This window comes from Pantoea folii (genome assembly GCF_056678875.1).
The window spans coordinates 112,539-226,717 of record NZ_JBWXON010000005.1; the positions used below are offsets into that span (position 1 = coordinate 112,539).

The following is a 114,179-nucleotide window of genomic DNA, read 5'->3' on the forward strand; positions in this document are numbered from 1 at the left end:
TTCTTTCGCTGGAACGTTACGACGATAGCCAGCGCCCCAATTCATAGTTGCCTGTCAAAGGAGAAGACGATGCAATTAAGCGTAACTGACACCGTTACCGCAGAGGATCTGGATGATGTTCGTCTCGGCCTCACCGAATATAACAGACGCTTTATCGATCCCAGTGAGATGCAGGCGATTGGCGTCTTCATTAAGGATGCTTCTGGCCGCAAGCTGGCCGGGTTGACCGGTTCCACCTTTGGTAACTGGCTGCGCATCGACCTGCTATGGGTCGGCGATGCGTTACGTGGGCAGGGCGCTGGTACACAGTTGATTCAGGCCGCCGAAACAGAAGCCCGCGCCCGTGGTTGCCTTTATGCGCAGGTTGATACGGCCAGTTTCCAGGCGCGCCCGTTCTATGAAAAGATGGGCTACACCTTACGCTTTAGCCTCGATAATTATCCGCGTCTGCATCAGCGTCATTACCTCAGTAAATCGCTGTAACTAGATCAGTGGCTGCTGGCGTAAATCCAGCGGCGATTGCTCTGCCTCATCAATCGCCGCCAGCCAACTCTGCAAATCAACTTTGGCCCATGATAAGTGACCACGCGTGGTACTCATCAGCACGACATCGGGGCGCAGCGCGCGGTACAGCTCCAGTGATTGCTGTAACTCCAGCGGATTACTCTCCGGTACCAACACGCTGATCCAGCGGTTGTAGTCACAGGTTAAGGTATCGCCAACAAACAGATAGGTCTGGCCCAGCGGGGAGCGATAAAGGTAACTGCAGCTGCCCGGTGTGTGGCCGGGTGTGGGCAGCAGATGGAAATCACCAAAGTGGCTTTCCTGCTGAATGAAGGTCTCATCAGGTTCGACAATCAGACTGACGGGCCCCAGTGAACGGCTGTGGCAGTAGAGCGCACTGTTAAAACGCTGCTGGATCGCCACGGCGCCGGGCGCGGCTTCATGCCAGTGGGTGAGGTAGTGGCGAATCACCCCGCCCGCATCATTGAGAAACTCATGATCGAGCGGATGTTCGACACGGCCGATGACCAGATTGCCGCGCGGATGGCGCAGCATAAAGCCATGCATCATTAAATCATTCGCCGTTTCTTCGGCGGGAAATTCCGGGGTGGAGATCCACAAATCTTCGTACAGTGGCTTCAATGTCGGTCTCCTGCGGCAAAACGTTAGCGCAATGTCGGGTGGCCGGTGAAGGCAAGCTGTGCTTCGCCCTGCTCAAGTTGTAAGGTCGCACTGGCGCCGAGCGGCAGTGTAACGGTATCGGCATCGTGGCCAAACGCCAGATCGCTGATCACCGGAATCTGGTATTCATCGCGGATGCGTTGCCATACGCTGGCAAAATCGAAACCATTGTCATAAGCCGACAGTGACGTGCTGGTGAAACTGCCGGTGATGATCGCCCGCTGGCGCGCCAGAATGCCGCTCTGTTGCAGTTGAATCAGCATACGCTCTATGCGGAAAGGATGCTCATTCACATCCTCGATCACCAAAATGCCGTTTTCAATTTGTGGCATCCAGGGTGTGCCGATCAGTGAGCAGATCATCGCCAGATTGCCGCCCCACAAGGTCCCTTGCCAGCGTCCCGCATCCGGGCTGTGGGTCGGCCAGCCTATATTGACTGTAGGAGAAGAGAGCGCCTGCCAAAAGTGTGACAGGGTAAATTCGGATAATGCCTCTGCGCCGAAGTTGCCGGCCAGCATCGGGCCGCTGAAGGTCACCAGCCCGGTTTGCGCCAGTAACGCCAGTTGAATCGCGGTAAAATCACTGTGTCCACAAAGCGCGATAGGTTGATTGAGCAGCCGGCGCTGCAGACCGACATAATCAATCTGATCCAGCAAACGCGAGGCACCGTACCCACCGCGCACCGCCAGCACAATATCGGGCAGCGTGCTCAGTGTTGCCAGCTGGTTCACATCATTCAACCGTTCCCCGTCTTCGCCCGCAAAACGCTGGAAGCGGCGTGTAATCGCTGATAAGTTGTCCAACTGATGTCCCTGAGCCTGTAAACGACTCACTGCACGTTGGGCCGCATCCTGATTATGGCAATAGCCGGAGGGGGCGATCAGACGAATAGATCGGGGGGAAAGCATAGCGTTCATCCTGATTTAAAGTGGCCTGCCGATGATGGCGAAATCCGTTACCGATGTCACGGCAGCACAAGGTTTTTTACGTATTTAGGATAAACGGTAATTTTGCATTGCGCTGCGCCAGGTATGATAGCTTGCGCCAACTCTATTGCGGAACCAAAAATCAGTGAAAATTCGACTACTTATGCTATCTGCGCTGTTGCTCGCGGGCTGTGCCAGTGAGCCAGAAAAAACGGTCGTGCCAGAGAAAAATACGCCATTAACCCAGGCACCACCGTCGAAAGTGAATGATGCATGGTCAATGTTTACCGAAGATGCCGCCAGTCATTATGGCGTTGATGAGAAGTTAATCAGCGCCATTATTAGTGTCGAATCCGGGGGCAATCCCACCGTTACCAGCCGTTCAAACGCGGTAGGGTTGATGCAGATTAAAGCCTCAACGGCGGGTCGTGCGGTGTATCGCACCCAGGGACGCCACGGTCAGCCGACGTCATCCGAATTGCGCGATCCGGCGAGAAATATCGATATCGGTGCGGCATATCTCAAGCTGCTGCAGGATTCTGAGTTGGCCGGTATTCGAAATCCACTCACGCTGCGTTATGCCACCATCGTTTCTTACGCCAACGGTGCCGGTGCGTTGCTACGCACCTTCTCACGGAATCGCGATCGGGCGATTGCGATGATCAACTCGATGACGCCGGACGAATTCTATCAGCATGTGCAGGATAAACATCCGGCGGCACAGGCACCACGTTATTTGTGGAAGGTCACAACGGCCTACCGAACCATCGGATAAGTCGTCTTTGCGAAGCGCGGCTCGTCAGGGCCGCGCCTTAAAGTGCCCGGTTAAATCGGTCATTCCATCAGCAATCGTGCGGTGGGATAATCCACAATCAGCACTTTCACATATCCACCGCGCAACGCACCGCGAATCGCCTGGGCTTTCTCTTTGCCGCCCGCCAGTGCCACCACTTGCGCACACTGTTTAACCTGCGCCAGCTCCATGCCAATCACCGGATCTTCCTCGGCGTTCAATACCGGTTTTCCGTCAGCATCAAAATAATGCAAACAGATATCGCCCACCGCACCGCGCTCGGCCAGCGTGCGCAGCATCTCGCCGTCATAGTAGTTGCCGGAATTGCGTAGCAGCGCGGAGGGCTCAAGATCGCCAATGCCGACAATCGCCAGATCCACCTGATCAAACTTTTCCAGCACCACGGCCACGTCTGGGTTTACTGATAAGCGTTGACGATCCTGCACTGAATGCTCAATCGACTGCGACGGCAGCAGCCAGGCCGGACAATCCAGCAGCGCCGCAAGATTCTGCGTCAGGATGGTGGCCTGCACGTTGCCGTTGGCACCCACGCCGCCGAGCAGTTGGATCACGCCTTTGCAGGGCGCAGTGAGCGGATGTAATGCATCCACCATCGCGCGAATGGTGCCACTCCATGATGAAATGCCGATCAGTTCATCGGCGCGCAGGCGGGTTTCCAGATAGTGCGCCGCCGCTGAGCCAATCGCCTGTTTAATTTGCAGCGCGGAAGCCTGATCCGGCACATCGACCACAATCACCTGTGGCAGCTGATACTGCTGCTCAATCGCCTTCTCCAGTTCGGGATAGACATTGGCGGGTGGCACCACGCTGATTTTCACCACGCCTTCTTTCACGCTGCGATTGAGGATGCGTGACACAAAGGATTGCGACAGCTTCAGCAGTTGCGCAATATCGGACTGCTTCATGCCTTCCACATAATAAAGCGTGGCGATTTTTACCATCAGCCGCTGTTCGTCCTGTTTTGCCATGGTTTTTTCTCTCTCTTAACCTGCCTGGTATTGTTAATCAGGCTGTCATAAATAACAACGCAGAACATTTTGTGATCGTTTTCGCTTTTTCAGGATCGCGCGATGGACGAGTTCAGGAAGCCAGCGCATAGTCATTATGCATATAAAATCGCAATTGAATATATATTCAAGCGGAGAAAAATCAATGAAAGCTTCTGTCCTCAAAATGACCCTACTGGCTTCACTGATGTTAGCTTCAGCGGCAACGCTGGCGGCAGAAAAAGGCTTGATTGCTATCATCACACCTTCTCACGATAACCCGTTCTTTAAAGCTGAAGCCGATGGCGCGCAAGAGAAAGCCAAAGCGCTCGGTTACACCACGCTGATGGCCTCGCACGATGATGACGTGAACAAACAGAACCAGCTGATCGAAACCGCCATCGCGCGTAAAGCCAAAGCGATCATTCTGGATAACGCCGGTGCTGACGCCACCGTTGGCCCGGTGCAAAAAGCCAAAGATGCCGGAATCCCCACCTTCCTGATTGACCGCGAGATCAACAAAACCGGCGTCGCCGTGGCGCAGATTGTCTCTAACAACTATCAGGGCGCGCAGTTGGGCGCAGAGAAGTTCGCTAAGTTGCTGAACGGCAAAGGCGACTACGTTGAGCTGTTGGGCAAAGAGTCGGATACCAACGCGGGCGTGCGCTCACAGGGCTATCACGACGTGCTGGATGACTATCCCGATATGAAGATGGTGGCGCAGCAGAGTGCCAACTGGAGCCAGACCGAAGCCTTTAGCCGCATGGAAACCATTCTGCAGAAAAATCCCAACATTGTCGGGGTGATTTCCGGGAATGACACCATGGCGCTGGGGGCAGAAGCCGCGCTGAAAGCCGCCGGTAAAACCAACGTAATTGTGGTGGGCTTTGACGGCAGCGATTACACGCGCGATTCCATCATCAATAAAGGCAACATCAAAGCCACGGTGCTGCAGCCGGGCTGGGATCAGGCACAAATGGCGGTTGAGCAGGTGGATTACTACCTGAAAAACGGCAAAGCGCAAAAAGAAGAGAAGCAGCTGATGGATTGCGTGCTGATCGACGACAGTAACGCCGCGAAGCTGAAAAACTTCAACCTGGCGAAATAAGACGGAGGTCGGCATGAAGGGAAAAGCAGCAACCGGGCTGATGGTTGGGCTCTTATCGCTGATATTGACCGCCTGCACCGTGGTGGATCTCGATGCAAACGGCAATCCCATCATGCCGAAAGATCCGAATGCCAAACCCGGCTACAGCAACCAGACGCCACAGCAGATCGCCGAATCGAGCTGGGCCAGCCGGGTGCAGCAACCGGCTGAGAAGCAGGCGCTGAGCTGGGCGGATATGGAAACCAAAAGTCATACCGTCAAGGCCGGGGGCAGCGAAAGCGTGTTTGTGCGTGCCGGAGGAACCGTCACCGCCTTTGATAACAGCAACGAACGCGAACGCAGCCTGACTGTCACCATCAATGGCAAACCGGTCAAGGTGTTGATTGGGCCGGTACTGCGCAGTAATGCGATTCGTGACGCGGCGGGCTATCGCTTTAAAGAGTTCACCAATCAGGTGCAATACGCACAGCTGACTAAAGCGTTGAATCGTCATGCCGTCCAGCAACTACCGCCGGTGGATGCCAGTTGGGTCGGCAAACCGGTGCAGGCGCTGTTAGCCGTCAGTATGGAGCCGAATCAGGTGAATGACGTGGTGGCGATTCAGTTGCAGCAAGGGAATCCATGATGAGCGATGAAATCATCCTGCAGGCCAAACAGATGTCGATGTTGTTTCCGGGCACCCTGGCGCTGGATCGTGTCGATTATCGCGTGTGGCGCGGCAAAGTGAACGTCATCATCGGTGAAAATGGGGCAGGTAAATCCACGCTGATGAAAATCCTCGCCGGGGTGCAGCAGCCCACTAGCGGCGAAATGTTCCTTAACGGCGAAAAAGTGGTGTTGAGCAGTACGCGAGACGCCGCCCGCCACGGTATCGGCATGGTGCATCAGGAACTCAACCTGTTCGAAAACCTCAGCGTGGCGGAGAACATCTTTCTGGGACGGGAAATCCAGCGCGGCATCAGCCCGATTAACGAAGCAGAACAGAAGCGACGCACGGCTGCGTTATTGCAACGTCTCGACCAGCCAATTTCACCGGACGAGATGGTCGGCAACCTGAAAGTGGGTCAGCAGCAGTTGGTGGAAATTGCCAAAGCGCTGGCAGAAAACGCCGACATCTTAATTCTGGATGAGCCGACCTCGGCGTTGAGCAAAACCGAAGTGGAAATTCTGTTCCGGGTGATCCGCGAACTGACGCGGCAGGGGGTTTCCATCATTTATATCTCACATCGGCTGGAAGAGCTAATGGCGATTGGCGATGTGATCACCATCCTGCGCGACGGTCGCTTTCAGGCGGAAGCGAAGGTCAGCGACATCGATGTGCCGTGGATCGTGCGTGAAATGCTCGGCAGCGAACCGGTGAGTAACTTTCTGCCGCCTAATCGTCAGTTCGGGGCGGCGGTGCTGGAAGCCGAGCACATCACCTGTGTCGGTGCCCATGGCAATACGCTGGTGGACGATGTCAGTTTCAATGTGCGCGCCGGGGAGATCGTCGGCATTTATGGCCTGATGGGCGCGGGGCGCACCGAGTTGTTTGAGTGCCTGCTCGGCAGCCAGCGCAACTATCTCGGCAAACTGTGGCTGGACAGCAAACCGTTACCCACACGCTTGCCAACGGCCGAACGTATTCGTATGGGCATGAGCCTGGTGCCGGAAGATCGCAAACGGGCCGGTATTTTCCCGGTCTCCTCTGTGGCCAGCAATCTCACCATTGCCAGCCTGTGGCGACGTTTATCGCATCGCACCGTGATCGCCGAACAAGCTGAACGCGAAGCGGTAAACAGTACGGTAGGCAATCTGGCGATCAAAATCTCATCACCCGACGTGGCGATCAGTGCGCTGAGTGGCGGCAACCAGCAGAAAGTGGTGATTGGCCGTTCATTGCTCACCAATCCACGTTTACTGCTGCTGGATGAGCCCAGTCGGGGCATTGATGTGGGTGCCAAAGCGGAAGTGTTTCGCATGATGGTGAAACTGTCAGAGCAGGGCATTGCCGTGGTGTTCTCCACCTCCGATTTAAAAGAAATTATGGCCGTCGCCGATCGCATTCTTGTGATGTCTGGCGGCAAGTTGACAGCTGACCTGCCGCGCGCGGAAGCGGAAGAGGCGGCGCTGGTTAAAGCAAGTGCACAGGGGTTCTGAGCATGAAAAACAATGGCGCAATGGCGCTCGCTTCGCCAGGTAAGGTTTTCAACTCGCGTGAAGGCATGATTCTGCTGCTGTTAAAACTGCGCACCTTTATCGCGTTGTTCCTCATCGTCGGCTTCTTTGCTATCACCGTGCCGGATTTCCTCGCCGTGGGCAGCATGGTGATCATGGTCAAACACATCGCCATCAATGCGTTACTGGCGCTCGGCATCACCTTTGTCATTATCACTGCGGGAATTGATCTCTCCATCGGCGCCACGCTGGGCCTGTGCGGCATGATTGCCGGCTGGTTGATTACCAAAGGCATTGTGTTGCCGATGTTTGGCATCGCCATCTTTCCCAGTGTTTGGGTGATTGTGCCCGTGGTGTTAGTGGTAGGTGGACTGATTGGCGCGGTGAATGGCTGGATCATCACCAAATACAACGTGGCCCCGTTTATCTGCACGCTGGGCACCATGTACATCCTGCGCGGGGCGGCGATGCTGACCTCTGGCGGCGAAACCTTCCCCGGCTTGCAGGGCAATCCGCTGCTGGGTAACACCGGTTTCGACAAAATCGGTGCGGGGTATTTTCTCGGCTTACCGTGGGCGATCTGGATGATGGTGGTGCTGGCGCTGGTGATTGCCTATGTAGCACGTCGCCTGCCGTTTGGCCGTCAGGTGTATGCGATTGGTGATAACGAGCGAGCAGCGGAACTCTCGGGCGTCAAAGTGAAGTCGGTGAAAATCTGGGTTTACACCATTTCAGGTTTCTGTGCGGCGATTGCCGGCATTGTGGTCTCCTCGCAACTGGTGGCCAGCCATCCGGCGAACGGCACCTCATTCGAGATGAATGCGATTGCGGCGGTCGTGCTGGGCGGTACTTCACTGGCTGGCGGGCGCGGCACCATTCTCGGCACGCTGGTAGGGGCATTTGTCATCGGTTTCCTCGCGGATGGTTTGATCATGATGGGCGTCAGCGAGTTCTGGCAAATGGTGATCAAAGGCATCGTGATTATCGTGGCGGTGATCATCGATCAGATGCAGAGCCGCATGCAGCAGAAAGCCGCCGTGGTGGCGCAGAAGGCATTGATTGAGGAAAGTGAGGCCAAAGGCTAATTGTTACCCGTCATGAGCCGAGCCGCAGGTGCGTCGGTTGCGCTTGCTCACCCCAGTCACTGACCTGAGTAAGCTCCTGGGGGATTGACGAGCTGGCCGCCTTCCCGCAACTCAGCTTATTCAGGGGAAAAATCCGGGTAAATTTTTTTACCTGCTGTGAATATATATTCAATAACGCTTTAAAATGCAGAGGTGTCTATGAATCCTTTCAAATATTCGGTGGCGGACCTGGCAGCGAAAGCGCGCGCCGTGCGTCGCCGCATCATCCAGCTCAATGCCGGTAGTCCGGCGGGTGGACATACCGGTGCCGATCTCTCTCAGGTCGAAATCCTGACGGCGCTCTATTTCCGCATCCTGAATTGCGCACCGGATCGCACTAACGATCCGCAGCGTGACATTTACATCCAGTCAAAAGGGCATGCGGTCGGCGGCTATTACTGTGTGCTGGCGGAGGCGGGTTACTTCCCAACCGAATGGCTGCCCACTTATCAGCATTCGGATTCACATTTGCCGGGCCATCCGGTGCGGCAGAAAACGCCGGGCGTGGAACTCAACACCGGTGCATTGGGCCACGGCTTACCGGTGGCGGTGGGTATTGCGCTGGCGGCGAAAAAAGACAACAGCGACCGCCGCATCTTTGTGGTCACAGGCGACGGTGAACTGGCCGAGGGCAGTAACTGGGAGGCCGCGCTGGTGGCGGCGCACTACAACCTCGATAACCTGGTGATCATCAACGACAAGAACAAACTGCAGCTGGCAGGGCACACGCGCGACATTATGAACACCGATCCGCTGCCGGATAAATGGCGAGCCTTCGGTCTGGAAGTCACTGAATGCAACGGTAATGACATGGCTTCCGTGGTGGGAACCATTGAAAACCTGCCACGTAATGGCAAACCGCAGGTGATTGTGGCGCATACCGAGAAAGGCTTTGGCATCTCCTTTATTCAGGGCAAACCAGAGTGGCATCACCGTGTGCCGAAAGGGGAAGAGATCGAACTGGCACTGGAGGAATTAAAAGATGAGTAATGCAAAACACCTGGCCACGGTGATGGTGGAAGCCTTTATTGACGCGGTCAATCGCGGTGTGGATCTGGTGCCGGTGGTGGCAGATTCCACCTCAACGGCAAAAATATCGCCTTTCATTAAGGCGTTTCCCGATCGGTTGGTGAACGTTGGCATTGCGGAACAAACGCTGGTGGGCACGGCGGCCGGTCTGGCAATCGGTGGAAAAGTGGCGGTGACCTGTAATGCAGCTCCGTTCCTGATTTCGCGCGCCAACGAGCAGGTAAAAGTGGACGTCTGTTACAACAATACCAACGTCAAACTGTTTGGCCTGAATGCCGGTGCCAGTTACGGCCCGCTGGCCAGCACCCACCACAGCATTGATGATATTGCGGTGATGCGTGGCTTCGGCAATATCGAGATTTACGCGCCATCCTGCCCGCTGGAGTGCCGCCAGATCATCGATTATGCCCTTGCGCATGTGGGGCCGGTTTACATCCGTCTGGATGGCAAGGACCTGCCTCAGCTGCACGATGAAAACTACCAGTTCCGTCCCGGCCAAATCGACGTGTTGCGTGAAGGCAACGACATCGTGCTGGTGGCGATGGGTTCCACCGTGCATGAGGCGGTGAGTGCGGCCGAGCAATTACAGGAACAGGGAATCAGCGCAGGTGTGATCGCCATTCCATCAATTCGTCCCTGCGATACCCAACAGCTGCAAGAGCTGTTAAAGCATTATCCGGCGGTGATCACCGTAGAGGAGCACAATGTTAACGGCGGCGTCGGCAGTCTGGTGGCCGAAGTGCTGGCTGAAGGCGGCTGCGGAATTCCGCTGTTACGTCTGGGCATCCCCGATGGTCAATACGCGATTGCTGGCGATCGTGCCTCCACGCGCGCGCATCATGGTATTGACGCCGCCAGCGTGGTGAAGAGTGCAGTGCGCATGTGTGCAGGAGCGTAAACATGGCGGGTCCATTAATACTGGCAATTGATGAGGGTACCACTAACGCGAAAGCCATAGCGGTGGACCGCGCAGGCAACGTGGTGGCGCGCGGCAGCCAGCCTCTGACGCTAGCCCATCCCCAGCCGGGATTGGCCGAGCAGCATCCGCTGGCGATCTGGCAGGCGGTGAAACAGGCGATTGAAAGCTGTCTGGCGCAGTGCGGCGGGGCAGAGGTGGCCGCCGTCGCGATCAGCAACCAGCGCGAGTCGGTGCTGATCTGGCAGCGCCGCGACGGGCAACCGCTGACGCCGCTGGTGAGCTGGCAGGATCGTCGCTCGGAAGCCTTTTGTCGCGATTTACGCATGGCGGGCAAAGCGCCACGCATCACCGGCTTAACGGGCCTGGCGGTCGATCCCATGTTTCCCGCAGGCAAACTCACCGGGATGCTGGCGACGATTCCAGATGGACTGGCGCGTGCACAAGCCGGTGAACTCTGCATCGGCACAGTGGATTGCTGGCTCAGCTGGCAATTAAGCGGCGGCGAAAGTTTTGTCACCGATCACGCTAATGCGGCCCGCACCCAACTCTACAATTTGCACAGCGGCGACTGGGATGACGAACTGCTGGCGTTATTCCATATCCCGCGTGCGGCACTGCCACATATTGTGCCCTCCGCCAGTGCGCAGGGTGTTGTCACGGTACAGGACATCGCCGGACTGAAAGCGGGTACGCCCATTTTGTCGCGCATTGGCGATTCCCATGCGGCACTGCAGGCGCAACGCAGTGCAGGCGAAGAAGTGGTGAAAGCCACTTACGGCACCGGTTCATCGCTGATGATGTCAATGGCCACCCCTTTGCTGACCGAGAACGGCCTCAGCACCACGGTGGCGTGGCACGATGGGACGCTGCGATTTGCCTTTGAAGGTAACGTCACCCATACCGGTTCGGGCGCGGCCTGGCTGGGACGCATGCTGGGCATCAGCGATCCGCGTGAACTGACGGCGATGGCGCAACGCAGCGAGCATAATCAGGGCATCTATTTCGTGCCTGCATTGTCAGGCCTGGGCGCGCCCTGGTGGGATTTGAAGGCGCGCGGCATGGTATGTGGCCTTACCGATGCCGCCACGCCAGAGGTGCTGGCGCGCGTGGCGCTGGAATCAATCACCTTCCAGATTGCCGATGTGTTCTTCGCTATGGAGCAGGCCAGTGGTGTGCAGTTACCCGCGCTCTGTGTGGATGGCACGGCAACCGAAAACAGTTGGCTGATGCAGTTGCAGGCAGACGTGTTGCAGCGGCCGCTGAAACGTGCCCCTACCGCTGAAGTCTCCGCCCTGGGTGCCGCGCTGCTGGCGGGGCGTTCATTAGGTTGGTGGCAGCAGGGCAGTGATATGCAGGCGTTGCAGGGGGGCAGCGTGATTGAGCCGCGCAGCGATCGCGCGACCATTATGCAAGAGAATTATCGCGGCTGGCTGGAAGCGGTGGCGCGTTGTCGTTATCAACCGCATTAGCGTTCAGGCGGGGTAACCGCCTGACCATCGCTCACTAACGTTGTGCCGTCTGTGGTGAGGATTCATTGGAGGCATCGCTGAGATTAATCCGTGGTAATACACCCCCCGTAAACTCGACGCGACGCATTGGGAAAGCAAAACGAATCTGCTTCTGCTCCAGTTGCGCCATCAGCTGGAGGTTAATTTCCTGCTGGATGTCCATATACTTGTTGTACTCGGCACTGAGCACGAAGTAGACCACTTCAAATGTCAGCTGCGACTCATCAAAAGCGAGGAAATGTGCGCGGTCAAAACGAGTATCCGGCACATCCTGAATGATCTCCTTCACCATGCTACCAATTTGTCGCACTTTCTCAGCAGGCGTACCGTAATTAATGCCGAACTTAAACACGATGCGACGCTGCTGCATCCGTTTGTAATTGTGGATGGTCTGCTGCAGCAAAATGGTGTTCGAGCAAACGATCTGTTCCCCGCTCAGGCTGCGCAGCCGGGTGGTTTTCAGACCAATGTGTTCGATTGATCCCGCCACATCGCCAAACACAATAAAATCGCCATGCTCAAAGGGCTTGTCAAAACCAATGGCCAGCGAGGCAAACACGTCACTCAACACCGTCTGAATCGCCAGGGCGATCGCAATGCCGCCGACGCCGAGGCTGGCAACCAGTGCGGTAATATTGATGCCCATGTTGGACAGGATTGCCAACATCATCATCACCCACACCACCACCCGCAGCAGAATGCCGAGGATCACCGTGGTCACCGGATTGCGCACGTGCAATGGATCACGCAGCAAACTCTGTAGCCAGAGCCGGATGCCACAGTCAATCCACATGGTCATTTGCAGAATAAAGGCCAGGAACCAGCCGTGTGCAATCGTCACGCTCCAGCTGGCGGGTAGGTCGACAAACCTCAGTGCAATCAGTAATGAGAAAATCAGCAGCAAAGGCTGGCTGGTACTGCGCAGAATTTCCACCAACAGTGTGGTGACGCGGTGATTCCGCTGCTCGCTGTAGTGCGCAATACGGTTGGATACAAAGCGGATGAGGGTGCGTAATAGCCAATACATCATCAAGGTACCGAAGACGATGATGGCGCTGTTTATCCAGAAGGTTTGATTGAGAAAAATGAGTTGTAAACGATGGGCAGAAAGCCAGTTTTCCATTGGGGAGATTCTCCTTGCTGGGAGGCGATAAAAAGTGAAAGCAAGGAAAGGATAGCCTGGCGGGCGCCTTTTGTGGCGCCAGCAGGGATTTACTGGAAGCGATTCGCTTTGTCGCGGGCCAGACGTTCCAGCGCAAAGATCACTTGCTGTAGCTGGCGTTCCTGTACGGGCTCAATGGCGGTAAAACGGAAGCTGAGACGAGGAGTTGTGCGAGTTTCATTCTTGCTGGTGACCATGCTGCGCTCGCCAATGTGCAGCAGCTGTGCGGTGACCTCAAAATGACCGTATTCGCCCAATTCCACGCGAAGGTTTTTAAAGGTATCACCGCGGTTCAGACCCTCTGGCAAGCTTTCGTCCAGCAAGACACCTGCGCCACCGAGAGAGAGATCTTGTAAACGGAAGCGCGCTTTACTGCCATCCGGCCACTGCGTATGGCAGTAAAACACCGGTTCCATCGGAGCTGAAACACGGAAAAACTCACGACGCTGAATCTGCCACAGCAGCTCAGGCAGCGGGGCAGTAAACGCCGGTAAGCCCTCAAACTCGGTGCGCTCCAGTTTGATCAAGCCAAACTCCACTTTGGCACCCTGGGTTTCTGCCGCGATATTCACTTCACCGCCCTGCAGCGCTAAATCGTTATCCAGTGCATTACTGCCGAGGTCGAAGATCACGCGATCTTCATCGGCATCCAGCATGCGGCTGATAAATTGACCGCGCGAAAAACTGACCATTAATGGGGTCTGGAAACGCAACAAATCCTTCATTACGTTTAAAACAGCAAGGGTGCCTCGTTTGAGATATTGTTCGTTATCGGCGTCTTTCACATCCTGCTCCACTTATCCGATTGTTATTATCACGGGTGACACGGCTATCGAATTGTTATCGACGTTCTGACAAAAAGCTTTAGCCTGCTAACTATCTATTTACTGTGATGTTCATCAAGCAGATTAAAAATATCCGGCTATACTAATCGCAGTGAACACCTTGATTCATAACGTAAGGAGCAGTAAATGGGTATTCTTTCATGGATTATTTTTGGTTTGATTGCCGGGATCATCGCTAAATGGATCATGCCAGGTAAAGATGGCGGCGGATTCATCATCACTGTGGTTTTAGGGATTGTCGGCGCGGTGGTTGGCGGCTGGATCAGTACCCTGTTTGGCTTCGGCAAGGTTGACGGTTTCAACTTTGGCAGCTTCGTGGTGGCGGTGATTGGTGCCATTGTGGTGCTGTGGATCTACCGTAAAGTGCGTACCTAGCAATACACTCTGATTTAATGAAATCCGCATCCCCAACGGGATGCGGATTTTTTTATGGCGGTTAGAAGTCGTAACCCACGGTGGCGGTAATGGTCCGCTCCGCACCGCGATAGCAATAGCCGGTGCCATAGCAGGCGGCGAGATACTTTTTGTCGGTCAGGTTATTGGCATTGATCTGCAGCCATGCCCCTTTCAATTGTGAATCCCACGCACCGAGATCGGCACGTACGGAAGCATCAAACAACGTTACCGACGGCAAACGTGTGGTGTTTTCGTTATCGGCCCACTGCTTACCGATATAACGCACGCCTGCGCCGGCGCTCAAGCCGTAATCAAACTGATAGTGACCCCAGAATGACGCCATGCTGTTCGGCGTGACGTAAGGCGTATGGCCATCATTCCCGTCAACGGAATCTTTGAAACGCAGATGGTTCAGCGTGTAACCGGCGATGGTGCTGAGTCGCGGCGTCAGCTGGTTGCGGGCTTCCAGCTCAATGCCCTGCGAATGCACTTTGCCGGACGGAGTAAAGGTGCTGTCTACCACGTTGCGGTTCGCCACATCGTTCTGCGTCAAATCGTACAGCGCGATGGAGTACATATCGCGCGTGCCCACCGGCTGGTATTTCACACCGGCTTCATACTGCTCGGAAGTGGTTGGCTTCAGCTGATTGCCGTCTGGGTCGGTCAAAGAAGCCGGGGTAATCGCCTGGCTCCAGCTGACGTAAGGTGAAATACCGCTGTCGAACGCATACAGCAGCGCAGCACGGCCGCTGACGTGGTCATCCTGGCGACGGCTGGTGCCATTATTGGAGACGATGCGATCGTAACGACCAGAGAGATCCAGATGCCAGCGGTCGAGCTGCATTTCATCCTGCAAGTAGAGTCCGGTCTGATAATAGCGACGCGTTTGTTCGGTCCAGCTGTAATCCGGCATGCTGCCGACCGCTTCGCCCGTCCAGGGGTTTAATGAACTCGCATAGCCACTGGCTTTACTCAAATCATTCTTATAACGGTGGTATTCGGCACCGAGGATCACCCGATGCTGCAGCGCGCCGGTGGCAAAATCGGCCTGCAGACGGTTATCGTTGGCCCATGCGCTGAGCGAGGAACGTTCACCGGAGTAGTAGCGGGTCAGCAGGTCCGGGTTAGCGGCATCCCAGCCAATCTGATACACCTGATCGAGATCGACATTGGCGTGGCTATAGCTGGCGGTGGAGTATACAGACCACACTTCATTGAAGCGGTGCGAGAAGTCGTAGCTGTAGATCTGCTCGTGGCGCTTGAACTGATCCAGCGCGCTGTCGCCCTCATAGAATCCATCACTCAGCTTGCGGCCATTATGGCTATAAAGCGTGCCTTCAGCGGGCACGGAACCGTGATAACCGCCGGATGGATCTTTTTGCAGATAGGCACGCAGCATCAGACTGGTGTCTTCGCTGGGTTGCCACAGCAGCTGTGGCGAAATCGCATATTTTTCTTCACGGGTGTGATCGTATTGCGTATCGCTGTTACGCGTGATGCCGGTGAGACGGAAAGCCCACTGATCGTTAATCGCATTGGTGTAGTCAAAGGCGGCGCTGTTGGTGGCGTTGGTGCCGGTCGACAGGCGGAAATGGCCCTCTTCAGCAAACTGCGGCCGCTTGCTCACCTGATTGACTAATCCGCCTGGTACGGTCTGGCCGTAAAGTGCGGAGGAGGGGCCTTTGATCACATCAACGCGATCGAGGAACCAGTTATCTACCTGCAAGATGTTGAAGCTGCCGCCATCACTCATGATGCGCAAGCCATCCAGGAAGGTGTTATCGACATCGCCGCCATGGAAACCACGCAGCGCAATGGTGTCATAGCGAGTGGCGGCCCCGCCGAAGTTGGTGAATACGCCCGGCGTGTAGTTCAGTACCTGATTGAGATCCTGCGCACCCTGATCTTCCATCTGCTGACGTGTCACCACTGAGATGGACTGCGGCGTGGTGATCAGCGGCTGATCGGTTTTACTGCCGCCGCTGCTGCGGGTGGCGAGATAGCCTTGCGTCGGTGAGTTGGCGCTCTCCTGCGGTTGCGCGGTGACCACGATGGACTCTTCTGCGAAGGTTGCAGCAGGGAGGGCCAGAGCCAGTCCACAGAGCACGCGGGTACGATTAAGGGTAAAAAGCGTCATTGGAAATCCTTTAACGGGAAGCAGAACAAAAGCAGCACTCAACCGGCAATGCCGAAAATTGAGAATACGATTAAAATTAAGAGTGAGAATTATTATCTTTTAGTGGGGTGTGTTTCAAGTTGTTAATGTGAGTGAAAGAGATTGTGAGGAAATGAACAGGAGCGGTGGCGTAGCGAGCGCGGCTTTATGTGAGAAAAGGTTTCATGATGCAGTCATACCCTCTGTCGCGGTGCACGATGGTTTGCAGACCTGAGGTGATGACTTCGCTGCGTTAAATGGTGACATCGCCTGCCTGAGATGATGGCATTGAGCACCTTAGCTTTGACAGTGCGAACCGATTGCGCTGCTACCGTTTGACAAACAAAGCAGTAGCAGCGGTTTTAAAGTAGAGGGAGAGGGTTATTTACCCGCACTCAGCGCGGGCATATTCGGGATATCGCTCGCGTTATTACAGGTGTGATCTTTCGGGCAGTATTTATCCAGTAGTTTGAGCGTCACGCCGTTGGTCCAGCCGAAACCGTCCTGCAACGGATATTCACCGCCGCCACCGCCGCCCAGTTGCGCGCCTTCCACCACATACTTTTCAACCAGCTTGTGCTCTTTATCGTAAGTGGCCTGCACGTTCTGCAGGAAGCGCTGACCAATTTCCTGTGCCAGCTTGGGTTGCTTGTAATGTTCCAGACCTTCCACCGCCACCCATTGCAGAGGCGCCCAGCCATTTGGTGCATCCCATTGCTGACCATTGTTCACGGTGGTGGTCACCAAACCGCCAGGTTTCAACAGCTGTTTCTCCACCGCTTTGGCAGTGCGGTCCGCCTGTTTCTCGCTCGCCACCTGCATATAGAGTGGGAACAAGGTAGCGGCGGTCAGCTGCGGATGAATGTGTTTTTTCTGCCAGTCATAGTCGGCATACCAGCCCTGTTTCTCATCCCACAGATAACGATTAATCGCTGCCTGACGTTTCTCAGCATCTGCCGCGAACTGTTTGGCTTTGTCATCCTGATTCGCCAGTTTCGAGGCTTTGGACAATACCTGCTCCAGATGGAACATCAGGCTATTGAGATCGACCGGTGCCAGTTGGGTGGTGCGGATCGAGGCCAGATTGTGGGCATCGGTAAACCAGCGAGAGCTGAAGTCCCAACCAGAAGCCGCACCGGCACGCAGATCGCGATACACCTGCTGTTTATTGCGATCGGGCGCTTTGTTGGCGGTGTTGACATCGTCGAGCCAGGATTCGGTGCGCGGTGCATCACGTTCGTCCCAATAGCGATTGAGTAGGGTACCGTCGCTAAGTTTGATCACGCGCTTGCTGGCCTGACCGGCAGCGACCTTATCGCTGTCCGCCATCCAGTAGTCGTACTCTTTCTGCAACTGCGGCAAATACTGGCGATAGACATCATCACCTTTATGGGTCGCCAGCAGATCTACCATCAGGCTAAAGAACGGTGGCTGCGAACGGCTGAGATAATAACTGCGGTTGCCGTTGGGGATATGGCCGTATTTATCCAGTTCGGTGGCGAAGTTATCCACCATATCCTGCACGCGATCCCAGTGTCCGCTCTCGGCGAGGCCCAGCATGGTGAAGTAGCTGTCCCAGTAATAGACTTCGCGGAAGCGGCCGCCCGGCACCACATAGGGTTTCGGCAGCGGCAGCAGGGAATCATACTGGCTGGCGGTCGGTGTGGATCGCGTCAGCACTGGCCACAAGCCGTTGATGTGTTCTCGTAAGCTTTGCCCCGCAGGCGGAACATATTTGTCCTGCTCTTTGGGCAGGGTGAAGTTGGCGTCAACGAAATGCTTCAGGTCGAAATTGCGCTGGCTCTTTTGCATCTGCCAGTCCGCCAGTATCGAGGAGGGATTGTACTTCGGTACCGCATCGGCAAAGGTTTTCTGATCCGGATAAAATTTTGCCTGCTGCACGGCGTTGAACAGGGGCCCCAACCGAATGTCGGGTGGCTGCGGCTGACTGCTGATCATACGGCTGTTATCTTCAGCCTGGGCCACGCTAGCACTGGCCAGCAGCGCTGCGCTCAGCAAGAAAGTCAGTCGCGCGGGCGTGAATTTGACATTTTTTATCATCGGTTTTTTCTCCTTGTCCGAAAAGGTGGTGCGCTAACACATTGACCACTCGAACAACTTTAGTCGCTAACGCGCCGCTTAGCCGCCTCAGGCCATGGAAATGTGAAGCCGCGGGAATTAATCACGCAAGAAATTGCATTAACCTTAAGGTTTTTGCTTGCCCTGAAGCGCTATTTGCTTGAGGCTGAAGGAAAAAAAGGAGAGCTGTATGGAGATCATCTGGTATCACCCGTCGCAAGCCCCCGATCGCTGGCTAGCGGGACTACGTCAGCGTTTACCGCAAGCCAACGTGCGCTACTGGCAGCCAGGCGACACGGATCCGGCGGATTATGCCATCGTGCGTTCGCCACCCACCGAGATGCTGGCTGGTCGTCCATTGAAAGGTGTGTTTGCCATGGGCGCGGGCGTGGACGAAATTCTTAAGCAACTGCGCGCCCATCCGGAAATGTTAGCCGATGACGTGCCGCTGTTCCGTCTCGAAGATACCGGCATGGCGCGACAGATGCAGGAATACGCCAACTGGTGCGTGCTGGGCTGGTTCCGCCGTTTTGCCGACTATCGTCAGCAGCAGCAACAGGCAAACTGGCAGCCACTCGACACAGCGGAGCGCTCTGACTTTACCATCGGCGTGCTCGGTGCGGGCGTGTTGGGCAGTAGCGTGCTGGAAAGTTTGCGCCAGTGGGGCTTCCCGCTGCGCTGCTGGAGCCGCTCGGCTAAGCAGATTGAGGGCGTGCAAACCTTCCACGGTCGCGATCAGCTGGATGCATTTCTCGATGGCACTCAGGTGCTGATCGATCTGTTGCCCACCACGCCGGAAACCACCAACCTGATCGATGAAAAGTTGCTGCGCGTGTTACCGCAGGGTGCCTTTTTCCTCAATCTGGCGCGTGGCGCGCACGTGGTGGAAGCCGATCTGCTGGCGGCGCTGAACAGCGGGCAACTGGCGGGCGCGGCGCTGGACGTGTTCCAGACCGAGCCACTGCCGGCGGATCACCCGCTCTGGTCTCATCCACATGTCACATTGACGCCACATACTGCGGCTATCACGTTGCCCGGCGAGGCGATGGATTTCATTGCCGGTGCCATACTTGCTCTGGAGCAAGGGGATCAGCCGGGTGGTTTAGTTGATCGCCAGCGCGGTTATTAATTCACATTGAGTCAGGAGAAGAGGATGTATCCCGTCGATTTGCATATGCACACCGTTGCCAGTACCCACGCATACAGCACACTGCATGACTATGTGGTGCAGGCGAAGCAGAATGGCCTGAAGCTGTTTGCTATCACCGATCACGGCCCGGATATGGCGGATGCGCCGCACTACTGGCACTTCGTTAATATGCGTATCTGGCCACGCGTGATTGATGGCGTAGGCGTTTTGCGTGGTATTGAAGCCAACATCAAAAATCAGCAGGGTGAAATTGACTGCAGCGGCCCGATGCTGGATGCGCTGGATCTGATTGTGGCCGGTTTCCATGAGCCGGTGTACGCACCGCGTGATAAAGCGCATCACACGGAAGCGATGATTGCCGCGATGGCGGGCGGGCTGGTGCATATTATTTCGCACCCGGGCAACCCGAAATTCCCGGTGGATATCCGCGCCATTGCCGAAGCGGCCGCGCATTATGATGTGGCGCTGGAGATCAATAACTCCTCCTTTACCCATTCGCGTCCGGGCAGTGAACCCAACTGTCGCGCCATCGCTGAAGCAGTGCGTGATGCCGGCGGGCGTCTGGCGTTCGGTTCAGACTCTCACACCGCCTTTACCCTTGGTCATTTCGAACACTGCATCCGCATCACACGCGAAGTGGATTTTCCCGAGGATCGCGTGTTAAATGTCACGCCGCGCCGCCTGCTCGACTTCCTCGAACAGCGAACCGGTAAGCACATTGCTGAATTTGCGGACTTTTAACTTTTAGCCTCAAGGAATTCTGTTGCATGAATGAGTTTTCCATTCTCTGCCGCGTCATCGGCTCGCTGTTCAACCGCCAGCCACAAGATCCATTGCTGGTGCCGCTCTTCACCATGCTGCGTGAAGGCAAACTGAAGGCTCAGTGGCCGCTGGAGCAGGATGAACTGTTAACACGTCTGCAGCAGAATAGCGATCCGCAGGCCCTGGCGGCGGATTACAACGCACTGTTCGTCGGCAGCGAATGCAGCGTACCGCCTTACGCCTCACAATGGCCAAACGGCCCGCAAGAAGCGGATGTGCGTGCGTTTCTCTCTTCACGTGGCATGCCGTTAAGCGACGCGCCAGCCGACCATTTTGGCGTACTGCTGCTGGCGGCCTCGTGGCTGGAAGATCAGTCCGCGGAGGATGAGTTTGCTGCGCAATTAGCGCTGTTCGACGACTATCTGCTGCCGTGGTGCGGCGCGTTCCTCGGCAAAGTGGAAGCCCACGCGACCAGCGCGTTCTACCGCACGCTGGCCGCGCTGAGCCGTGAAGCTATTCAGGCAATGTACGACGAGCTGAACGAAGGCAACGACGAAGAAGCCTGATTACCAGCTGGCTGCGCTGCTGCCGAGCTTGACGCCCGGCGTGGCGCAGATCATCGGCGTGCCGGGCAGGTATGCAGCGGCACGCAACCTTTCGGCAATCCCCCACGTATTGATCTCAACTGTCGGCAGGGCATCGTCGTGCTGCGCGGTAATGCCATGCTGCGGCTGTTGCGGTGACGCGCCAAACTGTTGCAATAGCCTGGCGGTGCGCGCCAGCGATAGGCGTGCCTGCCAGCCAACGTGATTTTCCCGACGTTGACGCATCCCTTCCAGCACAGCGGCGGCCATCATATAGCCAGTGGCGTGATCGAGCGCCTGCACCGGCAGCGGTGTCGGTTTGATGTTACCACGCCAGACCATGCCCTGTTCGGCAATGCCGCATCCCATCTGCACCAGACTGTCAAAGCCGCGACGATTGCGCCATGGTCCGCCCCAGCCCCACGCATTGAGACTGACATCCACCAATCCGGGCGACAGTTTGCGCCGTGACTCGGCATCCAGCCCCAGCTTTTCCAGCGCATCCGCGCGATAACCATGCACCAGCACATCAGCGTGTTTGATCAGATCGCGCAGCTGCTCAACGCCCGCTCTGGATTTGAGATCGAGCCGTGCGCAGCGTTTGCCGCAGGTGATCTCCTCCTCCAATGTTGGCTCTTCCCAGCCGTAAGGATCGATACGTAAAACCTGCGCGCCAAGGCTGGCGAGAAAACGCGTGGCGACCGGCCCGGCGATAATGCGCGTCAGATCCAGCACACGCACGCCGAGCAGCGGACGAGCAGGCGGCAGTTGCCAGCCGGGCGTGGGGGCATCCCCCGTGGCCTGTTGGGCGATCAGCGCTTCACTGCTGACGGCCAGCCCTTGCGGGTGCTGCAACCACTGTTGCTCACTGCGCATCTGCGCAGCACAGCCGCCAGCCTCAATCACGGCCTGCTCCAGCGCGGCCGCTTGCCACTGAGACACCCGCTGCGCTAATGCGGCGCGGTCGGCGTGTTGGCCCAGCACCTGCTCCATGGCGGCGCGATGATGCGGAGCGTTGGTGTGCAGACGGATCCAGCCATCGGCGGTGGCGTAATCGCCTGCAAAGGGATCCCAGAGCGCGGCGGGTGGACGATTTAACGGCGTGAGGCTGTGCTGAAACCAGCGAGAGGCGAGCCTTACATTGACGCTAACCGGGGCCGATTGCCCGAGTAAATCGCTCACTGCCTGGCTTGCCAACCCGATGCTGGTGGCGGCCAGTTCACTGACGGCAAACGCGGAAGAAAAGGTATCGGGCTGGAGAAAGCTGAGCGCGGGAAGGGGTTCCGCGCCACGCAATCCTTGCCACAGTTGCTGCCATAACGCGGCAGCAGATTGAGTATCCATATTGAGTCTCCGGAAAACGCGCGAGACTCAAGCATAGCAGAGAGAATTTAACGGCGGCGCAGGCGAGGAAAGCGCGCGTGCATGCGCAGATTACGCAGGTTGATCACCGCAATGGCGGTACCGAGCACTACCAGAGACGCCCCGAGAATTTTGAAGCTGTTCATGCTATCGCCCAGCACAAATACGCCCATCAACACGGCCAGCACGGGCGTGAGCAGCGAGTAAGGCATGATTAAGTTGACGTTGTACTTTTTCAGCAACGAATACCACAGGGTATAAGCCACAATCGAGGAAGCCAGCGCGCTGTAAAGAATACCAAACCAGCCGCGCCAGCCCGCATGACTTAAGGCGTGTAACTGGTGCGATTCGGTGAGCCAGGAAGCAGCACCGACAATCGGCACGGCGAGGAAGGAGATCCAACCGGTGAGCGTCAGCGGTTTTATCGGCGGCGATTTCTTCACGATCATATTGCTGATGGCCCAGCCAAAGGCGCTGCACAACAAGATGCATAAGACCCACCACGCCGGAATCGTGGGGCTGCCGGAGAGCACCGCCACGCCACTTAAAGAGATCGCAATACCAAACAGCTGTACCAGCGTCAGCTTCTCTTTTAGCACCAGCATTGCCAGCAACATGGCAATCGGCGTACCAAGCTGCACCACAATCGCACCGGTGCCGGCATCGGTAAAGCGCATGCCGACAAACAGCAGCGAGAAGTGCATAAAGCCAAAGGTGAAGGCAAGGGTGAGCAGCCATGGCAGCTGTTCGCGCGTAATGCGGCAGAACGGCACCAGTACAATCGCCACCACCACAAAGCGCATCCAGGTGAGGAACAGCGGCGGAAGTTCCAGCAATCCCCACTTCACTGCCACGTTATTGAAAGCCCAGATGGAGACCACCATCAGAACCATAAAGAAATGCCGCACTGCCACAATGTCATCCTTCACATGAAAGGGGGTAATCACCGGTTAATCATGGCACGAAGCCGTGCATTTCTGTGACATTGTGCAAAAATATTTTTCGCTATGGCATGAGCTTATGCAGGAAAAAAATAAGACAGGTCACTGATTTCCTGTCAAAGTGGATGTCCGAAAGCTGACTCCGTTAAGGAATGAATTCGGAATGACACACACCCGCGCGTTACCCCTTGCTCTGATTCAACTCGAAGTGCCGCCACCGCAGGTTGTGGCGCAAATTGGTGAACAACCCGTCTGGTTTATTGATGCGCTGCAACTGCAGCCGGAAGACTATGTGATTGTCCGTCCGCATCTTGGCGAAGAGCTGCCGGCGTTTGATCGCGTCAGCGGCGCGATTCTCAGCGGCTCCTGGGCGATGGTCACCGACCACGCCGACTGGAGCGAACGCACGGCGGCATGGATTCGTGGCGCGCTGGAAGCGGAGCTGCCGCTGCTGGGCGTCTGTTACGGTCATCAGCTGATGGCGTATGCGCTGGGCGGCAAAGTGGGTGATAACCCGAACGGCTGGGAGCGCGGCTTGAAAACCCTGACCCACACTGCCAGTGATGATCCCTGGTTAGCGACGTTGCCAGGTGAATTCCAGGCGTGGTTGTCACATCGCCAGTCGGTGATTACGCCGCCGTCGCAGGCTGAAGTATTGGCACGTTCCGAGCTGGATGGCTGCCAGATTTTACGTTATTCCCCGCAGGCGCTGTCGGTGCAGTTCCACCCGGAGTTTACCCGCGAAATCATGACCACCTGCTTACCGGAAGGCGTGAGTGATGATGGCGCGCAGGTCGCCGGTGAGGATTGGTCACGTGAGTTGCTCCAAAGATTCTGGCAGCAAACGCGGCCGCAGCCGCGCGTGCAGGCTCAGGGCGCGTAATGGCGTGTGCAGCGATAAACCCAGGCGGGCGGCATATTTTTCAGCACCCGCTGGCGCTGCCAGGTGAAGTAACGTGACAGAGTAGGTTGGGTCAATGAGGTGTATTGAAACTGGATAAATACACCGCGCGGGCCCAATACATCGTGCACAGCGCTCAGAATCGCTTCGCGCGTTTCCGGCGGCAGCGACAGCAGCGGCAGGCCGGAAAAGATCACATCGTATTCACCCGACAAGTACTCGGCTGAGCACGCACGCACCTGCATGCGCGGATCGCTCCACGCGCGCAAACTCTTCACTAAATCTGGACTGATCTCGAACACATCCAATTGAGCCTGCGGCGACATTCTGTCCAGAATATGACGGGTTAACACGCCGTCACCGGCACCGAGTTCGGCGATACGCAGGCTGTGATCCCAGTTGGCGGCATCGCACATGGTGCGGCACAGCGCAGCAGAGGAGGGCGTGATGCTGCCCATCTTGCGCGGGTTTCGAATAAATTGCTGAACAAAGTTCGCTTTGGCGCGCATTAACGTCAGGGCTGAAGCCAACATCTCTTTCTCCTGATGAGTATCCTGTTTCATATTGACCAAATTCATTGCGTTTGTTTCGCTTTTCGCTGCATATGCGGCAAAACTCGGAATTTTCCGCAACGAAGCGAGGAAGAAATTGGAGAGATGTAAAGCTGATAACCTGGCTGTGAATTGGCGCAATAGACTCCCGCCATCTGCGGCGGGCAAGAGCGTAACGTTTAATCAATGCTGAGACTGACGTGCAGGATCATCACGCCTAAATCTCAAACCCTCATTCCCGGAATTTTCCTTCGGTGCGGTCACAGTTTCCCGCTCTGCGATCTGACAGGCTGACATTGATCGATCAATGTTAATAACAGGTTTCATAGTTGTTATTCGCCACTCTGTCCGCAAGGAGAAACACCATGCGTTACGCTGCTCCGGGAGAACAAGGTTCTCTCATCACTCTGCAATCGCGTTATGGCAACTTTATCAACGGCGAATTCGTTGCGCCGGTGAACGGTAATTACTTCGTCAACACCACCCCGATTAACGGTTCTACCATCGGCGAGTTCCCGCGTTCTGATAAGGCCGATATCGATAATGCGGTGGCGGCAGCACAGGCCGCAGCGGATGCCTGGGGCAAAACCTCCCCGCAGGCACGTTCGCTGGTGCTGCTGAAAATCGCCGATCGACTGGAAGAGAAGCTGGAATACATCGCGGTCAACGAAACCTGGGATAATGGCAAGCCGGTACGTGAAACCCTGGCCGCTGACCTCCCGCTGGCGGTAGACCACTTCCGCTACTTCGCGGGCTGCGTGCGTGCGCAAGAAGGTACCGCAGCAGAAATCGATGAATTCACCGCCGCTTATCACTTCCACGAACCGCTGGGCGTGGTCGGGCAAATCATCCCGTGGAACTTTCCGCTGTTAATGGCGGCGTGGAAGCTGGCTCCGGCGCTCGGAGCGGGTAACTGCGTGGTGTTGAAACCGGCTGAGCAGACGCCCTTGTCGATCACCCTGTTTATGGAAGTGATCAAAGATCTGGTGCCACCGGGTGTCATCAACGTGGTGCACGGTTACGGTAAAGAAGCCGGTGAAGCGCTGGCGTCACATCCAGGCATCGCCAAAATCGCCTTTACCGGTTCCACCGCCACCGGTGGACATATCCTCGAGCTGGCGGCGAAAAGCCTGATCCCGTCCACCGTTGAGCTGGGCGGTAAATCACCGAACATCTTCTTTGAAGACATCATGGATGCGGAAGAGAGCTTTATCGAGAAAGCGGCAGAAGGCGTGGTGCTCGGTTTCCTGAATCAGGGCGAAGTCTGTACCTGTCCGTCACGCGCGCTGGTGCAAGAGTCGATCTTTGAGCCGTTTATGGCGGCCGTCATGAAACGTATTAAAACCATCAAACGCGGCGATCCGCTGGATACCGAAACCATGATTGGCGCGCAGGCGTCGCAACAGCAGTTCGACAAAATCCTCTCTTATCTGGAAATCGCGCAGAAAGAGGGTGCACAGGTGCTGCACGGCGGCGGTGTAGAGAAGATTGGTGAAGCGTTCGATAGCGGCTACTACATTCAGCCAACGCTGCTGAAAGGTGACAACAGCATGCGCGTGTTCCAGGAGGAGATCTTTGGACCGGTAGTCGGTGTGCTAACCTTCAAAGATGAAGCGGAAGCGCTCGCCATCGCCAATGACTCAATCTACGGGCTGGGCGCAGGTGTATGGACCCGCGACATCAACCGCGCCTATCGCATGGGGCGCGCGATTAAAGCGGGTCGTGTCTGGACCAACTGTTATCACCTCTATCCGGCACATGCGGCGTTCGGTGGCTATAAAAAATCCGGGATTGGTCGTGAAACCCATAAAATGATGCTCGATCACTACCAGCAAACCAAAAACCTGCTGGTGAGCTACAGCACGCAACCGCTGGGCTTCTTCTAAGCACTCAGGCAGCGGTTCATGCCGCTGCCTTTTCTCCCACATGCCTCATTCGGACTAATCCTGCCGCCATTCGCATCTACCCTATAAGGGCGTTTTCTTTCTCCCTTAGTCAGGATGGTGAATCATGCGTATCGCGGCAACGTTGTCTGTCTGCCTGTTGTCCCTCTCATTTGGTGCATCGGCCATTCCCAGTGCGTTTCCTACGGGCGTGACGTATTACGATCCCGCGCGTGCCTGGAACGGTTATGTGGTGATCCCCGGCAGCGATAACCAAACCCATTTAATTGATATGACCGGGCAGGAAGTGCATCGCTGGGCCTATGAAGGATTCCCGAGCTGGCCAATTCCCACTGATCGCGTCAACGGCCAGCGGGGGCATCTGCTGGTACAGCTGGAGCGTCAGAAAGATCTCGATAAGGAAGCCAGCCCCGGCAACGGCATGGTGAATGCCAGCGTGGCGGAAGTGGACTGGAACGGTGCGGTGCAGTGGCAATACGGCAGTCAGCAGCAGCCGGTGCACCAACACCATGAAATCCAGCGCCTGGCAGATGGCAACACCCTGGTGCTGGGCGCGGCACTGCGCCAGCTGCCCGGCTACAACTATCGCATCATCGATAATACGCTGGAGGAGGTGTCGCCGCAGGGAGAGAAGCTATGGAGCTGGTCGGTGGCCGATCACCTCATTGAGCTGGGTTTTTCTGACGCGCAACTGGCGATGATCCGTGACAGCCAGGACGCTGACTTTTTGCATATGAACACGGCGGCACCGCTGGGGCCAAATCCGTGGTTTGATAAAGGCGATCAGCGCTTTGCCCCTGACAACATTCTGTTTAACTCGCGCAACGGCAACGTGGCCGTGATTGTCGATCGGCAGACGGGCAAAGTGGTGTGGCGCATCGGGCCTGATTATCCAGCGCTGAAGCTGGATACCCCGCTGCCGCGTCCACTGGATCAACTGATTGGCGAGCACGATGTGCACATGATCGGACCGGGCTTACCGGGGGCTGGCAATATTCTGATTTTTGATAATCAGGGCAACGCCGGATTCCCGCCCACGCGGCAAGGATTCTTCTCCGCTTCACGCGTCATTGAAGTGAACCCGCAGACCAAACAAATCGTCTGGGAGTACACCGGCGAGAAATCAGGACAAGCGATCTCCACCTTCTACAGTGCCTATATCAGCAATGCGCAGCGCCTGCCGAATGGCAATACCTTGATCAACGAAGGGCAGAGCGGCCGCCTGTTCCAGGTGACACCGCAGGGCGCGATTGTCTGGGAGTACGTCAGTCCGTTTTACGGCAAAGCGATGCCGCGCGATCACTACAGTGGCAACACGGTGTATCGCGCCTACATGGTGGATTACCGCTGGGCACCGGATGGGACACCGCACAGTGAGAAGGCGGTGACAGCGGATTGCATCCGTTATTCGGCGCTACCGGGTTGTCCGGCACTGACATCCTCACAGTAAGAAATGTGCGTTACTTCTTTAATCAGACTGTCATTTGGCCGTGACAGAGTGCCTGCATCACGAAAGCAGAATATTCCGCTACATTTGAGCCTGGTCTTGTCGATATAAGAGTGTAGGGAAAGTAAAGTCGCGCACCATTTTAAGGAAAAACATGAACACATTGCATAAGTTTCAGGAACAGCACGATGACGTGCTGGATGCCGATGATCAGCACATCATCACGGTGAATCTGCCGGGACGTCAGGCCATCTACGTGATTGGTCAAAACGATGATGATGCCGATATGCTGTTAGACGTACAACTCGGTGCGATGTAAGCATCGCGCAGTGCTCACCCCATAAAAAAATCCGCAGCCATAAGCCGCGGATTTTTAGTTTTAGCACGGCTTAAAGCCTTACTTCACGCAGGCAGAACACTGATTGTGGATCTGCTGGAAGAAGTCGTTGCCTTTGTCATCCACCAGGATAAACGCCGGGAAGTTCTCCACTTCAATCTTCCAGATGGCTTCCATTCCCAGTTCCGCATATTCCACGCACTCCAGACTCTTAATACTCTGCTGCGCCAGCACCGCTGCCGGGCCGCCGATGCTGCCGAGATAGAAGCCGCCGTGTTTATGGCAGGCATTAGTCACCTGTTTGCTGCGGTTGCCTTTTGCCAGCATCACCATGCTGCCGCCGTGTTCCTGCAGCAGGTCAACGTAGGAGTCCATACGACCCGCGGTGGTTGGGCCAAGTGAACCGGAGGCATAACCTTCCGGGGTTTTCGCCGGGCCTGCGTAATACACCGGATGATCTTTGATGTACTGCGGCAAACCTTCGCCGTTATCAATACGCTCTTTCAGCTTGGCGTGGGCAATATCACGCGCCACGATAATGGTGCCGTTCAGCGACAGGCGGGTTGCCACGGGATAGGATGACAGCTGCGCCAGAATGTCACTCATCGGGCGGTTAAGATCGACATTCACCACTTCGCCTTCGCCCTGCTGACGCAGTTCTTCCGGGATATAGCGGCCTGGGTTATCTTCCAGTTTCTCGATCCAGATGCCTTCGCGGTTGATTTTGGCTTTGATATTACGGTCAGCCGAGCAGGACACACCCATGCCCACCGGGCAAGACGCGCCATGACGTGGCAGACGCACCACGCGAATATCGTGGGCGAAGTATTTACCGCCGAACTGTGCGCCGAGGCCCAGCTCTTGTGAGGCTTTCAGCAGTTCCTGCTCCAATGCCACGTCACGGAATGCCTGACCGTGTTCGTTACCTTCGGTCGGCAGCGAATCGTAGTAGTGGGTTGATGCCAGCTTGACGGTTTTCAGCGTGCTCTCTGCTGAGGTGCCGCCAATCACAAACGCGATATGGTATGGCGGGCAGGCTGCGGTACCGAGCGACATCATTTTATCGACCAGGTAGTTCTTCAGCTTGGCCGGGGTAATCAGTGCTTTGGTTTCCTGATAAAGATAGGTTTTGTTGGCAGAACCGCCGCCTTTGGCGATGCACAGGAATTTGTACTCGTCGCCATCCACGCTGTAGAGATCGATCTGCGCCGGCAGGTTGGTGCCGGTATTGACCTCTTTGTACATATCCAGCGCGGCGTTCTGCGAGTAACGCAGGTTGTCTTCAATAAAGGTGTTATAAACGCCTTGTGACAGCGCGGCTTCATCGCCACCACCGGTCCAGACGCGCTGGCCTTTTTTGCCCATGATGATCGCCGTGCCGGTGTCCTGGCAGGTCGGCAGCACGCCTTTGGCGGCGATTTCCGAGTTACGCAGGAACTGCAGGGCAACGTATTTGTCGTTCTTGCTGGCTTCGTCATCCGCCAGAATCGCAGCAACCTGCGCCTGATGCGAGGCGCGCAGCATGAATGAAGCATCATGGAATGCCTGCTTCGCCAGCAGCGTCAGGGCTTTCGGATCGACTTTCAACACCTCTTCGCCATCGAAGTTGGCTACTGAGACGTAATCGCGGCTCAGCAGATAGTATTCGGTATCATCTTTGGCGAGAGGAAAGGGATTCTGATAATAGAAGGGTTTGTTCGACATGTTGGCTCACTTAGCTTCGTGTCGCCTGTCAGAGTGGCAGGTGACAAATTAGGCGATCTGTTTTTAGATTTTCTCTCGCCAGCCCTCCGCAAGGGCTGACTGGCGAGCATCATAACACTTTCACGGTACTGCGCGGCTCCGATTTTAACATCGGAGCAACATCATCAGAACATCATCACCATCCATGGGTAGGCGATAACCATCAGAGCAATCAGGAAGATGGCACCAAAGATGGTACCGAGACGCCAGTAATCTTTGGTTGGCAGGTAGCCGCTACCGTAATAAATCGGGCTTGGGCCGGTGCCGTACGGGGTGATGATACCCATCACACCTAAGGACACACACATCATCAGACAGAACACTGGCATGTTGATGCCCGGAATCGAGGCGGCGATGGTCAGCATCGCAGGCAACAGCGCAGTGGTGTGCGCAGTGGTACTGGCGAACAGGTAGTGCAGTAAGTAGAAGGCCACCAGCAACACCACCGCCGAGACTTGTGGGTCATAACCGTGCAGCAGCTGCGCACCTTCTTTACCCAGCCAGGCGATAAAGCCCACACGCGCCAGACCATCTGCCAGGGCGACCAGCGTGGCGAACCAGGCAAAGGTATTCCATGCCGCTTTGTTGCTGGTGATATCGTTCCAGTTGAGTACACCGGTCCACAGCATCAGCACGATAACCAGCAGGGCGGCCATTGCTGGCTCAATCCATGCGGCAGCGAAGATCCACATCATCAGTGCTGAGACCACAAACACCAGCAGCAGGATTTCGTTGCGTGACAGCTTGCCGAGCTTCGCCAGTTCAGCGGTCGCCCAACGTGGCACTTCGTCATTAACCTTCACTTCCGGCGGATAGAGCCAGTAGGCCAGCAGCGGCATGGTGAGAATCAACAGCACGCCGAGCGGCAGGAAGGCGAGGAACCACATACCCCAGGAGATTTCGAAGCCCACCACGCTTTTTACCAGCGCCAGCGCCAGCAGGTTCGGTGCCAGTGCAGAGAGGAACATTGAACTGGTGATACAGGCGGCGGTGATAGCCACCCACATCAGGTAAGAACCAATCTTACGTGCGCTCGGGTCATTCGGTTTTGAACCGTACAGCGGCGGCAGGTTGGCGATGATCGGGTAGATGGTACCGCCGCTGCGCGCGGTGTTAGAAGGCGTAAACGGTGCCAGTAACAGGTCAGCGAAGGTGATGGCGTAACCGAGCGTCAGGCTGCGACGGCCGAGATACTTCACCAGAATCAGCGCCAGGCGGCGTCCGAACTGGGTTTTATCGTAGCCGGCGGCAAACATAAAGGCACCGAAGATCAGCCAGACGGTGGAGTTGCCGAAGCCACTCACTGCCCATTTGAACGACTGCGCGGCGGTTTTGAACTTGGGATCCGCCAGCTCGGCCGGGCTGAACAGCACCCACTGGCTGAACAGCGCTATCACCACCACGCCAGTCAGGCCGATAACGGCACCGGGCAGCGGCTCAAAGATCAGCCCGACAATCACGCCAACGAAGATAGCAAAGAAGTGCCATGCGTAAGGTTCCAGCCCGGCAGGGGTCGGGACCAGCAGCAACAGCACCGCCACAATGATCGGCAGGCACAACATAATCAGGCGATTCTTTTTCCCCGGCGCCGCAGGAGGCACTACGGGGGAGGCACTCTGGGTTGTTTGTGTGTTCATAGTTTTGTCTGCAAGTTAGGAAGAATGCGATTGATTGTCACGAACACACTGTTCTTTTGGTTTCAACATGCGTGCAGCAGATGAGTCGTGACAATTTAAATTTTGTTCTTTGATGAAACTTTGCTTTGCAAATTCGATACGCGAATTATCAATTGAATGCAGCTAAGATGCGATTAATTAAAATATCTCCTTTGATCTAGATCAATAAAAAATATGCACTGTTTTTTAATTTTTATCTTTTGCTTTTTATTTAACTTTCTGTCTGCTGTGGATTAAACGCTACAAACTATCGAAACGCGAAAAATCGAGCAAAATGAGGCGGGTTAGAGGCTTTTATCTTTATGATAGTACTACATTTGTTTTAAATGTAAGGAAAAAGTTGATTTTTGTCAAGTCTTGGTTAAAACTTAGCGGAGCGCCTATTCTGGCAATGAGCATCAAATATCATTTCCAAACGTAAAACTTATATAACTAACATTCTGGGTTATGTAACTAAATAAAATGGTATATTTACGCCATGAAATCGGACCACTTAAATAATTATAAAGCCGCGCCGAACCGCCAAAGAATTGAATACACAATTTCTTAATTCTGGAGTTGCTCATTATGAATAAGCTCACCCCAATCCTTAACCCGCTAACGCTGCCAAAAGGTGCGGTGCTGAAAAACCGTCTGGTGATGGCCCCGATGACCACCTGTACCGGCTATTTTGACGGCGGCGTCACCAGCGATTTGGTCGAGTATTACCGCGTACGTGCGGGCAGTATCGGTACGGTGATTGTCGAATGCTGCTTTATTGATAACCGTGGCCCGGCTTTCCCTGGCGCGTTGGGTATCGACAGCGACAACAAAATTGCCGGGCTGGCGAAAATCGCCCATGCGATCAAATCTGAAGGTTCAAAAGCCATTCTGCAGATCTATCACGGCGGCCGCATGGTGGAACCGGCGCTGATTGGCGGTAAAACCCCTGTTGCACCGAGCGCCATTGCCGCACCGCGTGACGGTGCCACCAAACCGCAAGCGCTGACCGCCGAAGAAGTCGATGTGATGATCACCAAGTTTGGTGATGCGGTAAACCGCGCGATCAAAGCCGGTTTTGACGGTGTTGAGATCCACGGCGCGAACACCTATTTGATCCAGCAGTTCTACTCACCTAACTCCAACCAGCGCGACGACAAATGGGGCGGCAGCCGCGATAACCGCGCGCGCTTCCCAATGGAAGTGCTGGAGATCACCCATAAAATGGCCGATCGCTTTGCGGCGGCTGACTTCATCATCGGTTATCGCTTCTCACCGGAAGAGCTGGAAGTTCCCGGTATCCGTTGGGATGACACGATGTATCTGCTGGAAAAACTGGCGGCGCGCGGTCTGGACTACGTGCACTTCTCCGTCGGGCAGCTGCTGCGGCCATCGATTGTCGATACCAAAGATCCCACGCCCCTGATCACCAAATACCTGGCCGAACGCTCTGCCACGCTGGCGAAAGTGCCAGTGATTGGCGTGGGTGGTGTGGTGAATAAAGAAGATGCCGAGAACGCGCTGGAGCACGGCTTTGATTTGGTGGCGGTCGGTAAAGCCTGCATCGCCTATCCGGACTGGGCCGACCGCATCATCAAAAACGAGCACATGGAGCTCTACATCGACAGCACCAAGCGTGAGGCGCTGACGATTCCAGAACCGCTGTGGCGCTTCTCGCTGGTGGATGCGATGATCCGCGACGTTAGCGATGGCCATCGTAAATACAAAGCCGGGGTTTACCAGGCGAAAGTGGAAGCCGAAGCGCTGAAGCTGAAAATCAATGTGACGCTCGACACCGACCGTATCACCGATATCTCACTGGTGCCGGATCCCAGTCTGGATGTCGACTTTACCAGTACCTTCGAAAGCCTGCGTGAACGCATTCTGGTGGCGAACAGCCCACACGTCGATGCCATCACCGGTGCGACCACGCAGAGTGAGGCGCTGAAAAAAGCGGTGTCCCGCGCACTGACCACGTCAAGCAAAGAGTATGTGATTGAAGAGGGCGGTAACCCGAACGCACCGGTCAATTATGACGTGGTGGTGGTGGGGACTGGCGGTGCCGGTCTGGCGGCGGCGATTCAGGCGCACGATGACGGCGCACGCGTGGTGATCATCGAGAAGATGCCGACCATTGGCGGTAACACCATCAAAGCCTCGGTGGGCATGAACGCCGCCGAAACCCGCTATCAGAAACTGAAAGGCATCGAAGACAGCAAAGAGCTGTTCTACGAAGAGACGCTGAAGGGCGGTAAATTCAAAAACAACCCGGTGCTGCTGCGCGAGTTTGTTGAGCAGGCGCCAGAAGCGATTGAGTGGCTGGCGGCGAAAAATATCGAACTGTGCGACATTACCATCACTGGCGGCATGAGCATCGACCGTACGCACCGCCCGGAAGACCGTTCAGCGGTAGGTGGCTTCCTGATCAGCGGCCTGGTGAAAAACGTCAACCAGCGCGAAATCGAAGTGCTGCTGGAGACCTCCGTTTCAGAAATCCTGGTGGAAAACGGTGCCGTTACCGGCGTCAAAGTGGTGGATGAGTACAATGACAGCCGCATTCTTAATGCGAAAAGCGTGATTGTCGCCACCGGCGGTTTCAGTGCTAACCGCGAGATGGTGGTGAAATATCGCCCGGAACTGGATGGCTTCGTTACCACCAACCACAAAGGTGCCACCGGTAGCGGTATCGCCATGCTGCAAAAAATCGGTGCGGATACCGTGGATATGGGCGAGATCCAGATTCACCCAACGGTTGAGCAGACCACCTCTTATCTGATCTCCGAAGCGATGCGTGGCGGTGGGGCGATTCTGGTCAGCCAGGCGGGCCATCGTTTCTACAACGAGATGGAAACCCGTGACAAAGTCTCTGCTGAGATCATCGCACTGCCAGAGAAAAGCGCATGGATCGTGTTTGATGAGCAGGTGCGTGCCAACAACAAAGCGGCCGACGAGTATATTGCCAAAGGCTTTGTGATTAGCGCACCAACCCCGCACGAGCTGGCGGTGAAACTCAACATGGATCAGGAAGCGCTGCAAACCACACTCGGTCGTTACAACGAGTTCGTGGCGAAGCAGGATGATGAAGACTTCGGTCGTAAGACGGCGCTGCGTCACCCGCTGAATAAAGGTCCGTACTTCGCCATCCGTATCGCTCCCGGGGTGCACCACACTATGGGCGGCGTCACCATCAACACCGATACCGCGGTGCTGGATGCGCAGAAACAGGTGATTCCCGGTGCCTGGGCTGCCGGTGAAGTGGTCGGCGGCATCCACGGTGCGAACCGTATCGGTGGCAACGCGGTAGCGGATATCATCATCTTCGGTATCAAGGCCGGTCACAATGCGGCTAAACTGGCGTTAGGAAACTAATTAACGTTAATTACCCAAAATATTGCGTACCAGAGTAAGGCGTTAGAGTGTGGATTCCGGTGACTGACAACCGTCGGTCACCGGGTGACATGCATAAGGCACTGGCGTGCAACATGGCGGGTAAACGAGGCTCTATGACCGAAGGCGTCTACTCTTACTCCGCTGTCCTGATGGGTTCCCCCATTCTGCTCAAACTGTTCGACGATAATCCCACCTTAGCCCGTCAGGTCTTTCAACTTATCAAGCAGCAGGAAAACCTGTTCACCGTCAATCGTGCCGAATCCGAAGTGATGTCGATCAACCAGGCAGCGGGTTGCCATGCGGTGCGCGTCAGTGAGGCGGTGTTCCGGCTGATCAGCGTGGCACACGCCGTCAGTGTGTCACCCGGCAGCGCTTTTAACTTCACTATCGGTCCGGTGGTCAAACGCTGGAAGATTGGTTTTCAGGGGCGTGCCGTGCCTCCCGCCAATGAGATTGCCGCACTGTTGCCGCTCACCGATCCACATCAGGTGATCCTCAACGAAGAAAAGCGCTCGGTGTTCCTGCAACAGCCGGGCATGGAGATCGATCTCGGGGCCATCGCCAAAGGGTATATCGCGGATGTGGTGCAAACGTTTTTACGCCAGCAGGGCGTGCCGCAGGCGCTGATCAATCTCGGGGGCAATGTGCAGACCCTCGGCGCACCGCCGCATGAGCCACAAGGCTGGAGCATCGGCCTGAAAAAGCCGTTTGGACGCGAGGATGAACTGCTGGGTGTGCTGCAGGTGCAGGGTAAATCGGTGGTGACATCGGGGATTTACGAGCGCTATTTCGAACTGGACGGCAAGTGCTGGCACCATATCTTCGATCCCCACACCGGCTATCCGCTGGATAACGAGTTGCTGAGCGTGACGGTAATTTCCGACCGTTCGCTGGATGGCGACATCTACACCACGCTGCTGTACGGCATGGGCGTCGAGCAGGGGCTGGCTTATCTGGCCGACCAGCCCGATCTGGATGCGGTGTTCGTCACCCGCGATCGGCAAATCATCTGCTCTTCACCGCGCCACTTTCAGTTCCAGCAGCGCGATGTCGACTGGCAGCTGCGTTACTGACAGTATTGCTGCAACAGCGAATGGTATTCCGGCTGTAAACGATAGCGATACACCGGACGGCCGGTGGCGCCGTAATGAATGCTGGTGAACAGAATATTAATCTGCGCCAGCCAGATCAGATATTTACGGCACGACACGCGCGAAATATTCACTTCCGCCGCCAGCTCATCGGTGGAGAACTCATGGCCGGGATGGGCATCAATCCACTGACACAAGGTGCGCAGCGTCTGCGGCGTTAAACCCTTCGGCAGGCGCTTGTTGTCATGCTGCGTGGCCGGGTTACCATGGATCAACAGATCGACATCAGACTGCTGATAGTAGTGCTGATTATCCATCAACGACTTCTTCTGCCGCCAGCTGGTGAGCGCTTCTTCAAAACGCGGGAACTGGAACGGCTTGATCAGATAATCCACCACGCCGTAGTGCAGCGAAGTTTTGATGTTTTCGGCATCGGCAGCGGATGAAATGATGATCACCTCTACCGAACTCTGGGCTTTGCGCAGTTCCGGCAACAGGTCGAGGCCATTCTCTTGCTGCATGTAGATATCCAGCAGCACCAAATCAATCGGGGTGTCGCTGTTGAACAAAATCTCTTTGGCCTGCTTCAGGGTCGAAGCGGTCCCGCAGCAGTGAAAGCCCTGAACCTGACCGATAAACGAGCGGTTCAGCTCAGCGACCATGGCGTCATCATCGACCACTAACACATTGATCATGCGGATTGGTTTCCTCCATCCCAGGGAAGTTGTACTAAAAATTGGGTAAATACGCCGGGTTCTGACTCAACGGTCACGCCGCCACCGAGGTTTTCCGTTTGCTGTTTCAGCAGGAACAGGCCCACACCACGGTTCTCTCCTTTGGTGGAGAACCCTTTATCAAAAATTGTCGCCAGATTGGCCGGCTCAATGCCGGGACCATCGTCACTCACTTCGCACGCCAGCCAGCCGTTCTGATAGTGCAGCATCACGTGGATCTCGCCTTCAGTCTGCTCGCTGAGCGCATCGATGGCGTTCTCCACCAGATTACCGACCACGGTGATCAGGGCCGCCATCTGGTCTTCGTTACCGCTGTCGGGCACAAAGCTGGCATCGCTGATGGTCAGGCGATGACCACAATCCGAGGCGCGATTGATCTTGCTCAGCAGGAAACCGGCAATCACCGGTGACTTGATGCGATCGAGCAAATAGCCAATCTCAGTCTGGTAATTATTGGCGGTTTTCAAAATATACGCTTCCACCTGCGCATAGTTTTTCATGTGCAGCAGGCCGAGGATCACGTGCAGCTTGTTCATGAACTCGTGCGAGCGCTCCCGCAACGCATCGACGTAGTTTACCATGCCCGTCAGACGCTGCATCAGTCGGCTGATTTCGGTCTTGTCCCTGAAAGTACAGACCGCGCCAATAATGCGTCCCTGGCTGCGTACCGGCACCGTATTGCACAACAACAAGCGACCATTCACATTCAGCTCTTCATCACGACGCGCACGGCCGCTGTGCAGCACATCTCGCAGGTGTTGGTTGATCACCGAGGCATCATCAATGCCCTCGTTATCAATCATACCGCTGGACGACGGCTCATTAAGCAGGGTGCGCGCGGCCTGATTCACCAGCGTCACCTGCGCCTGATCGTCCATCGCCACCACGCCCTCTTTGACCGAGTTGAGAATTGCCTGACGCTGCTCAAACAGAGTGGAAATCTCGTAGGGTTCGAGGCCGAACAAGATGCGCTTCAGCACGCGCACCAGCACCAGGGTGCCAATCGCCCCCGCCAGCGTACCAATCAGGATGGTCCAGATAATGCTCCAGCGGCTTTCGTTGATCTGATCGGTCACGGCATCAAGGGAAATACCGATCGCCACCACGCCGATCTGCCGATCCTCCGCGTTATACACCGGAGTAAACACGCGCAGCGCTTTTGCCAGCGAACCTTTGTTCACCGAGACGTTTTCATGGCCGCGCAGGGCAGGCCCAATGTCTTCGCCGATAAAGTGCTTACCGACCAGTTCCGGATTGCGATGAGAATAGCGGATACCGTCCATATTGGTGACGGTAATAAACAGCAGATTGTTGCTCTCTTCCACGGCTTTCGCGATGGGCTGAATATTGGCGTTAGCCACCGGTTGCGTCAGCGCCTGCTGAATCTCCGGCGATCTTGCCAGCGTGCGGGCCACCGCCATGGCTTTATCTTCCAGCTGGGCGCGGGTTGAGGCACCAATCTGGAAGAAATAGAACATGTGCACACTCAGCAGCACCAGCACGATCACCGCGCTGAGCATCAGCGTCACCAGCGTGTTGAGTTTCATGGGCCGCTTGCGCGCGGGGATTGCGGGTTGAGGCGTGGTCATCATCGCTCCCTGAAGAGAAGAGGGCGCTATTATGACGCTTTAATGCAAAAAGGTCGTCATAAATGACGACCTTTGATGGTGATAAGCAGACTGGATGCGGCGTGCAGAGGCCGCATCTTAGGGGGCTGGATTAGCCCTGCTTCACGCGGTTGGCAAAGCTCTTACGCAGCTTCTGCAGTTTCGGTGGAATCACCGCCATGCAGTAGCCGTTACGCTGGCCGGCGCCATCCCAGTAATCCTGATGATAATCTTCTGCCGGATACCACTCTTTCAGCGGCTCGATGGTGGTCACCACTGGCACGTTGAGATCGGCTTGCGCACGCGCAATGGCGGCAATCGCTTCGGCTTCCTGCTCTGGATTCGCCGGGAAGATCGCTGAACGATACTGGGTACCGACGTCGTTGCCCTGACGGTTCAGCTGCGTTGGATCGTGCGTCGCAAAGCTGATATCCAGCAGGTCGCCATATTTCACTTGCTCGGGATCGAAACCGACGCGGATCGCTTCGGCGTGGCCGGTGGCACCGCTGCACACCTGCTCATAGGTTGGGTTCGGGCGCTCCCCGCCGGTATACCCACTTTCGACTGACTCCACGCCAATCACATCTTTGAACACTGCTTCGGTACACCAGAAACAGCCACCGGCGATCACCGCATATTCGGTTGCCATTGTTATTACTCCTGTCAGGTTGAAAGCGTTACTGTGAGGGCGCTCGAAGGCGAATTCAAGCCGCTTAAATTAACATTTCTGGCTTAAAATCATGGTGCTTGTCGAGCACGCTATTGCTCATTACGGTAAAACGTCCTTCGCCAGTGTAGTGCAGCGTCGGCGGAAATTCCGGTTTATCGGCGACATGCGCTTTGACGATTTCGAAAATAAAGAAGCCGTAGTTATTCACCATCGAATCGTCATACAGCTGACACTCAAAGCTGGCGAAGCACTCATCGATCAGCGGCGCATTCACCACTTTTGCCGGTTCTGGCGTGAGGTGAAAGGCATCGAACTTATCGAGGTGATCGCCATGGCAGTTACCAATCGCCACCACGCTATCCACCAAATCCACCGAGGGAATGTTCATCACGCACTGTCCGCTTTGCCGAATCAGCTCATGACTGTAGTTGCCGTTGGCGATCATGCAGCCCACCAGTGACGGCGAGAACTCTAGAATGGTGTGCCAGCCGAGCGTCATGATGTCGTGGTGATCTTCAAATTGCGAACTCAGCAACACCACCGGACCGGGTTCCAGATACTTCCGCGCCTTGCTGACCGGAAAGTCGATTTTATACAGGCGTTGACTCATCATGCGTCTCCTTATTTTTGCAGAGATAGCGTAAGTGTAGATGCCAGGCTTTACTGGACCGGCATTTAACGGCATGGTAGAGCGTCATTTTATCTGGAGCTGGCTAATGGAATCTGCGTCTGTGTCCACATCTCGTCCTGTTTTACATCTGCTGTGCGGTAAAATCGCTGCCGGAAAATCCACGCTGGCACATCAACTGGCCCAACAAACTGGCGCGGTGATTATTAGCGAAGACGCCTGGCTGGCACATTTGTTCGCCGAAGAGATGCAGGATGTTGCGGACTACGTGCGTTGTGCGGGCAAGTTACGCAATGCGATGACGCCGCACCTGATATCGCTGCTGCAGTGCGGTGTGTCAGTGGTGCTGGATTTCCCGGCTAACACCGTAGGCCAACGTCAGTGGATGAAGGCGGTGATCCAGAGTGCTCAGGCGGAGCATCAACTGCACTTTATCGATGTGCCGGATGCGGTGTGCAAAACCCGTTTGCATGCGCGCAACGCAGAAGGTGAGCATGACTTCGCGGCCACCGATGCGCAGTTTGATGTGATCAGCAGCTACTTCGTCGCACCGCATGCGGATGAAGGGTTTAATGTGGTGGTGCACGGTTAAGACTGACGATGACTGGCTGGGTATTTGCGCCAGTCATCTAATATTGGCCCCTCAAAGTTTCCGGCTATTTATTGAGATGATTGATGATTCTTTTGAGGGTGTTGTAGGGGCCTTCAAGCGTGACATCATTGCCATCGTTACTTAAATAAATACGCTGAGATTTGAATCTTCTGTATTTCGCTATCTGCAGCTCATAATAACCTTGCTCAGTTTGCTGGTAATGGTATTTCTCCAGAACTGAATCCAGGTCGCTTTGGCGAATGGGGGTCTTAAATGTAAGCCACGCAATATTAGTAAGCCAAAAGCTTGCTGCAAGCCCGCATAGCATACCGGTAAAGCCGCCGGTGATATTGCCATGAGTTAATTGGGGTAATAGCCATTTGATGACGGCTGAAAAGAATAGGCCGGTGAGAATAAAAAATGTAATTCTGAATCGGTCCTTTTGCCATTGTTTTGCCAAGCTAAGGCGATAAAGCGAATAGTGAAATTTCAATTTTTGACTCCGTTCAAAATGTTAATCCGTTTCTGATTGTAGCGTTATCCGTTGCTGGTTGGCGAATCGCTATACCGCATTTTCCAATATCTGTTTTGCCTGCGTATATTCCCAGGACGTAATTTCAATCTTGTTGCCACTGAGATCGCTGAAGTAAAGCGACATAGAGACATCGTGATCACTGACGGTATAGGCGATTTTTTTGCACTTGAGGATAGATATCAGTTCGAGAAATGCTGATGCCTGCACGGCAAAAGCCATGGTATGGCCTGGGTGCTGGGATTTTCTCAGGAAGAGGGAAAGTGAGGCGCCATTATTCCTGATGACCAGCGGCCCTCCTTGTTCAAACCAGAAGTACAGCGAGCTATCGCGGGTGAAGCCAAGGATTTCCTGATACCAGCGTTCTGCTTTTTCGATATCGTCAACGTAGACGTGAATATGGTCGATTTTGGTTATGTTCATGGTAGGTGCTCCTTAATTGTGCTTTGGAGATGTTTGCTGAAGAATTTGCGAGATACAACTGTTTGAGCACAGCACAACACGGGATTTACCATAATGCTTGGAAGTATTTGTGATAACTATGCCAGCCATCAGCATGAGGCGGATTGGAGAGGGGGGACCGTTATGAGCGTGAAGCAGACAGCCACACTAAGTGTTTAAATAAGCTCCTGGACTATGGTTAACCCATCAGTTAAGTTTGTTTCCGACCTGTCGATCTCTCCCTAACAGGGGCGTTTATTTCTAAAATATGTTAAGGATAATTCATGAGTAATGGAGCACAATCATTTTCTAGTCAATTGCTAATTGCCATAATTTCTATATCTTTAGGATCATTTCTTTTTGCTGGAATTTTAGAAAACTACAAAAAAGACCAAGGTCTTCAAGAGGAACTTATAAAGGATTACTTCAGGCCAATGAGGGAATTACAAAGTTCTTGTTCATCTTCACACAATGAACTTTTTCTAAAGTATGGGGAGTTATCTGGATCTTATCAGCTTATGTCTAATGAGATAGTACATATGACTGTGACCCCTGATTCGAAATTAGGCCAATATTATGAAGCTCTTCCGATGTCTATTATTAAAGCAAACGTGGAGTTAAAAAAGGGAGTTGAAGACCTTGAAATAACGGTAAAGAAATGCAAGACCGATTTATTTCTCAAGTATGAAGAGCTTTCATTAGTTACTGGGTCATATCCTGAATTCATGGAGCTGTCCAAAAAATATACAGATGCGATTAATTCCATCTATTCAGAAAGACAAAAAAAAGCCAAGGAGAATACAAAAAACTTAGACCCTAATCAGTTAATTCCCTTAATGCGGAAGTTTATTGCTATGGACGAATCTATCGACGCAAATAAATCCATGCTTGTCAGTGAAATGGAGAGGATGTCCAAACTAACATCTCAGCATAATTTAATAATGGCAGAGTATGAGGAGTTAATATTCAAAAAAGATTATGATTTATTTCTAAGTCTTCATGATTTGTATGCAATAAAAATCAGTAAAAAGTATTCAGATGGATTTATCAGTTGGGTGTTTTAAAATATGATAACTCATCAACCACCACTCTTACTGTGAAGAAAGCGTAAACCTGTGACGGTCATTAATGTGTTAGGTAATGTCTGCTCCTGGCACGGAGCAGACCTGTAGCTGGGTGAGATCCACTGTGAGCGAACAGCAGACTTTATTGAATCTACTCGATAGATTTCATAACTCCTTTTAGAAACATCAGTAATGTACCAGCCCACCGTCTACAGCATACTGACTGCCAGTAACATAGGATGCGTCATCGGACAGGAGGAAGAGTGCAACCGCAGCGGCTTCTTCTGCTGTGCCTGCGCGACCTAAAGGAACCTGGCTTACCACGAAATCTTCAAACTGCTGACGCGACTCCTCTGGCATAAAGTGCCTGAAATTAGTTTCAATTGGGCCTGGCACTAAAGTGTTGGCGCGAATGCCACGTTCCGCCAGCGCAGATGCCCAGCTTTTGACCATTGCGATAACGGCACCTTTCGTCGCTGCATACAGGCTTGTCATAGCCGCACCTTCGTAAGTTGAAGAGGACGAAGTAACCAGAACGGATGCACCTGAATTAAGTGATTTTGATAGGGCGGCAAGCTGTAGCATCGGGCCGCGCACATTTGCGTTCATCATACGATTAAAAGAATCCGCCGTTACAGATTCCGGAGAACTGACCTCCGCGAAGCCAGCATTGAGCCATAATCCATCAAGTGAACCCCAATCGCTAATAGCTTCCTTTAGCGTATTGATGTCAACTTCGCTTGCAGAGTCACTTTTCAAAATAAGCGATGTTTTAGGCAGCAGAGTACGGGCGCGTTCCAGTCTTTCTTCACCGAGCCCTGTAATAGCTACATCACCACCCTCAGCGATCATGCGCAGCGCGCCTGCCAGTCCCATGCCACTTGTACCACCAGTGATCAGTATACGTTTACCTTGAAACCTGCCCATGCTTAGTCCTTTTTTTGGCGGAGGAATGAGCATTTACCTTACGTAAACAAAACACTGTTCGTCATCCATTTCATTACGCAACTAAGGCATTGCTGATTGAACTACAGCTTCTGGTACGGAATGGACCCACTGGCGAGATGTCAGGTCGGCTTTCAGCGTGAAGCAGATCTTGCCTTTCCGGCGCGAACAGCGTCGAAATTTGCAGGCGCCTAATATGACCTCACTAAATAAGGTGACAGAAAATCCTCCACTTCGTGTTTGTCGATACCTGGCGTATAGCTGATACCTGCATTCTTTAAAATATTGAGTGCTTCCCGTCTGTTTCCTTGATGTGGGGCTTCTGTCGCAACAATATCAATGGCCGAGGATGTGCTTAGCCTTCATAAACACTGTTACCAGTTGAAGTATGCCCAGCGTTCCGCTTCACCCGGTGTCATCCCGACCACGATTTTGAGGGCGTTGAGTAACAGATCGATTTGCACGGGATCAGAGGCCTTCTGCACTTCAGTGATCAATTGCAAAATCACGGCGCCGTTGGTGACTCTCACGCCACGTTGGGTGATTTCACCTGCGGCTGCTTCAATCACAACGGTTTCAGCAGTGGCTTTGTCGCGAAGCGCATCTAAGTGAAGGAAAGACTTCGCGCTATTGGTTGACTGTTGTGCGCTCTGATACATGATTTTATCCCTTATGTCCGCTACTCAAACGTCATTATGGTCAGGCTGTAACGTATAAAAATCGCAATCTATTAGTAGAGTGCGGATTTTGTACATGGTGGAATTTCGACTGATATCGAAACCGCATATGAAATAAATTTAGCGCATTTTGTCAAAATTGGGAGGGCGGTGATCACCAAAAACCGTTCTGGCATCGTCCATAAATCTTATTAGACCAATTTATGCTCAAAGGCATCTTCGATGTTTGCGGTTTTATGCGGGGATGGTTTACGTGGAGTGTGTTATCAGCTTGTGCCTGATAACTCAGTTGCTTCGCCAGTGGTGTAGCGAAAGACTGATTCTGGCAAATCATTTTGAGAGTGTCGTCCCTGACAGTGTCTCCGGCCGGTATACACTCACGTGTAACCGATGAGGTTATCCGCTTCGTCGTCTTCCGGCCGGAACCGGATTACGTCCTTTGGCTTCAGTTCATCTATCGTTAATTCAATTCATTATTCAGGCTAACTAAGGTTTGCAAATAAGGTGTTTGCTCCTCGGCGACTGAAGATGACTCAAAGCTCATTAACCAGTTTCTGGCTTTAGCGATTTGAGTCAAGCGGTCAATATTATTCTCTGATTTAGACATCAAACCAAGCTGTGAAAAAAGGTTCGCAACACTGATTTCCTTTCGACATAAAGCAAGGCTTAATGCGGCTTCACCAATGATAATATGGCTTTTTTCATGATCTTGAAATAACACTGAAAATCCTCCATCAGATCGAATTAATGACAACCTCAATTTAAATTTAGAAGCTATTTTCAATATTGCATTACGACTCGTCTTAATAATGTCATGGTGTGGATTCTCATGATCAATAAAAGCGAAGCCTTTAAATATTCAATCTTGCGTATCTATCATGCGGAACGGGGGTTGTTCATTTTTAATACAGCGTGAGGCACGGGCTTTAATGATTTTATAAAAAATGGATTATTTATGTGGGAAAAGTGCCTGTTCATCAAAAGGTTAACACACCCTTTCACAGGCTATTCGAATAATTTTTGTTCGCTTCCGGTTGAGAATCATTTAGCTATCCAATGACATCGGCTTTTCTCCGCCCGGCGGCAAACCAAACACTCCTCGCACCCAATTAAGAAACGCGCCATAAGGCCTGCCCAAACACAGCATCATCAACGCAGCACCGAGCGTCCCACGCACCAGTCCACTGCCTGATGCACCGCTAAAAGCAATGATTGCTGCATAGATCGGCACCTGAAAACTCACCAGCGCGATACTGTCCCACAGCAGTTTCGAAATCCGGCCCGATCCCGCACGCTGCATCACCCAATCGCGCCACAAGCCGTAAGGACGGGCAACCGGCACCATCAAAACAGCACCAATCAAACGGGCATGCAGAACTTGATCCCACGCCATGCCGGCGATCCATCGTTCATTAATGATGCCCGTCGTGGTGAAAAATAAAATCAGTGCAGTGGTATCCGCCATAAAGGCCGTTCGGCGCATGCTCTGGTCTTGAGGTTGAGGCAAAGTGCATTTCCTATATGAAGTCGTGAGAAAAACAGTCGTTCAACTTTGTAGCGAACCCTCATTTCACCCTAGCCCAAAACCACCGCAGCACATCCATCTCACCGTTAAAACCCGCCAAAACTAAATCTCCTTTCCTGCCAACTGCTTTGCACCATCCCGAAGGATCCCGCTTGATCAAACAACCCGATCAGTAATACTGTATTTATATACAGTATATTTTCGAAGGCCATCATTATGGTGTTTTATCAACCGGCGGAACTCCGCGCCATCCTCAGTTTGCCCTTGTTTATCAGTCGTGTGCCGTGCGGTTTTCCGTCACCGGCGCAGGATTACGTTGAGCAGCGTATTGACCTCAATGATCTCTGCGTCACGCATCCCAGCGCCACTTACTTCATCAAAGTCAGCGGTGACTCGATGATTGAGGGCGGAATCAGTGATGGCGATATGCTGATCGTCGATAGTGCTGTAGAACCCGAGCAGGGTGATGTGGTGGTGGCTGCTATCGCGGGGGAATTCACGGTGAAGCAGCTGATGCTGAAGCCTTGCTTGCATCTCAAACCGATGAATGCGGCGCACGCCATCATTCCCATTCCCGACCCGGATCAGTTTGAGATTTTCGGTGTCGTTAAACATGTCATCAAAACGCTGAGACGGTAATGTTTGCGCTGGTGGATGTGAATTCATTCTATGCCTCGTGTGAGACGGTGTTCAGGCCGGACCTCAAAGGCAAGCCGGTGATTGTGTTAAGCAACAACGATGGCTGCGTCATCGCGCGTTCGGCCGAGGCAAAGAAGCTGGATATCGGCATGGGCGGCCCCTATTTCAAAATCAAAGATGTGTTGCGTCGCCATAACGTGCATGTGTTCAGCTCTAACTATGCGCTTTACGCCGACATGAGTCTGCGCGTGATGACAATACTGGAAGAGATGGCGCCCGCCGTTGAGATCTACTCCATCGATGAGGCGTTTATGAATCTGACGGGCGTGCGGAATTGCCGCGTGCTGGAAGAGTTCGGACGGGAAATCCAGCAGCGGGTGAAACGCGAAACGCATCTGGCGGTAGGGGTGGGGATTGCGCCCACCAAAACCCTCGCCAAGCTGGCTAACCATGCCGCTAAGAAATGGAGCAAAACCGGCGGCGTGCTGGATCTCTCCAACCTTGAGCGGCAAAAGAAGTTAATGGCGTTAGTCGATGTGGCGGATGTGTGGGGCGTAGGGCGTCGTATCAGTAAGAAGCTGAATGCCATGGGCATCAATACCGCGCTGGATTTGTCGGAGCAGAGCACCTGGGTGATCCGCAAGCATTTCAATGTGGTGCTGGAGCGCACCGTGCGCGAGTTGCGCGGTGAGCCCTGTCTCGAACTGGAAGAGTTTGCGCCCGTGAAGCAGCAGATTGTCTGCTCACGCTCGTTTGCGGGACGTATCACGGAGTACGCCGATATGCGTGAAGCGGTGTGCAACTATGCCGTGCGCGCCGCCGAAAAGTTGCGTGGCGAACGGCAGTATTGTCGACAGATCGGCGTGTTTATTCGCACCAGCCCGCATGCGGAGGGTGAAATCTTTTACGGTAATCAGGCGATCATTAAAGTACTAACGCCCACCAATGACAGCCGCGATATTATCCGCGTGGCCACCGAGGCGCTGGATCGCATCTGGCGGGAAGGGTGCCGCTATATGAAAGCGGGGGTAATGTTAGGTGACTTCTTCAGTCAGGGTGTGGCGCAGCTCAATTTGTTTGATGACATCCAGCCGCAGGCGAATAGCGAAACGCTGATGCGGGTGATCGATGGCATTAATCAAAGCGGGAAAGGGAAGCTATGGTTCGCCGGACAAGGAATCCAGAAATCCTGGGCGATGAAGCGTGAGATGTTATCACCGGCGTATACCACCCGATACGCAGATCTCCCGGTGGCGAAGTAAATAGCGGATTAGCGCATAACATGAGCCGCCACTTTTTACCGGGCGTTAGGAAATGGCTGAATATTCCCGTAAACCGTCACGATAAGCCGACAAAATGCCAATCCATGCCATACTTGGCAAGGCCGATTTTTCACGATGTCGTGGGGGAAAAGAGATGCGTTCAGTGGTGATTAGCGCAGTTGTCGCAATAGCGGGTGGGGTGTGTGGTGCCTTACTCAGCCAAAATGAAACCCTCTTTGCCCCGAAAGTGAGTGCCCCAGCTTCCGATCCCGCCATCAACTGGACCACGCCCGCTATTGCCGGTTACGGCAAAGTGCACTATGACGCCAGCAGCGCATTTCAGCCCAGCAGTGCGTTGAGTAACAAAGTGGTCTTCAAAGTCAGTCGTGGCGCGGAAGAGCGCAGTCAGGTTAATCCGGCGCTGGAGCATGTGGCACAAGTGGTGAATACCTATGTGGCGGCCGGTGTGCCGGTACAGCAGCTAAAATTTGTGGTGGCGGTGAATGGCGAAGCGACGCCCGCGATGCTGGAAAACACCCGCTTTCGACAGCTGTTTGGTGTGGATAATCCTAACCTTGCGCTGATATCGGCGCTGGAGCAGCAGGGCGTTAAAGTCACGGTGTGCGATCAGGCGCTTGCATGGCATCACTACGAACCTCAATGGATTGCAGATTCAGTGATCCATACACCTTCCGCACTCACCACGATGACCACGCTGCAAAATCGGGGGTACGCTTTACTGAGTATGTGAGTTTGTGGCTTTGCTGGCCCCTGCAAGAACCTCAACGCCATGATTGCTGCTTCTGCTAAATGACTCTTCGATCAAAAACAACTCGAAACCGTGCTGGAAGTCTGCCAACACACCACAACATTATCTGAAGCGGGCCGACATTTATTTGCGGTCTCGCGGCAGCATAAAAAACAGCCAAATGATGCCGATCGCTTACGTAAATACCTTATGCGCTTTGGGTTGAGTTGGGAAAATATCCAGAAAAAATGAAAGCTATCATTTGAGGCGCTGAGCGGGAAATTCATATGGGATGGCTTTGCATTACTGGAATCTTAAAAGCACGCTGCGCTTTTAATTGCCACCATACCAGATGAATGTCTTCGCTTGGCCTTTGCGTTCGGTTTAATTAAAACATTAATTAAATCAATGGCAATACAATCCAGGAATAGACTGTTTTTTCTTCAAGGCGCTGTAAATTACGCGGCGATTTTGCTTTAATTAACTGACGAAGCAAGATGAGAGGACAGCATGACAAAAGCCTATATAACAAAATATGCATTAACCCGGGGCATTTACATCGCAGAAGGCGAACTCAAAAACGATGGCGAGGTATTTGTACAGCGTCGCGATCGTGAGTACAACTTTGAGCAGTTCTTTAAGAAAAAAGAGTTTCAGTTAACCGAAGAAGAAGCCCTGGCGCGTGCGGATAAAATGCGTGCGGCGCAACTTAAAAAGCTGGCGAAGGAATATCAAAAACTGAGTGAGCTGGAATTCACGATTAAAGAGTGAACGTAAGTCAGTGGATGTTCGTCAATTGACTGATAACTCGTGGGTCTGTTTGTTTGATGGGTAACTGAAAGAAATGCGTTAAGATTTCGAAAAAATAATGAAACCCCATTTTATATTACGACCCAAGCCCTGGAAACGCCGCCTTCAGGCGGCGTTTTTAATTGTCCGATCGCACGAATATTGCGCGCTATTGCTGAAAAATAGTATGGGTGTGTAAGAATAGCGAAGCGGCGAGAGGTATTGCCGATTATGTTAATTCGCAGACTTAGGTTACTGTAATATTACGGACCAATAATAAGCAGAGGTTCGCGTGCGCGAAAACGAGATCGATATCAATTATTACGCCACCGAAATCCGGAAATTAGCAGCAGCACATCAGGCCGGAGAAACGCTGAGTGATGTAAAGGCCAGGGTGGATAGCCTTATTCAGCGAATGAAGGAGAGTCTTGGTAGTGATAAAGCCTGGCAGGCGAAGAATTGGGAGGCACTGTTGGATCAGTTGAATATCTATTTGACCAACAAGGTCGATCCAAAGTGGATGACCGTGATCTCCCATGCGAAATTTCGTATTAAAAGCCGCAGACAGACAGCCATCTATTCACGAAAACACTTCAAACAATAAGGCATTTGCCGCCCGGTCGGGCGGCAAATAAGTTATCCAAGCCAATGATGGATGGTGAGGTTAATCGCGCCGCCGCCGACAATCAGCCAGATAAATAACATCAACCCTAACAGCAGCGGACGAAGACCGGCTCGTTTCAGCTGACTGATATGGGTGGTAAGACCCAGTGCGGCCATCGCCATGGCGAGCAGCACGTTATCCAGCTGATTAATGACCGCAATCGCCGAGGCGGGAATCAGATGCGCTGAGTTAAACAGCGCCACCAGAATGAACGCCAGTGCAAACCATGGGAAAGTAATACGCTGTTTTTCCCCGCTGGTGGCCGGTGCGCTGCGGCGTACCATCACCCCGATCACCACCAGGAACGGTGCCAGCATCATTACGCGCAGCATTTTGGCGATCACCGCCGCATTTTCTGTTTCCGGGCTGATAGCATGTCCGGCCGCCACGACCTGCGCCACTTCATGCATGGTCGAACCGGTGTAAATACCAAATTCACTCAGGCTCAGGCCCGGCAGTAATGGCGAAACGCTATGCCAAATCAGCGGGTAAAGGAAAATCGCCAGTGTACCGAAGATCACCACAGTCGCGACCGCCACCGCCACTTTGGACGATTCGGCTTTAATCACCGGTTCAGTCGCCAATACGGCGGCGGCACCGCAAATACTGCTACCTGCACCAATCAACCACGCGGTTTCACGATCCAGTTTCAGGATTTTACGTCCCAGCCAGCAGGCGAGGGTAAAGGTGCTGGTCAGCATCAGTACATCAATCACCACACCGCTGACGCCGACATCCAGCACCTGCTGGAAGGTGAGACGGAAGCCATAAAGGATAATGCCGAGACGCAGCAGTTTCTGTTTGGCAAACTGTACGCCCGCGTCGCAGTGACCGTGCACCGTCGGGTAGAGCGTGTTGCCGAGAATGATCCCGCCGATGATGGCCAGCGTCAGGGCGCCTAACCCCAGCTGCGCGACCGACGGCAGATTACCGAGCCATGCCGTTGCCAGCGCAATGACCGCCGTAAGCAGCAAACCGGGCGCGAAATGCGCCATGCCCTGTGAGTGTTTGTGTAGAGAGATATCAGCCATAACGCCTCCTGTGTTGCCGTTATGATGCGGAGAGATGGCTTGAAAGAAAAACTGATTATATCGTTAGAACAAATCTGAATAAGTGGTAAAGACGGGGATGAACGCAGATAAAGGCGGAGAGGGCGCGGCGAAATCGATGTTCGCGGCGCCTTATCGGGTTAGATCACCATACCCAAAATTTGCAGCGTGCTGCGCTGCGAGGCGGTGACGAACGGGATGTCTTTGATGTGCTGCATGCCAAAGGCTTCCCAAAACTTACGTGCACGCACGTTTTCAGCCATCACTTCCAGCCACATGTAACCTTCCTGCTTCTCACGGGCTTCATTGATGATGCTTTGGAACATGATTTTGCCGAAGTTCTTACCGGTCTGATCGGGATTCAGGTAGAGCTTATTCAACATGGCGCCCGTCATGCCGGAATCAGGAACCGGTGTATTCCAGGTGACCTTGGCAAAACCTACCGGGTGATCGGTCTCGGCGATCAGCCAGCTCTCGTTTTCTGCCGCGAGGCTGCTCTGCAGCACCGTCAGGCCATATTCTTTATCGATAAACGCATCCATTTCGTCGGTTGAAACCCACATATGTTTGAAATGCGCGCTGTAGGTCATGCGTCCCAGCTGATGAAGCAGTTCCGCGTCCTCGGCCTGAGCCTTGCGTATGGTGAAATTCATGTAAGATGTCCTGTTATCCGTCCCTATTGATGGTCGTGCAGCCAAACGTTCCATCGCTGACTTTTCAGCAGGGTACTTTAACAGGGAGAGACGGTTCCGACACATGCTAAGTGTGGAATCAGAATAGTGATGCGCCCTCCGACTGGAGAGCGCAGGGATGCGTAAGGCATCAGAACAAATAACGGGCTCCCAGAACAAACTGGTTTTCCACCAGATGTGCTTTCATTTGCTCATCTTTAAGGCCACGAGCGTTCCCGAACGTATTGTATCCGCTCTCTATTTTGCCCATATCCACATAACGGTAGCCAAGGTCCAGGCTCACCTGCTCAATCGGCGTGTAGCTAATACCGGCGCCGACACTGTAGGTCAGGTTGTTTTGCGTGGTTGAAGCATACTGACGAGAGGAGTTACCTTGCCAACCGCCTGCTTTGATTTTACTGACGCCGACGCCTGCGGTGCCGTACAACGCAACGTTATAGCCGATTTGATAGTCACGATACACGTTCAGCATCAAGCGCTGGACATCGGTTTGCAGATGGTTATAGCTGGAAGTGAAAGCCGATGAACCACTGGTGAATTCGGATTTCTGACCAAAGGTATATTCGCCTTCCGTGCGCCAGCCATTGCCCCATTGATAACCGGCTGCAAGCGCTGCCGCGCCGTTATGTGCCTTTTCATTGCCTGCAACAAATTGCCCCACGCCAGGACGTGCGCTGGTATCCATCTCTTTGGCACGTTGTTCACTTTGCAGATATTTTGCAGAGGTGTAATAGCCCTCACTGGTTTCGGCTGCAACAGCGCTGCCAGCAGCAAACAGCATTGGCATAGCAAAGATTAACGCATTAAGTTTCATATGATTCCGTTCTCATTCTTTATCAGGTAGAGAACGCATCATAAGAAAGGCCAATCACGAGAAAAATTCGGTTGAATACTTAGGCAACCTGGTAGAGTTACGTAAGGGAGCTAAGAGCCTAAACGCAAGGTTTCAGCGCGCCTGGCGGTCTCATAAACGTATTGCAGCATCGGCTCTAAATCGGCATCCGGCCCGGAGCTGATAATTTTGCCACGCAGCCACTCAATTTCGCTGGTGATGTCGGGATGGAAAATGGTGTTGTTCTGCGCGTTACGCAGCCATTTCAGCAGAAAGTTATTCTTGCCACGCACGCCGGCGGGTTTGCGCGTTTTTGCATTGATCTTCAGCGCCACCAGGATGCAGTAATAGAAATGCACGCGCTGACTGTAGCTCTGGGGGATCATAGGCTGTTACCCGCCATGACATCGCAAAAGTGTGAACCTGATCGGATTTTCATCGTCCTGAATGCCTGCCTGAAAGCGCCATTTGGCGCAGATATGGGCCTTTATCGGCCTTTTTTCCGCCTTGAATCGCGCGGTAACCGCACCATAAGCCAATCGGCGGCGCGGATGCAAGTAAGGAAAATCTGGTAAATGAGGCGTCACCAGGTAAAGAGGGCGGGCAAAATTTAAGGTCTTAAAAAAGCGAAGCGTTATAAAAGGAAAGGGGGCGATTTTTTGCCGTTGCAAAGACCTGAAACAGACACTTTTCTCATGCATTAACCCACTGTGCCTGGCAAAACTGTGATCTCCGTCTAGACTTAATGCTGATGATGTTCGCAGTCAGGTTGCTGTGTTGGCTATAAAGTTGTGCGTTTGTGGAGAGTTACCTATCGCAGTCCCCCGTTTTTGGCTCAATCTCCTCGCCTCAGTCCAGACATCCGACTGAAAACACTCAGCCTGACTTCGAACATCCTGTTAAAGCCTAATGAACAGGAGGAGACGTGACCCCTGCGGTTAATCAGAACAGCACCTTGCCGTCATTAAGTGGCGGTCTTTATGCCTTCTTTTTTGATGTCGACGGCACGCTAGCGACCATTCAGTCGCAACCCGAGTCGGTTTCCATCCCCGCATCGGTGCGCCAGCATCTGCAACAAATCTCCAATCTGAGTCATGGCGCCCTGGCGCTGGTATCGGGCCGTCCGATTGCGCAACTGGATGCACTGGTTGCGCCACTGGAAGCGCCCGCTGCGGGCGTGCATGGTGCGGAACGCCGTGACGCCAGTGGGCACGTGCACCGGCATTCGCTGCCTGGCGACATTGCGCAAACGCTGCAAACCGAACTGCAGCAAACACTCGACCAATGGCCAGGCACCCTGCTGGAAGTGAAAGGCATGGCGTTTGCGCTGCACTATCGCAACGCGCCCGAGTACGAAAAATCCATCATGCAACTGGCGGAAGACGCCGTGACGCGCTTTCCTGCGCTGGCACTACAGCCGGGCAAGTGTGTGGTGGAGCTAAAACCGCAGGGCATCGATAAAGGTGCTGCGGTACGTGAATTTATGCAAGAAGCCCCCTTTATTGGCCGCATTCCGGTCTTCGTGGGTGACGATCTGACCGATGAAAAAGGATTTCTCGCCGTTAACGCCATGCAGGGCATTTCAGTCAAGGTCGGAGAAGGCGCCAGCCATGCGCGCTACCGTCTCGACAGCGTTGATGCGGTATGGCACTGGCTGGCGCAACTATTATTACAACTAGAACATGACATCGTCGGTAAGGAGTCAAGGTTATGAGTCGTTTAGTCGTGGTATCTAACCGTATCGCCATTCCGGATGGAGGCAAAGCCAGCGCGGGGGGTCTTGCGGTGGGCATTTTGGACGCGTTACGCACCACCGGAGGCTTGTGGTTTGGCTGGAACGGAGAAATCAGTGAATTCTCTGGCGAGGAAGAGGATGAGCCACTTTCGCAGATTGAACAGGATGGCATTACTTATGCCTCACTGCCGCTCAATCAGAACGATTATGATCAGTACTACTGCCAGTTCTCTAATACCGTTATCTGGCCGGCTTTCCACTATCGTCTGGATTTAGTGCAGTATCAGCGCGAAGCATGGGATGGCTATTGCCGTGTGAACACCTTGCTGGCCCAGCGCCTGAAGCCGCTGCTGCAACCTGACGATGTGTTGTGGATCCATGATTACCATCTGCTGCCGTTTGCGGCCGAGTTGCGCAAACTGGGCGTCAACAATCGTATCGGCTTCTTCCTGCACATTCCGTTCCCGACGCCGGAGATCTTCAATGCTCTGCCACCGCATCAGACACTGCTGGAGATGCTGTGCGATTACGACCTGCTGGGATTCCAGACCGAGTCCGATCGCGTAGCCTTCCTCGATAGCCTCAGCCAGTTGACGCAGTTGCAGAATAAAGGCGAGAAGAAACACCGTGCCTTTGGCAATACCTTTATGACGGAGGTGTATCCGATTGGTATTGAGCCGGATAGCATCAAAGAGATGGCCGAAGGACATCTGCCACCGAAAATGGCGGCGATGAAACGTGAGCTGGGCGATGTACAAAATATTATTGCCAGCGAGCGGCTCGATTATTCAAAAGGATTGCCGGAACGCTTTCTGGCTTATGAGGCACTGCTGGAGAATTTCCCGCAGCATCGCGGCAATATCCGTTATTCACAAATCGCGCCGACGTCCCGTGGCGATGTGCAGGCTTATCAGGATATTCGCCATCAATTAGAGACGGAAGCGGGGCGTATTAATGGCAAGTACGGCACGCTCGGCTGGACACCGCTCTATTATCTGAACCAGCACTTTGATCGCCGCCTATTGATGAAAATCTTCCGCTTAACCGATGTGGGTCTGGTCACGCCACTGCGTGACGGCATGAACCTGGTGGCGAAAGAGTATGTTGCCGCGCAGGACCCGGACGATCCGGGCGTGCTGGTGTTGTCACGCTTTGCTGGGGCAGCGAACGAACTGACATCGGCATTGATCGTGAATCCTTACGATCGTGATGAAGTGGCTGCCGCACTCGACAGGGCACTCACCATGCCGCGCACCGAGCGCATCTCGCGCTACAACGACATGATGGCGGTGTTGCGCAAGCAGGATATTACGCAATGGCGTGAGAGCTTCCTGCGTGATTTAAATGCATTACCTGCGCGCAGCGCCGATCATGGTATCGCCAATAAAGTCGCGACCTTCCCGAAACTCGCCTAAATCTGCTTTCCGGTGCGCAATGCTGCGCACCGTTTTCACTGCCCATCTTAAACCTGCGAAATCGTTTTCATTTCCTTAAGAAGTAACTGCCTGACACGGCAGCTAAAATCGCACGTTTTGGTTAAAAAGAGTGCAATCGAACGTGAAAAAAGCTTTTTTTTCATGTCGGCTCTAAAGGTTTGGTTGGTCAGGCCGATAGTTATCTCAAATCAATGCGTCAAATCCCCAATTCATTCATATAACTAATGTAACGCACTGTTACATCCACTGCCGTTCGCTAAACACTCCCTACAAAGCCCTAACAGTTCCCAGGCGCGCTGCGTCCAGTCTTCACGCTTATCTATCATCATGGTGGTAGTGCATTTCAGCAATATTCCCTGTAAGTGATTAATTTAGAAGCAAATAGTTTTTACCAAAATCAGCATATTATGCTGCCTTTATGATTTTAAGTGGCTGCATATCGCCATTTAAAACCAACTAAACAGATAAAAGATCGCGTTGTCATGACAATCGACCACACAGGCTAAAAAGGGGCTTTTTAGAGTGAAATATTAGCGAAATAATTCAAATTCGCTCAAAAAACGTACAACAGAAAAGCAATTCTGAAGCTTCCAGGAAAAAATTTGCCTTAAAAGTGTGACGTAGATCACACTTTATCTAAAATTTCGCACCACTCACGTTGTATGTAGAAATCAGACGATATAGATTTGCGTTGTTTTCGGATTAGTCTTAAAAAACTGTAAGCAGACGTCACGGAAGATGGTTACAACTCAAGAAAAGATTGGCCTGGAGTTTTGACTACTACTGATCAGTGTCCCGGCGGGAAGTGAAACAGTTCAGTACACGTTGGCTTTGCCTGATTATTTTTTGCCATCTTTAGATTTACCAACCAGCAACCCGAACCATAGAACTTTTAATTCTGTGGCCGTATATGTGTCGCGTCTATCAGGATGGAAAAAAATGGGTACATCAGAATTACTAAAACATATATATGACATCAATCTGTCATATTTGCTTCTTGCTCAGCGTTTAATTAACCAGGAAAAAGCTTCAGCAATGTTTCGTTTAGGCATCGATGAATCGATGGCAGATGCATTGTCGCAATTAACCTTGCCTGAGATGGTAAAATTAGCGGAAACCAATCAACTGGTTTGCCAGTTCCGTTTTACCGATCACAACCATATTAATCGTTTGACTCAAGAATCACGCGTGGATGACCTGCAGCAAATCCACACCGGCATTTTATTATCCAGCCGTTTACTGCGGAACGCGTCAAAAGATGATGCTTCTGCGAAGAAGAGGGCGGTTTAATGACCGAGAAAAGTATTGTTCAGGAAGCGCGCGATATTCAGCTGGCCATGGAGCTGATTACGTTGGGCGCACGACTGCAAATGCTGGAAAGCGAAACCCAGCTGAGCCGTGGTCGCCTGATTAAACTGTATAAAGAGCTGCGTGGTGCACCACCACCGAAAGGCATGCTGCCATTCTCAACCGATTGGTTCATGACCTGGGAACAAAATATTCACTCATCGATGTTCTGTAATGCCTGGCAGTTCCTGTTGAAAACCGGGCTGAGCAATGGTGTTGAAGCGGTCATCAAAGCGTATCGCTTGTATCTTGAGCAGTGTCCGCAATCGGACGAGGGCCCGCTGTTGGCGCTGACGCGTGCATGGACCCTGGTGCGATTCGTTGAAAGCGGCATGCTGGAATTGTCTGACTGTAAATGCTGTGGCGGGAGCTTTATTAATCACGCTCATCAGCCCGTTGGCAGCTTTGTTTGCAGCCTGTGCCAGCCGCCATCACGTGCCGTAAAAAGACGTAAACTTTCTGCAGATTCTGCCGATACCTTTCCACAACTGCTGGATGAACAGGTTAAACGCGCCGTTTAAGTTTGTTCGCATCGTGGAAAACATCCAGCAGCGGCTTAGTCCGCTGCTTTTTTTTGCCCACGATTTACGAATAACACCTGCGGCTCTCTGGCTTAACTTCTACCAACACGTTACGGACGTAAGGATTTTTTGTGCTGATTATTCTGGGTTATATCGTGGTCGTCGGCTCCGTGTTGGGCGGCTATATGATGGTCGGTGGCCATCTGGGGGCGCTTTATCAACCTGCCGAGCTGATTATTATCGGCGGTGCCGGTATTGGTGCCTTTTTAGTGGGCAACAATGGCAAGTCGATCAAGAAAACATTAAAAGCCTTGCCAATGTTAATGCGCGGCTCGAAATATAACAAAGCTGTATACATGGATTTAATGGCACTGCTGTATCGCCTGATGGCGAAATCACGTCAGCAAGGCATGCTTTCATTAGAACGTGACATTGAAGATCCCAGCCAGAGCGAAATTTTTGCTAACTATCCGCGTATTTTGTCCGATAAACAGTTGGTGGATTTTATTACCGACTATTTGCGATTGATGGTGAGCGGAAATATGAATGCGTTTGAAATTGAAGCGCTGATGGACGAAGAGATCGAGACCTACGAGCACGAGTGTGAAGTGCCGGCGCAAAGTATATCGGCCATGGGCGATGGCTTACCTGCCTTCGGTATCGTAGCGGCGGTGATGGGCGTGGTACATGCACTGGCCTCAGCCGATCGCCCGGCAGCAGAGTTGGGCGCGCTGGTCGCACACGCCATGGTGGGAACCTTCCTTGGTATCTTGCTGGCTTATGGCTTTATCTCGCCGCTGGCGTCAGTGCTGCGTCAGAAGTGTGCTGAAACTACCAAAATGATGCAGTGCGTCAAGGTGACCTTGCTCTCCAGTCTGAATGGTTACGCACCGCAGATCGCCGTGGAGTTTGGGCGTAAAACCCTGTATTCCGCTGAGCGTCCGTCGTTCTCCGAGCTGGAAGAACATGTGCGTAACGCGAAAAATCCTGCGAAACAAACCTCGGATCAGAACTCATGAAGGCAGGCAATCGCCCCATTGTGCTGGTTAAAAAGCGCAAACATAAAGGTCATCATGGCAGTCACGGCTCGTGGAAGATTGCCTATGCCGACTTTATGACGGCGATGATGGCGTTCTTTATGGTGATGTGGCTGCTCTCAATTTCCAGCCCGAAAGAGTTGATTCAGATTGCAGAATACTTTCGTACACCGCTGAAAGTCGCGCTGACCGGTGGCCAGCGCAGCAGCGACAGCGAAAGCCCGATTCCCGGTGGCGGTGATGATCCAACACGTAAAGACGGCGAAGTGAAGAAAGTGGTCGATATGGATGCGCAGAAGAAAAAGCTGGAGGAGATTCGTCTGAATCGTCTGCGCGAAAAGCTGGACCAGTTGATTGAAGCCGATCCGCGTCTGAAAGCACTGCGTCCGCATCTAATCATCAACATGGTGGAAGAGGGGCTGCGCATTCAGATTATTGATAGCCAGAACCGCCCAATGTTCAAAACCGGTAGCGCAGAAGTGGAGCCGTACATGCGTGACATCCTGCGCGCCATTGCGCCGGTTCTGAATGATATTCCGAACAAAATCAGCCTGGCTGGCCATACGGATGACTTCCAGTATGCGACGGGCGATCGCGGCTACAGTAACTGGGAACTCTCAGCCGACCGTGCCAATGCCTCACGCCGTGAACTGGTGATTGGCGGGCTGGATGGGGGCAAAATGCTGCGCGTGGTGGGCATGGCTGACACCATGAAGTTAAAGAATCGTGGTTCGAACGATGCTGTAAACCGTCGTATCAGTCTGCTGGTGTTGAACCATGACACCCAGGCTGCGATAGAGAAAGAGAACTCTGAGAGCGATGCCGCGCAGATAACTGACCCGGCACAAATTATTCCCGACATTACCGCACCGACCGGTCCCGCTGCATCTGCTGCACCCGCAAGTTCTACCGCTACTCCGGCTTCGCCGGCCAGTGCGGTGGCGCCTGCACCAGCAGCGCAGCCAGCGGCAGGCGCGGTGACACCAGACCAACCCTCACAGCCGAGGTGATCCCGTGAGCATGGACATCAGCGATTTTTACCAGACGTTTTTCGATGAAGCCGATGAGCTGTTAGCGGATATGGAGCAACACCTGTTGGGATTGGATCCCCAGGAGCCCGATTCCGAGCAGTTGAATGCCATCTTCCGCGCCGCCCACTCCATTAAGGGCGGAGCCGGTACGTTTGGCTTTACGGTTTTACAGGAAACCACCCACATCCTGGAAAACATTCTGGATGGTGCGCGCCGCGGCGAAATGCAGCTTAGCACCGACATCATCAACCTGTTTTTGGAAACCAAAGATATTATGCAAGAACAGCTCGATGCCTATAAAACGGCGCAGGAACCCAACGCAGAAAACTTCAAATATATCTGCGAAGCACTGCGTCAGCTGGCGCTGGAAGCCAAAGGAATCGCACCCGAGCCGGCGAAAGTGGCTGACGTGGTAGAGATCGCCGCCGCCCCAGCATCAGCAGCGGGTTTACGCCTGCAACTAATCGATTTGAAAGAGAAAGAGCCGGAACTGATGCTGGAGGAGCTGGGTAATCTCGGCACTGTTTCCAACGTGGTGAAAGGCACCAATTCGCTGGAAGTGACCATTGATGGCGTTGGTAAAGACGACATCGTTGCGGTGCTCTGTTTTGTGATTGATGAAGCGCAGATTCACTTCCCGGAAGGCGCGGCCGCCGTCGCAGCAGCACCTGCCGAAGCCGTTACAGTGGAAGCCCCTGCACCGGTGCAAACTGCCACCGTAACCGACATCACCCCACCAGCCAAACGTGAAGCGAAACGTGCGGCAGCGCCGACCAAAACCAGCGAATCCAGCAGTATTCGTGTTGCGGTTGAGAAGGTGGATCAGCTGATCAACCTGGTCGGCGAATTGGTGATTACCCAGTCGATGCTGGCACAACGTTCTGGCGAACTGGATCCTGTGGCTCACGGCGACCTGCTGAACAGCATGGGCCAGCTGGAGCGTAACGCGCGTGACCTGCAAGAGTCGGTGATGTCGATTCGTATGATGCCGATGGAGTATGTGTTTAGCCGCTTCCCACGTCTGGTGCGCGATTTGGCCAGCAAGCTGGGCAAAGAAGTGGAGCTGACGCTGCTGGGTAGCTCTACTGAACTGGATAAGAGCCTGATCGAGCGCATTATCGATCCGTTAACGCACCTGGTGCGTAACAGCCTTGACCACGGTATCGAAACGCCAGAGAAGCGTCTGGCATCGAGCAAAACAGCGGTGGGCAATCTGACGCTGTCAGCGGAACATCAGGGCGGCAATATCTGCATCGAAGTGATCGATGACGGTGCCGGTCTGAATCGTGAACGTATTCTGGCGAAAGCCCTGTCCTCTGGCCTGCCGGTCAGCGACAGCATGAGCGATGAAGAAGTCGGCATGCTGATCTTCGCACCGGGCTTCTCAACGGCGGAGCAGGTCACTGACGTGTCCGGCCGTGGTGTGGGCATGGACGTGGTAAAACGAAACATTCAGGAGATGGGCGGTCACGTCGAAATCTCCTCGAAGCAGGGCAAAGGCACCACTATTCGCATCCTGCTGCCACTGACGCTGGCCATTCTTGATGGCATGTCAGTGCGCGTGGCGGATGAAGTGTTCATTCTGCCGCTGAACGCGGTGATGGAATCCCTGCAGCCGACCGCTGAAGAGCTGAAACCGCTGGCCGGTGGCGAGCGCGTGCTGGAAGTGCGTGGTGAATACCTGCCGCTGGTGGAACTGTGGAATGTGTTTGATGTGCAGAATGCCAAAACCGATGCGACCCAGGGCATCGTGGTGATTCTGCAGAGCGCAGGCCGTCGTTATGCACTGCTGGTGGATCAGCTGATTGGCCAGCATCAGGTGGTGGTGAAGAACCTGGAAAGCAACTACCGCAAAGTGCCGGGCATTTCTGCCGCCACCATCCTCGGCGATGGTAGTGTGGCGCTGATTGTGGATGTCTCTGCACTGCAATCGTTGAACCGTGAAAAGCGTGTGGCCGGTGCCGCAGCGTAATAGATAAATAAAGGGCAAAAAAATGACTGACATGGCAACCGTGACCAAAATCGCTGGCGAAACCGTGGGCCAGGAATTCTTAGTTTTCACCCTGGGTGACGAAGAGTACGGCATCGACATTCTTAAAGTGCAGGAGATTCGGGGTTACGATCAGGTAACGCGTATCGCCAACACCCCAGAATTCATCAAGGGTGTGACGAACCTGCGTGGCGTGATTGTGCCGATCATCGACCTGCGCGTGAAGTTCGCGCAGCAGGATGTGGAGTACAACGAAAACACCGTGGTGATCGTGCTGAATCTTGAGCACCGCGTCGTGGGTATCGTGGTGGATGGCGTGTCTGACGTGCTGTCTCTGATGCAGGAACAGATTCGTCCGGCACCAGAATTTGCGGTCACCATGTCCACCGAGTACCTGACCGGCCTCGGCGCACTGGGCGAACGTATGCTGATTCTGGTCGACATCGAGAAGCTGCTGAGCAGCGAAGAGATGGCGCTGGTGGATACGCTGCGTAGCGCGTAATCATCGACAATCACGGGCTGGCAGCATCGGCCCGTGATAATTCCGCTCTGAAATAATTCCTATAAAAATCAGATAATAACAATATTTATTCACACAACTTTCATTAAACTCCCTGCCTCGCCCGCCGATAAATATTGCGTTCCATTTACTTACTTTTCCCAGGGCTATCTATGTTAAAAAAAATTCGCGTCGTCACCAGTCTGCTGGTGGTGCTACTGATGTTCGGCCTGCTGCAGGTCATATCCGGATCCATATTCCTCAAAGCCTTAAACGACGACAAATCCAGCTTCAATGTGTCGCAGTTAGCGAGCCAAAACCTTTCGGCGCTGAATGATGCTTACATGAGCCTCAACCAGAGCCGTGTAGTACTGACGCGCATCCAGTTGCGTATCGCCACCAGTAAACTGGCCAACAAAGAGCCGGATATTGAGGGGCTGTTCAACGACAGCAAACAGTTCCAGCAAAAAGCAGCGGATAATTTCAAACTCTATATAGCGATTCCGGATACACCGGGACAAAATAAGGAACTCACAGGTCAACTGGATGAGGGCTATACCGCTTACGCCACGGCATTAAGCCAGATGCAGGATGCGCTTCTCGCCAACGATTTATCGAAAGCGGGCAGCGTGCCAGTAGCACCGAGCCAAAGTAACTTCCTGAAAACTTACACCGACTGGCGTGCGGATGTGGCGAAACTGGCAGCACAAGGCCAGGAAAAAAATGCCGATGCCTTCAGCCGCATGAGCTGGATTCTGGGCGCTATCATGGTGATGGTATTAGTGGTGATTGGACTGTGCTGGGTGAACCTGCGTCGCATCCTGATTAATCCATTGAACACTAACATTGCCCACATTCAGTCGATCGCGCAGGGTGACCTGACCCAGAGTATTAGCGTTGAAGGCCGCAATGAGATGAGCCAACTGGCGAACAGCCTGCATGACATGCAGCAGTCGCTGGTGCGTACTGTCAGTCACGTGCGTGACGGATCTGATGCCATCTTCACCGGCGCGAGTGAAATCTCGGCAGGTAACAACGATCTCTCCGCTCGTACGGAAGAGCAGGCTGCCTCGCTGGAACAGACCGCAGCCAGCATGGAACAGCTGACCGCCACAGTGAAACAGAACGCCGAAAACGCCCGCCAGGCGTCACAGCTGGCGTTGAGTGCCTCTGAAACCGCACAGAAGGGCGGCAACGTGGTGGAAGGCGTCGTACGCACCATGAGCGATATCGCCGGGAGTTCAAAGAAGATCGCTGATATCACTAGCGTGATTGACGGTATCGCCTTCCAGACCAACATCCTTGCGCTGAATGCAGCGGTGGAAGCGGCGCGTGCTGGCGAGCAGGGGCGTGGCTTTGCGGTGGTGGCAGGTGAAGTTCGCAACCTGGCACAGCGCAGCGCCCAGGCGGCGAAAGAGATTAAGGGTCTGATTGAAGATTCTGTCAATCGCGTCAACAGCGGTTCGCAGCTGGTGGGCACCGCCGGTGAAACCATGAGTGAGATCGTCAATGCGGTCACCCGTGTGACCGATATTATGGGCGAAATCGCCTCAGCGTCTGATGAACAGAGTCGCGGTATCGACCAGGTCGGTCAGGCAGTGACGGAAATGGACCGCGTGACCCAGCAGAACGCCTCGCTGGTGGAAGAGTCTGCTGCGGCAGCGGCTTCGCTGGAAGAGCAGGCCAGCCGCCTGAGCCAGTCGGTGGCGGTATTTCGGGTGCCACGCGCAGTACAGCCTGGCATGGCCAGTGCCGAAGTGCGCCATCCGCAGATCGCGCCGCCGGTGTTGAGTGCACCACGTAAAGCTGTGACTTCACCAGTCAGCGACAGTAACTGGGAAACGTTTTAATCGCTTGCAGTGGTGTGCGCTGGCGCACCCACTGCCGCAATATCCTTTTATTCCAATAGTATCAATGCGCTTTTATCGTTTACCCGATAAAGGCGCATTTTTTTTAATGACAATTTCTTTAGTTATAAAACACTGTAAAGAAAGTTATTGGCAGAATTATATTTCGTAAAATCCGTTAAAGCCCCTCAAAATTTAACAACTGCGGTCGATAACAGCGGGAGCCGAAATGCCTCACTCTTTGGAGAACCCATGTTAAAACGAATCAATGTTGTCACCAGCCTGATCGCAGTCTTGCTGGTCTTTGGTGCTTTGCAGTTACTGTCGGGCGGATTGTTCTGGTCTGCCTTACAAAAAGATAAAGAAGCTTTTGCCGTGGCACAGACGTCGACCAACAACGTCGGCGCGATGTCCGATGCCTGGATCGAACTCAACCAGACCCGTACCGTATTGAACCGCGCGATGCTGCGCATGCAGGGTAGTGCAGCCGCACAAGCGAATGGCGGCCAGCTTCAGGCGCTGATTGCGCAGACTGAAAAGCAGCTGGATGTTGCGGCTGGCCATTACCAGCGTTACTACGATTTGCCGGGCACGCCAGGCTTACCGGATGCGTTGCGCGATCGCCTGGAAACGGACTACGCCGCCTTCAACGATGGTTTGAAAGCGATGCTGGAACGTTTGAAAGCTAACGATCTGCAAGGCATGTTTGCGCAGAACATTGAAGCCAAACAGGTGAAGATGAAGGCCACCTATGCAGAGTGGCGCACGGCGCAGAGTGCGCTGGCGGCGGAAGGCGTGGCGCAGAACCAGCAAGCGTTCCACACCATGATGTGGCTGCTGGCGGTGGTGGCATTGGTGGTGGTGTTTGTGATTGTCGGCTGCTGGTTCGGTCTCAGTGCGGTGCTGATCCAGCCATTGCATCAGCTGCTGGGCCATATCCGCCATATCGCTTCTGGCGATCTGACGCAGCATATTGCCGTGGAAGGGCGTAACGAGATGACCCAACTGGCGGCCAGCCTGCATGAGATGCAGCAGTCGCTGGTGCGTACCGTCAGCAACGTGCGTGACGGTTCTGATGCTATCTTCACCGGCGCGAGCGAAATCTCGGCGGGCAACAACGATCTCTCCGCCCGCACTGAAGAACAAGCGGCTTCACTGGAACAGACGGCGGCCAGTATGGAGCAGCTGACAGCGACAGTGAAGCAGAACGCCGAGAACGCGCGTCAGGCTTCTCAGCTGGCACTCAGCGCTTCCGATACCGCGCGTAAAGGTGGCGAAGTTGTGGATGGTGTGGTGCGCACCATGCATGACATTGCTGGCAGTTCGAAGAAAATCGCCGATATCATAAGCGTGATCGATGGCATTGCTTTCCAGACCAATATTCTGGCACTGAACGCTGCGGTAGAAGCGGCGCGTGCCGGTGAGCAAGGGCGTGGCTTTGCAGTGGTGGCCGGTGAAGTGCGTAATCTGGCACAGCGCAGTGCGCAGGCGGCGAAAGAGATTAAAGGTTTAATTGAGGATTCGGTGAATCGTGTTAATAGCGGTTCGCAGCTGGTCGGCACCGCCGGTGAAACCATGAATGATATCGTCGGCGCGGTCACGCGTGTCACGGATATCATGGGCGAGATCGCCTCAGCGTCGGATGAGCAGAGCCGCGGTATTGATCAGGTCGGCCAGGCGGTCACTGAGATGGATCGCGTGACGCAGCAGAATGCGTCGCTGGTGGAAGAATCCGCCGCTGCTGCGGCATCGCTGGAAGAGCAGGCCAGTCGTTTGAGCCAGTCAGTGGCGGTATTCCGTGTGCCGCGTGCCTCGCAGGCCACTGCGGCGGTGCGCTTGTCACCGAGCGTGCAGCCGGTGCTGAGTACACCGCGCAAAACTGTCACCGCGCCAGTGAGTGACAGCAACTGGGAGACATTTTAAACGTTTTTAACCGGGCGCACGCAGGTGCGCCCGTTTACCTGTCGGCACACTTTAATTTATCCCTGATCCTCCTTAATTCCCGCTGGTCCAACCCGTTGCAGACAACATAAAGATCCCTCTGTGAACGCCGATAACAGGAGCGATCCGCCAACCAATGAGGTGTTTATGTTTAGTCGTATTCGTGTCGTTTCCGGGCTGTTATGTGTGCTGGCACTGTTTGCCTTGCTGCAGCTGTTTTCCGGAGGGATGTTTTTTACCACGGTGAAAGCCGATAAAGAGAATTTTGCCTATAACCAGCGTCTCAGTACGCTGCAACGGGCGATGGGCACCTCTTGGGTATCGCTGGTTCAGGCGCGTAACACGCTGAACCGTGCAGGGATCCGCTATTTGCTGGACAGCCAGCAAGCTGGCTCAGGCGCAACCGTGAAAGATTTGGTCGCGCTGGCAAGTGAGGAGTTGAAAACCGCTGACCAGGCTTTTGCCGAGTTCAACGCGAATTTGTCTGAGAAGGGCAAAAGTGCGGAGAACGTCAAGACGCTGCAGGCCAACTACAACGCCTTCCGTGGTGGACTGGCCGAGCTGATTGATTTCCTGGGTAACGGGAACTTCAAAGGCTTTGTCGATCAACCAACGCAGGGTATGCAGGATAAATTCGAGAAGGATTACACCGCATGGCTGAACTACAACATCGTGCTGGCAAAGCAGGGTATTGATGCCAACGAAAGCGCCTATCAGCACTCCATCATGCTGGTGATCGGTACTTTGCTGGTGACCCTGCTGGTGATTGCACTGGTGTGGAGCGGCATGCGCAACGTGCTGATTCGTCCGTTGAAACAGAGCATCGACCATATCCGTCACATCGCGCGTGGCGATTTGACGCAGCAGATTGATGTCAGTATGCGCAACGAGATGGGTGAATTACTCAGCTCACTGCAGCACATGCAGCAGGAGCTGGCGAATACCGTGCGTACCGTGCGTGATGGTTCAGACGCTATCTACACCGGTGCCAGTGAAATCGCCATGGGTAACAACGATCTCTCTTCACGTACTGAACAGCAGGCCGCTTCTCTGGAAGAGACGGCTGCCAGCATGGAGCAGTTGACCGCCACCGTGAAGCAGAACGCCGAAAACGCCCGTCAGGCTTCACAACTGGCGCTGACTGCCTCTGAAACCGCGCAGCACGGCGGCAAAGTGGTGGATGGCGTGGTCACCACCATGAAAGAGATCACCGGCAGCTCGAAGAAAATCGCGGACATCATCAGTGTGATCGATGGCATCGCGTTCCAGACCAACATTCTGGCACTCAACGCGGCGGTTGAAGCGGCACGTGCGGGTGAACAGGGCCGTGGCTTTGCGGTGGTGGCGGGTGAGGTGCGCAGTCTGGCACAGCGCAGCGCCCAGGCAGCGAAAGAGATCAAAGGTCTGATCGAAGACTCGGTGAGTCGCGTCAACACCGGTTCGGTGCTGGTGGAGAGCGCGGGCGAAACCATGACCAACATCGTCAACGCCGTCACTCGCGTCACCGACATCATGGGCGAAATCGCCTCGGCGTCGGATGAGCAGAGTCGCGGAATCGACCAGGTGGGTCTGGCCGTGAACGAGATGGACCGCGTGACACAGCAGAACGCCGCGCTGGTAGAAGAGTCAGCCACGGCGGCTGCCGCACTGGAAGATCAGGCCAGTCGACTGAAACAGTCGGTTGCGGTGTTCAATATTGGTAAAGAATTTGTCGCTCAGGCCGTTAACGTATCTACAGCGCCAAAAATGTTGCGTCCAGCCGCAGTCAAAGCGCTGGCTCAACCCGCAGGTGCACGTAGCGCGGACGATAACTGGGAAACCTTTTAATCCGTGTGGCCGCCGCAAGGCGGCCCAACTGGCAGCACAGCAGTAATCGCAGTATCACAATTTAATCAGTTTGTTGCCGGGTGACCTGACATGAAGAAATCGACGTTATTGGATCAAAGTGAAGCGACAACGCTGCTCTCGCAAATGGTGCAGCGACTGCCGCTCTCAGATACGCATTTTCGTCGTATCAGCCAGCTGATCTATCAACGCGCAGGCATCGTGCTGGCCGATCACAAGCGGGAGATGGTTTACAACCGCTTAGTGCGCCGTTTGCGCACGCTGAATATTGATGACTTTGGTCGTTATCTGGCGTTGCTGGAGCAAGACCAGAACAGTGCAGAGTGGCAGGCGTTTATTAACGCGTTGACCACCAACCTGACCTCATTCTTCCGCGAGGCGCACCATTTCCCGATCCTCGCGGATCATGCGCGTAAGCGCAGTGGCAGTTACAGCGTGTGGAGTACCGCCGCCTCAACCGGCGAAGAGCCGTACTCCATCGCCATGACGCTGGCGGAAACGCTGGGTACCGGACCGGGTAAGTTCCAGGTGCACGCCAGCGACATTGATACACAGGTACTGGAAAAAGCCGTGGCGGGGGTCTATCGCCAGGAAGAGCTGCGCACCTTATCGCAATCGCAGCTGCAACGCTTTTTCCTGCGTGGCACCGGGCCGCATGAAGGCATGGTGCGCGTCCGCTCCGATCTCGCCAGCATGGTGAACTATTCGCAGCTGAATTTACTGGCCAACGACTGGGCGTTGCCGGGTCCGTTCGACGCAATATTCTGTCGTAACGTGATGATCTATTTCGATAAAGAGACGCAGGAAAAAATCCTGCGCCGTTTCGTTCCCCTGCTGAAGCCCGGCGGTGTGCTGTTCGCTGGACACTCAGAGAACTTCAGCCAGATCAGTAAAGAGTTCTGGCTGCGTGGACAGACAGTCTATGGATTGACCAAGGAAAGACGATGAGCAAAATCACCGTGATGTGCGTAGATGACTCTGCGCTAATGCGACAGTTGATGACGGAGATCATCAACAGCCACGCCGATATGGAGATGGTCGCAACCGCGCCCGATCCGTTGGTGGCGCGGGATTTAATCAAGCAATACAACCCACAGGTGCTGACGCTGGACGTCGAGATGCCGCGTATGGATGGCCTCGACTTCCTGGAGAAGTTAATGCGCCTGCGGCCGATGCCAGTCGTGATGGTGTCATCGCTGACCGGTAAAGGATCGGAAGTGACATTACGCGCGCTGGAATTGGGCGCAGTGGATTTCGTCACTAAGCCGCAGTTGGGTATTCGCGAAGGCATGCTGGCGTACAGTCAAATGATCGCCGACAAAATTCGCGCAGCGGCGCGAGCTAAACTGCATGCGCGCCCGGCCACACCTGGCCCGGTGATGCTAAAAGCCGGCCCGCTGCTGAGTAGTGAGAAGCTGATTGCAATTGGCTCTTCCACCGGCGGCACCGAGGCGATTCGCCATGTATTGCAGCCGCTGCCCGCGACCAGCCCGGCGCTGCTGATCACGCAACATATGCCACCAGGCTTTACCCGCTCGTTTGCCGAGCGCCTGAACAAGCTGTGCCAGATCACCGTGAAAGAAGCGGAAGATGGCGAACGTATTTTACCCGGTCATGCCTATATCGCACCGGGCGCCATGCACATGGAGTTGGGCCGCAGCGGCGCCAACTACGTGGTGAAACTGAATGATGGCCCGCCGGTAAACCGTCACAAGCCGTCTGTTGACGTGCTGTTCCGGTCCGTGGCGGTGCACGCAGGACGAAATGCCGTGGGTGTCATCCTCACCGGGATGGGTAACGACGGTGCCGCCGGGATGCTGGAAATGCATCGCGCCGGTGCCTGGACCATCGCGCAGGATGAAGCCAGTTGCGTCGTCTTTGGTATGCCGCGCGAAGCGATTGCGATGGGCGGCACCAGTGAAGTAGTCGATTTAGGACACATCAGTCAGCACATGCTGGCAAAAATTAGCGCCGGACAGGCATTGCGAATTTAACGAGCCCGTCCTGCCGGACGAGACAACACAGGAGTAGATATGGCTGATAAAAACATGCGCTTTTTGGTGGTGGATGACTTCAATACGATGCGTCGTATCGTCCGCAACCTGCTGAAAGAGCTGGGATTCAACAACGTTGAAGAAGCAGAGGATGGTGTTGATGCACTGACCAAACTGCGTGCGGGTGGATTCGATTTCGTGGTATCCGACTGGAACATGCCCAACATGGACGGTCTGGAACTGCTGAAAACCATTCGTTCTGATGCAGCGTTGAGCAAGCTGCCCGTGCTAATGGTCACGGCAGAAGCGAAAAAAGAGAACATCATTGCAGCCGCCCAGGCCGGTGCCAGCGGTTATGTCGTGAAGCCGTTCACCGCAGCCACGCTGGAAGAAAAGCTGGGTAAAATTTTCGAAAAACTGGGTATGTAAGGAGATGTGATGAGCGACCTTCCGAAACCAACCGAAGAAGCCTCGGCACACGACATTATTACCCGTATCGGCTCGCTGACGCGTATGTTGCGCGACAGCCTGCGCGAATTGGGGTTAGACCAGGCGATTGCCGAAGCGGCGGAAGCCATTCCGGACGCGCGCGACCGTCTGGATTACGTGGTGCAGATGACGGCGCAAGCGGCAGAACGCGCACTCAACTGCGTTGAAGCCGCGCAGCCACACCAGGACCAAATGGAAGCCAACGCCAATAAGCTGAAAGGCCGTTGGGATGCGTGGTTTGAAAACCCGATTGAGCTGGCGGATGCACGCGAGTTGGTTTCGGATACGCGCGAATTTCTCAGTGATGTGCCGGCGCATACCTCGTACACCAACAAGCAGCTGCTCGAGATCATGATGGCGCAGGATTTCCAGGACCTTACCGGCCAGGTGATCAAGCGCATGATGGATGTGATCCAGGAGATCGAGCGTCAGTTGCTGATGGTGCTGCTGGAGAATATGCCTGAAGCCAACGCTGCCGCGCGTAAAGACGCCAGCAGCCTGTTGAATGGTCCGCAGATCCATGCCAATGCACCTGGCGTGGTGGCGAACCAGGATCAGGTGGATGACTTGCTGGATAGCTTAGGTTTCTAATCAGCATTGAAGGGGCGGCTGCGAGTGGGCCGCCCCTGAATTGATGCTCAAAACACCGCGCGTTTTTTTGCCTCTTCAATACCTGCCACCAACACCTGCACACCCAACGCTTCAAACGCCGCAATCTGCGCCGGGGTGATCCCGCGATCGGTAATCAAATAGTGGATTTTGCTCCAGTCACACGGCAGGGCAAACATCGACACCTTATCGATTTTGCTGGAGTCCGCCACCACAAATACCGTACTGGCGGAGTTGATCATCGCCATCTTCACTTTGATGTCGGTTTCGCTGGGGAAGCTTAAACCGAGGCGCGGCGAGATGCAGGCGGTGGCGAGAAACAGCTTTTCCGCCAGCACGTTTTCAAAGAATGAAGCCGCTTTCTCCCCGGAGGTCGATAGCGTCGGAAACTTAAAGGTGCCGCCTGTCAGCAGGATATTAATCCCCGGTTCGCCCCCCAGCTTCAGCGCAATATTCACTGCCGTGGTGATCACCGATAAACGGCGGATGTGGCTGATCGCCTCCGCAATGGCGGTGGTGGTGGTGCCAGAATCGAAAATCACCGTATCGCCGTTTTCGACATACTGCGCGGCCAGACGGCCAATCGCTTCTTTCTCATCAAGATGGGTTTGACGCTCAAGCAGCAGGGCGCCGGTATTCTGCTTGCCGGTCATCAGGGTGGCGCCGCCATGATAACGCTGCACATGCCCGGCTTTTTGCAGCATACGCAAATCGGTGCGGATGGTGGCTTCGGTCAGGCCAAAGGTATCGGTAAGCGCTTTAACCGTGACTGTGCCGTCTTCGCGGATCATCTCCAGGATCTTCTCACGACGCTGCTGCATATCAGCCAGCTGCTCAGTTTTGCTTTTCAATCGAAATGCTCCCTCTTTCCAATCACGGTCTGGTTTTAACCATAAGAAAACCCGTGATGATTTTACTCTGCGTGTTGGGGATTTGCGAGGCGGCTCGCACAAAGATGCATTTTCGAATGAAAATAAGATAAAGCCATGCATTTGATTTCACATACACCCGCCAGCTGTTATTTCTATATCAAAAAACCTGATTTTTTATTATTTGCTTTAAAAACAGCTGGATAAAAATAGTTTTCATCATTTGTATGAAATTTGATCTCACCCACAAACCATTGCGAAACGATAGCTTATATTTTTGTTCGAAAATCAATATTACAGCAAACCTATCCGGCCAGAGATAACCAGAGCCGCTGAACAGGCACACAGGAGAGAAGGGATGAGTGGGGAATACGATGTCAACCTGCGCTACGGCGTGAATACCGATCTGGATCTTACCGGCAAAGTGGCAGTGGTGACCGGTGGCCTGGGTGGGATTGCCATGGCCAGTAACGCCATGCTGTTAGAGAAAGGTGCACGGCTGGCCCTGCTTTACCCTCCATTCGAAAGCGATCGCGTGGCGGCTGTGCAGGAACAATTCTCTGCCGATCGTGTACTGCTGGTGTGCTGTGACGTGACCGATGCTGGCTCAGTCGAGACGGCGTTCGACCAGGTGGAACAGCACTACGGCCACATCGATATCCTGGTGAACTGTGCAGGTTATGTGATGTTACAGCCGGTACTGGAAACCGACTTTGCCGAGTGGCAGAAGCAGATCGCCGTCAATCTCACCGGTCCTTTTCTCTGCTCGCAAGCCGCGGGCAAACGCATGGTGCGCGCCGGGAATGGCGGCAAGATCATCAATATCGCCTCGCAAGCCGCTTCCATCGCCATTGATAACCACGTGGCTTATACCTCTGCCAAAGCTGGCCTGCTTGGAATGACTAAGGTGATGGCCAAAGAGTTCGCGCCACACCGTATCAACGTTAATACCTTGTCACCCACCGTGGTGCTGACGCCGATGGGCGAAAAAGCCTGGCGTGGTGAGAAGGGTGAACAGATGAAGAAACTGATCCCGTTAGGGCGTTTTGCTTACACCGATGAGATTGCCGCCGCCGTGCTGTTTTTCGCCAGCAACGGCAGCGACATGATCACCGGCGCAGATTTAATGATCGATGGCGGCTTCACCATCTGGTAATGCCGCGCCAGCACCAGTAAGGCCTCAACCCTGCAATAACAACAAAACAATGAGAGAGCACGAACATGAAAAAACGTACCCTGTTATTCACTGCCATTGCCAGTTGCCTGATCGCCCAATCCAGCTTCGCTGCCGACAAAGGCACCATCATGATTCTGGTGAACTCACTGGATAACCCCTATTACGCTTCCGAAGCCAAAGGCGCCAACCTGAAAGCGCAAGAGCTGGGCTATAAAACCAGCGTGCTGTCGCACGGTGAAGACGTTAAGAAGCAGAGCGAACTGATTGATGCCGCCATCGGTAAAAAAGTGCAGGGCATTGTGCTGGATAACGCCGACTCCACCGCCAGCGTCGCAGCAATCAAAAAAGCCAAAGATGCGGGGATCCCCGTGGTGCTGATCAACCGTGAGATTCCGGTCGACGATGTGGCGCTGGCGCAGATCACCCACAACAACTTCCAGGCGGGTTCTGATGTGGCCAACGTGTTTGTGGAGAAGATGGGTGAAAAGGGCAGCTATGCCGAATTGACCTGTAACCTCGCTGACAATAACTGCGTCACCCGCTCGAAATCCTTCCACCAGGTGCTGGATCAGTATCCGGATATGAAATCTGTCGCGCGTCAGGATGCGAAAGGCACCCTGATCGATGGCAAACGCATTATGGACAGCATTCTGCAGGCCCATCCCGATGTCAAAGGCGTGATCTGTGGTAACGGTCCGGTGGCGCTGGGCGCGATTGCGGCACTCAAAGCCGCAGGTCGCAACGATGTCACAGTGGTGGGCATCGATGGCAGCAATGACGAGCGTGATGCGGTAGAAAAAGGCGATCTGAAAGCTACGGTGATGTTGCAGGCGCAGGCTATTGCCGCGCAGGGTGTGACCGATCTCGACAACTTCATCCAGAAAGGGGTGAAGCCGGAGAAGCAGCGCGTGATGTTCCGCGGCATTTTAATCACCCCGGACAATGCTAAAGGTGTGCAGGACTTTAACTACAAGTCGTAATCAATAATCGGTGCGCCTGCTCAGCAGGCGCCCAGGAGAATGTGATGCACAAACGACTCTGGTTACTGCTTCCTATCGTGATCCTTAGCGGTTGCCGCATTGTGTCGCAGCAGGAGCTGGCCGACCTGAAAAATCCCCCCAATCCGAAAATGGCCAATATCGCTCAGACCTGGCAGCAGAAACTGGTACCGCAGATTCAGCACGATGCGAAGCCGGTGGCGGAACTGCTGAATGCGCTGAAGTCCGCCAAAGATTTTGACAGCGCCTGTCAAACCTATGGCTACCGCGCACAGGAAGAGAACCCCTGTGTCTTCAGCGTCAACGTCAGTGGTGAAGTTACGGCGGTCAATACCACTTCGCGCAATGGCCGTATGACGGTGAAAGATGTTTCCGGCGATAACGTGACGGTGCAGGTCGGTCCGATTTTCCCTGGCACGGTGCTGCGTGATGCCTATAAAGGAGCCAGCTATCAGGACTTCAACGATCAGGTGCTGTTTGGCGACTACAGCCGCGCCATTAATCAGCACGCAGCCAACATGATGAGCGCCTTCAAGCCCAAAGTCGGCGATAAGGTGCAAATTTCCGGCGTGTTTAGCAGCTTCGATACGCCTGAGCAGGTGCCGAATGTCACACCTGCTGCCATCGTGCGGCAGTAAGGAGCGGGCATGCAAAATCCTCAAAGTGACGTGATCATCGAAACCCGTAACGTGTCGCGTATTTATCCCGGCGTGACCGCACTCGATCAGGTGAACTACCGCGTCTATCGCAACAAAGTGAACGTGCTGATTGGCGAAAACGGTGCCGGTAAATCCACCATGATGAAGATGCTGGCGGGCGTGGAAACGCCTTCATCCGGTGAAATTCTGCTGGACGGCAAAGTCGTGTCGCTCAGCTCCACCCACCAGGCGGAAAAGCACGGTATCAGCATCATTTTTCAGGAACTTAACCTGTTCCCCAACATGAACGTGATGGACAACATCTTTATCGCCAATGAATTTTTCCAACGCGGCGTGATCAACGAAAAGTATCAGTACGCGTTGGCGAAATCGTTACTGGAGCGTCTTGAGCTGGATGTTGACCCTTATGCGGCGCTGGGCGAACTGGGGATTGGCCATCAACAGCTGGTCGAAATTGCCCGGGCGCTATCGAAAGATACGCGCGTGCTGATCATGGATGAACCCACCAGTGCGCTGAGCCAGTCTGAAGTGAAGGTGCTGTTCAACGTGATTGACCAGCTGAAACGGCGTGGCGTCACCATCATCTATATCTCGCATCGGCTGGAAGAGCTGATGGAGATTGGCGATCACATCACCATTTTCCGTGACGGTCGCTTTATCAGCGAGCGGGAAGTGCGTGACGCTTCGGTTCCCTGGATCATCGAACAGATGGTCGGCGACAAGAAAAAACACTTTGACTATCAGCCCGCCACTCAGGGCGAAACGATTTTGAACGTCAACGGGCTGACGGCACTGCATCAGAATGGCGGCTACAAGCTCAATGATGTGTCGTTTTCGCTGCGTAAAGGCGAAGTGATCGGCATTTACGGTTTGCTGGGCGCGGGACGCACGGAATTGTTTAAAGGGCTGATTGGCATGATGCACTGCCAATCCGGCAGCGTCAGTCTGAATGGCGAAATGCTGGATAAACGCAACTTCCAGCAGCGCTTAAAGAAAGGCATTGCGCTGGTGCCGGAAGACCGACAAACCGAAGGCGTGGTGCAGTTGATGTCGATCACCGCCAACATGACGCTCAGCGATCTCAGCCTGCGTGGTTTTCGCCGTGCGCTGCGCTTACTCAATCCCCGTAGAGAGCAAAGCCGCGTCGATGAAATGATTGGTCATCTCGCCATCAAAGTCAGCGACCCGGAACTGCCGATCACCTCACTCAGCGGCGGTAACCAGCAGAAAGTGGTGCTGGGAAAAGCGCTGATGACCGGCCCACAGGTGGTGCTGCTGGATGAGCCTACGCGTGGAATCGATGTGGGGGCAAAAACAGACGTGTACCACCTGATTGGCAATCTCGCACAGCAAGGTCTGGCGGTGATGTTCTCCTCTTCTGAACTGGACGAGGTGATGGCACTGGCCGATCGCATTCTGGTGATGGCCGATGGCCGTATTACCGCTGATTTACCGCGCAGCGCGGCAACGCGAGAAGCGCTGATTAGCGCCTCAACACCGCATGACTGAGCCCGCAGGAGAGCAATAAATGAACCAGAAATACCTGCTTTATATGTACTTGCTGAAAGCGCGAACCTTTATCGCGTTACTGATCGTGGTCGGCTTTTTTAGCTTTATGGTGCCTAATTTCCTGACCACTTCAAACTTACTGATCATGACGCAGCATGTTGCCATCACCGGGCTGCTGGCCATTGGTATGACGCTGGTGATCCTGACGGGTGGCATCGATCTGTCGGTCGGTGCGGTGGCGGGCATTTGCGGCATGGTGGCGGGGGCGTTGCTCACTAATGGTGTGCCGCTGTGGGGCGGCAACACGCTGTTCTTTAACGTGCCGGAAGTGATTCTGGTGGTGGCGCTGTTCGGCATCGTGCTGGGGTTGATCAACGGCACCGTGGTGACGCGTCTGGGCGTGGCACCCTTTATCTGCACCCTCGGCATGATGTATGTGGCTCGTGGGGCCGCGCTGCTGTTCAACGATGGCAGTACCTACGCCAATCTGGTGGGGATGCCAGCATTGGGTAATACCGGTTTCGCGTTGCTGGGGTCGGGCAGTGTGCTTGGCGTCTACATCCCAATCTGGTTAATGATCGGCTTCCTGCTGCTCGGCCTTTATCTGACACGTAAAACCCCGCTGGGCCGCTATATCTATGCCACCGGCGGCAATGAATCTGCGGCACGCCTGGCCGGTGTGCCGATCATTAAGGTCAAAGTGTTTGTCTATGCCTTCTCCGGTTTATGTGCTGCGCTGGTGGGATTGATCGTCGCATCCCAGCTGCAAACCGCGCACCCGATGACCGGCAACATGTTCGAGATGGACGCCATCGGTGCAACCGTTTTGGGCGGAACCGCGCTGGCAGGTGGTCGCGGACGTGTTTCAGGTTCGATCATCGGTGCCTTTGTCATCGTGTTCCTCGCCGATGGCATGGTGATGATGGGCGTCAGCGATTTCTGGCAAATGGTGATTAAAGGACTGGTGATCGTCACCGCCGTGGTCATCGACCAGTTCCAGCAAAAATTACAAAGTAAGGTGGTGCTGCTGCGCAGACATGAAAAAAAGCAGCAATCGGCCGCCCTGCCTGAAGCAACGCACGGATAACAGGAGGCAATATGACACGCGATTTTAGTGGGAAAACGGTGGTGATTACCGGCGCATGCCGCGGCATTGGCGCGGGCATCGCCGCACGATTTGCGCGCGATGGCGCTCGGCTGGTAATGGTGTCCAACTCGGACCGGGTATTCACCACAGCGCGGGCGCTGGAAGAACAGTATGGCAGCGAGATTCTGGCGCTGCAGGTGGATGTGACCAATGAGGCCGAAGTGCAGCAGCTTTATCAGCAGGCGGCGGAGCGCTTTGGCACCATTGATGTCTCGATTCAGAATGCCGGAGTGATCACTATTGATCGCTTTGACGCGATGCCAAAGAGCGATTTCGAAAAAATTCTGGCTGTGAACACCACCGGCGTCTGGCTGTGTTGCCGTGAGGCGGCAAAGTACATGGTGAAGCAGGGCAGCGGCAGCCTGATCAACACCTCATCCGGGCAGGGGCGACAGGGCTTTATTTACACGCCACACTATGCGGCCAGTAAAATGGGTGTTATCGGCATTACTCAGAGCCTGGCACTGGAACTGGCGCCGTCGCACATCACCGTGAATGCTTTCTGTCCGGGTATCATCGAAAGTGAGATGTGGGATTACAACGATCGCGTGTGGGGAGAAATCCTTAGCAGCGATAAAAAGCAGTATGGCAAAGGCGAGTTGATGGCGGAGTGGGTGGAAAATATTCCGCTGAAACGCGCCGGACAGCCGCAAGATGTCGCCGGGTTGGTGGCGTTTCTCGCGTCGGATGATGCGCGCTACATCACCGGCCAAACCATCAATGTGGATGGCGGGTTGATCTTCTCCTAATCGCAGCAGCCGTGAGCGTCTTGCGGGGCTTTACGCAGGGCGCTCTGTGGAGCGATGTGGCTATCAAGATAAGATGATGCCTTTTGCGAATCAGGCAATGTCCTAATTCAGCCCGGCTTTTTCTGCAATATCGGCAGAATGTGTTAGGGTATTCCAGTACAGTTTTGTGAGCCACTTCAAATTCTAAACTGGATAAAAGCCTGTTTTTGCTATGACATCTGTTTTCTCTGCTTTTAAATCACTGCGTATGTTGCCCGCTGCAACGGGGCTGCTTTTCACCGCGCCTGCTCTGGCGCTCGTCACTGACACGCATGTCGCTGATGCGCCTTTTAGCGATCCCGAACGCTTCCAGAAAATGGCCAGCGATCTGCCTGCACTCGGCTATGAAGATGAAAATGCGGCTTTCAGCAAAAATCTGGCGACCATCGCTAAGAGCATTGGTGAAGCCAGTCAGGACAGCACCAGTGACAACACTTTTGGTCATCAGGCGGGTATCTGGGCGTTTAACCATTTCCGCGATGAGGTGGCAAACCGCGTGGTGGATGAGGGCCAATCTCTGCTATCGCCTTATGGTAAAGCGCAGATCGATTTTAACGTTGATATGGATGGTAACTTCACCGGCAGTGGCGCTTCTCTGCTTACGCCGTGGGCCGATCGCTATCAGTATCTGACGTTTAGTGAGGTGGGCTTCCACCAAACGGATGATGGGCTGGTGGGCAATATCGGCTTAGGACAACGTTGGACGGCGGGCAAATGGCTGCTTGGTTACAACGGTTTTGTCGATCGCATGTTCAACAGCGGATTGCAGCGCGCTTCAGTAGGCACAGAAGCCTGGGGTGATTACCTGCGCTTCTCGGCTAACTACTACACACCGCTATCGGGCTGGCAAAACCGCGATCCCTTTCAGCAGCAGCGTTTAGCACGCGGCTACGATTTCACCACTCAGGGCTACCTGCCGTTTTATCGCCAGCTTGGTATGTCAGTGAGTTGGGAGCAGTACCTGGGCAATGATGTGGATCTGTTTAGCAGCGGCAATACCTATCACAATCCTTCGGCGCTAACTTTTGGCGTCTCCTACACCCCAGTACCGCTGGTGACATTTTCTGCCAGCCACAAAACCAGTAATGAAGGTGAAAGTCAGGATCAGCTGGGTTTGCATCTCAACTATCGTTTTGGTGTGCCGCTCAGCCAGCAGTTGAGTGCCGATAACGTGGCCGAAGCGCGTTCGCTGCGCGGCAGCCGTTACGACATGGTGACGCGCAACAACACGCCGGTGGTGGAGTATCGTCAGCGCAAAACCTTATCGGTATTCCTCGCCACACCGCCATGGCAATTAAACGGCGGCGAAAGCCTGCCGCTGAAATTGCAAATCCGTAATGCGAATCCGATAACCAGGGTGACGTGGCAGGGCGATACCCAGGCGTTAAGCCTCACGCCGGGCGCTAATCCGAATGATCCGCAAGGCTGGAGCATCATCATGCCCGCATGGAATAGCGCATCGGACGCCACCAACAGCTATCGTCTGTCTGTGACACTGGAAGACAGCAAGGGCAGTCGGGTGACCTCCAACTGGATTACGCTGCAAATTCAGGAACCGTTTAGCATCGATTCCGGTGAGGATAATCGTTTCGATCTGATGACGCCTTAGTAACGGCCATCGAAGAAACTCCCGCCACTTCAGTGCATGAACCTGGTAATATAGCGGCTTATTGTCAAGAATGGATTCTTACTACATGCCTTCAATTCCGGTTCCGCTGGTTACGCTACTGGTGCTGCTAATTTTAATCGTGACCTTAGCGGCGAACGATAAGCAACGCCACCAAACCACGCTGCTATTTCTGGTCGTCTGCTCACTGTTACTGGCGGTGGGAGCATTACGTTGGATCTGGCCGTCAACACCACTCATGGCTTTGCGCGTGTTATTAGCAACGCTAATCCCGGCGCTGGCCTGGCACTGTTTCAGCCCGCATACGACTCATCAATATTCACGCTGGAAAATCGTCCCGCCCGCGCTGGCCATCATCATTATGCAGTGCTGGCCAGAAGCCATTGATAGCGCGCTATTTGTGCTTTATATCGGATACGGGGCGACATTGATTCTTATGGGCTTAGGCGGTGGGGATCGATTTAGCGATGCGCGCATTGGTGAAGTCGGGCTGGCGGCAAGAATGGCTCTTACCGCCGGTGTTTTTCTTTGCTTCTCTGGTATGACAGATTTGCTGGTGGCGCTCGAATTCACTTTGCATCAGGGCAAGCTTGTGCCGCAAATCATCGCGATACTGCAAAGTTTAATGCTGCCTTTGCTTAGTCTGGCGATTGTACTTGCAGCACGGACCCGCCCCCGGGAAGTGAGTATTGAGACAGTACTGCCCGATTCTTCTCCGTTGCAGACGCCTGAGCAGGCAGCCTTGTGCCTGCAACTGGAAAATCGACTGCGGCAGGATGACCTGTTCCTTAATACACAACTCACGTTGAATCTGTTAGCACGCAAATCCGGTATTCCCTCGCGTCATATCTCACGTGCGATCAATGCGACTTACCACTGCAATGTTTCTCAGTGGATAAATGGTTTTCGCATCGCTCATGCGCAGCAGTTGCTTCGAAGCAGTTCACTGCCGGTTACGGAGGTGATGCTGGCGTCAGGATTCACCACTAAATCAAATTTCAATCGCGAGTTTTTACGCATTAGCGGACAGACGCCGAGTGCATTTCGTCAGCAGGCGAGTTCAATGCCGCTGTCAGAAAGCGAGTGATACGGGCGATTAACTCCTGATGAATATCGGCGCGGGTGAGGCTGCCTTGATCCCGGCAAACGAAGCCCTCACCAGGGGAAGATTGTTCGATTAACTCAGCACCATGGGGTTTACAGCGCTGCATAAAACTAAAGTGGGTTGCGCCTCTTATACGTGAAAACGATGTCTGTTGCGGCGGAAGATACTGCGCCAGATAGCCGGATACCAGTGAGGCGGGAAGTTCAACACTGTCTTGTTCTGCGGATAACACCAGCACTGGCACAGAAACCCTTGCCAGGCTCTCAGGTGTGAATCCGCGCGCCAGACCAAGATCAAGCGATACGGCCGCTTTAATACGTGGATTACGTAATTGAGCATCTAATAAAGAAGCGGTATTTTTATTGCTGATACCCAAAGTCTCGATTAATTGACAGTCTGCTAGTTGCGCGTGGTTCTGACAATCCTGAACAAATCTGTTCGACGAAAACCGGGCACCGATTAACTCCATTACTGTCCACCCTCCGAGTGAGTGGCCGATGGCGGCGATGCGCAACGAATCGACCTTTCCTGCCAGGTGTTCGTCTGCCAATAACCGATCCAGTACCCGGCTGATATCATCTGGACGCAGCCAAAGTTTCCGGGCAGTAGCAGGATCGTGATTCTCAGTTGTTGTACCGGGATGATTGGGGGCAGCGACGATATATCCCTGCACAGTGAGTGCATGCGCCAACCAGTTGAGGTTACGCCAGCTACCGCCATAGCCGTGAGACAGAAGGACTAAAGGATGCTGTCCTGGACGAGGCGTTGCATTGCGTAACATCGGCTCACCATAGAACACGGGGTTCTCACCCACATCTTCAAAGACGCCCGTGGCGGCAGTGGGATACCAAAACGCAACATTGAGCGGACGATTGCCCTGACTATCAAGTGTTATCTGACGAAAACCCGTTGCGGCCTGTGCAAGCGACGCACACATCATCAGCATAAGTGCACAAATACAAAATCGATTCATTAGCGTTGTCTCCATGAGTGTAAAATCATGAAGAGTAATAACGGAAACAGTCAGTTATCGCGTCCTCAATCACGATTGAGTACCTGTATAACGACAATAAAAAAGGGCAGCTTACGCTGCCCCTGGCTCATACCCAGCCGACACTAGCCGGTATGCAATGAGGGATACTCTCTTAGAACTGATATACCAGACCAACAGCAGTTACGTCGTCAGTGTTGATGTTCAACGCGTTATTATCTTTCAACAGGTTGATTTTATATTCTGCATAAGCAGACATGCTCTTGTTGAAGTAGTAAGTCACGCCAACGGCAACGTATTTGAACAGATCGGTATCGCCCACGTTGTTCTCAACATCTTTCGCGCGAGAAGACACATAGCCCAGTGAAGGACGCAGGCCGTTCAGGAACTGATACTGTGCAACGGCTTCAAAGTTAACCGCTTTGTTAGCGAAACCGTTGTTACCGATCGGCGTTGCATTCTGCGTTTCGCCATAGATGGTCGCCAGGTAAATCTGGTTAGCATCATATTTCAGACCGGCTGCCCAGCTCTGCGCTTTATCGCCACGGCCGTAGGTCGCGGTGTTCTGTGCAGTGACACGATCCAGATTAGCGTAAGCACCGACAAGGCTCAGGCCGAAATCGAAGTCATAAGAGGTTGACAGCGCAAAGCCATCACCATTCGAACGACGTACCGCCAGGTTGCTGGCAGTCGCGCTATCAGAGCGCTCGTTTTTGCCTTCGTACTGCGCGGCAAAGTTCCAGCCTTTCACCAGACCGAAGAAATCTTTGTTACGCCAGGTCAGCACACCGGTAGAACGGCCTGACAGGAAGGCATCGGTGTAACCGGAATCACCACCAAAGTACGGCAGCATATCGGTGTAACCCAGTACGTCATACACCAGACCGTAGTTACGGCCGTAGTCGATTGAACCAAACTGAGCTACTTTCAGGCCTGCAAAGCCCAGACGGGTTTTGTTGCCTGAGTTGGCATCGCTGCCTTCAGAGTTGCTCAGACTGTACTGGTATTGCCACTGACCATAGCCGGTCAGTTGGTCATTAATTTTGGTTTCGCCTTTAAAGCCCAGACGGGTATAAGAAGAAACTTCACCGTTTGCGCTGTCGTTATCCGAGAACAGATGCGAAACGTTGATTTTGCCGGTCAGGTCCAGCTTGTTGCCATCTTTGTTATAGATTTCGGCGGCCTGAGCCGAAGAAAGTCCCAGCAGTAAAGGCATCACTGCTGCCAGTAAGGAGCGCTTCATCATTTATAATTTACCCTGTGATATTTTTTAATTGTGTCCCCGTCATCGGGGTGAAAAGAAAATGACACAAAAGGTTCAAGATCAACAGTGCAATATATGTAACTAAATATTTCCGATTGGCTTTTTGTGTGATTTTTAATCTTAACTTCCATTATTCGGAATTTTACATTGGATAAACTTATCTCAATTCTGTCATGCATTTGTCCAATATAAATACATATATCATTGTTTTTAATGTTTTTTAGTAAAATTAAAGAAAAGTAAATCACCGCGTTTCTTTGAGGGTTAAATAGCACAAGCCTATGCATTATTGTTCAATAACAAATATAGAAAACCACCTAATCATTAGCATGGTAATTATCTGGTTAATCTCTTTGTATCCTTTTATTTCTGTTCTGATAATAACCTTAGTCACTAAATATCGTTTAACTCACGTTTAATTAAATGGCTGTTCAAAATACAGCCAAATATGCAACGAGATTGTTAATTAGCGGCGAATCGGCCCTGCCTTTACTTGCCCATTTGGCTGCACACTTCCTGCACACTTGCGCACCATAAATGCACAAGTTGCCCTAAAACAGGGCGACAGCCGCGACATTTTGGCGAAATATTCCCTGTGCGATCACAAAAGCGCTATTTCATTTTGTGAATGCATAAATCTGCTAAATAAATTGCTGCTCTCCCATCTCCATCAGACTGATATTCACTTTTTATGCATTTTATGTGAATAGTGGCATGGTGTAACTCATTGATATTGCGTTACTCAAACCCGTTTATGCATTTTTTCCTCTAGCTGGCACGCTTACTGCACTCTACAGTAGTGCTGCGACACAACAGATTTTAACAATTTTAAAACAATAGCTTCACTCAGGTGGAGCAGGAGAAATGGCTATGTCACTGCAGGTTTCACGTCACGATTTTGATCAATGGATGATGCCGGTATACGCCCCTGCGGCTTTCGTACCGGTGCGTGCTGAAGGCTCAACCCTTTGGGATCAGCAAGGTAAGGATTACATCGACTTTGCAGGCGGCATCGCGGTGAATGCATTGGGACATGCGCATCCGGCTTTGCAACAGGCACTGACCGAGCAGGCGGGTAAGCTGTGGCACACCGGCAATGGCTATACTAACGAACCTATTTTGCGTCTGGCTAAACAACTGATTGACGCCACCTTCGCCGATCGCGTGTTCTTCTGTAACTCCGGGGCAGAAGCCAACGAGGCGGCATTGAAGCTGGCCCGTAAAGTGGCGCACGATCGTTTTGGCGCAGAGAAAAATGGCATTGTAGCCTTCAATAATGCTTTCCATGGACGCACGCTGTTTACCGTTTCAGCGGGTGGACAACCGGCTTACTCACGTGATTTTGCACCGCTGCCTCCGGCGATTCAGCACGCCAACTTCAACGACCTCGCCTCTGCGGCAGCACTGATCAATGACCAGACCTGTGCCGTGATTGTTGAACCGATTCAGGGTGAAGGCGGTGTCTTGCCTGCCGATCCTGCTTTCCTGCGCGGCCTGCGTGAACTGTGCGACAAACATCAGGCGACCCTGATATTCGATGAAGTACAGAGCGGCGTGGGTCGTACCGGCTCGCTGTATGCCTACATGCACTATGGCGTGACGCCGGACGTCCTGACCACCGCCAAAGCGCTGGGTGGCGGCTTCCCGATTGGCGCGATGCTGACACGCGAAGATTTGGCGCTGGTGATGGGCGTGGGTACCCATGGCACTACCTACGGCGGTAACCCGCTGGCGGGTGCCGTCGCCGGTAAAGTGATGGAACTTATTAACCAACCCGATTTTATGACGGGCGTGGGGCAGCGCCACCAGTGGTTTGTCGATGCACTGCAGGAGATGAATCAGCGCCTGCCGATCTTTAAAGAAGTTCGCGGTCTTGGGCTGTTAATTGGTGCCGTGCTGAATGAAGATTTTGCCGGGAAAGCGAAGCAGTTCAACCTGGCGGCGGCTGAAGAAGGTGTCATGGTGCTGATTGCCGGTGCCAACGTGGTGCGTTTCGCGCCAGCGCTGAATATCAGCGAAGCGGAAGTGAAAGAGGGACTGGCGCGCTTTGAACGTGCCTGCGCTCGTGTACTCACAGGAGCTGCATCATGATGGTGATTCGCCCCGTCGAACGTGACGACCTTGCGCAGTTGCTGTCGCTGGCGGGCAAAACCGGGGGCGGCTTAACTTCGCTGCCCGCCGATAGCGATACACTGAAAGCGCGAATCGAGCGTTCTCTGCAGACCTGGCAGGGCGCGTTATCGCGTGCTGAACAAGGCTATGTATTTGTGCTGGCCGACAGCGAAGACAACCGTGCTGTCGGCATCTGTGCCATTGAGGTGGCCGTAGGCCTGCAAGACCCGTGGTACAACTTCCGTGTGGGCACCCAGGTGCACGCGTCGAAAGAGTTAAACGTTTATGCCAGCTTGCCAACGCTGTCTTTAAGTAACGATCACACCGGCAGCAGCGAGCTGTGCACCCTGTTCCTCGATCCCGATTATCGTGATGGCAAAAATGGCCATCTGCTGTCGAAATCCCGTTTCCTGTTTATGGCAAATTTCCGCGACCGATTTATGAAGCATGTGGTGGCAGAGATGCGCGGTGTCAGTGATGACACCGGTCATTCCCCGTTCTGGGACAGCGTCGGTAGCCGTTTCTTCTCCATGGAGTTTCGTGAGGCCGATTTCCTCAGCGGCACCGGGCAGAAAGCCTTTATTGCCGAACTGATGCCAAAGCATCCGCTGTATATCCACTATCTCAGCGAAGCGGCGCAGAAGGTGATTGGTGAAGTGCATCCTAAAACGGCCCCCGCGCGCGCCGTGCTGGAAGCCGAAGGGTTTCGTTATCTCAATTACGTCGACATCTTTGACGGCGGCCCAACGCTGGAGTGCGAGATTGATCGCATTCGCGCCATTCGTAAAAGCCATCTGCTTCAGGCCGAAGCCGGGGAAGCGGATGAAAGCTGGCCGCTGTGTCTGGTCGCCAACGGTGATTACCAGCATTTCCGCGTGGTGCTGCTGCCTGTCGATATGGCAAGCGGGAAAGTCCGCATCAATGAACATCAGCGCACGGCGTTGCGCTGCGATTATGGCGATGCATTGCGTGTGGTCACGCTGTGCCGCGAGGAGAAAAAAGCATGACGCACTTCATTAATGGTCAATGGCTGACAGGCGGCGCGGAAGCGTTAACCAAACAAAACCCGGTGAACGGTGAAACATTGTGGCAGGGTCGGGCAGCGACCGGTGCGCAGGTGGCGGCGGCTTGTGAAGCGGCGCGCGCGGCCTTTCCCGCGTGGGCACGCAAGCCGTTTGCGGAACGTCAGGCGGTAGTGGAAGCCTTCGCCACACTACTCGGGAGCCACAAAACCGCGCTGGCAGAAACCATCGCCAAAGAAACCGGCAAGCCGCGCTGGGAAACCCTGACCGAAGTGCAGGCGATGATCAACAAAATCGCCATCTCGGTGAAAGCTTACCACACGCGTACCGGAGAGCAGGCCGACGGCGAAAGTTCGCTGCGCCATCGTCCGCATGGTGTGCTCGCGGTGTTTGGTCCTTACAATTTCCCCGGCCATCTGCCGAACGGTCATATCGTTCCTGCACTGCTGGCGGGCAACTGCGTGGTGTTTAAGCCAAGTGAACTCACGCCGATGACCGCGGAAAAAACCGTTGAACTGTGGGAGCAGGTGGGCCTGCCAGCGGGCGTGGTAGCGCTGTTGCAGGGCGCGCGCGAAACCGGGCAGGCACTGGCGCATGAGCCACAAATCGATGGCCTGCTGTTTACCGGCAGCGCCGCAACCGGCTATCACCTGCATCGTCAGTTTGCCGGGCAACCTGAGAAAATGCTGGCGCTGGAGATGGGGGGTAATAATGCGCTGATTGTTGAAGATCCTTCAGACCTTGATGGTGCAGTACACATTGCGATTCAGTCTGCCTTTATTACCGCTGGACAGCGCTGCACCTGTGCACGTCGTCTACTGGTGAAGCGTGGAGCGGCAGGCGATGCTTTCCTGCAGCGTTTGGTGGAAGTGGCCGGACGTCTGCAACCTGGCGCATGGAATGCTGAGCCGCAACCCTTTATGGGCAGCGTAATTTCACCTGCCGCCGCCGGACATATTTACGCAGCCTGGCAGCAGCGCATCGATCTGGGCGGTAAGGTGTTGCTAGCGATGCACTGGCCCGACCGCGACAGCGCCATTATCACTCCAGGCATCATTGAGATGACCGACGTGGCGAAACTGCCTGACGAAGAGGTGTTTGGTCCGCTGCTGCAAGTGATCCGTTACGATGAGTACGATCAGGCAATTCGTATCGCTAACCAGACGCGTTATGGCTTGTCCTGCGGCTTGATCTCTCCACAACGTGCGCAGTTTGACCAGCTGCTGCTGGAAGCGCGAGCCGGCATTGTTAACTGGAACAAACCATTAACCGGTGCCGCCAGTTCAGCGCCGTTTGGCGGTGTGGGTGCTTCCGGTAACCATCGCGCCAGTGCCTGGTATGCTGCGGATTACTGCGCGTGGCCGATGGCATCTTTAGAGAGCCCAAGCCTGGCCTTGCCGGGCAGCTTATCGCCGGGACTCGATTTCTCCGCGGAAGGAACTGAATAATGAAAGCGTTTGAAGCCAATTTTGATGGTCTGGTCGGCCTGACGCACCATTACGCCGGGCTCTCCTTTGGTAATGAAGCGTCGACGCGCAATCAGCTGCAGCCTTCAAACCCGCGCCTGGCCGCAAAGCAGGGCCTGTTGAAAATGAAAGCTCTGGCGGACATGGGCTACGTGCAAGGGGTGATCCCGCCGCATGAGCGGCCGAATATCCCGCTACTGCGCCAGCTCGGTTTTGCTGGCTCGGACGAACAGGTACTGGCGAAAGCGGCTCAGCAGGCGCCGCAGCTGTTGTCTGCTGCCAGTTCTGCCTCGGCAATGTGGGTGGCCAATGCCGCCACTGTATCGCCTTCGGCTGATAGCGCCGATGGCCGCGTGCACTTCACCGTGGCTAACCTTAACAATAAATTCCACCGTGCCATCGAAGCGCCGGAAACCGCCGACTTACTGCGCGCCATTTTCCGCGATCCGCAACATTTCAGCGTGCATGATGCTTTGCCGCAGGTGTCGCTGTTTGGCGATGAAGGTGCCGCTAACCACAACCGCTTTGGCACCGAGTATGGCGATGCGGGCGTGCAGCTGTTTATTTATGGCCGAGATGGGCAACAGCAGGGCGCTGCACCGGCACGTTATCCGGCACGTCAAACACGGGAAGCCAGTACTGCGGTGGCGCGTTTGCATCAGCTCGACGATGAACGCACGCTGTTTGCTCAGCAAAACCCGCTGGTGATCGATCAGGGCGTGTTCCACAACGATGTTATCGCCGTCAGCAACCAGCAGGTGCTGTTCTGCCATGAAGAGGCGTTTGTCGATCAGCCGGCGTTATTGCAACAGCTGGCGGCGCGCGTGCCCGGTTTCCAGCCGATTGTGGTGCCGCGCGATAAAGTGTCAGTAGCCGACGCGGTGAATACCTATCTGTTTAACAGCCAACTGTTGCAGCATCCTGAAGGTGGCATGCGACTGGTGCTGCCAGAAGAGTCACGCCAGCACGCCGGCGTATGGCGCTATTTGACCGGGCTGGTGGAGAGCGGCGGGCCGATTCGCGAACTCACGGTGTTCGATCTGCGTGAGAGCATGTGCAACGGCGGTGGGCCAGCTTGTTTGCGTTTGCGCGTGGTGCTCAATGAAGCAGAGCGTCAGGCCCTGAATCCAGCGGTATTGATGAATGATCGCCTGTTCAACACCCTGAACAGCTGGGTGGATCGCCACTATCGTGATCGCCTCACCCAAGCCGATTTGGCCGATCCGCAATTACTGCGTGAAGGACGCACCGCGCTGGATGAGCTGACACAGCTGCTAGACTTAGGCAGTGTCTACGCATTTCAGCGTTAACCTCAGAGGGTAAGTGAAGCTTCTGAGTTGAAAAGGAGTGTACATGCAGGATTTTCTACAACATACCCTGTCAGGTAAGCCGCCGCAGCAGCGGCAGGGCAGCAATGCCCATTTACAGTGGCAGTGGCACGATGAGGGCATTCTATCCCTGACCCCCCATGCACCGACGCATCAGGCGCTGGTGCTGTCAGCGGGCGTACACGGCAACGAAACGGCCCCGGTTGAGATTCTTAACCTGCTGCTGGCGCCACTGCTGCGGGGAGATCATCCGTTGGCAGTGCGCTTGTTGGTGATATTGGGCAATCCCGATGCGCTACGTAGCGGCAAGCGCTATCAGCAATATGATATCAACCGTTTGTTCGGAGGGCGCTGGCAGAAGGTCTCCGATTTGCCTGAAGCTCAACGCACGCTGCGGCTGGAGCAGGCGCTGGAACAGTTCTGGCGCGAGTGTCGCGATCATGAAGTGCGCTGGCATCTCGATCTGCATACCGCAATTCGCGGCTCATACCATGCGCGTTTCGGCGTGATGCCGCTGAATCCTCAGCCGTGGCCGCAGGATTTCCTGCACTGGCTGGCGGCGGCTGAGCTGGAGGCGCTGGTGTTTCATCGTTCCCCAGGCGGCACCTTTACCCATTACAGCTGTGAACATCACGATGCGGCCAGCTGCACGCTGGAGCTGGGTAAAGCGCTGCCATTTGGTGAAAATGATCTCAGCCAGTTTGCAGCGGTGCAGCTGGCGCTGGCGGCATTGTTGCACGGTGAGTCACTGCCAGAAGTGCGGGAACAGCCGCGCCACTATCGTGTGGCGCAGCAGATTACCCGCCACGGTGACGCGTTTGTGCTGCACATGGGGCCAGAGACCCTGAATTTCACTGCCTTCCCGCAAGGCACGTTGCTGGCAGAAGAGGGGGAGACGCGCTACTACGTGCAGCAGGCGCGCGAATATGTGCTGTTTCCCAACCCAAATGTTGCCGCAGGACTGCGTGCTGGCTTGATGCTGGTGGAAGAAAACGAGCAAACGCAGGCACTGACGTTATAAATAAGGTGGGTGAAGAAAATTCACCCATTTTTCCCTTCCGCAAATCCGACAATACCGTTACACTCCTCCTTAATTCCTGCGCATTTCCCTTTGATTGTCATACTCTTTTGCAATTCCTCACGCATTTCTTCTCTTTCTCTCCATGATTGCCTGATTACTGTCTTTTATGCTTTCAGGGCTTTACTCAGACTCTGAGTAGTTGACGTTTGGCGTCGTATGCTTGTTTCCGAAGACGCGACACACCTTGTCGTCATGAAACTGAATAGTAAGGACAAATATTATGCGTAAACTCACTTCCCTGTTCCTGGCTACTGCAATGGCTCTTGGTGCTGCCAACATCGTCCACGCTGCAGCGGACAATCTGACACCACCGCCAGCAGGTAGCGAAAAACCGATGCACAAGCCGCCAATGCATCATCACGGTATGGAGATGATGTTCAAAGGCCTGAATTTAACGGATGCGCAGAAAGCGCAGATCAAGACCATCATGCGTGACAGCCATAAAGAGATGAAACGTCCATCTCTGGAAGAGCGTCGTGCCAACCACAGCATCATCGCTTCAGATACTTTCGATAAAGCGAAAGCCGAAGCGCAGGCTGAGAAAATGACCGCCAACGCGAAAGATCGTGCGGTGAGCATGATGGAAACACAGAACAAGATTTACAACGTGCTGACGCCTGAGCAGAAAAAACAGTACAACGCCAACTTTGAGAAACGTCTGACAGAGAAAGGCCCGCATGACGGTAAAATGCCGCCACCGCCGGCTGATGGTGAATAAGCCGTTTAGCTAATCGGTTTGAGACCGCCGACGTTGTCCACTGCATCTGATGCTTTGGGCAGCGTCGGCGGTTTTGTTTTAGAGTTCAATCAGCGGGAAAACCCCGGACAGTAGCGGGCGGCACAAAATTTTATAGCCGTCATGATCAAAACCCTGGCGTGCGCGCTGCAATTGGCGGGCCTCTGCTTCGGTAGCGACCGAACCGAGCCAGAACCAGTGATCGATGACGTGAATCTGCGTCATCTCCGTGCCCACTTCCACCATGCCAACCGGGCCTTGCCACGGCCAGCACACCACGCGCATCTGTTCCAATGCCTCATGCAACCGTTGCTGATGGGCTTCAATGGATTCGTTGCCGCAACACGCCCCAGCGCAGCGTTTTAGTGCGGCGCGAAAACAGCCGCGTCCCGGCGTTAAACGCTCCAACCCCAACAATCCATGGCACAGGCGCTGTTCATCGGCGATCGTTTTGAGTTTTTCCATGGCCGCAAAGCGACTGCGAAATAAGCCGTAGAGATTCGGTGAGCACGAGAAGTCGAGATCTTTGGCGTACACCACCTGCGGAGGGCCATCGCCAAGCTGCAATGAACACAGCTGACGATTTTTGCGCAGGCGCTTATTAAACAGCGGCTGTTGGGTTTTGATCATCTGCGCTTCCAGCAGTTGCGCGCCAAGATCGCCCGCGGTAGGGATCCAGGTGACGCGTCGCGCCTGGCGCAACATGTTGGCTTCGTCCGGGGTGCGAAAATGCGACATCACCCGACTGCGCAGGTTGACGCTTTTGCCGATATATAACGGCAGGTTAGCGCTGTCACCGTGAAAGGTGTAAACGCCAGGCTGATTGGGCAAACCTTCCAGCCATTGGCGTAAATGTTCGGGATATTGATAAATCGCGGCCGCATCAAATTCGAGGCGGTGGCTGGCTGCACGTCTGACCAAAACACACTCCGATTACTGGTTGTCTGTCCAGTATATCAGCGTGATGCTTTTCTCGCCAGTCAGCGGCAGGAGGAGGGCGTTTCCCGCGACAGCGGCGGGAAACGTAGATCGGTTACTTTTTCCAGAAGTCGTCGAACACGGTGATCGGCGGACGACGTTTGTGTTCGGTTTTCAGATACCAGCCTTCAATGATCTTCGCGGCGGCGGCATCGATGGTTTTGCCTTCCAGATAAGCGTCAATCTGTTGATAGGTGACGCCGAGTGCCACTTCGTCCTGCAAGCCAGGACGATCGTCTTCCAGATCGGCAGTAGGATGCTTCAGATACAAGTGTTCCGGGCAGCCGAGGGTTTTTAACAGCTGTTTTCCCTGACCTTTGTGCAGGCGGAAAATCGGGTTGATATCGCTGCCGCCGTCACCGTATTTGGTGAAGAAACCGGTCACGGCTTCGGCCGCATGGTCGGTACCCACCACCACGCCTTTGGTCATGCCGGCGATGCTGTATTGTGCCTTCATACGCTCACGCGCTTTTTCGTTGCCGCGCACGAAATCGGAAACCACGATGCCCGCCTCTTTCAACGCGCGCTCGCTGGCGAGAATCGCTTCCTTGATATTCACGACCAAGGTGCGATCCGGCTGGATAAACGCCAGCGCATCCTGACAATCCTGCTCATCGGCCTGCACGCCATACGGCAGACGTACCGCAATAAAGGTGTAATCTTTGTCGCCGGTCTCTTCACGCAACTCGCGAATGGCGGTTTGTGACAGAATGCCGGTTAGCGTGGAGTCCTGTCCGCCGCTGATGCCGAGCACCAGGGTTTTCAGGAATGGATTGGCTTTCAGGTAGGATTTCAGAAAATCGACGCTGACGCGGACTTCCTGTTGCGGATCGATAACGGGTTTAACACCCAACGCTTCAATGATTTCCTGCTGCAGTGACATGAACCTCTCCTCAAGTCAGTAGCCTGACGGCACAATACGAATCATCTGCTAAAGCTAACGCCTCCGCTGGCAAACAACAAGCCGCATGGCTTGTTGTCGCACTTATTTGCAGGCTTTTCAGGCGCTTTTCGGTTTTTGCGCCAACAGGATGAACATCAAAATTGCCAGCATAAAGCAGCCAAAGATAGTGCCCGTCATGCTCAATACTGAGGTGCCGCCCAAACCGGTGACGGGCACGCTAATGGCACCTAAGGTGAACATGGTGACGCCAATCACCGCCGAGGCGCTGCCTGCACGGTGTCCCTGACTTTGCATCGCCAATGACGAAGCCGTGGTGGCAATCACACCGTTACTGGCGATGGTGAAGAACAGTGCCAGCAGAATGATTGGCAATGGTGCACCGGTCAGGCCGGCTAATAGCAGGCAACCTGACGCCACGAACGCCAGCGTCAGTCCGCCTTTCAGCACACGATATTCACCCCACAGCGGGCACAAGCGTGCACTGGTTTGTGATGCAATAATCAGGCCGAAGCCATTGGCGGCGAAGCAGAAGCTAAACGCCTGCGGCGACAGGCCGTAGATTTGCTGTAATACGAACGGGGAAGCGCCAATGTAGGCAAACATGCCGGACATCATAAAGCCCTGCGTCAGGCAGAAGCCCATAAAGGGACGATGAGTGACCACCTGGCCGAGTGCAGCCCAGGCTGAAAAAATCGAGCCCTGACTGCGACGTTCGGCGGGCAGCGTTTCGTGCAGTTTCCAGCGCGCAAGGAAGACCAGCAGTACGGCGATACAACCGAGCACCACAAAAATGCCGCGCCAGTTCAGCACCGTCATTAACACGCCGCCGAGTACCGGCGCACCAATCGGCGCCAGACCATTCACCAGCATCAGTAGGGCAAAGAAACGCGTCAGTTCATGGCCGCTGTACATATCGCGTGCGATGGCGCGTGACAATACCGCACCGCCCGCGCCCGCCAGGCCTTCAAACAAGCGAGCCACCAGCAGCGAGTGAATGTCTTTTGCCAGCGCGCAGCCAATTGAAGCGATAAATAACAACACCAGTGACAGCATCAGGGGGCGAATACGGCCAAATTTGTCGCTCATCGGCCCAAACAGCAATTGTCCTGCGCCGAGGCCCAGTAAACCAGCGGTTAAACTTAACTGCGCGGTGGCGGTTTCGGTGTGCAGATCGCGCGCCAGTTCAGGTAAGGCGGGCAGATACAGGTCGATGCAGAGCGGCCCGAGTGCCGCCAGCAGGCCCAGCGTAATGGCGTAAACCAGCCGATTAGAGTGTGCAGGTGTCATTGATCCTCTGTTTTCTTGATGTCTTGAGATTTTTTTTCCGGGGGATTATACGAAGCGCGAAGCGGCAACACAGCAACTTTACGAAAAACTAACGCTTCAGAATGGGCTTAAAGCGAAGCCATTGAGTTGATAAATCTGGATTTATGTTCCAGGCTTAGTGTGACATGGACAAAGGATGAGGAATATAAAGATGAATAAAGTGCTGGGATGTATCGCTGCTGCTGTGACGCTGGTAGCTCTGTCTGGTTGTACGACTTATGACAAAGCGGAAAGCTATGTGACTAAGCCGGTGGTTAAGGATGTGAAAAAAGGAATGACGCGCGATCAGGTTCGCCAGATTGCGGGTGCTCCATCAACTGAAATCACCATGGTACACGCCCGTGGTACTTGCCAGACTTACGTGATTGGCGAGCGTGATGGTAAAGCACAGACCTACTTTGTCAGTTATAACGATGTGGGCCGCGTAATGAACTACGGTTTCCAGAGCTGTAAAGACTACGATACCGATCCGCAAGCTGCTCAGTAATTCTTGCCGAATGCAAAAAGGCCCGTCAATGACGGGCCTTTTTTCGTTTAACGCTTACAGTCCGTAAGGGCGCGGCACTTCAACATAATTGCCGCCCATCTCACGCTGATAGTAGTGGCCTTCCTGCACGTAATAGCGTTTCCCGTTGAAATCCAGTACGCGCATCCCGCCTTCTGGCGGCGCTTCAGGCGCCTGAACCACCACGTAGGTATCGCCCTGACGCTGGTAGTAGTTGCCATTCAGCATGTAATAAGTGAGACCGCCTATCAGCACCGCTGTCGCCGCCTCAGGTAAGAAGCGCAGCGGACCAGGACCGCCCCAACGTGGGCCACCACCCCAATGTGGACCTGGGCCGGGGCCCCAGCCGTAAGGGTGGGCAAAACTAATGGCGGGCGTTAATAAGGTTAACGCCAGCACCGAGGCGATAACGTTTTTCATCGGTGATTCTCCTGCTATGACTAATAGCAGAATTAGCCTTCTGACGACAAAACTCAAGTGAAAAGTGGCTGATTTTTCGTCTGTTTACCATGCTTAACGCTTTCCTGACGCTAGCGCCACGATCGGGGGGAATTGCGGAGTTTCAGCCATAAAAAAACGGCAGGCGATGAGGCCTGCCGTTGTTCTGCTGCGTCGGAATTAGCGATGCGCCAGTTCAGGGTGCTCGTCGCTTTCCAGCACTCTTTTATCGGTCAAACCGAGCCAGCGGCTGGTGAGTGAACCGGCCGTCATCGAACCATTGACGTTCAATGCGGTACGGCCCATGTCGATCAGCGGCTCAATGGAAATCAGCAGCGCAACCAGGGTCACCGGTAAGCCCATCGCAGGCAGCACAATCAGCGCGGCGAAGGTGGCACCGCCGCCTACACCGGCAACACCGGCTGAGCTCAGCGTAACGATACCGACCAGCGTCGCAATCCACATCGGATCAAACGGGTTGATGCCGACCGTTGGCGCAACCATCACCGCCAGCATGGTCGGGTACAAACCGGCGCAACCGTTCTGACCAATGGTGGCACCGAAGGAAGCCGAGAAGCTGGCAATCGATTCCGGCACACCAAGACGGCGCGTCTGCGTTTCGACGTTCAGCGGAATACTGGCTGCACTGGAACGGCTGGTGAAAGCAAAGGTAATCACCGGCCACACTTTGCGGAAGAAGCGCATCGGGTTGATGCCGTTCACCGACAGCAGCAGGGCGTGCACGCCAAACATGATCGCCAGACCCAGATAAGAGGCCACCACAAAACCACCCAGCTTGATGATGTCCTGCAGGTTAGAACCCGCCACCACTTTGGTCATCAGCGCCAGCACACCGTACGGCGTCAGCTTCATGATCAAACGCACCAGTTTCATCACCCAGGACTGCAGCGTATCAATTGCCACCAGTACGCGCTCGCCTTTGACTTTGTCATCCTTCAGCAACTGCAATGCAGCCACGCCGAGGAAGGCAGCGAAGATCACTACGCTGATGATCGAGGTGGGGTTAGCACCCGCCATATCGGCAAACGGATTTTTCGGGATAAAGGAGAGCAGCAGCTGCGGCGTGCTGAGATCGGCAACCTTGCCTACATAGTTGCTCTGGATCGCGCTCAGACGTGCGGTTTCCTGCGCACCCTGCACCAGACCTTCTGCGCTCAGGTCAAACAGCCCGGTGACCATCACACCCACCAGCGCGGAGATCGCGGTGGTGAACAGCAATACGCCAATGGTCAGTACACTGATTTTGCCGAGTGAAGAGGCGTTATGCAGACGCGCTACCGCGCTCAGGATCGAGGCAAAGACCAGCGGCATCACAATCATCTGCAGCAACTGGACATAACCGTTGCCGACAATGTTGAACCAGCTAATTGAATCTTTCACCACCGGGCTGTTTTCGCCATAAATGGTTTGCAGCGCCAGACCGAACAGCACGCCAATCACTAAGCCAGTCAGCACGCGTTTCGACAGGCTCCAGCTTTGGTTGCCAATACGATTCAACAGAATCAGCAACGCAACGAAGGCGATGATATTAATAATGAGGGGAAAATCCATACTCGACTCCAGAGATGTGCCGCGCAGCACGTGTGGCTGGCACGGAAAACAGTAATTTCCCGTCAGGGAATGTCAGGAATGTTACCAGTTCAGGAAAGTGCAGGCTTATACTCAAAAGGAATGGTTTATAACTTTATTGATTGATTTGCCTGGTTATTGACCGCTTTGGCCATTAACTAGCCGACCGACACCATTTTGCAGCGTATTAAACAGTTGCTCGGGCCAACCGTTGGCACCAAAAGAGGGCATACCTGCGGGAAACCACAATGCATATCCGACCAATGCGAGGCAAAGTGCGCGCTCCAGTTGATTGCCTTTCTGGCTATTGAGCAGCGGCAAACGGAAACGCCAGCGGCACGGCCACAGCAAGGGGACGCCTGCGGGGGTCAACATGTCGGCGACGATGTGACTGAGATAACCCAGCGTCATCCCCTGTAAGACATCAGCAGGCAGGAACCAGTCCGCCGGAACGTTAATCTGGAATAGCCACAGGCTGATCGCTACCGCCAGCAAACTGTGGGTAAATCCACGATGACCAAAGGCGCGCGCAATGGGTTGTGAGATCCATTTCAGGCGCTGGCCTAACACAGATTTAGGATGGTCAATATCAGGCAGCAGACAGGTCAGCAGTGCAGCAGGCACGAGATGCCACCAGTCGGCGCTGGCCATGACTGGCGTCAGCTCCGCACGCTTAGCAAAAATCGCGCTGGCAATGGCAAAAATGATATGGCCTTCGGCCGTCATGATGAAACCTGGCTGCAAAAACTGTCGATGCATCCAGTATAGGGATTTATCCAGTGAAATAGAACGGTGACGCTGTAACGAAGCGTTAATATTTTTCGCTTTCCCGCGTCATAATGACGCGGGAAAAGAACAGGTTAGCGTGCTAACCATCCACCATCGACGGCCAGTGTGTAGCCGTGCACATAATCTGCAGCGTCAGAAGCCAGAAACACGATCGGACCCATCATGTCTTCCGGAACACCCCAGCGTCCGGCAGGGATGCGTCCAAGGATCTCTTCGTTGCGTGATTCGTCATTGCGCAGTTGTTCGGTATTGTTAGTTGCCATATAGCCGGGGGCGATGGCATTAACGTTAATGCCGTGTTTCGCCCACTCATTGGCCATCAGACGCGTTAAGCCCATCACCGCACTTTTCGACGCAGTGTAAGAGGGCACGCGAATGCCGCCCTGAAAGGAGAGCATTGAGGCGATATTAATAATTTTGCCGCCGTTGCCCTGAGCGATAAACTGACGCGCCACCTGCTGAGACAGGAAGAACAGGCTTTTGCTGTTGATGTTCATGACATCGTCCCAGTCCTGCTCGCTGAAGTTAAGTGCATCCTCACGGCGGATGATGCCCGCGTTATTCACCAGAATATCGATACGTCCTGCCTGAGCCACGGCTTGCTCAACAATCTGCGGCACCCCTTTCGGCTGAGTCAAATCGGCCTGAATCGACCAAAAGCGGCGCCCCATGGCTTCAACTTTAGACTGTGTATCGGCAGGACCGGCACGATTAACGCCAATGATGTCACAGCCGGCTTGCGCCAACCCTAAGGCCATCCCCTGACCTAAACCGGTATTACAGCCGGTGACCAGCGCAATTTTGCCTTCAAGATTAAATGCGTTAAGGATCATCTTTCGCTCCTGTTAGCGCAGCGCGCTGATGCTGACGTGGTCCATGTCATCGAATACCTGGTTGTCTCCCACCATGCCCCAGATAAAGGTATAGCGCTGTGTGCCGACTCCGGCATGGATTGACCAGCTTGGTGAGATCACCGCCTGCTCGTTGTGCACCAGCAAATGGCGCGTTTCCTGCGGCTGGCCCATCATGTGGAAAACGGCGCTGTCATCTGCCATATCAAAGTAAAAGTACACTTCCATACGACGTTCATGGGTGTGACACGGCATGGTGTTCCACAGATTGCCGTCATCAAGACGCGTGAGTCCCATGGTGAGCTGGCAGGTGGGTAACACATCCGGCACGATAAATTTATTAATAGTGCGACGGTTTGAGGTCGCGGCATCCCCTAACGTGGCTTTGACTGCATCCTGCAGGGTGATCTTTTTATCCGGATAACGGGTATGTGCGGGTGCGCTGTTGTAGTAAAACTTCGCTGGAAGGTTGGCGTTGCTGCTGCGGAAAACCACGCTTTTGGCACCCTGGCCAACATACAGCGCCTCCTGATGGCCCACCTCCCAGGTTTTGCCATCGACGTCAATCAAGCCCGGTCCGCCAATGTTGATCACGCCCAGTTCGCGGCGTTCGAGAAAATAGCTCACGCCCAGTTGTTTGCCGACTTCTTCACCGATCGTCACCGACTGCTGGATTGGCATGACACCACCAATGATGATGCGATCAATGTGGCTGTAAGTGAGGGTGTAATGGTCTGCCTCAAAAATTTTCTCGATCAAAAATTCGCGACGTAATCCGGCGGTGTCCAGATTTTTTGCATGCTCAGAATGAATGCTTTGACGAACGTCCATCTCAGACCTCTCAAAGTTAAAGGAAGTGTCCCGAAGTGGGTCTTTGGGCATCTTAGGCAGGATGGGATGTGAATTCAATAAAAATGAAACGTTGTTTTATTTAATTGTGTGGGTGATCAAATACGCGCAGTTATTGCCGTAGTGGGTGTCAGGAACAATGGAAAGCGTTGCCCACAGATGGGCAACGAGAAGGGAGGGGCTGAGTCCTGGCCCGGCACAGGTGTATCAGAATTAATTGAACAGATGCTCAGCTTTCAACTCGGCCAAACTCGCCAGCTTCACATTGGCCAGCGCCCAACGCGCATCATCCGCGTACTCGGCTGCTGGCACCACAATCGAACGCATGCGCGCGGCTTTGGTGGCGATCATGCCATTGAACGAATCTTCCAGCGTCACACAGTTGAGCGGATCCACCGCCAACTTCGCCGCCGCATCCAGATAGACCTGTGGATGAGGTTTGCTGTACGGCAGGCTTTCGGCTGAAGCAATGGCGTCGAAGTATTTGCGCAGGCCGAACATCTCCAGCACGCGCTCCAGCATAAACAGCGGTGACGCAGAAGCGAGAGCGATTTTTAATCCCTGCTGCTGGCAAAGTTGCAATGCCTGTTCAACGCCGGGCAGTAATGGACGCGTCTCCTCAACCAATGCCAGCGCGCGGGCAATGATACGTTGCGTCACTTCCGCCTGATCCGGGCCGTTCCACGGCAAAGCTTCAAACCACATACGGACGGTTTGATCGATGCGCAAACCCAGCGTATCGGGCAGTTCATGGCGGCGGGTAATATCCACTCCCAAACTGGCAAACACGTCCAGTTCCGCCTGATCCCACAGGGGTTCAGAATCGATCAGCAATCCGTCCATATCAAAAACAGCGGCCAACACCGGGCGACGATAAGACATACAACAGCTCCGTTTGAAATTTGCCCTACCTTACCATGTGCAGCCGGTAAATCCGACTCACGGCAGGTTACGCATTTTTCAGGAAAAAAAGCCGCAGTGCAGGTAGACTTAGGGCAAAACTACTGTATGTGAAGGGAGACACCATGACTTACCAACAGGCTGGCCGCATCGCCATCCTTAAGCGAGTGGCTGGCTGGGTAATTTTTATTCCGGCGTTGCTATCCACCATCATTTCCATTCTTGGCTTCATGTTTAAACACAGTGAAAAGCAGCCGGGAATTGATGCGGTGATGCTCGATTTCGTCCATGTTATGGTCGACATGATCAAGTTCAATACGCCGTTTTTGAACCTGTTTTGGCAAAATTCACCCGTGCCCGAGTTTCATGGCGGTGCCAATATTGGCTTCTGGATTATCTACATCCTGATTTTCGTCGGCATTGCTTTACAGGCGTCAGGCGCACGCATGTGGCGTCAGTCACGTCACATTAAGGAAGGCATTGAGGATCAATTGATTCTTGAACAAGCCAAAGGTGCAGAAGGGCGCACGCGTGCGCAACTGGAAGAGAAAATCCATATCCCGCGTCATACCATTTTGTTGCAAGTTTTCCCGCTCTATATCCTGCCGATTATCATCGCCATCGCCGGTTATTTTGTCCTGAAATTGCTGGGCATGCTGTAAGGCGTCAGGCCGGTCTGGCCTGACGTTGTCCTAACGTATCTTCATTCAAAAGCTGGTCAATCGCGAATTGTGCGGCGCTTGTCCAGTTACCTGCAAACACGTTGGCGCGATTAAGCAAATAATAGAGCTGGTACACCGGCTGTCGTTGCGAGAACCCTTCTGCCAGCGGCCATACTGAGTGATATCCCTCGTAAATCTGGCGCGGTAATTCGACGTAATAATTCAACATCGCGAGATCGCACTCCCGATCGCCCCAATAGCAAGCGGGATCAAACAACCAAGGTCCACTGCTGCTGTCCGCACAGTTGGCAGGCCATAAATCGCCGTGTAGTAAAGAAGGCTGAGGATGATGATTGGCCAGCGCGCGTTGCACGCAATCGACGATCAATTCGGTATTGCCATATTGCACCCCTTTCTCAGCGGCCAGTTGCAGCTGCCAGCCAATACGCTGCTCAGCGAAGAATACCGACCAGCGGCGTAACCAACTGTTGGGCTGAGGGGAGGTGGTGATGTTGTTATCGTAATCGAGGCCAAACTGCGGTTGCTCACTCCATTGATGGAGGTGAGCCAACTGCTGGCCAAGCTGGAAGGCGCTCTGTTCGTTCAGCGCCTCTGGCTGAATATACTCCAACAGTAAGAAGCTGCTGTCGCGGTCATTCCCGACGCCATACACTTTCGGCACGCGAACTGTCTGCGTACGCGCCAGCAAGCCCAGTTGGTCAGCTTCCCAACTGAACAAGGTCAGCATATCGCGCGTATTACATTTGACGAAGACGTCGAGATCGCCATAACGGAGGCGCCAGGCGGGATGCACATCGCCACCGGGAAGTTCATAACGTTCAGTGATTTCAGCTTCACCGGCGTGTTCGCTTAACAGACGACTAATGGCTGACCACATGGGGTAATCCTCTTTATTCGCTGCGTAGGTTTGATTGTAGCGCTCAAAACTTCAGCAAAACCAGTGGTGCGGCGATTATTTGTGGCGCGTCAGGGTTTTGCCTTTAGTAATTCGGACAGCGTGGTGATCTTCACCTCCGCTTTACGATGCAGGGCAACATCCGCCAGCCCGGCGGCGTGTTCTGCGATCTCATGTTGTTCCAATGCACTGATGATGCCAAAACTGTTGGTTCCCAACTCATGCGAATGACCTTCATCATCATGCAAGGTCGTGGTGTAACCGCCGCTGACCATTACGCTATTAAGGGATTGCAGATCGCCCAGGCTCTCATCAGGGTAGCTTAGCGTGACAATGTAACGTTTTAGATCGTGATCACTCATCATTCACCTCATTGTAATGGAACAGATTTCAGCGTAGACCAGCGCTGCGGATAGAGCGAATTCTGCGCAATTCAGGTGGGAAAAGGGAGCGTAAATCTGCGTCAACAGGCTTCAGAAAATTCTTGTATCAATTGGGCTGCTATTTCGCTAAATGCCTCTTATAATGCGCAGCGGTAATGGGAAAACTCCTATTAACCATGCGGTTCCAGCGCGGAACCTGGCATTTCTGGCACCTTCATACTTTTTTACAAAACTTACCGTAAATTGCATTGATTGGCCGGGAAAACTCTTCAGACTCACTCTTTTTTAAACTGCCGTACGGGTCACATTTAATGAAAGCCTTTAATAAGCTGTCCGCTGTTTTATTGCTCTCTGCTGGAGCATTTTGTCACCAGGCATTTGCAGATAACACCGTTTTTACCTCTATGGATGACCCTTCAACGGCAAAAAAACCGTTTGAAGGCAGCGCGTCAGCCGGTTATTTGGCACAGACAGGGAATACCACCAGTTCATCATTGAGCGCCTCAACCAATATGACGTGGTATCAGACCAACACCGCTTACAGCTTGTGGGGCAACGCCGCGAACAACTCATCCAACGATGAGCGTTCCTCAGAGACTTACAACATCGGTGGTCGTACCCGTTACAATATGAACAGCGCGGACTATCTGTTCGGTCAGGCAAGCTGGTTGAGCGACCGTTTCAACGGTTATGATTCGCGCGATGTACTGACTGCCGGTTATGGTCGCCAGTTGCTGAACGGTCCTGTGCACTCGCTGCGAGCTGAATTCGGTCCCGGTGTCCGTTACGATGATTTCCATGAAGGTGGCCACGAAACCAAGGCGCTGGGATACGGTGCTGTGAGCTACCAGTGGCAACTGACTGACACGACCAAATTCATCCAGGGTGTTTCCGTGTTGAGCAGCTTCGGTGAAGATACAACGCTGAACTCCGAAACCGGCTTGCAGGTGGCCATCAACGAACACTTCGCGTTGAAGCTGGCTTACAACGTGACCTGGAATAATAATCCGCCAGAGTCTGCGCCGGATCGTACCGACACCAAAACCACCATCCAGCTTTCTTACGCGATGTAAGCGAGCCGTGATGAAAAACCGTTGCCGGTCAGCGCCGCGCAGCGGTTTTTTTTTATCTGTCGATGGCTTAGCGCATTTTTCGCGGGTTTAGATCGCGGCAGAAAGCTGCTATTATCTCCGGCGCTTTACATTCCTGGCGTCATTCCGACAACGTGGGTCTGACATTACGCCGGGTTACTCAAACAGAACTCAATGTTGCATGTAGGCTTTCGTGTGGCTTACCACTGCAATTAAGGATATGAAATGCCAGTAATTACTCTTCCTGATGGCAGCCAGCGCGTATTTGACCGTCCGGTCAGCGTGATGGACATCGCTCTGGATATTGGACCGGGTCTGGCGAAAGCCTGTATTGCCGGTCGTGTTAATGGCGAGCTGGTGGACGCGGTTGATCCGATCACCGAAGATGCTCAGGTGGCAATTATCACCGCCAAAGATGAAGCTGGTCTGGAAATTATTCGTCACTCTTGTGCGCACCTGTTAGGGCATGCGATTAAACAACTGTGGCCGAATACCAAAATGGCGATTGGTCCGGTGATCGATAACGGCTTCTATTATGACGTCGATTTGGATCATACCCTGACGCAGGAAGATCTTGAGCTGCTGGAAAAGCGTATGCACCAGCTGGCTGAGACTAATTACGATGTGGTGAAGAAGAAGGTGAGCTGGCAGGAAGCACGTGATGTGTTTGCTGAGCGTGGCGAAAGCTACAAAACCACCATTCTTGACGAAAACATCAGCCACGATGATCAACCTGGTTTGTATCATCATGAAGAATACATCGACATGTGCCGCGGTCCGCACGTGCCGAACATGCGTTTCTGCCATCACTTCAAACTGCAGAAAATCTCCGGTGCTTACTGGCGCGGCAACAGCGACAACAAAATGCTGCAGCGTATTTACGGTACAGCGTGGGGCGACAAGAAGCAGCTGGCTGCCTATCTGCAGCGTTTGGAAGAAGCGGCGAAGCGCGATCACCGTAAAATCGGTAAGCAGCTCGACCTGTACCATATGCAGGAAGAAGCGCCAGGTATGGTTTTCTGGCACAACGACGGCTGGACCATCTTCCGTGAACTGGAAGTGTTCGTCCGTACCAAGCTGAAAGAGTACGATTACCAGGAAGTGAAAGGTCCGTTTATGATGGACCGTGTGCTGTGGGAAAAAACCGGCCACTGGGAAAACTACAAAGAAGCGATGTTCACCACCTCTTCAGAGAACCGTGAATATTGCATCAAGCCAATGAACTGCCCTGGTCACGTTCAGATCTTTAATCAGGGTCTGAAATCCTACCGTGACCTGCCGCTGCGAATGGCGGAATTTGGTAGCTGCCACCGTAATGAGCCATCAGGCGCATTGCACGGCCTGATGCGCGTCCGTGGTTTTACCCAGGATGATGCGCACGTCTTCTGTACCGAAGATCAGGTGCGTGATGAAGTGAACAGCTGTATTCGTATGGTGTACGACATGTACAGCACCTTCGGTTTTGAAAAAATCGTGGTGAAACTGTCGACCCGTCCGGAGAAACGTATCGGTACCGATGAAATGTGGGACCGTGCGGAAGTGGATTTAGCAGAAGCGTTGAAGGAGAACGAAATTCCGTTCGAATATCAGCCAGGAGAGGGTGCCTTCTACGGCCCGAAAATTGAGTTTACCCTGTACGATTGCCTCGACCGCGCATGGCAGTGCGGCACCGTTCAGCTAGACTTCTCCCTGCCAAAACGTTTGGACGCCACTTATGTGGGCGAAAACAACGATCGTCAGACGCCGGTAATGATTCACCGTGCGATTCTCGGTTCAATGGAGCGCTTTATCGGCATCCTGACCGAAGAGTTCGCGGGCTTCTTCCCGAGCTGGCTGGCCCCCGTGCAGGCTGTGGTGATGAATATTACCGACAGTCAGGCAGAATATGTCAGTGAATTGACAAAGAAATTGCAGAAAGCTGGCATTCGTGTCAAAGCAGACTTGAGAAACGAGAAGATAGGCTTTAAAATCCGCGAGCACACATTACGTCGCGTTCCTTATATGCTGGTTTGCGGTGAGAAAGAGGTGGAAGCAGGCAAAGTTGCCGTGCGCACCCGCCGTGGTAAAGACCTCGGGAGCATGGACGTAGATGTGTTTGTTGAGAAGCTGCAACAAGAGATTCGCAGCCGACATCTTCACCAATTAGAGGAATAAGGTTATTAAAGGCGGAAAACGAGTACAACCGACGCGTCCGAACCGTATCAACGGCGAAATCCGTGCTACCGAAGTGCGCTTAACTGGCGTAGACGGCGAGCAACTTGGCATTGTGACATTGCGCGAAGCAATTGAGAAAGCCGAAGAAGCTGGCGTAGATTTAGTTGAAATCAGCCCGAACGCCGAACCGCCGGTTTGCCGTATTATGGATTACGGCAAGTTCCTTTATGAAAAGAGTAAATCTTCTAAGGAACAGAAGAAGAAGCAGAAAGTTATCCAGGTCAAGGAAATTAAATTCCGTCCTGGTACCGATGATGGCGACTATCAGGTCAAACTACGCAACCTGATTCGCTTTCTGGAAGAGGGCGATAAAGCCAAAATCACGCTGCGTTTCCGTGGTCGTGAAATGGCGCACCAGCAGATCGGTATGGAAGTGCTTAACCGCGTCCGTAAAGACCTGTGTGAAGATCTGGATCTGGCCATTGTCGAGTCCTTCCCGACTAAGATCGAAGGCCGCCAGATGATCATGGTGCTCGCACCGAAGAAGAAACAGTAGGCCTTCAAGTAATAATTCCGCGCAGCGTTCGCGCTGTGCGGAATCTTATTCGCCTGTCTGATTCATTTTATTAACAATGCGAAGTGGATATTTGTAAAAATGCCAAAGATTAAAACTGTCCGTGGCGCGGCTAAGCGCTTCAAGAAGACCGCTTCTGGCGGCTTCAAGCGTAAGCACGCGAACCTGCGTCATATTCTGACTAAGAAGTCTACCAAGCGTAAACGTCACCTGCGTCCGAAAGGCATGGTGTCTAAAGGCGATCTGGGTCTGGTTGTTGCCTGCCTGCCGTACGCATAAGTAAACTTTTTATAAATCTGCCTGAACACTTTGCGTACTGCAGGGGATAGGGCATCACAGAATATGATATAGGAGAGCTCACATGGCTCGCGTAAAACGTGGTGTAATTGCTCGCGCACGTCACAAGAAAATCTTAAAACAAGCTAAAGGCTACTACGGTGCACGTTCACGTGTTTACCGCGTTGCTTTCCAGGCTGTTATCAAAGCTGGTCAGTATGCTTACCGTGACCGTCGTCAACGTAAGCGTCAGTTCCGTCAGCTGTGGATCGCGCGTATCAACGCTGCGGCCCGTCAGAACGGTATCTCTTACAGCCGTTTCATCAATGGCCTGAAAAAAGCCTCTATTGAAATCGACCGTAAGATTCTGGCTGACATCGCTGTATTCGACAAAGTGACCTTCACGGCACTGGTCGAAAAAGCAAAATCAGCTCTGGCGTAAGTCAGATGAAAAAGGGAGCTTGCTCCCTTTTTTATTGCCTGCAACTCACGCAAAAGATTGACATTTTAACCGCTGGGCTTTTCAATAGTGCGGTTTCTATCAAGACAAGGTAACGCAAGCATGCACGCTGCTATTTTCCGTTTCTTTTTTTACTTTAGCGCCTGACAATCGGGGGCTTTTGCGCATAAGAAAAGAAACGAAAAATCGCGCTGAAAGCCTCCCTCGTGGAGGCTTTTTTGTTTCTGGCGACACTTAATCGGATCTCACGGTCCTTACAAGAACTGACCAGCCCGGCTGGAAGAAGAGGAAATCATGTCCCAACTCGCAGACCTGGTGGCCCGTGCCACGGCCGCTATCGACGAGGCGTCGGATATCGCCGCCCTGGACGCCGTGCGCGTCGAATTCCTGGGTAAGAAAGGGCATCTGACGCTGCAAATGACCACCCTGCGTGAACTGCCAGCGGAAGACCGTCCGGCAGCAGGCGCGGTGATTAACGAAGCGAAGCAGCAGGTGCAGGATCGTCTTAACGCACGTAAAGACACCCTGGAAAGCGCTGAGCTGAATGCGCGCCTCGCCGCAGAGACCATTGATGTCTCGCTGCCTGGTCGTCGCGTTGAGAACGGTGGTTTGCACCCGGTGACTCGTACCATCGACCGCATCGAAAACTTCTTCGGCGAGTTGGGCTTTGCGGTGGTCACTGGTCCGGAAATCGAAGATGACTATCATAACTTCGACGCACTCAACATTCCTGGCCACCATCCGGCACGTGCTGACCACGACACTTTCTGGTTTGATGCGACTCGTCTGCTGCGTACCCAGACGTCTGGCGTGCAGATCCGCACCATGAAAAATCAGCAGCCGCCGATCCGCATCATCGCACCAGGTCGTGTGTATCGTAACGACTACGATCAAACCCACACCCCAATGTTCCATCAGATGGAAGGTCTGATTGTCGATAAAGACATCAGCTTCACCAACCTGAAAGGCACGCTGCATGATTTCCTGAACAACTTCTTTGAAGAAGACCTGCAGATTCGTTTCCGTCCTTCTTACTTCCCGTTCACCGAACCCTCCGCGGAAGTGGATGTGATGGGTAAAAACGGCAAGTGGCTGGAAGTGCTGGGCTGCGGCATGGTGCATCCAAATGTGTTGCGCAATGTGGGCATCGACCCGGAAGTCTACTCTGGCTTCGCTTTCGGCATGGGAATGGAGCGTCTGACCATGCTGCGTTACGGCGTGAACGATCTGCGCGCCTTCTTCGAAAATGATTTACGTTTCCTCAAACAATTTAAATAAGGGCAGGTTATCCAATGAAATTCAGTGAACTCTGGTTACGCGAATGGGTAAATCCAGCCCTGGACAGCGCTGCGCTGTCTGAGCAAATCACCATGGCCGGCCTGGAAGTGGACGGCGTGGATCCGGTCGCCGGTGCGTTCCATGGCGTGGTCGTGGGTGAAGTGGTGGAGTGCGGCCAGCATCCGAACGCAGACAAACTGCGCGTGACCAAAATCAACGTGGGCGGCGAGCGCCTGCTGGATATCGTCTGTGGCGCGCCAAACTGCCGCCAGGGCCTGAAAGTCGCCGTGGCGACCGTCGGCGCTGTACTGCCAGGCGACTTCAAAATCAAAGCCGCGAAACTGCGCGGTGAGCCTTCAGAAGGCATGCTGTGCTCGTTCTCTGAGCTGGGTATTTCCGACGATCACAGCGGCATTATTGAACTGCCTGCTGATGCGCCTATCGGCACTGACATCCGCAGCTACCTGCAGCTGGATGACAACACCATCGAAATCAGCGTAACGCCAAACCGTGCCGATTGCCTCGGTATTATCGGTATTGCGCGCGATGTGGCGGTAGTCAACGGTTTGCCGCTCACCGAGCCAACGATTGAGCCGGTTAAAGCGACCATTACCGATACCTTCCCGATTCGCGTAGATGCCACCGACGCTTGCCCACGTTATCTGGGCCGCGTAGTAAAAGGCATCAATGTGAAAGCGGCAACGCCACTGTGGATGCGTGAAAAACTGCGTCGCTGCGGCATCCGTTCTATCGACCCGGTGGTGGACATCACCAACTACGTTCTGCTGGAACTCGGTCAGCCGATGCACGCCTTTGACCTCGACCGCATTGACGGCGGCATTGTGGTACGCATGGCGGAAGAGGGTGAAGTCCTGACCTTACTGGATGGCACCGAAGCGAAACTCAGCAGCGACACGCTGGTGATTGCTGACCATCAGAAAGCGCTGGCGATGGGCGGCATTTTTGGTGGTGAGCACTCTGGTGTGAACGAAGAAACCCAAAATGTGCTGTTCGAGTGTGCTTTCTTTGAACCGCTGGCGATCACTGGCCGTGCTCGTCGTCAGGGTCTGCATACCGACGCGTCGCATCGTTACGAGCGTGGTGTTGATCCGGCCCTGCAATTTAAAGCCATTGAACGCGCCACCCAGCTGCTGCTGGACATTTGTGGCGGCGAAGCGGGTCCGGTTATCGATCAAACTGACGCCAGCAAGCTGCCTGAGCGCGCCACCATTACTCTGCGTCGCGAAAAGCTGGACCGCCTGATTGGCCACGTGATCGGCGATGAGCAGGTCACCGATATCCTGACGCGTCTCGGTTGCGAAGTGACCGTGGGCAATGGCGAGTGGACAGCCGTTGCACCAAGCTGGCGTTTCGATATGGCGATTGAAGAAGATCTGGTTGAAGAAGTGGCCCGCGTATACGGCTACAACAACATTCCAGACGTGCCGGTGAAAGCCAGCCTGATTATGACGAAGCATCGCGAAGCGGATCTGTCGCTGAAGCGTGCGCGTAACCTGCTCGTCGATAAAGGCTATCAGGAAGCGATTACCTACAGCTTCGTTGATCCGAAAGTGCAGCAGCTGCTGCATCCGGGTGAAGAAGCGCTGATCCTGCCAAGCCCGATTTCCAGCGATATGTCGGCAATGCGCTTGTCACTGTGGACCGGTCTGCTTGGTGCGGTGGTGTATAACCAGAACCGTCAGCAAGGCCGTGTGCGCCTGTTTGAGAGCGGTTTGCGCTTTGTTCCTGATACGCAGGCCGATCTCGGTATCCGCCAGGATCTTATGCTGGCGGGCGTTCTGAGCGGTAATCGCTATGAAGAGCATTGGGATCTGGCGCGTCAGACAGTTGACTTCTATGATTTAAAAGGCGATTTAGAATCGTTACTGGATTTGACCGCTAAACTTGATGAGATTTCTTTCCGTGCAGAAGCCAATCCGGCGCTGCATCCGGGACAGAGCGCGGCAATTTATTTACGCGGCGAACGAATCGGATTTATCGGAGTGGTTCATCCGGAGTTGGAACGTAAGCTGGATCTCAACGGCCGCACCTTAGTGTTTGAACTGCTTTGGAATAAGGTCGCAGACCGCGTCCTGCCTGACGCGCGCGAGATTTCACGCTTCCCGGCGAACCGTCGTGATATCGCTGTGGTAGTGGCTGAAAACGTGCCCGCAGCAGATATCATCGCGGAGTGTAAGAAAGTTGGCGTAAATCAGGTAGTTGGCGTAAACTTGTTTGACGTGTACCGTGGTAAGGGCGTGAACGAGGGCGAAAAGAGCCTCGCGATTAGCCTGATTTTGCAGGATACCAGCCGGACACTCGAAGAAGAGGAGATTGCCGCGACCGTTGCCAAATGCGTTGCGGCATTAAAAGAGCGATTCCAGGCAACCTTGAGGGATTGAACCTATGGCGCTTACAAAAGCTGAAATGTCAGAGTACCTGTTTGAAAAACTCGGGTTGAGCAAACGCGATGCCAAAGAGTTGGTTGAGCTCTTCTTTGAAGAAGTTCGCCGCGCGTTGGAAAACGGAGAACAGGTTAAACTGTCCGGATTTGGTAATTTTGATCTGCGTGACAAAAACCAACGTCCGGGCCGTAACCCGAAGACGGGGGAAGATATTCCTATCACTGCCCGCCGAGTGGTGACCTTCCGTCCGGGACAGAAGTTGAAAAGTCGCGTTGAGAACGCGACACCGAAGGACGCTGACTAATTTCAGTATGACAAAAAGGCCGCTTAGCGGCCTTTTTTATTGGCTGTAAAATGGCCGTTCTGCGCAATCTTTCCATAATGTCAGGATTTCGTAAGTATCCGGAAAATAGGATGAAAATCGGCACTGGCTGATAGTGACTGCGGCAATCCATTTGTTATAACAGCGCCATCACATAACAAGGGGTATTGCTGATGAAAAAGACAGCACTTTTACTGGGCATCCTGTTAGGCATGCCGCTGCTGGCTAGCGCCAATGTTTCCGTTAACATCAACACACCGGGTGTTTCTATTCATATCGGTGATCAAGATAAACGTGGCTACTACTGGGATGGCTACGACTGGCGTGCGCCAACCTGGTGGAAACAGCACCACAATCAACGCATCGGCACCAAAGGCCCGCACGGTTACTGGAACGGTAACGGCTGGCAGCCACAGCACCCGGGCAATGCGCCGCACCATGATAACAAACCGCAGCCGCGCGACCAGCATCATGACTCGCGTGATAGCCACGACAAGCGTGATAATCACGGTCAACCGATCCCGCCTCATCAGTAAGCGTTGCTCAGCGGCACCCACTCGGTGCCGCTTTCTTTTTGCCACAATCCCACTACAATCAAATCTCTGTTTTCTCTGCCAATCTTATCTATGACTCTGTTGGACCAGCTTGCCCGTCAGGCCGACCGTCGTAGCCAGCGCTGGCTGATGCTGCTCGGTGCCATTCTGCTGCTGCTGTTTATTCTCAGCCTGTGCGCCGGAGACATCTGGATATCGCCAACCCAATGGTTTTCCTCTAACGGTGAACTCTTCGTCTGGCAGTTGCGCTTACCGCGGACGCTGGCGGTGCTGCTGGTGGGCGCTGCGCTGGCGGTGTGTGGTGTGGTGATGCAGGCGCTGTTCAACAATCCGCTGGCAGAACCCGGCCTGCTTGGCGTATCCAATGGCGCGGGCATTGGGTTAGTGTTGGGTGTCATGCTGGGCAATGGCTCATTATGGAGCCTGACGCTGGCGGCGATGGCGGGCGCATTATTGATCACGCTGATCCTGCTGCACTTTGCCCATCGTCAGCTTTCAGCCAGCCGCTTATTGCTCACGGGGGTCGCGCTCGGCATTATCTGTAGCGCAGTGATGACATGGGCCGTGTACTTTAGCACCAGCCTCGATCTACGGCAGTTAATGTACTGGATGATGGGCGGCTTTGGCGGTATTGACTGGCGCTATGGCTGGATGATGCTAGCGCTGTTGCCGGTCACTCTGCTGCTGACAGCCACCGCTCGGACGCTGAATTTACTTTCACTGGGGGAAACCTCGGCGCGTCAGCTAGGCCTGCCGTTATTGTTATGGCGTAACCTGTTAGTGTTGGCGATGGGCTGGCTGGTTGGCGCCAGCGTGGCGATGGCCGGTGCCATCGGGTTTGTCGGATTGGTCATCCCTCATCTGTTACGCTTAAGCGGTTTTAGCGATCACCGATACCTGCTGCCCGCCTCGGCGCTGGCAGGGGCTGCGGTGCTCCTCGGGGCAGATATTATCGCCCGACTGGTGCTGACGTCGGCAGAGTTGCCGATTGGCGTGGTCACCGCCACCCTCGGCGCACCGCTGTTTATCGTGCTATTAGTGAAATCTTCGCGCTAGCAATGGCTGGCATCTTGGTCTCAACAACAGGAATCGACAATGAGCATTTATCAGACAGAACTGGTTACCCTGGACGGCGAAAAAACGACGCTGGAACAGTATCAGGACAACGTACTGCTGGTGGTCAACGTGGCGTCAAAATGTGGGCTGACGGCGCAGTATGAGCAGCTTGAGTCACTGCAGAAAGCCTGGCAGGACAAAAACTTTAGCGTGCTGGGTTTCCCCTGCAACCAGTTTCTGGAGCAGGAGCCGGGCAGCAACGAAGAGATCAAAACCTTCTGCAGCACCACTTATGGTGTGACTTTCCCGATGTTCGATAAAACCGATGTGAACGGTGCAGATCGTCATCCGCTGTATGCGCAGTTAACGGCGGCACAGCCAGAAGCCGAACGTCCTGAAGGCAGCGGTTTCCTCGAGCGTATGGTGAGTAAAGGACGTGCACCAAAAGCCGAGGGCGACATTTTGTGGAACTTCGAAAAATTCCTCATCAACAAACAGGGTAAGGTGATTGCGCGTTTCTCTCCGGATATGACGCCTGATGATCCGATCATCCTGAAACGCGTTGAGCAGGCGCTGGCAGAGTAAATGCTGTTGCAGTGTCAGGGAGTCAGCGTCGCGGGACGTCTGGCTCCGGTTGATCTCAGCGTCAATGCAGGTGAATGGATACATTTGGTGGGCCCGAATGGCGCGGGAAAAAGTACTTTACTCTGTGCGCTGTCGGGATTATTGCCGGCTCAAGGCGTGATTCAGCTAGCAGGAACGTCGTTGAGCCGCTTAAGCGGGGCTGCACTGGCTCAATGGCGTGCCTGGTTACCGCAACAACAGGCCGCGTTAGGGACCATGCCCGTCTGGCACTATCTGCGTCTGCATTTCTCTTCGGCGTCGCCGCAGGTAGATGTCACACTCAATGATGTGCTGACGCAACTCAGCATACACGACAAATTAACCCGTCAACTGACGCAGCTCTCTGGTGGCGAATGGCAGCGTGTGCGGCTGGCGGCAGTAGTGATGCAAATCCATCCGGCGATCAATCCTCACGGCAAGCTTTTAATTCTGGATGAGCCGATGACGGCATTGGATGTCGCGCAGCAGCGAGCCGTGGATAAATTGCTGCTCCAGCTGTGCCACGCCGGTATTGCGGTGATTGCCAGCGGCCATGATCTTAACCACAGTCTGCGCCATGCCGACCGCGTAGGATTGATGCATCAGGGGGAAGTGGTGATGCAGGGGAGTGCGCGGGACGTCTTAACCGCCGCCAATCTCTCTCCGTTGTACCAAACCGAGTTTCAACAATTAGATACACCGCAAGGCCCTCTGCTGTTTATTCCCTGAATAACATTGCCTGTTAAGCAGATTTGCCGCTAAAGTGTCATCCGGGCGACGGATTTAGGGACATTCTGATGCGAATAACGGTATTTCTTCTGATGCTGCTGCTGGTTGGGTGTAGTAGCCATCACGCGCCGCCGCCGAATGGCCGCCTTTCTGATTCCATCACCGTGATTGCTCAACTCAACGATCAGTTAGGTCGCTGGCGTGGCACGCCTTATCGCTACGGCGGGTTAAGTCGAGGCGGTGTGGATTGCTCTGGTTTTGTTTATCTGACCTTCCGCGATAAATTCGATATGCAACTGCCGCGTTCTACCGTTGACCAGACGGATATTGGCACTCGCATTGATAAACGCGATTTGCTGCCCGGTGATCTGGTCTTCTTTAAAACGGGCAGCGGAGAGAATGGCCTGCATGTGGGTATTTATGATACCGATAACACCTTCATCCACGCTTCTACCAGCCAGGGCGTGATTCGCTCTTCACTGGATAATGTCTATTGGCGCAAGGTATTTTGGCAGGCACGTCGTATCTGAATGATTACCATACCAGTGCTGAATGACCTATTCTCTTCATGGTTTTTCAGCCGGTTTATTATTGAATTCCCCTCAAATTTAACTCTCATTTAAAATGGCACTTTACCTGTGCTCGCATAAATACTAAAAATAAGACTGAATTTATTTAATGAGTATGGACAACCCCCTCGGCTATTTGGCTTAAGTTTTATTTATGGCTTAAAACGGTTTAATCAGGCACAAAATTGCGTCTCTTCTAACGTTTGGTCCTATTGCCTGACCGTTTTCATTGATATACGATGCGCCAATTGCCACTGCTTCTGGCTGCTAAAATGAAAGTCCATTTATCTGCCGACTATCAGTCGGAAACCTGGTTCTATCCAGTTTACACACTGGCGGGCCAGCTGACTGCGGTCGAGCTGGTGACGCAATTCGTCCACGACAGCGCACCTATTACGCTGCCGCAGGATTTGCTGTTGCCGCAATTAGACGATGCGCAGCAATTACGGTTAATGCAGAGCCAGCTTTCTTTACTGGAAAAGTACCGTGACTTTTTTGAGCTACATCAAATTACCG

The 114,179-nt window shown here is 53.9% G+C and carries 114 protein-coding genes, 1 pseudogene and 1 other annotated feature (2 of these 116 cut by a window edge); of the genes and pseudogenes, 74 read left to right on the plus strand and 41 right to left on the minus strand.

Going from position 1 to position 114,179, the window contains the following annotated elements; translation table 11 throughout:
* Both AC1MDE_RS08345 and AC1MDE_RS08350 read left to right on the plus strand, forming a co-directional pair.
* Window positions 1-47, plus strand: the 3' portion of a protein-coding gene (locus AC1MDE_RS08345; protein ID WP_034821987.1) for a hypothetical protein. Its footprint begins 337 nt before the window's first position; the window shows 47 of its 384 coding nt (coding positions 338-384); the start codon falls outside the window, past its left edge; the stop codon is at window positions 45-47.
* A gap of 22 nt (window positions 48-69) precedes the next feature.
* On the plus strand, window positions 70-483 hold the full coding sequence (locus AC1MDE_RS08350; RefSeq protein WP_058962297.1) for a GNAT family N-acetyltransferase: 414 nt from the start codon (window positions 70-72) through the stop codon (window positions 481-483).
* Here the strand turns inward: AC1MDE_RS08350 and AC1MDE_RS08355 are convergent, their stop codons facing one another.
* Together AC1MDE_RS08355 and ldcA are read right to left on the minus strand one after the other, a co-directional pair.
* Window positions 484-1,146 (minus strand): MBL fold metallo-hydrolase, encoded by a 663-nt coding sequence (locus tag AC1MDE_RS08355; RefSeq protein WP_479398315.1) that lies wholly within the window; start codon window positions 1,144-1,146, stop codon window positions 484-486.
* Between the two features lie 23 nt (window positions 1,147-1,169).
* Window positions 1,170-2,093, minus strand: a complete 924-nt coding sequence (ldcA, locus tag AC1MDE_RS08360; protein WP_058962295.1) for a muramoyltetrapeptide carboxypeptidase — start codon at window positions 2,091-2,093, stop codon at window positions 1,170-1,172.
* Window positions 2,094-2,256: 163 nt separating this feature from the next.
* Between ldcA and emtA the strand changes: the two genes are divergently transcribed.
* A complete protein-coding gene (emtA, locus tag AC1MDE_RS08365) occupies window positions 2,257-2,886 on the plus strand; it encodes a membrane-bound lytic murein transglycosylase EmtA (protein ID WP_075564066.1) in 630 nt (209 codons plus the stop codon).
* Between the two features lie 59 nt (window positions 2,887-2,945).
* On the opposite strand, the gene AC1MDE_RS08370 is transcribed toward emtA, so the two are convergent.
* The gene (locus AC1MDE_RS08370) at window positions 2,946-3,893 is read right to left on the minus strand and encodes a sugar-binding transcriptional regulator (RefSeq protein ID WP_479398317.1); all 948 of its coding nucleotides are present in this window, start codon (window positions 3,891-3,893) and stop codon (window positions 2,946-2,948) included.
* A gap of 184 nt (window positions 3,894-4,077) precedes the next feature.
* On the opposite strand from AC1MDE_RS08370, the gene AC1MDE_RS08375 reads away from it, so the two are divergent.
* From AC1MDE_RS08375 to AC1MDE_RS08405, 7 genes are all read left to right on the plus strand, one after another.
* Window positions 4,078-5,019, plus strand: a complete 942-nt coding sequence (locus AC1MDE_RS08375) for a substrate-binding domain-containing protein (RefSeq protein WP_480344467.1) — start codon at window positions 4,078-4,080, stop codon at window positions 5,017-5,019.
* A 13-nt stretch (window positions 5,020-5,032) separates the two neighbouring features.
* Window positions 5,033-5,644, plus strand: coding sequence for a DUF2291 family protein (locus AC1MDE_RS08380; protein ID WP_058962294.1), 612 nt, complete (start codon window positions 5,033-5,035; stop codon window positions 5,642-5,644).
* Window positions 5,644-7,158: a sugar ABC transporter ATP-binding protein gene (locus tag AC1MDE_RS08385; RefSeq protein ID WP_058962293.1), complete on the plus strand. Its 1,515-nt coding sequence runs from the start codon at window positions 5,644-5,646 to the stop codon at window positions 7,156-7,158. The genes AC1MDE_RS08380 and AC1MDE_RS08385 overlap by 1 nt, the downstream gene beginning before the upstream one ends.
* A 2-nt stretch (window positions 7,159-7,160) precedes the next feature.
* Window positions 7,161-8,261 carry an ABC transporter permease gene (locus AC1MDE_RS08390; RefSeq protein ID WP_479400988.1) on the plus strand — a complete coding sequence of 367 codons (1,101 nt, stop codon included), beginning with the start codon at window positions 7,161-7,163 and terminating at the stop codon, window positions 8,259-8,261.
* 198 nt (window positions 8,262-8,459) lie between these two features.
* Entirely contained in the window at window positions 8,460-9,290 is an 831-nt protein-coding gene (locus AC1MDE_RS08395) for a transketolase (RefSeq protein WP_479414600.1), read from the plus strand.
* Window positions 9,283-10,227, plus strand: a complete 945-nt coding sequence (locus AC1MDE_RS08400; RefSeq protein WP_480344468.1) for a transketolase family protein — start codon at window positions 9,283-9,285, stop codon at window positions 10,225-10,227. Before AC1MDE_RS08395 ends, AC1MDE_RS08400 begins: the two co-directional genes overlap by 8 nt.
* Window positions 10,228-10,229: 2 nt before the next feature.
* The gene (locus AC1MDE_RS08405) at window positions 10,230-11,717 is read left to right on the plus strand and encodes an FGGY family carbohydrate kinase (RefSeq protein WP_479414599.1); all 1,488 of its coding nucleotides are present in this window, start codon (window positions 10,230-10,232) and stop codon (window positions 11,715-11,717) included.
* A gap of 34 nt (window positions 11,718-11,751) precedes the next feature.
* Here AC1MDE_RS08405 and AC1MDE_RS08410 read toward each other — a convergent pair whose 3' ends face one another.
* Together AC1MDE_RS08410 and AC1MDE_RS08415 are read right to left on the minus strand one after the other, a co-directional pair.
* On the minus strand, window positions 11,752-12,879 hold the full coding sequence (locus AC1MDE_RS08410) for a mechanosensitive ion channel family protein (RefSeq protein WP_058959679.1): 1,128 nt from the start codon (window positions 12,877-12,879) through the stop codon (window positions 11,752-11,754).
* An 89-nt stretch (window positions 12,880-12,968) separates the two neighbouring features.
* A complete protein-coding gene (locus AC1MDE_RS08415) occupies window positions 12,969-13,703 on the minus strand; it encodes a flagellar brake protein (RefSeq protein ID WP_160832514.1) in 735 nt (244 codons plus the stop codon).
* A 186-nt stretch (window positions 13,704-13,889) separates the two neighbouring features.
* Between AC1MDE_RS08415 and AC1MDE_RS08420 the strand changes: the two genes are divergently transcribed.
* On the plus strand, window positions 13,890-14,138 hold the full coding sequence (locus tag AC1MDE_RS08420) for a GlsB/YeaQ/YmgE family stress response membrane protein (protein WP_038647498.1): 249 nt from the start codon (window positions 13,890-13,892) through the stop codon (window positions 14,136-14,138).
* Between the two features lie 61 nt (window positions 14,139-14,199).
* On the opposite strand, the gene AC1MDE_RS08425 is transcribed toward AC1MDE_RS08420, so the two are convergent.
* Both AC1MDE_RS08425 and treA read right to left on the minus strand, forming a co-directional pair.
* Window positions 14,200-16,296, minus strand: coding sequence for a TonB-dependent siderophore receptor (locus AC1MDE_RS08425; RefSeq protein ID WP_480344469.1), 2,097 nt, complete (start codon window positions 16,294-16,296; stop codon window positions 14,200-14,202).
* A gap of 399 nt (window positions 16,297-16,695) precedes the next feature.
* The gene (gene treA, locus AC1MDE_RS08430) at window positions 16,696-18,375 is read right to left on the minus strand and encodes an alpha,alpha-trehalase TreA (RefSeq protein WP_058959683.1); all 1,680 of its coding nucleotides are present in this window, start codon (window positions 18,373-18,375) and stop codon (window positions 16,696-16,698) included.
* A 208-nt stretch (window positions 18,376-18,583) separates the two neighbouring features.
* Here treA and ghrA point away from each other — a divergent pair, with 208 nt between their 5' ends.
* Genes ghrA through AC1MDE_RS08445 form a run of 3 tightly spaced genes read left to right on the plus strand, consistent with a single transcriptional unit; the run spans window position 18,584 to window position 20,871 of the window.
* On the plus strand, window positions 18,584-19,522 hold the full coding sequence (gene ghrA / locus AC1MDE_RS08435; RefSeq protein WP_479398330.1) for a glyoxylate/hydroxypyruvate reductase GhrA: 939 nt from the start codon (window positions 18,584-18,586) through the stop codon (window positions 19,520-19,522).
* Window positions 19,523-19,546: 24 nt separating this feature from the next.
* Window positions 19,547-20,284 carry a phosphatase gene (locus tag AC1MDE_RS08440; RefSeq protein ID WP_034821944.1) on the plus strand — a complete coding sequence of 246 codons (738 nt, stop codon included), beginning with the start codon at window positions 19,547-19,549 and terminating at the stop codon, window positions 20,282-20,284.
* A 26-nt stretch (window positions 20,285-20,310) separates the two neighbouring features.
* Window positions 20,311-20,871 (plus strand): TorD/DmsD family molecular chaperone, encoded by a 561-nt coding sequence (locus AC1MDE_RS08445; protein WP_058959684.1) that lies wholly within the window; start codon window positions 20,311-20,313, stop codon window positions 20,869-20,871.
* Here AC1MDE_RS08445 and AC1MDE_RS08450 read toward each other — a convergent pair whose 3' ends face one another.
* Both AC1MDE_RS08450 and AC1MDE_RS08455 read right to left on the minus strand, forming a co-directional pair.
* Window positions 20,872-22,233: a CoA transferase gene (locus AC1MDE_RS08450; protein ID WP_058959685.1), complete on the minus strand. Its 1,362-nt coding sequence runs from the start codon at window positions 22,231-22,233 to the stop codon at window positions 20,872-20,874. It abuts the gene before it with no gap.
* Between the two features lie 47 nt (window positions 22,234-22,280).
* Window positions 22,281-23,165, minus strand: a complete 885-nt coding sequence (locus AC1MDE_RS08455; protein ID WP_058959768.1) for a DMT family transporter — start codon at window positions 23,163-23,165, stop codon at window positions 22,281-22,283.
* Window positions 23,166-23,355: 190 nt separating this feature from the next.
* On the opposite strand from AC1MDE_RS08455, the gene AC1MDE_RS08460 reads away from it, so the two are divergent.
* Complete coding sequence (locus tag AC1MDE_RS08460; RefSeq protein WP_058959686.1) at window positions 23,356-24,075, plus strand: glutamine amidotransferase; 720 nt, start codon at window positions 23,356-23,358, stop codon at window positions 24,073-24,075.
* Here the strand turns inward: AC1MDE_RS08460 and AC1MDE_RS08465 are convergent.
* Window positions 24,063-24,626, minus strand: coding sequence for a class I SAM-dependent methyltransferase (locus AC1MDE_RS08465; protein ID WP_097119214.1), 564 nt, complete (start codon window positions 24,624-24,626; stop codon window positions 24,063-24,065). The two genes, AC1MDE_RS08460 and AC1MDE_RS08465, sit on opposite strands and share 13 nt — an antisense overlap.
* A 383-nt stretch (window positions 24,627-25,009) precedes the next feature.
* On the opposite strand from AC1MDE_RS08465, the gene exaC reads away from it, so the two are divergent.
* The 3 genes from exaC (at window position 25,010) to AC1MDE_RS08480 (ending at window position 28,314) form a co-directional block, all read left to right on the plus strand.
* Complete coding sequence (gene exaC / locus AC1MDE_RS08470) at window positions 25,010-26,530, plus strand: acetaldehyde dehydrogenase ExaC (protein ID WP_160832521.1); 1,521 nt, start codon at window positions 25,010-25,012, stop codon at window positions 26,528-26,530.
* Window positions 26,531-26,654: 124 nt separating this feature from the next.
* On the plus strand, window positions 26,655-27,998 hold the full coding sequence (locus AC1MDE_RS08475; RefSeq protein WP_479414597.1) for an aryl-sulfate sulfotransferase: 1,344 nt from the start codon (window positions 26,655-26,657) through the stop codon (window positions 27,996-27,998).
* A 151-nt stretch (window positions 27,999-28,149) separates the two neighbouring features.
* The gene (locus tag AC1MDE_RS08480; protein WP_166931753.1) at window positions 28,150-28,314 is read left to right on the plus strand and encodes a hypothetical protein; all 165 of its coding nucleotides are present in this window, start codon (window positions 28,150-28,152) and stop codon (window positions 28,312-28,314) included.
* 78 nt (window positions 28,315-28,392) lie between these two features.
* Here AC1MDE_RS08480 and fumA read toward each other — a convergent pair whose 3' ends face one another.
* Window positions 28,393-30,036: a class I fumarate hydratase FumA gene (gene fumA / locus AC1MDE_RS08485; RefSeq protein WP_058959690.1), complete on the minus strand. Its 1,644-nt coding sequence runs from the start codon at window positions 30,034-30,036 to the stop codon at window positions 28,393-28,395.
* A gap of 164 nt (window positions 30,037-30,200) precedes the next feature.
* Complete coding sequence (locus tag AC1MDE_RS08490) at window positions 30,201-31,712, minus strand: anion permease (RefSeq protein ID WP_034821926.1); 1,512 nt, start codon at window positions 31,710-31,712, stop codon at window positions 30,201-30,203.
* Between the two features lie 606 nt (window positions 31,713-32,318).
* On the opposite strand from AC1MDE_RS08490, the gene AC1MDE_RS08495 reads away from it, so the two are divergent.
* Window positions 32,319-35,099 (plus strand): flavocytochrome c, encoded by a 2,781-nt coding sequence (locus AC1MDE_RS08495; protein WP_034821924.1) that lies wholly within the window; start codon window positions 32,319-32,321, stop codon window positions 35,097-35,099.
* A 134-nt stretch (window positions 35,100-35,233) separates the two neighbouring features.
* Complete coding sequence (locus AC1MDE_RS08500; RefSeq protein ID WP_058959769.1) at window positions 35,234-36,193, plus strand: FAD:protein FMN transferase; 960 nt, start codon at window positions 35,234-35,236, stop codon at window positions 36,191-36,193.
* Here AC1MDE_RS08500 and dcuR read toward each other — a convergent pair.
* From dcuR to AC1MDE_RS08520, 4 genes are all read right to left on the minus strand, one after another.
* Complete coding sequence (gene dcuR / locus AC1MDE_RS08505) at window positions 36,187-36,906, minus strand: two-component system response regulator DcuR (RefSeq protein WP_034821922.1); 720 nt, start codon at window positions 36,904-36,906, stop codon at window positions 36,187-36,189. The genes AC1MDE_RS08500 and dcuR overlap by 7 nt on opposite strands.
* Window positions 36,903-38,534: a sensor histidine kinase gene (locus AC1MDE_RS08510; protein ID WP_160868201.1), complete on the minus strand. Its 1,632-nt coding sequence runs from the start codon at window positions 38,532-38,534 to the stop codon at window positions 36,903-36,905. Before AC1MDE_RS08510 ends, dcuR begins: the two co-directional genes overlap by 4 nt.
* Window positions 38,535-38,664: 130 nt before the next feature.
* Window positions 38,665-39,201 (minus strand): peptide-methionine (S)-S-oxide reductase MsrA, encoded by a 537-nt coding sequence (msrA, locus tag AC1MDE_RS08515; protein ID WP_039334791.1) that lies wholly within the window; start codon window positions 39,199-39,201, stop codon window positions 38,665-38,667.
* 64 nt (window positions 39,202-39,265) lie between these two features.
* On the minus strand, window positions 39,266-39,832 hold the full coding sequence (locus AC1MDE_RS08520; protein WP_479414933.1) for a flavin reductase family protein: 567 nt from the start codon (window positions 39,830-39,832) through the stop codon (window positions 39,266-39,268).
* 106 nt (window positions 39,833-39,938) lie between these two features.
* Here AC1MDE_RS08520 and AC1MDE_RS08525 point away from each other — a divergent pair, with 106 nt between their 5' ends.
* A complete protein-coding gene (locus AC1MDE_RS08525) occupies window positions 39,939-40,442 on the plus strand; it encodes a P-loop nucleotide/nucleoside kinase family protein (RefSeq protein WP_479414595.1) in 504 nt (167 codons plus the stop codon).
* Between the two features lie 64 nt (window positions 40,443-40,506).
* Here the strand turns inward: AC1MDE_RS08525 and AC1MDE_RS08530 are convergent, their stop codons facing one another.
* Entirely contained in the window at window positions 40,507-40,935 is a 429-nt protein-coding gene (locus AC1MDE_RS08530) for a hypothetical protein (protein WP_479414594.1), read from the minus strand.
* A 69-nt stretch (window positions 40,936-41,004) separates the two neighbouring features.
* The gene (locus tag AC1MDE_RS08535; RefSeq protein ID WP_160868198.1) at window positions 41,005-41,397 is read right to left on the minus strand and encodes a VOC family protein; all 393 of its coding nucleotides are present in this window, start codon (window positions 41,395-41,397) and stop codon (window positions 41,005-41,007) included.
* A 302-nt stretch (window positions 41,398-41,699) separates the two neighbouring features.
* Between AC1MDE_RS08535 and AC1MDE_RS08540 the strand changes: the two genes are divergently transcribed.
* Window positions 41,700-42,479 carry a hypothetical protein gene (locus AC1MDE_RS08540; RefSeq protein WP_058959697.1) on the plus strand — a complete coding sequence of 260 codons (780 nt, stop codon included), beginning with the start codon at window positions 41,700-41,702 and terminating at the stop codon, window positions 42,477-42,479.
* Between the two features lie 186 nt (window positions 42,480-42,665).
* Here AC1MDE_RS08540 and AC1MDE_RS08545 read toward each other — a convergent pair whose 3' ends face one another.
* From AC1MDE_RS08545 to alaE, 4 genes are all read right to left on the minus strand, one after another.
* A complete protein-coding gene (locus AC1MDE_RS08545; protein ID WP_480344470.1) occupies window positions 42,666-43,406 on the minus strand; it encodes an SDR family oxidoreductase in 741 nt (246 codons plus the stop codon).
* 392 nt (window positions 43,407-43,798) lie between these two features.
* Complete coding sequence (locus AC1MDE_RS08550; protein WP_058959699.1) at window positions 43,799-44,083, minus strand: biofilm development regulator YmgB/AriR family protein; 285 nt, start codon at window positions 44,081-44,083, stop codon at window positions 43,799-43,801.
* Window positions 44,084-44,561: 478 nt separating this feature from the next.
* Complete coding sequence (locus tag AC1MDE_RS08555; protein ID WP_480344471.1) at window positions 44,562-44,822, minus strand: hypothetical protein; 261 nt, start codon at window positions 44,820-44,822, stop codon at window positions 44,562-44,564.
* Window positions 44,823-45,146: 324 nt separating this feature from the next.
* Window positions 45,147-45,584, minus strand: a complete 438-nt coding sequence (gene alaE, locus AC1MDE_RS08560) for an L-alanine exporter AlaE (protein WP_480344472.1) — start codon at window positions 45,582-45,584, stop codon at window positions 45,147-45,149.
* A gap of 258 nt (window positions 45,585-45,842) precedes the next feature.
* On the opposite strand from alaE, the gene umuD reads away from it, so the two are divergent.
* The 6 genes and pseudogenes from umuD to AC1MDE_RS08590 all read left to right on the plus strand — a co-directional run bounded on the left by umuD (window position 45,843) and on the right by AC1MDE_RS08590 (window position 49,668).
* On the plus strand, window positions 45,843-46,265 hold the full coding sequence (umuD, locus tag AC1MDE_RS08565; RefSeq protein ID WP_034821888.1) for a translesion error-prone DNA polymerase V autoproteolytic subunit: 423 nt from the start codon (window positions 45,843-45,845) through the stop codon (window positions 46,263-46,265).
* Window positions 46,265-47,527, plus strand: a complete 1,263-nt coding sequence (gene umuC, locus AC1MDE_RS08570) for a translesion error-prone DNA polymerase V subunit UmuC (protein WP_034821883.1) — start codon at window positions 46,265-46,267, stop codon at window positions 47,525-47,527. The genes umuD and umuC overlap by 1 nt, the downstream gene beginning before the upstream one ends.
* 154 nt (window positions 47,528-47,681) lie before the next feature.
* On the plus strand, window positions 47,682-48,278 hold the full coding sequence (locus tag AC1MDE_RS08575) for a DsrE family protein (protein ID WP_480344473.1): 597 nt from the start codon (window positions 47,682-47,684) through the stop codon (window positions 48,276-48,278).
* Between the two features lie 63 nt (window positions 48,279-48,341).
* Window positions 48,342-48,527 (plus strand): annotated as a pseudogene (locus AC1MDE_RS08580) (sigma 54-dependent transcriptional regulator); the annotation flags it as partial.
* A 258-nt stretch (window positions 48,528-48,785) separates the two neighbouring features.
* Window positions 48,786-49,046, plus strand: a complete 261-nt coding sequence (locus AC1MDE_RS08585; RefSeq protein WP_058959703.1) for a hypothetical protein — start codon at window positions 48,786-48,788, stop codon at window positions 49,044-49,046.
* A gap of 310 nt (window positions 49,047-49,356) precedes the next feature.
* Window positions 49,357-49,668 carry a hypothetical protein gene (locus AC1MDE_RS08590; protein ID WP_058959704.1) on the plus strand — a complete coding sequence of 104 codons (312 nt, stop codon included), beginning with the start codon at window positions 49,357-49,359 and terminating at the stop codon, window positions 49,666-49,668.
* Window positions 49,669-49,700: 32 nt separating this feature from the next.
* On the opposite strand, the gene AC1MDE_RS08595 is transcribed toward AC1MDE_RS08590, so the two are convergent.
* From AC1MDE_RS08595 to AC1MDE_RS08615, 5 genes are all read right to left on the minus strand, one after another.
* Complete coding sequence (locus AC1MDE_RS08595) at window positions 49,701-50,759, minus strand: YeiH family putative sulfate export transporter (protein ID WP_479398351.1); 1,059 nt, start codon at window positions 50,757-50,759, stop codon at window positions 49,701-49,703.
* A 158-nt stretch (window positions 50,760-50,917) separates the two neighbouring features.
* Window positions 50,918-51,430, minus strand: a complete 513-nt coding sequence (locus AC1MDE_RS08600) for a GNAT family N-acetyltransferase (RefSeq protein WP_034821865.1) — start codon at window positions 51,428-51,430, stop codon at window positions 50,918-50,920.
* Window positions 51,431-51,599: 169 nt separating this feature from the next.
* A complete protein-coding gene (locus AC1MDE_RS08605) occupies window positions 51,600-52,283 on the minus strand; it encodes an outer membrane protein (RefSeq protein WP_480344474.1) in 684 nt (227 codons plus the stop codon).
* Between the two features lie 110 nt (window positions 52,284-52,393).
* Window positions 52,394-52,687 (minus strand): hypothetical protein, encoded by a 294-nt coding sequence (locus AC1MDE_RS08610; RefSeq protein ID WP_202403471.1) that lies wholly within the window; start codon window positions 52,685-52,687, stop codon window positions 52,394-52,396.
* Between the two features lie 6 nt (window positions 52,688-52,693).
* Window positions 52,694-53,002: a hypothetical protein gene (locus AC1MDE_RS08615; RefSeq protein WP_480344475.1), complete on the minus strand. Its 309-nt coding sequence runs from the start codon at window positions 53,000-53,002 to the stop codon at window positions 52,694-52,696.
* A gap of 224 nt (window positions 53,003-53,226) precedes the next feature.
* Between AC1MDE_RS08615 and otsB the strand changes: the two genes are divergently transcribed.
* The 15 genes from otsB (at window position 53,227) to cheZ (ending at window position 70,604) form a co-directional block, all read left to right on the plus strand.
* A complete protein-coding gene (otsB, locus tag AC1MDE_RS08620; protein WP_034821859.1) occupies window positions 53,227-54,015 on the plus strand; it encodes a trehalose-phosphatase in 789 nt (262 codons plus the stop codon).
* Window positions 54,012-55,451 carry an alpha,alpha-trehalose-phosphate synthase gene (gene otsA / locus AC1MDE_RS08625; protein WP_160868190.1) on the plus strand — a complete coding sequence of 480 codons (1,440 nt, stop codon included), beginning with the start codon at window positions 54,012-54,014 and terminating at the stop codon, window positions 55,449-55,451. The genes otsB and otsA overlap by 4 nt, the downstream gene beginning before the upstream one ends.
* 960 nt (window positions 55,452-56,411) lie before the next feature.
* Window positions 56,412-56,762 (plus strand): flagellar transcriptional regulator FlhD, encoded by a 351-nt coding sequence (flhD, locus tag AC1MDE_RS08630; protein WP_034821852.1) that lies wholly within the window; start codon window positions 56,412-56,414, stop codon window positions 56,760-56,762.
* Window positions 56,762-57,340, plus strand: a complete 579-nt coding sequence (gene flhC, locus AC1MDE_RS08635; RefSeq protein ID WP_034821849.1) for a flagellar transcriptional regulator FlhC — start codon at window positions 56,762-56,764, stop codon at window positions 57,338-57,340. The genes flhD and flhC overlap by 1 nt, the downstream gene beginning before the upstream one ends.
* Before the next feature lie 131 nt (window positions 57,341-57,471).
* The gene (gene motA, locus AC1MDE_RS08640; RefSeq protein ID WP_034821846.1) at window positions 57,472-58,359 is read left to right on the plus strand and encodes a flagellar motor stator protein MotA; all 888 of its coding nucleotides are present in this window, start codon (window positions 57,472-57,474) and stop codon (window positions 58,357-58,359) included.
* On the plus strand, window positions 58,356-59,387 hold the full coding sequence (motB, locus tag AC1MDE_RS08645) for a flagellar motor protein MotB (protein WP_034821843.1): 1,032 nt from the start codon (window positions 58,356-58,358) through the stop codon (window positions 59,385-59,387). The genes motA and motB overlap by 4 nt, the downstream gene beginning before the upstream one ends.
* Window positions 59,388-59,397: 10 nt before the next feature.
* On the plus strand, window positions 59,398-61,380 hold the full coding sequence (cheA, locus tag AC1MDE_RS08650; RefSeq protein ID WP_201785664.1) for a chemotaxis protein CheA: 1,983 nt from the start codon (window positions 59,398-59,400) through the stop codon (window positions 61,378-61,380).
* Between the two features lie 22 nt (window positions 61,381-61,402).
* On the plus strand, window positions 61,403-61,900 hold the full coding sequence (gene cheW / locus AC1MDE_RS08655; RefSeq protein WP_034821837.1) for a chemotaxis protein CheW: 498 nt from the start codon (window positions 61,403-61,405) through the stop codon (window positions 61,898-61,900).
* A gap of 170 nt (window positions 61,901-62,070) precedes the next feature.
* Window positions 62,071-63,747, plus strand: coding sequence for a methyl-accepting chemotaxis protein (locus AC1MDE_RS08660; protein ID WP_480344476.1), 1,677 nt, complete (start codon window positions 62,071-62,073; stop codon window positions 63,745-63,747).
* 249 nt (window positions 63,748-63,996) lie between these two features.
* Entirely contained in the window at window positions 63,997-65,667 is a 1,671-nt protein-coding gene (locus tag AC1MDE_RS08665; protein WP_480344477.1) for a methyl-accepting chemotaxis protein, read from the plus strand.
* A 165-nt stretch (window positions 65,668-65,832) separates the two neighbouring features.
* On the plus strand, window positions 65,833-67,512 hold the full coding sequence (locus tag AC1MDE_RS08670; RefSeq protein ID WP_058959711.1) for a methyl-accepting chemotaxis protein: 1,680 nt from the start codon (window positions 65,833-65,835) through the stop codon (window positions 67,510-67,512).
* Window positions 67,513-67,602: 90 nt separating this feature from the next.
* A complete protein-coding gene (cheR, locus tag AC1MDE_RS08675) occupies window positions 67,603-68,478 on the plus strand; it encodes a protein-glutamate O-methyltransferase CheR (RefSeq protein ID WP_034821825.1) in 876 nt (291 codons plus the stop codon).
* On the plus strand, window positions 68,475-69,524 hold the full coding sequence (locus AC1MDE_RS08680) for a protein-glutamate methylesterase/protein-glutamine glutaminase (protein WP_058959712.1): 1,050 nt from the start codon (window positions 68,475-68,477) through the stop codon (window positions 69,522-69,524). Before cheR ends, AC1MDE_RS08680 begins: the two co-directional genes overlap by 4 nt.
* A 39-nt stretch (window positions 69,525-69,563) precedes the next feature.
* Window positions 69,564-69,953 carry a chemotaxis response regulator CheY gene (gene cheY, locus AC1MDE_RS08685; protein WP_058959713.1) on the plus strand — a complete coding sequence of 130 codons (390 nt, stop codon included), beginning with the start codon at window positions 69,564-69,566 and terminating at the stop codon, window positions 69,951-69,953.
* A 9-nt stretch (window positions 69,954-69,962) separates the two neighbouring features.
* Window positions 69,963-70,604 (plus strand): protein phosphatase CheZ, encoded by a 642-nt coding sequence (gene cheZ / locus AC1MDE_RS08690; protein WP_058959714.1) that lies wholly within the window; start codon window positions 69,963-69,965, stop codon window positions 70,602-70,604.
* A 47-nt stretch (window positions 70,605-70,651) separates the two neighbouring features.
* On the opposite strand, the gene AC1MDE_RS08695 is transcribed toward cheZ, so the two are convergent.
* Window positions 70,652-71,473 carry a DeoR/GlpR family DNA-binding transcription regulator gene (locus AC1MDE_RS08695; protein ID WP_058959715.1) on the minus strand — a complete coding sequence of 274 codons (822 nt, stop codon included), beginning with the start codon at window positions 71,471-71,473 and terminating at the stop codon, window positions 70,652-70,654.
* 376 nt (window positions 71,474-71,849) lie between these two features.
* Here AC1MDE_RS08695 and AC1MDE_RS08700 point away from each other — a divergent pair, with 376 nt between their 5' ends.
* The 8 genes from AC1MDE_RS08700 to AC1MDE_RS08735 all read left to right on the plus strand — a co-directional run bounded on the left by AC1MDE_RS08700 (window position 71,850) and on the right by AC1MDE_RS08735 (window position 80,483).
* Entirely contained in the window at window positions 71,850-72,647 is a 798-nt protein-coding gene (locus AC1MDE_RS08700) for a GolD/DthD family dehydrogenase (protein ID WP_058959716.1), read from the plus strand.
* A 65-nt stretch (window positions 72,648-72,712) separates the two neighbouring features.
* A complete protein-coding gene (locus tag AC1MDE_RS08705; protein ID WP_058959717.1) occupies window positions 72,713-73,648 on the plus strand; it encodes a D-ribose ABC transporter substrate-binding protein in 936 nt (311 codons plus the stop codon).
* Window positions 73,649-73,692: 44 nt separating this feature from the next.
* Window positions 73,693-74,304: a DUF2291 family protein gene (locus AC1MDE_RS08710; RefSeq protein ID WP_479402711.1), complete on the plus strand. Its 612-nt coding sequence runs from the start codon at window positions 73,693-73,695 to the stop codon at window positions 74,302-74,304.
* A 9-nt stretch (window positions 74,305-74,313) separates the two neighbouring features.
* Window positions 74,314-75,834, plus strand: a complete 1,521-nt coding sequence (locus AC1MDE_RS08715) for a sugar ABC transporter ATP-binding protein (protein ID WP_480344478.1) — start codon at window positions 74,314-74,316, stop codon at window positions 75,832-75,834.
* A 19-nt stretch (window positions 75,835-75,853) separates the two neighbouring features.
* On the plus strand, window positions 75,854-76,921 hold the full coding sequence (locus tag AC1MDE_RS08720) for an ABC transporter permease (protein WP_034821800.1): 1,068 nt from the start codon (window positions 75,854-75,856) through the stop codon (window positions 76,919-76,921).
* 11 nt (window positions 76,922-76,932) lie between these two features.
* A complete protein-coding gene (locus AC1MDE_RS08725; protein ID WP_058959720.1) occupies window positions 76,933-77,730 on the plus strand; it encodes an SDR family oxidoreductase in 798 nt (265 codons plus the stop codon).
* A gap of 211 nt (window positions 77,731-77,941) precedes the next feature.
* The gene (locus tag AC1MDE_RS08730) at window positions 77,942-79,378 is read left to right on the plus strand and encodes a YchO/YchP family invasin (protein WP_097119244.1); all 1,437 of its coding nucleotides are present in this window, start codon (window positions 77,942-77,944) and stop codon (window positions 79,376-79,378) included.
* Window positions 79,379-79,463: 85 nt separating this feature from the next.
* A complete protein-coding gene (locus AC1MDE_RS08735) occupies window positions 79,464-80,483 on the plus strand; it encodes a helix-turn-helix domain-containing protein (protein ID WP_479398368.1) in 1,020 nt (339 codons plus the stop codon).
* On the opposite strand, the gene AC1MDE_RS08740 is transcribed toward AC1MDE_RS08735, so the two are convergent.
* Together AC1MDE_RS08740 and AC1MDE_RS08745 are read right to left on the minus strand one after the other, a co-directional pair.
* On the minus strand, window positions 80,416-81,474 hold the full coding sequence (locus AC1MDE_RS08740; RefSeq protein ID WP_479400967.1) for an alpha/beta hydrolase family protein: 1,059 nt from the start codon (window positions 81,472-81,474) through the stop codon (window positions 80,416-80,418). The genes AC1MDE_RS08735 and AC1MDE_RS08740 overlap by 68 nt on opposite strands.
* A 172-nt stretch (window positions 81,475-81,646) precedes the next feature.
* Window positions 81,647-82,738 (minus strand): porin, encoded by a 1,092-nt coding sequence (locus AC1MDE_RS08745; RefSeq protein ID WP_480344479.1) that lies wholly within the window; start codon window positions 82,736-82,738, stop codon window positions 81,647-81,649.
* 888 nt (window positions 82,739-83,626) lie between these two features.
* Here AC1MDE_RS08745 and AC1MDE_RS08750 point away from each other — a divergent pair.
* The 6 genes from AC1MDE_RS08750 to spy all read left to right on the plus strand — a co-directional run bounded on the left by AC1MDE_RS08750 (window position 83,627) and on the right by spy (window position 90,483).
* On the plus strand, window positions 83,627-84,847 hold the full coding sequence (locus AC1MDE_RS08750; RefSeq protein ID WP_058959723.1) for an aspartate aminotransferase family protein: 1,221 nt from the start codon (window positions 83,627-83,629) through the stop codon (window positions 84,845-84,847).
* Window positions 84,844-85,875, plus strand: coding sequence for an arginine N-succinyltransferase (astA, locus tag AC1MDE_RS08755; RefSeq protein WP_058959724.1), 1,032 nt, complete (start codon window positions 84,844-84,846; stop codon window positions 85,873-85,875). The genes AC1MDE_RS08750 and astA overlap by 4 nt, the downstream gene beginning before the upstream one ends.
* Entirely contained in the window at window positions 85,872-87,338 is a 1,467-nt protein-coding gene (gene astD, locus AC1MDE_RS08760; protein ID WP_480344480.1) for a succinylglutamate-semialdehyde dehydrogenase, read from the plus strand. Before astA ends, astD begins: the two co-directional genes overlap by 4 nt.
* Window positions 87,338-88,666, plus strand: coding sequence for an N-succinylarginine dihydrolase (gene astB / locus AC1MDE_RS08765; RefSeq protein ID WP_480344481.1), 1,329 nt, complete (start codon window positions 87,338-87,340; stop codon window positions 88,664-88,666). Before astD ends, astB begins: the two co-directional genes overlap by 1 nt.
* A 43-nt stretch (window positions 88,667-88,709) precedes the next feature.
* Window positions 88,710-89,705, plus strand: coding sequence for a succinylglutamate desuccinylase (gene astE, locus AC1MDE_RS08770; RefSeq protein ID WP_480344482.1), 996 nt, complete (start codon window positions 88,710-88,712; stop codon window positions 89,703-89,705).
* A 280-nt stretch (window positions 89,706-89,985) separates the two neighbouring features.
* On the plus strand, window positions 89,986-90,483 hold the full coding sequence (gene spy / locus AC1MDE_RS08775) for an ATP-independent periplasmic protein-refolding chaperone Spy (RefSeq protein WP_034821771.1): 498 nt from the start codon (window positions 89,986-89,988) through the stop codon (window positions 90,481-90,483).
* A gap of 78 nt (window positions 90,484-90,561) precedes the next feature.
* On the opposite strand, the gene cho is transcribed toward spy, so the two are convergent.
* From cho to AC1MDE_RS08790, 3 genes are all read right to left on the minus strand, one after another.
* A complete protein-coding gene (gene cho / locus AC1MDE_RS08780; protein WP_480344483.1) occupies window positions 90,562-91,422 on the minus strand; it encodes an excinuclease Cho in 861 nt (286 codons plus the stop codon).
* 112 nt (window positions 91,423-91,534) lie between these two features.
* A complete protein-coding gene (nadE, locus tag AC1MDE_RS08785; RefSeq protein ID WP_058959728.1) occupies window positions 91,535-92,362 on the minus strand; it encodes an ammonia-dependent NAD(+) synthetase in 828 nt (275 codons plus the stop codon).
* A 117-nt stretch (window positions 92,363-92,479) separates the two neighbouring features.
* Entirely contained in the window at window positions 92,480-93,670 is a 1,191-nt protein-coding gene (locus AC1MDE_RS08790) for a multidrug effflux MFS transporter (protein ID WP_058959729.1), read from the minus strand.
* A 190-nt stretch (window positions 93,671-93,860) separates the two neighbouring features.
* Here AC1MDE_RS08790 and osmE point away from each other — a divergent pair, with 190 nt between their 5' ends.
* A complete protein-coding gene (gene osmE / locus AC1MDE_RS08795) occupies window positions 93,861-94,196 on the plus strand; it encodes an osmotically-inducible lipoprotein OsmE (protein ID WP_034821760.1) in 336 nt (111 codons plus the stop codon).
* A gap of 54 nt (window positions 94,197-94,250) precedes the next feature.
* Here the strand turns inward: osmE and AC1MDE_RS08800 are convergent, their stop codons facing one another.
* From AC1MDE_RS08800 to hxpB, 6 genes are all read right to left on the minus strand, one after another.
* Entirely contained in the window at window positions 94,251-94,634 is a 384-nt protein-coding gene (locus tag AC1MDE_RS08800) for a DUF6515 family protein (RefSeq protein ID WP_034821757.1), read from the minus strand.
* A 198-nt stretch (window positions 94,635-94,832) separates the two neighbouring features.
* Window positions 94,833-96,224, minus strand: coding sequence for an L-cystine transporter (locus tag AC1MDE_RS08805; protein WP_058959730.1), 1,392 nt, complete (start codon window positions 96,222-96,224; stop codon window positions 94,833-94,835).
* 153 nt (window positions 96,225-96,377) lie between these two features.
* Window positions 96,378-96,968, minus strand: a complete 591-nt coding sequence (locus AC1MDE_RS08810) for a metal-dependent hydrolase (protein WP_058959772.1) — start codon at window positions 96,966-96,968, stop codon at window positions 96,378-96,380.
* 134 nt (window positions 96,969-97,102) lie between these two features.
* Window positions 97,103-97,864, minus strand: coding sequence for a 2-dehydro-3-deoxy-D-gluconate 5-dehydrogenase KduD (gene kduD / locus AC1MDE_RS08815; protein ID WP_480344484.1), 762 nt, complete (start codon window positions 97,862-97,864; stop codon window positions 97,103-97,105).
* A gap of 12 nt (window positions 97,865-97,876) precedes the next feature.
* Window positions 97,877-98,713, minus strand: a complete 837-nt coding sequence (gene kduI, locus AC1MDE_RS08820) for a 5-dehydro-4-deoxy-D-glucuronate isomerase (RefSeq protein WP_480344485.1) — start codon at window positions 98,711-98,713, stop codon at window positions 97,877-97,879.
* A gap of 231 nt (window positions 98,714-98,944) precedes the next feature.
* Entirely contained in the window at window positions 98,945-99,613 is a 669-nt protein-coding gene (gene hxpB, locus AC1MDE_RS08825) for a hexitol phosphatase HxpB (protein ID WP_480344486.1), read from the minus strand.
* Window positions 99,614-99,756: 143 nt separating this feature from the next.
* Between hxpB and AC1MDE_RS08830 the strand changes: the two genes are divergently transcribed.
* Entirely contained in the window at window positions 99,757-100,293 is a 537-nt protein-coding gene (locus AC1MDE_RS08830) for a YniB family protein (RefSeq protein ID WP_058959734.1), read from the plus strand.
* 4 nt (window positions 100,294-100,297) lie between these two features.
* Here AC1MDE_RS08830 and AC1MDE_RS08835 read toward each other — a convergent pair whose 3' ends face one another.
* On the minus strand, window positions 100,298-101,191 hold the full coding sequence (locus tag AC1MDE_RS08835) for a fructosamine kinase family protein (protein ID WP_058959735.1): 894 nt from the start codon (window positions 101,189-101,191) through the stop codon (window positions 100,298-100,300).
* Window positions 101,192-101,280: 89 nt separating this feature from the next.
* On the minus strand, window positions 101,281-101,574 hold the full coding sequence (gene ghoS / locus AC1MDE_RS08840) for a type V toxin-antitoxin system endoribonuclease antitoxin GhoS (protein WP_479402698.1): 294 nt from the start codon (window positions 101,572-101,574) through the stop codon (window positions 101,281-101,283).
* A gap of 329 nt (window positions 101,575-101,903) precedes the next feature.
* Here ghoS and AC1MDE_RS08845 point away from each other — a divergent pair, with 329 nt between their 5' ends.
* The 15 genes from AC1MDE_RS08845 to AC1MDE_RS08915 form a co-directional block, all read left to right on the plus strand.
* Complete coding sequence (locus AC1MDE_RS08845) at window positions 101,904-102,665, plus strand: DUF481 domain-containing protein (protein ID WP_034821732.1); 762 nt, start codon at window positions 101,904-101,906, stop codon at window positions 102,663-102,665.
* 243 nt (window positions 102,666-102,908) lie between these two features.
* Window positions 102,909-104,837 (plus strand): threonine--tRNA ligase, encoded by a 1,929-nt coding sequence (gene thrS / locus AC1MDE_RS08850; RefSeq protein WP_038647340.1) that lies wholly within the window; start codon window positions 102,909-102,911, stop codon window positions 104,835-104,837.
* A gap of 4 nt (window positions 104,838-104,841) precedes the next feature.
* Window positions 104,842-105,393 carry a translation initiation factor IF-3 gene (gene infC, locus AC1MDE_RS08855; protein WP_034821726.1) on the plus strand — a complete coding sequence of 184 codons (552 nt, stop codon included), beginning with the start codon at window positions 104,842-104,844 and terminating at the stop codon, window positions 105,391-105,393.
* 99 nt (window positions 105,394-105,492) lie between these two features.
* Entirely contained in the window at window positions 105,493-105,690 is a 198-nt protein-coding gene (gene rpmI / locus AC1MDE_RS08860) for a 50S ribosomal protein L35 (RefSeq protein ID WP_006118955.1), read from the plus strand.
* A gap of 82 nt (window positions 105,691-105,772) precedes the next feature.
* Window positions 105,773-106,129, plus strand: coding sequence for a 50S ribosomal protein L20 (gene rplT / locus AC1MDE_RS08865; RefSeq protein WP_007892678.1), 357 nt, complete (start codon window positions 105,773-105,775; stop codon window positions 106,127-106,129).
* A gap of 115 nt (window positions 106,130-106,244) precedes the next feature.
* Window positions 106,245-106,370, plus strand: a sequence feature (Phe leader region).
* Window positions 106,250-106,294 (plus strand): pheST operon leader peptide PheM, encoded by a 45-nt coding sequence (gene pheM, locus AC1MDE_RS08870; RefSeq protein WP_121626058.1) that lies wholly within the window; start codon window positions 106,250-106,252, stop codon window positions 106,292-106,294. It overlaps the preceding feature by 45 nt.
* Window positions 106,371-106,441: 71 nt before the next feature.
* Entirely contained in the window at window positions 106,442-107,425 is a 984-nt protein-coding gene (pheS, locus tag AC1MDE_RS08875) for a phenylalanine--tRNA ligase subunit alpha (protein WP_034821723.1), read from the plus strand.
* Between the two features lie 14 nt (window positions 107,426-107,439).
* Complete coding sequence (gene pheT, locus AC1MDE_RS08880; protein ID WP_480344487.1) at window positions 107,440-109,827, plus strand: phenylalanine--tRNA ligase subunit beta; 2,388 nt, start codon at window positions 107,440-107,442, stop codon at window positions 109,825-109,827.
* A gap of 4 nt (window positions 109,828-109,831) precedes the next feature.
* Window positions 109,832-110,134, plus strand: a complete 303-nt coding sequence (ihfA, locus tag AC1MDE_RS08885) for an integration host factor subunit alpha (protein WP_007892687.1) — start codon at window positions 109,832-109,834, stop codon at window positions 110,132-110,134.
* Between the two features lie 191 nt (window positions 110,135-110,325).
* Window positions 110,326-110,688 carry a DUF2502 domain-containing protein gene (locus tag AC1MDE_RS08890; protein WP_182057725.1) on the plus strand — a complete coding sequence of 121 codons (363 nt, stop codon included), beginning with the start codon at window positions 110,326-110,328 and terminating at the stop codon, window positions 110,686-110,688.
* Window positions 110,689-110,778: 90 nt separating this feature from the next.
* On the plus strand, window positions 110,779-111,762 hold the full coding sequence (gene btuC, locus AC1MDE_RS08895; RefSeq protein WP_058959740.1) for a vitamin B12 ABC transporter permease BtuC: 984 nt from the start codon (window positions 110,779-110,781) through the stop codon (window positions 111,760-111,762).
* Window positions 111,763-111,801: 39 nt separating this feature from the next.
* Window positions 111,802-112,347: a glutathione peroxidase gene (locus AC1MDE_RS08900; protein ID WP_058959741.1), complete on the plus strand. Its 546-nt coding sequence runs from the start codon at window positions 111,802-111,804 to the stop codon at window positions 112,345-112,347.
* Entirely contained in the window at window positions 112,348-113,094 is a 747-nt protein-coding gene (gene btuD, locus AC1MDE_RS08905; RefSeq protein ID WP_479400957.1) for a vitamin B12 ABC transporter ATP-binding protein BtuD, read from the plus strand.
* 68 nt (window positions 113,095-113,162) lie between these two features.
* The gene (locus tag AC1MDE_RS08910) at window positions 113,163-113,624 is read left to right on the plus strand and encodes an NlpC/P60 family protein (protein ID WP_097119267.1); all 462 of its coding nucleotides are present in this window, start codon (window positions 113,163-113,165) and stop codon (window positions 113,622-113,624) included.
* 311 nt (window positions 113,625-113,935) lie between these two features.
* Window positions 113,936-114,179: the 5' portion of an EAL domain-containing protein gene (locus AC1MDE_RS08915; RefSeq protein ID WP_097119291.1), read on the plus strand. Its footprint extends 500 nt past the window's final position; 244 of the gene's 744 nt are visible here — the first part of the coding sequence; the start codon lies at window positions 113,936-113,938; its stop codon lies beyond the right edge, outside the window.

Bases quoted from the DNA above. Each gene is read 5' to 3' on its own strand.
- AC1MDE_RS08350 (WP_058962297.1), top strand. From the start codon at position 70: ATGCAATTAAGCGTAACTGACACCGTTACCGCAGAGGATCTGGATGAT.
- ldcA (WP_058962295.1), bottom strand. From the start codon at position 2,093: ATGCTTTCCCCCCGATCTATTCGTCTGATCGCCCCCTCCGGCTATTGC.
- AC1MDE_RS08370 (WP_479398317.1), bottom strand. From the start codon at position 3,893: ATGGCAAAACAGGACGAACAGCGGCTGATGGTAAAAATCGCCACGCTT.
- AC1MDE_RS08375 (WP_480344467.1), top strand. From the start codon at position 4,078: ATGAAAGCTTCTGTCCTCAAAATGACCCTACTGGCTTCACTGATGTTA.
- AC1MDE_RS08380 (WP_058962294.1), top strand. From the start codon at position 5,033: ATGAAGGGAAAAGCAGCAACCGGGCTGATGGTTGGGCTCTTATCGCTG.
- AC1MDE_RS08385 (WP_058962293.1), top strand. From the start codon at position 5,644: ATGAGCGATGAAATCATCCTGCAGGCCAAACAGATGTCGATGTTGTTT.
- AC1MDE_RS08390 (WP_479400988.1), top strand. From the start codon at position 7,161: ATGAAAAACAATGGCGCAATGGCGCTCGCTTCGCCAGGTAAGGTTTTC.
- AC1MDE_RS08395 (WP_479414600.1), top strand. From the start codon at position 8,460: ATGAATCCTTTCAAATATTCGGTGGCGGACCTGGCAGCGAAAGCGCGC.
- AC1MDE_RS08400 (WP_480344468.1), top strand. From the start codon at position 9,283: ATGAGTAATGCAAAACACCTGGCCACGGTGATGGTGGAAGCCTTTATT.
- AC1MDE_RS08405 (WP_479414599.1), top strand. From the start codon at position 10,230: ATGGCGGGTCCATTAATACTGGCAATTGATGAGGGTACCACTAACGCG.
- AC1MDE_RS08410 (WP_058959679.1), bottom strand. From the start codon at position 12,879: ATGGAAAACTGGCTTTCTGCCCATCGTTTACAACTCATTTTTCTCAAT.
- AC1MDE_RS08420 (WP_038647498.1), top strand. From the start codon at position 13,890: ATGGGTATTCTTTCATGGATTATTTTTGGTTTGATTGCCGGGATCATC.
- AC1MDE_RS08425 (WP_480344469.1), bottom strand. From the start codon at position 16,296: ATGACGCTTTTTACCCTTAATCGTACCCGCGTGCTCTGTGGACTGGCT.
- treA (WP_058959683.1), bottom strand. From the start codon at position 18,375: ATGATAAAAAATGTCAAATTCACGCCCGCGCGACTGACTTTCTTGCTG.
- ghrA (WP_479398330.1), top strand. From the start codon at position 18,584: ATGGAGATCATCTGGTATCACCCGTCGCAAGCCCCCGATCGCTGGCTA.
- AC1MDE_RS08440 (WP_034821944.1), top strand. From the start codon at position 19,547: ATGTATCCCGTCGATTTGCATATGCACACCGTTGCCAGTACCCACGCA.
- AC1MDE_RS08445 (WP_058959684.1), top strand. From the start codon at position 20,311: ATGAATGAGTTTTCCATTCTCTGCCGCGTCATCGGCTCGCTGTTCAAC.
- AC1MDE_RS08450 (WP_058959685.1), bottom strand. From the start codon at position 22,233: ATGGATACTCAATCTGCTGCCGCGTTATGGCAGCAACTGTGGCAAGGA.
- AC1MDE_RS08460 (WP_058959686.1), top strand. From the start codon at position 23,356: ATGACACACACCCGCGCGTTACCCCTTGCTCTGATTCAACTCGAAGTG.
- AC1MDE_RS08465 (WP_097119214.1), bottom strand. From the start codon at position 24,626: ATGTTGGCTTCAGCCCTGACGTTAATGCGCGCCAAAGCGAACTTTGTT.
- exaC (WP_160832521.1), top strand. From the start codon at position 25,010: ATGCGTTACGCTGCTCCGGGAGAACAAGGTTCTCTCATCACTCTGCAA.
- AC1MDE_RS08475 (WP_479414597.1), top strand. From the start codon at position 26,655: ATGCGTATCGCGGCAACGTTGTCTGTCTGCCTGTTGTCCCTCTCATTT.
- AC1MDE_RS08480 (WP_166931753.1), top strand. From the start codon at position 28,150: ATGAACACATTGCATAAGTTTCAGGAACAGCACGATGACGTGCTGGAT.
- fumA (WP_058959690.1), bottom strand. From the start codon at position 30,036: ATGTCGAACAAACCCTTCTATTATCAGAATCCCTTTCCTCTCGCCAAA.
- AC1MDE_RS08490 (WP_034821926.1), bottom strand. From the start codon at position 31,712: ATGAACACACAAACAACCCAGAGTGCCTCCCCCGTAGTGCCTCCTGCG.
- AC1MDE_RS08495 (WP_034821924.1), top strand. From the start codon at position 32,319: ATGAATAAGCTCACCCCAATCCTTAACCCGCTAACGCTGCCAAAAGGT.
- AC1MDE_RS08500 (WP_058959769.1), top strand. From the start codon at position 35,234: ATGACCGAAGGCGTCTACTCTTACTCCGCTGTCCTGATGGGTTCCCCC.
- dcuR (WP_034821922.1), bottom strand. From the start codon at position 36,906: ATGATCAATGTGTTAGTGGTCGATGATGACGCCATGGTCGCTGAGCTG.
- AC1MDE_RS08510 (WP_160868201.1), bottom strand. From the start codon at position 38,534: ATGACCACGCCTCAACCCGCAATCCCCGCGCGCAAGCGGCCCATGAAA.
- msrA (WP_039334791.1), bottom strand. From the start codon at position 39,201: ATGGCAACCGAATATGCGGTGATCGCCGGTGGCTGTTTCTGGTGTACC.
- AC1MDE_RS08520 (WP_479414933.1), bottom strand. From the start codon at position 39,832: ATGAGTCAACGCCTGTATAAAATCGACTTTCCGGTCAGCAAGGCGCGG.
- AC1MDE_RS08525 (WP_479414595.1), top strand. From the start codon at position 39,939: ATGGAATCTGCGTCTGTGTCCACATCTCGTCCTGTTTTACATCTGCTG.
- AC1MDE_RS08535 (WP_160868198.1), bottom strand. From the start codon at position 41,397: ATGAACATAACCAAAATCGACCATATTCACGTCTACGTTGACGATATC.
- AC1MDE_RS08540 (WP_058959697.1), top strand. From the start codon at position 41,700: ATGAGTAATGGAGCACAATCATTTTCTAGTCAATTGCTAATTGCCATA.
- AC1MDE_RS08545 (WP_480344470.1), bottom strand. From the start codon at position 43,406: ATGGGCAGGTTTCAAGGTAAACGTATACTGATCACTGGTGGTACAAGT.
- AC1MDE_RS08550 (WP_058959699.1), bottom strand. From the start codon at position 44,083: ATGTATCAGAGCGCACAACAGTCAACCAATAGCGCGAAGTCTTTCCTT.
- alaE (WP_480344472.1), bottom strand. From the start codon at position 45,584: ATGCGCCGAACGGCCTTTATGGCGGATACCACTGCACTGATTTTATTT.
- umuD (WP_034821888.1), top strand. From the start codon at position 45,843: ATGGTGTTTTATCAACCGGCGGAACTCCGCGCCATCCTCAGTTTGCCC.
- umuC (WP_034821883.1), top strand. From the start codon at position 46,265: ATGTTTGCGCTGGTGGATGTGAATTCATTCTATGCCTCGTGTGAGACG.
- AC1MDE_RS08575 (WP_480344473.1), top strand. From the start codon at position 47,682: ATGCGTTCAGTGGTGATTAGCGCAGTTGTCGCAATAGCGGGTGGGGTG.
- AC1MDE_RS08585 (WP_058959703.1), top strand. From the start codon at position 48,786: ATGACAAAAGCCTATATAACAAAATATGCATTAACCCGGGGCATTTAC.
- AC1MDE_RS08595 (WP_479398351.1), bottom strand. From the start codon at position 50,759: ATGGCTGATATCTCTCTACACAAACACTCACAGGGCATGGCGCATTTC.
- AC1MDE_RS08600 (WP_034821865.1), bottom strand. From the start codon at position 51,430: ATGAATTTCACCATACGCAAGGCTCAGGCCGAGGACGCGGAACTGCTT.
- AC1MDE_RS08605 (WP_480344474.1), bottom strand. From the start codon at position 52,283: ATGAAACTTAATGCGTTAATCTTTGCTATGCCAATGCTGTTTGCTGCT.
- AC1MDE_RS08610 (WP_202403471.1), bottom strand. From the start codon at position 52,687: ATGATCCCCCAGAGCTACAGTCAGCGCGTGCATTTCTATTACTGCATC.
- AC1MDE_RS08615 (WP_480344475.1), bottom strand. From the start codon at position 53,002: ATGCATGAGAAAAGTGTCTGTTTCAGGTCTTTGCAACGGCAAAAAATC.
- otsA (WP_160868190.1), top strand. From the start codon at position 54,012: ATGAGTCGTTTAGTCGTGGTATCTAACCGTATCGCCATTCCGGATGGA.
- flhD (WP_034821852.1), top strand. From the start codon at position 56,412: ATGGGTACATCAGAATTACTAAAACATATATATGACATCAATCTGTCA.
- flhC (WP_034821849.1), top strand. From the start codon at position 56,762: ATGACCGAGAAAAGTATTGTTCAGGAAGCGCGCGATATTCAGCTGGCC.
- motB (WP_034821843.1), top strand. From the start codon at position 58,356: ATGAAGGCAGGCAATCGCCCCATTGTGCTGGTTAAAAAGCGCAAACAT.
- cheA (WP_201785664.1), top strand. From the start codon at position 59,398: ATGGACATCAGCGATTTTTACCAGACGTTTTTCGATGAAGCCGATGAG.
- cheW (WP_034821837.1), top strand. From the start codon at position 61,403: ATGACTGACATGGCAACCGTGACCAAAATCGCTGGCGAAACCGTGGGC.
- AC1MDE_RS08660 (WP_480344476.1), top strand. From the start codon at position 62,071: ATGTTAAAAAAAATTCGCGTCGTCACCAGTCTGCTGGTGGTGCTACTG.
- AC1MDE_RS08665 (WP_480344477.1), top strand. From the start codon at position 63,997: ATGTTAAAACGAATCAATGTTGTCACCAGCCTGATCGCAGTCTTGCTG.
- AC1MDE_RS08670 (WP_058959711.1), top strand. From the start codon at position 65,833: ATGTTTAGTCGTATTCGTGTCGTTTCCGGGCTGTTATGTGTGCTGGCA.
- cheR (WP_034821825.1), top strand. From the start codon at position 67,603: ATGAAGAAATCGACGTTATTGGATCAAAGTGAAGCGACAACGCTGCTC.
- AC1MDE_RS08680 (WP_058959712.1), top strand. From the start codon at position 68,475: ATGAGCAAAATCACCGTGATGTGCGTAGATGACTCTGCGCTAATGCGA.
- cheY (WP_058959713.1), top strand. From the start codon at position 69,564: ATGGCTGATAAAAACATGCGCTTTTTGGTGGTGGATGACTTCAATACG.
- cheZ (WP_058959714.1), top strand. From the start codon at position 69,963: ATGAGCGACCTTCCGAAACCAACCGAAGAAGCCTCGGCACACGACATT.
- AC1MDE_RS08700 (WP_058959716.1), top strand. From the start codon at position 71,850: ATGAGTGGGGAATACGATGTCAACCTGCGCTACGGCGTGAATACCGAT.
- AC1MDE_RS08705 (WP_058959717.1), top strand. From the start codon at position 72,713: ATGAAAAAACGTACCCTGTTATTCACTGCCATTGCCAGTTGCCTGATC.
- AC1MDE_RS08710 (WP_479402711.1), top strand. From the start codon at position 73,693: ATGCACAAACGACTCTGGTTACTGCTTCCTATCGTGATCCTTAGCGGT.
- AC1MDE_RS08715 (WP_480344478.1), top strand. From the start codon at position 74,314: ATGCAAAATCCTCAAAGTGACGTGATCATCGAAACCCGTAACGTGTCG.
- AC1MDE_RS08720 (WP_034821800.1), top strand. From the start codon at position 75,854: ATGAACCAGAAATACCTGCTTTATATGTACTTGCTGAAAGCGCGAACC.
- AC1MDE_RS08725 (WP_058959720.1), top strand. From the start codon at position 76,933: ATGACACGCGATTTTAGTGGGAAAACGGTGGTGATTACCGGCGCATGC.
- AC1MDE_RS08730 (WP_097119244.1), top strand. From the start codon at position 77,942: ATGACATCTGTTTTCTCTGCTTTTAAATCACTGCGTATGTTGCCCGCT.
- AC1MDE_RS08735 (WP_479398368.1), top strand. From the start codon at position 79,464: ATGCCTTCAATTCCGGTTCCGCTGGTTACGCTACTGGTGCTGCTAATT.
- AC1MDE_RS08740 (WP_479400967.1), bottom strand. From the start codon at position 81,474: ATGAATCGATTTTGTATTTGTGCACTTATGCTGATGATGTGTGCGTCG.
- AC1MDE_RS08745 (WP_480344479.1), bottom strand. From the start codon at position 82,738: ATGATGAAGCGCTCCTTACTGGCAGCAGTGATGCCTTTACTGCTGGGA.
- AC1MDE_RS08750 (WP_058959723.1), top strand. From the start codon at position 83,627: ATGTCACTGCAGGTTTCACGTCACGATTTTGATCAATGGATGATGCCG.
- astA (WP_058959724.1), top strand. From the start codon at position 84,844: ATGATGGTGATTCGCCCCGTCGAACGTGACGACCTTGCGCAGTTGCTG.
- astD (WP_480344480.1), top strand. From the start codon at position 85,872: ATGACGCACTTCATTAATGGTCAATGGCTGACAGGCGGCGCGGAAGCG.
- astB (WP_480344481.1), top strand. From the start codon at position 87,338: ATGAAAGCGTTTGAAGCCAATTTTGATGGTCTGGTCGGCCTGACGCAC.
- astE (WP_480344482.1), top strand. From the start codon at position 88,710: ATGCAGGATTTTCTACAACATACCCTGTCAGGTAAGCCGCCGCAGCAG.
- spy (WP_034821771.1), top strand. From the start codon at position 89,986: ATGCGTAAACTCACTTCCCTGTTCCTGGCTACTGCAATGGCTCTTGGT.
- nadE (WP_058959728.1), bottom strand. From the start codon at position 92,362: ATGTCACTGCAGCAGGAAATCATTGAAGCGTTGGGTGTTAAACCCGTT.
- AC1MDE_RS08790 (WP_058959729.1), bottom strand. From the start codon at position 93,670: ATGACACCTGCACACTCTAATCGGCTGGTTTACGCCATTACGCTGGGC.
- osmE (WP_034821760.1), top strand. From the start codon at position 93,861: ATGAATAAAGTGCTGGGATGTATCGCTGCTGCTGTGACGCTGGTAGCT.
- AC1MDE_RS08800 (WP_034821757.1), bottom strand. From the start codon at position 94,634: ATGAAAAACGTTATCGCCTCGGTGCTGGCGTTAACCTTATTAACGCCC.
- AC1MDE_RS08805 (WP_058959730.1), bottom strand. From the start codon at position 96,224: ATGGATTTTCCCCTCATTATTAATATCATCGCCTTCGTTGCGTTGCTG.
- AC1MDE_RS08810 (WP_058959772.1), bottom strand. From the start codon at position 96,968: ATGACGGCCGAAGGCCATATCATTTTTGCCATTGCCAGCGCGATTTTT.
- kduD (WP_480344484.1), bottom strand. From the start codon at position 97,864: ATGATCCTTAACGCATTTAATCTTGAAGGCAAAATTGCGCTGGTCACC.
- kduI (WP_480344485.1), bottom strand. From the start codon at position 98,713: ATGGACGTTCGTCAAAGCATTCATTCTGAGCATGCAAAAAATCTGGAC.
- hxpB (WP_480344486.1), bottom strand. From the start codon at position 99,613: ATGTCTTATCGTCGCCCGGTGTTGGCCGCTGTTTTTGATATGGACGGA.
- AC1MDE_RS08830 (WP_058959734.1), top strand. From the start codon at position 99,757: ATGACTTACCAACAGGCTGGCCGCATCGCCATCCTTAAGCGAGTGGCT.
- AC1MDE_RS08835 (WP_058959735.1), bottom strand. From the start codon at position 101,191: ATGTGGTCAGCCATTAGTCGTCTGTTAAGCGAACACGCCGGTGAAGCT.
- ghoS (WP_479402698.1), bottom strand. From the start codon at position 101,574: ATGATGAGTGATCACGATCTAAAACGTTACATTGTCACGCTAAGCTAC.
- AC1MDE_RS08845 (WP_034821732.1), top strand. From the start codon at position 101,904: ATGAAAGCCTTTAATAAGCTGTCCGCTGTTTTATTGCTCTCTGCTGGA.
- thrS (WP_038647340.1), top strand. From the start codon at position 102,909: ATGCCAGTAATTACTCTTCCTGATGGCAGCCAGCGCGTATTTGACCGT.
- rpmI (WP_006118955.1), top strand. From the start codon at position 105,493: ATGCCAAAGATTAAAACTGTCCGTGGCGCGGCTAAGCGCTTCAAGAAG.
- rplT (WP_007892678.1), top strand. From the start codon at position 105,773: ATGGCTCGCGTAAAACGTGGTGTAATTGCTCGCGCACGTCACAAGAAA.
- pheS (WP_034821723.1), top strand. From the start codon at position 106,442: ATGTCCCAACTCGCAGACCTGGTGGCCCGTGCCACGGCCGCTATCGAC.
- pheT (WP_480344487.1), top strand. From the start codon at position 107,440: ATGAAATTCAGTGAACTCTGGTTACGCGAATGGGTAAATCCAGCCCTG.
- ihfA (WP_007892687.1), top strand. From the start codon at position 109,832: ATGGCGCTTACAAAAGCTGAAATGTCAGAGTACCTGTTTGAAAAACTC.
- AC1MDE_RS08890 (WP_182057725.1), top strand. From the start codon at position 110,326: ATGAAAAAGACAGCACTTTTACTGGGCATCCTGTTAGGCATGCCGCTG.
- btuC (WP_058959740.1), top strand. From the start codon at position 110,779: ATGACTCTGTTGGACCAGCTTGCCCGTCAGGCCGACCGTCGTAGCCAG.
- AC1MDE_RS08900 (WP_058959741.1), top strand. From the start codon at position 111,802: ATGAGCATTTATCAGACAGAACTGGTTACCCTGGACGGCGAAAAAACG.
- btuD (WP_479400957.1), top strand. From the start codon at position 112,348: ATGCTGTTGCAGTGTCAGGGAGTCAGCGTCGCGGGACGTCTGGCTCCG.
- AC1MDE_RS08910 (WP_097119267.1), top strand. From the start codon at position 113,163: ATGCGAATAACGGTATTTCTTCTGATGCTGCTGCTGGTTGGGTGTAGT.